Origin of the sequence: Sphingomonas lycopersici (assembly GCF_026130605.1) — a bacterium.
GTDB lineage: Bacteria > Pseudomonadota > Alphaproteobacteria > Sphingomonadales > Sphingomonadaceae > Sphingomonas > Sphingomonas lycopersici.
The window spans coordinates 228,862-343,955 of the sequence record NZ_JANFAU010000003.1 but is presented as its reverse complement, the minus strand read 5'-3'; the positions used below and the strand labels follow the sequence as shown (position 1 = coordinate 343,955).

The window sequence follows — 115,094 nt, the reverse complement described above, 5'->3', positions numbered from 1 at the left end:
GCCACCGGCGAGTACCGGCCTGCCGTCGGGACCGAAGATCACGTGCGGCGCGATATAGCAGGTCGCGCGGTCGCCGGGCCGCGGCATGGTTCGGAAGAAATGACCGCCGCCTGCCCAAAGGTTCATGCCGTCGACGATCAACCCGTTGCTCCACGGCATCGCCATTACCGAATGCAGCATCGTTGCGACATTGCCGTCGCGGTCGACAACGGTGAGATGCGTCGAGCCTGGATAAGGGGTGCGCGCCCTGTCGACCGGTCGCGGATCGCGCATCTTCATCAGTTCGAAGCGGGTGGCGGCATAATCCTTCGACAGGATCGTCTCCAGCGGCAACGGCCAACTGTTGGGATCTCCCTGGTCCGCACCATCGAGCGAAACCTCGAGGCAGAAGCGTGCGAGCCAGTAGAGCGTATCCGCGCTCTCGGTTGGCATGCCCCAATCCTGCAGGGGAAGTTGCTCGACCAGATTGAGTATCTCGATAAGGTGCGTCCCGCCATTGTCGGGTGGCGGCGAGCCGGCAATCCGATAGCCGCGGTACGTGCCCCAGGCGGGTTCCATCCACCGCGGTTCGTAGCGGTCGAAATCTTCCATTGTCAGGACGCCGCCCGCCTTGCGGACTGTGTCTACTACTTTCTCCGTGAAACCCGAGCGGTAGAAATAATCAACGCCATCGGCGGCCATCCGCTCCAGCGTATCGGCGAGGCGCGGATTGGCGATCCAGTCACCGGGCCCCCGAAGCGCGCCCTCCTGGAAATAGATGTCGCGGCCTTCGGCGCTGAGACCGATCTTGCCAGCCTGCTCGAACATCATGCCGTACAGGAACGGATAGATCGGAATGCCCGACCGCGCGAGCTCGATCGCGGGCGCGGCGAGTGTCTCGCGAGATCTGGTCGCGAGCCGTTCGCGAGCAGCCTCCCAGGCCGACCAGAAGCCCGGCACCGCGACGCTGCGACCATTGGCGAGGTCTGCAGGGGAGAAGCCGGGCAGCCCCGCCAGCGGCGCGTTCATCGAGCCGTTGACGTAGCTCGTGACACCGCTCTTCGCATCGTAGTGCATCATGCTGAGCACGCCGAACGCGGTCGTCATATGCGGCTCCACGACCGTCTGCGCGAGCGAGGCGGCGAGGATGGCGTCGACCGCGTTACCGCCGGCGCGCAGCACGTTGGTCGCGACTTTCGATACGATCGGATGGGAGGAAACGGCGATGCCGTCTCGCCCCTGTGCCTTCGCCTTGCGCCCGAATACGGCCCGAGCGCTCAGCCGCGCGATTTCATCCCTGTCGAACATCATCGAGACTCCCGCTTGTCGTGTGTCAAAGTGGCGGCCTCAGGCGAAGCTGCTCATGCCGCCAGCGGCACCGATGGCGTAATCGGCTGCCGGGGCCTCTCCCATCAGATGCTCGACGAAATAATCCCAGAGCCGCCGCAGGAAATAAGGCTGAGCCAAGTAGAAATGCGTGCCGTTCGGAATATAGAGTAGATCATAGCTACGATTGGCACGGTTCAGCGCGTCGCAGAGTTGCAGTGTCACCGCGGGAAAGGCATTCTCATCCATGTCTCCATAAGCGAGCAGCAACTTGCCGCGCAGATTGGCAGCATAGAGGGCGTTGTCGAGTTGGCGATAATTGTCCGGCACTGCCGCCACGTCGGGCTTCAGGCGCTGGCCGTCGCCATAATCCGGCAGCGGGCCGCCACCGCCGAAATACAGGCCGTGGAAATTATGGCTGCCGGCGGATGAGAAGGCGACCTTGAAGATGTCCGGGTGACGCAGGATCGCCCGAGCGGAGGTGTAGCCTCCAGCGCTGTGGCCGTAGACGCCGATGCGGTCGCGATCCAGCGTCGCGTCACGGGCGCAGAGTTGATCCAGCACCGCGACATGATCATCGAGGCAGATGTCGCCCGAGGATTCATAGCCAGCGTCGTGGAACGCCTTCGATCGCAGCGGCGTGCCGCGGCCGTCGACCACGACGACGGCGAAGCCGAGCGCGGCCAGCGCGGCGCGGCCGTGATATCCAACGCCATATCGTGCCGCGGCGAAATTGTGCGGCGTCACCACGATCTGCGGACCGCCATAGATGCCGTCGATGACCGGTGCGGGCGCGCCGGTCGCCGCGTACGGGCGATAGAGCACGCCGTACAGATCGGTCTCACCATCAGCTGCCTTGGCGACGAACGGTTCCGGAGGCCGCCAGCCGGTTGCGAAAAGTGCGCTGGCGTCGGCGGTTTCGAGTGTCGCGACGATCGCACCGTCCCCGGTCGATCGCAGCACCGTCGCACCAGGCCTGGATGCGGTGGACCAGCTATCGATGAAGACGCTGCCGTCGGGCGAGATCGGGGATGGGGGGTTGGGCAGGCCAAAGATGCGCGCAAGCAGCGATTCCGGCGGACCATCGATCGTGTGGTCGGCGACCTCGGGGCTGAGCAACGTGAGGTTGCGCCCGTCGAGATCGACGCGATAGGCGCGGCGCTCATAGGGATTGCCGCCTTCGCGGCCCGCTGCGGTGAAATAGATGCGGCCCTCGCGCTCGTCCACCCGCAGGATGTCGCGGACCGACCAGTCGCCTGTCGTGACGAGATTGACAAGAGCGCCGCTTTCCAGATCGTAGCGATAGAGATGTCCGTAGCCGCTCCGCTCCGAAAACCAAATTGCCTCGCGGCCGCCGGCAAGAATCCGGACGTTAGGCTGTTTGTAGAGCTCCGCGCCGAGTTTGAGGAATCCGCTCGACGGCTCCTCGATGACGCGACGAACCGCGCCGCTCGCGACGTCAATCTCGAGCAGGATGGTTGCGTGGATGCTATGCGCGGCGACCGCGGCGAAAACGCGGCGGTGATCGTCGGACCAGCCGATCGGCTCGAGCTGAATCATGTCCTGTTGGCCGAGGTCGTGCCCGGATTCGGCGCGCAGGTCGATCGCGATTGTGCGGCCGGTCGCAACCTCGATCGCGCAGGCGGTGAAGACCGGACCCGCCTCGCCTACCAGTGCCTGACGGACGGCATGGACGCGCGGTCGTGCTCCGCCGTCCTGCGGCACGGACTCGAGGAACGGATAGGGTTCGATGTGACGCTCGTCGACGCGACCACCCACCACGAACTGGCCATCGGGCGACCATGACCAACCGAACGGCAGGATCGGCAGGGCGGCCCGCTTTCGCGCGATGGCGAGCAGGCAAGCGTCCGGGATCTTGCCCCAGGCGAAATTATCCTCGCCATCGGTCGTGAGCGCCCGTTCATCGCCAGTGGCGAGATCGACCAGGTGGAGATCGTGGCCGCGCACTGCTAGCACTTGATCGCCGGCGGGGGAGAGTAGCAGCCCCGGAGCAGCGACCGGGACCGGTCCCAGATCAACTGCCTGTCCGGCCGTGATCTGCCAGCGCCGACCCTCGTGATGAAGGACCGGCTGCCTGTCGGCCGTTATCGTTTCGACCACGAGTTTCCACGGATCGGCCGATGCGCCAAGCGCGGCCGCAGCGGCGACATGGTCGAACGCGGGACCTGCCTGTCCATTATCAACCCAGATGAATTCGGCGCCATCATGTCGCTGGCGTCGATACCAGAAGGCCTGGTCGCCGATCCAGTTCGGCGCCACGCTTTCGTTCAACACCAACGGCATGACGCGAGCATCGAGCACCGCCTCCGCGGCCTGGTAGCGCGTGAAGATATCGGTGGCTGGCAGACCATCCTTGACGGCTTGCGGACTTCGGATCGGTTCCGCGAGGGTATCAGTCATGAGGACAGCTCCAGAGGCGGGCAGGGGCTCAGTCGGGCCTAAGGCTGAGGTCCGCGAGCGATCGGATTGTTATCCTGGCCTAGTGTCGCCTCCGAAGCGCGATCAAGGACGAAGCGGAGGCCGCGGACGCTCTCGAAAGAGATTTGGCGGAATGCGAAAACAGGAAACGGCCGAGCGGTGAAATGATCGCGGTTTTCACCCCAGCGCGGTACGCTCCAGGGGCGCCGTCTGCTGCTCCAGCCAACGCCGAATGTCTGCAGCAAGAAGCGGCCCGATCGTCGACAGCACTGTTCGGTGGTAGGTGTCGATCCAGTCGATCTCCGCGTCCGTCATCAGCGCGGGATCGATCAGCTGTCGGTCGATCGGTGCGAGTGTAATCGTCTCGAACCTCAGCAGCTTCTTCTCCGCTCCCGCAACCACGCATTCGACCGCAACGACAAGGTTCTCAGTCCGGATTCCGTAATCTCCTTCCTTGTAATAGCCCGGTTCGTTGGACAGGATCATGCCGCCTTCGATCCCCGCGTCACCCGGACGGGGTAACGCCAGCATATGCGCTGGTCCCTCATGGACATTCAGGAAGTGCCCAACACCGTGGCCGGTACCCAACGGGTAATCCAGGCCGACTTCCCAGAGCGCCAAGCGGGCCAACGGATCGAGGCGGAACCCCATGGTGCCGGCCGGGAAGACGAGGCGCGCGATTGCAATGTGACCCTTCAAGACCCGCGTGAAACGATCTCTAACCTCGGGGCGCGGGATGCCGATAGCTATTGTACGCGTGACATCGGTCGTACCGCCAGGATATTGGCCACCGGAATCGATCAGGTAGATGCTGCCCGGGCCGATCGGCCGGTTGCTCTCCGGCGTCGGCGCGTAATGGGGCATTGCGCCGTTCGCGTCGACGGCGGAAATCGGTTCGAACGAGATACCGTGGAAGCCTGGCAGTTCGCGACGCAAGGCGGTGAGCTGCGCCGCTGCGGACAATTCAGTCTGCTCCCCCGTGGGTCCTTCGATTGCGATCCAGTGCAGGAAACGGGTGAGCGCGACACCATCCTGGACGTGCACCTGCTTCATGCCCGCGATCTCGACCGGGTTTTTCATCGCTTTGGGGAGCCGGGTCGGATCGCGGGCTTCGCATATGCGCGCACCGGCACGGTCGAGCGTGTGATGGATAGCGACGGGTGAGAGATCCGGATCGATTGAGACGCGCATTCCGGCGAACGTCGCCAGTGCCGGATAGAAATCCTCATATGCCGCTATGCGAACGCTGTCGCCGAGATGGTCGCGGACGCCGTTGTTCAGTTTCGAGGCGTCGACGAACAGATCGGCGGTGCCGTCACGGTGACAGATTGCGAAGGAATAGCAGAGCGGTGCGGTGGCGATGTCGCACGCGCGGATGTTGAAGAGCCAGGCGACTGAATCGAGCGCGACAAGGATAGCCGCATCCGCACCGATGGCGCCGAGCCAGTCGCCAACTTCCCGGCGCTTGCTCGCTGAAGGCCGGCCGGAGAGGTGATCGGGTTGGATGAAGACCGGCGTTGCCGGACGTGGCGGCTGGTCTATCCAGATCGCATCGATCGGATTGTGCTCTACCGGCGCAAGCGTCACATCGCCGCCGGCCAAGGGCTGTTTGATCGCCTGGACTGTGCCCCGCGTGCAGAGGCGAGGGTCATAGCCGATGCGGGCGCCGCGTGCGGTCCGCCGCGCCAGCCATTCTCCGACGGCGCCAGGGGTAGCAGGCTCGACGTCATAGTCGCGCGCCTCAACCTGGCCATGTGCCGCGGCGGTGTAGCGACCATCGACGAAAATCGCGGCATGGTCAGCCATCACGACCGCCGTACCGGTCGAGCCCGTGAACCCAGTCAGCCAGGCAAGGCGGTTCGCATAGGCCGCCGGGATCTCGGACAGGTGCTCATCGCCGGTGGGCAGGATGAAGCCGTCCAGCCGCTGGCCCAGAAGGTGCCGGCGCAGTGCGCGCAGCCGTTGGTGACGATCAGCCGGCAATCGAGCGGGCCCGCACATTCTCCACCGTGGCGAAGATCTGCTTTTCGGCCAGCCGCAAGACGATGGCCGCGCAAAGCATGCAGGGAAAGGCGACGATCACCGAGGCGGTCAGGAGCCCGGTGGTCTGCGTGAAGACATGGTCGGACAGCAGGCCGACAAGCAACGGGCTGACCATCTGGAATATCGTCGCAACCACCGTCGAGATCGCAAAAAATCGCCCTCGCAGCTCGGCCGGTGCAAGATCCTGCACCAGCGTCGGCATCAGCGAGTTTCCGCCCACGCCTATCCCCATCTGGATCGTGGCGATCAGGAAAGTCTCGCCGGGCGTGCGCGCGAAGAAGTAGAGCGGCGTAAGCAATGCATAGGTGAAATAGCCCATCTGCGACAATCGGACGGGCGTCAGCGCGCCCCATCGCGGCCGCAGGTAGCTCGCCGCCGCCGCGGCGACCGCCAGCCCCGCGACGCTGCCGAACACCAGCGCTCCCCCCAGTCCCGTGCCGACGGCTCCGGGAGAGAGGCCGAACTTGCGCGCGAGGATTACCGGCATCCATGTGAAGACAGCCGACGCGGCGAGAAGCGCGAGCCCGAACGGCACGAACACCGCGAAGATCGCCTTCCAGTTGGTGGCCAGATAGGTGCGAATCTTCGACGGCTCTTCGGGCGCCGGGCGTTCGGCCGTCGCCTGAATGGCGCGAGGTTGCTTGTTCAGCCTGATCATCCGGATCGCGAGCGCAATGGCCGGCCCCGGAACGGCGACAACGAAGAACACCAGTCGCCAGCTTTCCCGCGTGAAGATGCCGTCGGGGATGAAAGGCGTCAACAGGCCGATATGCTGGACGACGAGGCCGGCGATGGCCATGCCGACCCCTGCGCCCAGCACGGTCGCAGTATAGAAGATGAAGTTCGCGGTTATCCTGCGTCGCTCGGAAAACAGCTCCGGGATCATCGCAAAGACGATTGGGGAGAGTCCCGCCTCGCCTGCCCCGAGCAGGGCGACGGACAGCAGCAGCGTCCAGTAGCCCGTTGCGAGGCCGCACGATGCGATAGCGAGCGACCAGACGATGATGCAAAGTGCCAGCAGCAAACGCCGGTCCATCCTGTCCGCGAGCCAGCCAAGTGGAATGACTGCGATGCTCGCGAAAAGGACGGCGCCGACGCTTTGCAAGCTGCCGATCTGCGTGTCGCTGAGAAGCAGGTCCGCTTTCAGCGGCTGTGCCAACAGGATCAGAACCTGTCGATCTATTACCGCGTACAAGACAGCTACCGAGACAATGATGAGGGCGTACCACGCGGCGAAAGGCGTGCCATTCTGCGTCGAAGCGTCAGGTTCGATCGTTGGTGAAACTCTCATGATGACCGTTGAAGCGCCGCGACGATCGCCTGGTCAATGCATCTCGGCCATTCGACACGCGCGCGAATGAGATTTGGCCGCAAGCGAAATTCATCGGCCCGGGTCTATCCGCATCATCGCCGCCAAATAGCGCATTGCCCCGGCTCAGAGCGGCAACGCGAACCGCAGCCCGCGGCTGATCGCGGCTGGGATGACGCTCAGATGAGTTTCTTCTCCGAAGATAATCGTCTCGGCTTCATAGCCTGGGGGCCCCTCCAGTGCCTTGAGACGATCTCCCAGCGCGACGACATTGGTTACCATGCCGAAAGCGGTAAGCATCTCCTGCATCTGCTCGCGCGTGACGCCTGGATGCAGTTTTACATGTCCGGCGAGTCTTTCCTCATATTCCCCGGCGGTCAGCAGGACCCGAGGCGCGACCTGGTCCTGAAGCATAGCGGCTGTGAGCTTGGCCTCATTCTGCAAGATCGCGCCCCCGCTCCAATTGATTGAAGGGCTGTTCACAAGATAGGTGCGATATGTTTCGGGGTGGTTGAACAGGACGTGTAAGGCGAAGAGGCCTCCAAATGAGTGGCCCCAAAGGACCGTCTCGCCATGATCTACAGGGTAAGATGCTGCGATCAGTGGCCGCAATTCCTTGATAAGAAACTGGTGGAAAGCTTCTGCCTCTCCGTAGGTTGCGCCTTTCGTGAGCGGTGAAGCTTCCAGACCGGCCAGAGTCGCAGCGTCAGGCTGCGTTGGCAGCAAGTCGGCGCAACGCGTACGAGACGCGGTTTGCCAATCCTTGCCATAACCGATCCCGACGAGATAGGCGGGCCGAATCTCGCGGCCGATGCCCTGCATGACGAGCGCGTCGGCCGCGGTATGAAAGTCGAAGTCACCGTCGTTGAGGTAGATCACCGGATATCCGCCTGGGGGTTGCTCCTCTGCACCGGCAGGCGCGGCGACATAGATGCGATATGTTCGCCCTGTGATCTCGGAGGTGATGTCCCATTGTTCCGCGTTGGGGCGGACAAGCGGCGAGCAAGCGGCCGCATTAAAGATCGTATCACTCATGGAACGGGGCCTTTTTCTGTGTAGAGCCAAGCGATAGGCGAGCGCAGCCACAGCGTCTTTCGATCGTCGCGAAAAAGCTTTTGCCAGCCGCCAAAGACTCCGCAACTTGCCAGCGCGACCCCCGAGCGAAGCACTCGGTTAGCCGGCAGAGGCGATGGCCTTCCGGCGCAATTCAGAAGGGGTTGTACCGAACCTGCGTTGTACCGCGACCGAAAAGCTTGAAGCGCGATTATAGCCGACGGCATAAGCGATCTGCGTGATCGAGGCGTCGCGATCGCCCAGGAGCAGCAGCGCCTTCTGCATGCGCAATTCATGGATGTAGTCGAACACCGACGTACCCAGGACCTGACGGAACCCGTTGCACAGACTGCTACGACTCAATCCCACGGTTTCTGCGAGTTCTTCCAGCGTAGGTGGCGCCGCGAATTTCTCCGCCAGCAGATTTTGTGCCTTGAAGACCCCTCGCACGGTAGTTGGTGTCGCCTCTGCCAGGTGAAGTGCCTCCCGGCATTCGAGAGCGTCAACCATGCGGCATACAATCTCCGACACTTTCGCTTGCAGGAAGAGCCTGCGTCGCCCCCCCGTAGCGGCGCAATCGTGCACTTCGCCAAGACAGCGCAGGAGTGAACCGTCGAGCCGCACCGCACGTCCGACGGTGTGGCGCAGGTCGCCTTTCAGAAACGACTGGAGCACGAGCGGCAACTCGTGCGCGCAGCCCGCGAAGATCGCCTGCAGGGCGTCTCGCTGTATGGCAATGTAGATGTACTGGGTATCGCCTGCGAAGCAAACCTCGGCGGCCGCGGCACCGGCCGGCTCCAGCATAATCAGGGCGGCGGGCGCCTCGAAGCTCAATGGCTCGCCGCCGGCCGGGACATACTCGCCGTCGCCCCCATTCGCGAGATAGATGTGCGCGGTGTCAGGCGATGACATATAACCCGCCTGCGGCATATGGTATTTTATCTCGCTGACGATAGCGAAATAGCCGTCGTTCAACCGGCAGAATTCATGCCATCCATGTCCAAACGGGCCCTCGATACTTAATCGATAATGCCTGCTATGGCGGACCTGATCTGCGCTGTGCGTCCGCTGCGAGTCCGGACCATCAATTTCATAATCGTCGATGTGATGGCGAATGGACACCTGTCCGACATCCGGGGCGGGCGGCGGAAAGCGGCGCGGCGACAGTCCCGGACGATTGTTGCCCGGTGCTACTCCCGGCAGCGCCGATGATGGCGACACCCGTACCCCCCCGCTGCTGCATGCTGATGGAGCAGGAAAATCGCCACGTGCTTTGGCCGATGGAATCATGCAATTCCTCGAACGGAAAACCGGTCCGAGTTGACCGCCATTCGGCCGCCGCGGTCAAGGGTAAAAATACACTAATGTCATCGCGCGCTTTTGGCGCCGCGCGAAAGCCTTTTCGTCGCACGAGAAAGCGGACCAGCGCTTTATGGTCTAGCACCGTCATAACGTCGTTATGATCGGCAGAAGTCGGCGAGGCGAACGGCGGGGCCGCAGGATCAACAAGAATACAGTTATGTATTATTTTAGGGCGGGAAAGGGGAAGGATAGATGTCTGCACGAAGAATGGCGTTAAGGGCGTCGGTTGGTGTGGTCGCGCTGTGTTTGGCGGCGGCCGGGACCGGGGCGCAGGCTCAACCGCAGATGTCTGCAGGTGCGCAAAGCGACACGGTCGAGCCGACGCACAATGTAAATGGTGATGTCGTAGTGACGGCCAGCAAGCGTGACGAAAAGCTGCGCGACGTACCGTCAGCCATTACCGTTCTCGATGGCAACAAGCTTGACAACCTGGGTGTCCGCTCCGTGCGGGACTATGCGACACTGACCCCCGGTCTTACGGTCCAGGAGGATGGCAATCCGGGCTCCGGCAAGGTCTTCATTCGAGGCCTGCAGACAGGTGCGCTTCAGCAATCGGCAACGACTGTCTTCTACCTCGATGATGTGCCGTTTACTTCCAGCTCGGCAAACGGCGGTGGGGCGTTCATCGCGCCAGACACGGAATTGGTCGACCTCGATCGTATCGAGGTCCTGAAGGGACCACAGGGCACGCTTTATGGCGCGTCGAGCCTCGGCGGCGTGATCCGGCTGATTTCGAAAAGGCCTGATCCATCACGCTTCTCCGGAAGCGCGCGCACCGAAGTTAGTGCCGTGGATGGTGGGGGCGTCGGCTATCTGGCGAATGCCACCATCAACCTTCCGCTCGTTTCCGATCGGCTCGCACTTCGAGCGACTGGTTTTTACCGGCGCTTGCCTGGCTTCGTCGATAATATCGGCACAGGAAGCAAGAATGTTAACGAGAGCGACTCCAAGGGAGTTCGCCTTGCGCTCGGCTGGACGCCCAGCAGCCGCCTGACAATCGACGTGGTCGGTCAGCTCCAGGACACGGATACCAAAGGCCTGACCCTGCAGGACGATGTTCCAGGCACTTTCACGCCGCTATACGGCCACCGTCAGTATAGCCAGTTCTTCGATGCGCCCGCCAAAGTTCGATATCGACTGGTGTCCGCTACAGGCCGATATGACGTCGGGATCGGCAGGATTATCGCTACCGGAGCATATTCCGAGTCGCGGCTTCACACCGAGAACGACTTCTCGACCACTTACGTGCCTCTTTTTCCGCTATTTGGTCTCCTGGGCTTCCATTATCCGGCAAACACGGGCGCTGCTTACGAAAATACCATTCCGCAAAAGAAGAGCACGGCAGAGCTGCGCTTCGTTTCCAATCGCCTGGGACCGATCGAGTTCATCGTTGGCGGCTTCTATACCCACGAGCGCGCATCGATCGCGACTGATATCGTTGCGCGGGATATCGCAACCAACAGGCAGCTTCCTGCGCCCTTAGGCTCCATTCTCTCCTCGCCGATCGAAGACACTTACGAGGAGCTTTCAGCGTTCGGCAATATGACTGTATACCTGAAGGATAATCTGGACATCACGGGCGGCGTGCGATTCGCGAATTACAAAGAAGATTTTTCGCTCGTCTATAGCGGGGTATCGCTTGGTGGCGCGACGCTGGCAACGCCGGAACGCAACATCCGTGACGACAATGTTTCCTACCTCGCGACGTTGCGGTGGCGGCCGACCAACAATCTCAGCTTGTTTCTCCGCGCTGCAAGCGGCTTTCGGCCGGGTGGGCCGCAGCCCGCGATCATCATCCCGCCGGGAGGGCAAACCGAGATCAGCCCGGACACCGTCTGGAATTTCGAAGCCGGTATCAAGGGCGACTTCCTCGACAAGCGATTGAGCCTGGAAGCCTCGGTGTTCCACATCGACTGGAATAACATTCAGCTCTATACCAACTATCAGAATCAGGCACTGCTGGCGAATGCGGGCAAGGCAAAGGTCGATGGTTTCGAAATCGCGGCTTTGGTGCGACCAAATGATCTTCTCACCGTCGGAGCCAATGCCGGTTACAGCAATGCCAGGCTGACGGAGGTCGATCCCGGGGTTAGCGCCGGCGCGATCGGCGCGGCCGTCGGAGACCCCATTCCTCAAACGCCGCGATGGACCGTATCCGTAACGGCCGACCAGCTTGTTCCGTTGGGTGGCGATCTGCAAGGGCAACTCGGAGCGACGTTGCGGTTCCAGTCGGAATGGTTCACCTCGTTCCCTGGCAGCGTCGTAAGTCCCGACGTAAAGCTGCCGAGTATCGCCACGGTCGACTTGAGAGCCGGGGTTAGCTTTCAGCGTTACCAAGTGCAATTTCGCGTTGAGAACGTCCTGAACGAAGCGGGGCTCCTCAATTATGCACCGGGCTTGCCAGGGACGCCGGCAACAGCGAACATAATTCGCCCGCGTAGCTTCACCCTGTCCCTCAGCACCCGCTTCTGAGAAGCGGATCGCTTCTTATGGATTTTGCTGTCCGTCGCTGCAACGGCGGACAGCTTCCCTGGCTCTGTCTTGGCTCATGCGGCCTGAAAGCAGGCAGCCGCGTGACCCTCCAAATGTCCACTGGGCGAAGAGAGGAACTGATGTCGGAGCCGATCGTGGCCGTCACCATCGTCAGTCATGCCGCCTTGCAGATCGCGGCGCCGGCGGACGCTGTGTGGCAAGCTATCTTGAACAACCTTCTTCAGCCCGACACGTGGCAAATAGCGGGCTATCGGTTTGTCTCCTTGCGTGATGCGGCGGTTCCGCTGGGTGGCTATCGGCTCGCGAAAGAGGAAGGGGGGCAGGTTGTGGACGAGCGCATCGTCCACGTAACCGAACGGGATACGCGTGCGCGCCGCCTGAGCCTGTTCTCAGATCATCTGTCAGAGCGGAACGGGTTGTCCGCTTACGCGACCTATCATGCGCGCGAGAGACCGACCGGGACTTACTGCGCGATTGATTGCCACACCCGGGTTGGTGTCGAAATGCTGAAGAATGCTGATATCACTGGCCTGATTGGCGACTTGGGCGGGCAATCGGAGGCGCATCTGAGAGATTATCTCGCACGCCTCAAATACGCCCTCGAGCGCCGGCAAATTCCATGACGGCGAGGATCGTCGACGGGCGGACCCTGGCTGCACGGCTTCGCGCGCAATATGCGATGCGTGTCCGCGACCTGCTGGATATGGGCGCACAACCGCCGGGACTCGCAGTTATCCTGGTGGGCGACGATCCTGCATCGGCGGTCTATGTCCGAAACAAGATCCGCGCATGTGAGGCGACGGGCATAAGATCGATTGTCTTGCGGCTGCCCGAGAGCGTCTCGAACGCCGAACTTCTCGGCCGGATCGTCGAACTCAACGCAGACGAAACCGTGCACGGCATCCTCGTGCAACTGCCGCTGCCACCGCAAATCGATCTACCGCGCGTGCTGGAGACGATCGCCGTTGAGAAGGACGTCGACGGCTTCCACCTGTATAATGTTGGTGGTCTCGTGACCGGCAGCACGGTCTTCTCGCCATGCACTCCTTATGGCGTTGTAAAGCTGCTCGAGGCCGAAGACGTTGCCATTGAAGGACAGAATGTGGTGGTGGGGGGGGGCGAGCAACATCGTCGGCAAGCCAATGGCGCTGATGCTGATGGCACGCGATGCGACCGTGGCCATCTGTCACGCGAAAACGCGCGATCTCGCGCAGTTTACGATGCTCGCCGACATACTTGTTGTTGCAGCGGGCGTCCCCGGGCTCATCGTGCCGCAGATGGTGAAAACCGGCGCCATCGTGATCGACGTGGGCATCAACCGCCTACCCAATGGACGGATTACCGGCGATGTCGATTTCGAAGGCGTGGCGCAAAAGGCGTCTCTTATCACACCGGTGCCCGGTGGCGTCGGTCCGATGACGGTCACCATGCTGCTGGAAAATACGATCGCTTCGGCGGAGCGCGCGGCCGCTCGGCGCGGGCGCTGATGCGCGCGCGGTCGTCGACGTATAGCCTTGCCGATTGGCATGGGTCTTGTAAGAATCTGCCTAGGGCCACGGCAGGGCGTTTCCGGGAATCGGGATCGTCGGCAGTTACAGTGCTGAGTGCCGGATACAGCAGGTCAGCGGGGGGAGGGGGTGAGGCGGGATTGGAACATCGATCCGGCGAAGATTAACATAGCCAATAATCGAGTGCCGCGCGCGGGCACGACCGCGCTACATCGGCGCGCCGTCGGTCAGGCGATGGCACGCCGACGACGGGAGGCCCATCACAGCCGATCCTTGATGATGGCGCCATCGCGCATGATGAGGCTGAGGTTGCGTCCCTGCGCCGCGAGGAGGCTGATGTCGGCGAGCGGATCGCCGTCGACGACGATCAGGTCCGCCGCCGCGCCCGGCGCGATGCAGCCAAGCTCTCCCTCGCGATCGAGAATCTCGGCCGAAATCGATGTCGCCTGGCGCAGGATCTCGATCGGCTCGAACACTTGCCGACGGATGGTGAATTCCTGGCACTGGCGCACATAGGTGTCGCCGAGAAGATCGGTGCCGAATCCGATCTTCACCCCAGCCGCGCGCATATGCTCCAAGCCCGCAAGCGCCGCAGCATAAACGATCTTGACCTTTTCCTGGCTCACCGGCGGCAGGCCGAGCGCAGCACCTTCCTCCATCAGGGCATAAATGGTCGCCATAGTCGGCACTACGAAAGCGCCGCTGCGGGCGACGTGCGTCGCGGTCTCGGGGTCGATCAGTGTGCCATGTTCGATCACGCGGACGCCAAAATCGACCGATCGCCGGATGGCCTCCGCACCGTGGCAATGCGAGCTGACATAGGTGCGGCGTTCCCGGCACTCACCGACAATCGCCCGGATCTCATCCTCGCGATACTGGTTCATCCAGATCGGATCGGCCGGCGAGGTTACGCCGCCGGAACCCATGATCTTGATGCAATGCGCACCTTGACGGAGTTCCTCACGCGCAGCCTTCACGCATTCGTCCACGCCGTCCGCAATCACACTGAGTACGCCCGCTTCGCCGCATTGACAGAGGCCGGGGTCATGACGGCGGACATGCACCGGCCGCAAATCGCCATGGCCACCGGTCATCGAGATGATCCGCCCGGCATAGAAGAAGCGCGGGGCGCGGATCAGGCCGTCGGCGATCGCAGTAGCGAGGCTCCGATCGCCCCCGCCGATGTCGCGGACGGTTGTGAACCCGCAATCAAGCGCATGACCCAGCATGCGCGCTGCATGGGCGGTATTATATGCGACGCCGGCCTGCTCGACGTGCAGGTCGTTCACGCTCGACGCATAAGCATGGATATGGAGGTCGATGAGCCCGGGCATCAGCGTGCGCCCGCCGACATCGACGCGCCGCGCGTCCGAGCCTTCGATCCGGTCGGGGCGCACGTCGCCGATCCTTTTGTCGATGACGCTGACTGACATGCCCTCCCGGCATCGCGCAGTCACGCCGTCGAAAAGGCGGGCGTTCTCGAAGATGACCGGCGCCATGCAATCGCTCCATGCGAACCGGATGGGTAGCCCGCTTGCCATACCATCCGCCCGGACTTTCTCCGATCAACCAGAGCAGTGCAAGGATGTATTTAATTATTCTGCCGCTATTTTTTGCAGTCGGAGCGCTCGCCGATCCCGTAGATTATGCCTATTTGTCAGTGATTTGGCTGGATTTGGCGCATTTTTCCCGCAGCGATCTGGCGAAATTCGCGCGAAAAGCCGACTCAATTCCTCTTGTCCCAAACAATGCATATATGCATTAAATAGCGCGGAGCTAGGGGAATGACGTGACCAGGCACTATTCTGCACTGTCGCTGATTCGGGAGGGGTTGAACGGCCAACGCGGCTGGGAACCTGCCTGGCGCGACGCCCGCCCGCAGGCGCATTACGACGCTATAGTTGTCGGCGGTGGCGGGCACGGGCTGGCCACGGCCTATTATCTCGCCAAGAACCACGGGATCACCAATGTCGCCCTTCTGGAGCGGGGCTGGATCGGCGGAGGCAACACCGGGCGCAACACCACGGTCATCCGCTCGAACTACTTCTTTCCCGAGACCGCCGCATTCTTCGACTTCGCGCTGAAGCTCTACGAAGGCCTCTCGCAGGACCTCAATTACAATATCATGTTCTCCCAGCGCGGCATGTGGTTTCTTGGCCACGACCGGCATGCGATGGAGATGCTGAGCCGTTCGGTGAACGCGATGCTGCTGAACGGCGTCGATGCCGAGTTGCACGATAGCGATTCCGTGCGGCGGCATATCCCTGGGCTGAACGACCGTCCGCGGTTTCCTGTCCTCGGCGCACTGAACCAGCCGCGCGGCGGCACGGCGCGCCACGATGCGGTGGCATGGGGCTATGCGCGCGGCGCCTCGCGACTGGGCGTGGATATCATCCAGAATTGCGAAGTGCACGACTTCATTATCGAAGCCGGGCAAATGCGCGGTGTCGAGACGAGTCTCGGCACGATCCGCTCGGACCTGGTCGGGATGGCGGTGGCCGGCCATTCGACCGTGCTCGCCGCGAAGGCCGGCATTCGGCTTCCGATCAGCTCCTATGCGTTGCAAGCCTTCGTGTCCGAACCGGTCAAGCCCTGCCTCGACACAGTCATCCTCTCACCCGCCACCGGCACCTATCTCAGCCAGTCTGACAAGGGCGAGCTCGTCATTGGGGCCGGGCTCGACATGTTCTTGTCCTATGCCCAGCGCGGCAGCCTGCCGTGGATGGAGCGCGCGGCGGCGGGTGTTGTCGAGCTGTTTCCGGCCTTTTCGCGGATGCGCTTCCTGCGGCAATGGGCTGGCCTCGTCGACATCACTCACGACTCCACGCCGATCATCGACAAAACGAAGGTCAGTGGGTTTTACATCAGTGCTGGCTGGGGAACGGGCGGCTTCAAGGCGATACCGGCGGGTGGTTGGTGTCTCGCCCACTTGATGGCGACGGGCACGTCGCACCCCCTCGCGACGGGCTTCTGCCTCGATCGCTTTCGCTCCGGCGCCCTGATCGATGAGGCGTCGGCCTCCGGCATTTCGCATTGAGGGAATGAAAATGTTCCTGATTGATTGTCCCTATTGCGGGCCGCGCGCGGAAACCGAATTCCGCTGTGGCGGCGAGGCGCATATCGAACGGCCCAGCCCGCATGGCGAGGTTACCGACGAGGCTTGGTCGAACTATCTGTTCTACCGTCAGAACCCCAAGGCCGAGCATCGCGAACGCTGGGTTCATACGGCGGGGTGCCGCCGCTGGTTCAACGTCGCACGCGATACGGTGACCCACCGTATCATCGCCGTCTATGCGATGGGTGAGACGATGCCCGCCGCCGCGGGAGAACCCCGATGAGCGGATGGCGCGGCAAAGGGGGCGCCACGATCGACCGACAGCGTCCGATCGCCTTCACCTGGGCAGGCAGGAGCTATGCGGGGTTCGCCGGCGACACGCTCGCCTCGGCCCTGCTTGCCAATGGCGTCTCGATCGTCGGGCGCAGCTTCAAATACCACCGTCCGCGCGGGTTGATCGCCGCGGGGCTGGAGGAGCCCAACGGCATCGTCCAGCTCGAGACCGGCGCGGCGACGATCCCGAACGTCAAGGCAACGCAGATTGAATTGTACGAGGGACTGGCGGCACGGCCGGTGAATGCCTGGCCCAGCCCGCAGTTCGACCTTCTGGCGATCAACTCGCTGGCCAAGCCGTTCATTCCCGCAGCTTTTTATTACAAGACCTTCTTCTGGCCGAGCTGGATGGCGTTCGAGCCGACGATCCGGAAGGCCGCCGGTCTCGGCGTCGCCCCGCAAGACCATGATCCGGACAGCTATGAGCACAGCTTCGCGCACGTCGATACGCTGGTGATCGGCTCGGGCGCCGCCGGCCTCGCGGCTGCTGAAGCCGCGGCGGAAAGCGGAGCGGCCGTCCTCCTGGTCGAGGTCGATCCGATGCTCGGCGGCGGCCTGCTCGCGACGCGGGAGGAGGTCGGCGGTCAGTCCGCCGCCGCCTGGCGGGCCGCGGTGCTCGCGCGCCTCGCCGCGATGGGCAATGTGCGCACCATGCCGCGGACGATGGCGTTCGGCTTCTATGATCACGGTATGGTCGCGCTGTGCGAGCGAGTGACCGACCATCTCCCGCTTGAGCGCCGCATCGGGCCGCGGCAGCGGCTGTGGAAGGTGCGTTGCCGGCGCGCAATCCTCGCGACCGGCGCGTTCGAACGCCCGATCGCTTTTTCCGGGAACGATCTTCCAGGCGTGATGCTGGCGTCTGCCGCACAGACCTATGCCCTCCGTTATGGGGCGCTGCCTGGACGCCGCCTCGTCGTCGCGACCAACAACGACAGCGGATATGAGTCGGCGTTCGCGGTGCAGGATACCGGCGCCGCGATCGTTGCGATCGTCGACTCCCGGACCAATCCCGGATCGATCGCCGATCTCGCCCGGAGCCGCTCGATCCAGGTGATCGCGGGCTCCGCGCCGCTTGCCGCTACCGGAGGACGTAGTGTGAAGGCGCTGTCGATCACCAGGATGTCAGGGCATGCAACGCAGGAGCGGCTGCGCTGCGACGGGATCCTCACCGCGGGCGGCTGGAATCCTGCCGTTCATCTCCACTCTCAGTCGGGCGGGTCACTGGCCTTCGACCAGGCGTTGCAGGCATTCCTCCCCGCCGGCGCGGCGCAGAATACGGCGAGCGTTGGCGCTGCCGCAGGCATTTTCGATCTGGCGCGTGCCATCGCCATGGCGCGTGCGATCGGTCGGGGCGAGCAGCTGCCTGTCGCCGTGCCGGCGCGCGCGATCGGCCCGACGCGCGAGTTCGCCGATGGCGATATCGCGGCGCAGACGGCCTGGCTCGATTTCCAGAACGACGTCACTGTCGCGGATGTCCAACTGGCCGCACGCGAAAACTTCCGCTCGGTCGAGCATCTGAAGCGATACACGACGCTCGGCATGGCGTCAGATCAAGGCAAGACATCGAACGTTGCCGGCATTCGAGTGCTTTCGCATCTGTTGGGCAAACCTGCCCAGGAGATCGGCACCACGAAGTTCCGCCCCCCGTTCGATCCGGTCACAATTGGCGCTTTTGCCGGTCGAGCGGTAGGTGAGAACCTGTTCCCGCTGGCACATATTGCCGCCCACGCCGATCATGTCGCCGCCGGCGCCCGGATGGAAGGTTATGGCGCGTGGTTGCGCCCCGCTTATTATGCCAAAGGCAACGAGGCCGAGGAAGCCGCAGTCGCCCGCGAAGTCCTCGCCGTCCGCAATGCCGTTGGGCTTTTCGAAGCCTCTCCCCTGGGAAAGATCGAGGTGAAGGGCCTCGACGCGGCCGAATTCCTCCAGCGGATGTATGTCAATGATGTCCGCAATCTGAAGATCGGCCGGTGTCGCTACGGCCTGATGTTGAACGAACATGGGGTCGTCTATGACGACGGAGTCTTCGCCCGAATTGCAGAGAACCACTTTCTCGTCGGCACTACCAGCGGCCATGCCTCGGCGATCGCCGACCAATTTAACGAGTGGCTGCAATGCGAATGGCCTCATCTGCGCGTCATGGTCGAGAATGTCACCACCGCCTGGGCGGTGATGAATCTCGCTGGCCCGAAAGCGCGCGAGGTTCTCGCGACGCTCGGCACCGATATCGACCTGTCGCCGTCGGCCTTCCCGCACATGGCCTATCGCGAAGGGCATGTCGCAGGCGTGAGAACACGCATCGAGCGGGTCAGCTTCTCGGGCGAGCTCTCCTATGAGATTGCGGTGCCGTGGGGCTATGGCGCGGCCTTGTGGCGCGCCCTGCTGCGCGAGGGACGCAAATTCGGGATCACGCCGTTCGGGATCGAGGCGCTGATGACGATGCGCGTCGAGAAAGGCTTCCTGCACGTCGGCTCGGATACCGACGGCACGACCTATCCGCAGGATGTGGGTTTCGGCCCCGCCATCGGGAAGAAGATCGGGGATTTTGTCGGTCGGCGTTCGACAACCCGCCCGGAGGGAAGGCGCGATGACCGGCGGCAGCTCGTCGGCCTTGAGGTCACCGATGGGGGCGGGCCAGTCGCGGTCGGGGCGCATGTCCTATGGGTGAACGACATCGAGGCCAGCCGGACGCGGGGTTGGGTGACATCGAGCGTGATGTCGCCGACCCTGAAACGCCCGGTGGCAATGGGACTCGTCGCCGGGGGCTTCGATCGGATGGGAGAGGCAGTTCGGGTGTGGCATCTCGGGAAAGTGCGTCCTGCGCGCATTGTCGAACCGCGCTTCTACGATCCTGAAGGAGCGAAGCTTGATGGCTGACCCTCTCGTTAACTTGATACATCTCGATCGTCAGTCGCCCATTGCCAAGGGCTTCGTGCAAGCCGGCGCGACGCTCACGGTGGAAGCCACGACCGGGATCGGCAAGGTCCAGTTCCTCAGCGGCACCACCCACGACCGCTTTGCGCCGGTCTTTGGCGTAGAGGCTCCCGGTGCGGGCGCTAGCTGCGCTTCAGGCGATGTGACCATATCCTGGCTCGCGCCGGACGAATGGCTGGTGACCGGCGAGGACGTGACCGTGCAGGTGGTGTTGGCGCGAGCGGAAGAGCTTGAAGATGCTGCGCTGGCGGTTGATCTCAGCCATGCCCGCGCATCGTTCCTCCTCACCGGTGAAGCGGCGCGAGATCGGCTCGCTGCCCACACGCCGCTCGACATTTCAGACGCGGCGCTGCCGGTAGGACATGTCGCTCGTGCGCCGCTGGCCGACACGACGATGTTCGTCGCGCGCGTCGCTGACGCGGAAGGCGTGAGCGTATTCAGGATCATCGTCGATCAGACGATGGCGAAATATGCGGTCAGGATGCTGGCCGGGCCCAACGCAGCCTAGGAGCTTAAGTCGTGACCGAATTAGTCCTGCGTTTTCGTGCCCCCGACCGGCCCGGAATCATCAGCGCTATCGCGCCGCTTCTGGCGGCGCATGGCTGCGATATACGCGGCGCCGAGATTTACGGCGACGATGACACCGGCGGCTTCTTCTGCCGAATGCGGCTATCCAGTCCGACGGCCGGGCGCAACGCGCTCGCGTGCGTCATCGAGCCGGTCGCGCGTGAATTGTCGCTAAGCTGGGAACTGCATGACCTTGACGCGCGGATGCGCGTCCTCATTGCGGTGTCGAAGTTCGGACATTGCCTGGTCGACCTCATTCACAAATGCGAAATCGGGCAGTTGCCGATCGAGATCGTTGGCGTGGTCTCCAACCACGAGACGATGCGCAAGACGGTCGAGTGGCATGGCCTGCCCTATCATCATCTGCCGATGGGCGAGGGGAAGGCGGCGCAGGAGGCGGCGTTCCTGGCGCTGATCGAGGACACGGACGCGGAGCTTATTGTGCTGGCGCGCTATATGCAGATTCTGTCGGACGATTTCGCCGCCAAGCTGCTCGGACGCTGCATCAATATCCATCACAGCTTCCTGCCCAGCTTCAAGGGCGCGAAGCCCTATCATCAGGCTCATGCCCGCGGCGTGAAGCTGATCGGCGCGACCGCCCATTTCGTGACACCGGACCTCGACGAGGGCCCGATCATCGAGCAGGACGTGCGGCGAGTGACCCATGCCGTCACCGCCGATGAAATGGTCGCGATCGGCCGCGAGATCGAGGCGTCCGTGCTGAGCCGCGCGGTGCGCTGGCAAGCCGAGCACCGCATCTTCCAGAACAGCAACAAGACCGTGGTGTTGTGAACGTCCCGCGCTTGCGCGCGTCCCGCGCTGTGCTGCCCGACGTGCAGAGCAGTGTGGCGTTCGCCGAGGTCGAAGCCTTCTACCGCGCCTTGTTCGCGCCGGCCGGGGGGCGTCCCTATTCGGCACAGGATCTGCGCTGGTCGCCCGGGCGCGGTAAATTCCTCGCGACATGCTCGCGCTTTCCAGGCACTCTCGCGCAAGGACCGACGACCGACGTCGGTGAAATCGACGTCATGAGCGGAGAAATAAAGTTGGTCGGCGCCGGCGCGCGGCTGGCGCGCCCGTCGCCTGCGGGCGAGACACTAGCGTACGTCGATGATAGCGGCGTCACGCTGCTGGATGGCGAGGACAAGGCCATGACCTACGCCATCGCGGGGCGCATCGAGCAGATGGAATGGTCGCGCGACGGCGCACGATTGGCGTTGCTCGTCGCCGGAACGGGCGCGGATATCTCTGGCGCGGAAGGCGGCTTCGCGCTCGACGCCGCAGAGGGCGATAGAAATATGGGGCCGCCGACCATCGACATCGGCGATGATGACGATCGCTGGCGGACTGTCTGGATTCTGGATCCCCGCCGCACGAGCGTCAATCAGGTGACCTTCGCGCCGCTTAACATATGGGAGCTCTGCTGGCGCGACGATGCTACGCTGGTTGTGGTCGCAAGCGACAGCCACAGCGAAGGAAGCTGGTATCGCGCGACGCTGCGCCAGATCGACTTGGGTAGCGGGGAGGCCGCGCCCCTATACCAACCTTGCGATCAGATCGGTCAGCCGCGTGTCTCGCCAGATGGGACTTGCATCTCGTTCATTGAAGCCATTTGCAGCGATCGCGGGATCGTCTGCGGCACCTTGCGTCTGCTGCGGGACGGCGCGTCGCGAACGGTGCGGACGTTGGACGCCGATGTCAGCGATCACCATTGGAGCAGTCGCGGACAATTGATCTTCGCCGGTTTAAGGGGGACGCAGACGATCATCGGCCTCCTCGATCCACGCCTGGACATGGCGGAGGAGCTTTGGGCGTCGAACGCGCTGACCTGCGGCGACTGGCACCCGTCGATTGCGATCGACAGTACCGACACGCCGTTCGCGATGTTCGAGGCCTATGCGCGTGCGCCGTTCATGGGGGTGGTGCAGCGATCGGATGTAACGGTGATCGCGGACTTCGCGCAGAACGATGCGGCAGAAAGCATTCCCGGCATGATCGAAGCCGTGTCCTGGCGGGCACCCGATGACATGGAGATCCAGGGCTGGCTGATCCGCGATCCTACGATGCAGCATGGTCCCGCGCCACTCCTGCTGGATATTCACGGGGGCCCGGTGTGGGCGCATCGTAACCGCTGGGCGGCGCGCCTGCGCGCGGCGGGGCCGCTGGTCGCCCGTGGCTGGTCAATCCTGTTGCCCAATCCCCGCGGCGCGCCGGGGCGGGGACGCGAATTCGCCAGCGGCGTCGTGGGCGACATGGGCGGGGCGGATGCGCGGGATCTTCTATCCGGCATCGACCACCTCGTCACGGCGGGGATCGCCGACCCGGACAGGGTGGCGGTGACCGGAACCAGCTATGGCGGCTTCATGGCTGCGATGCTGGTCACGCTCACCGACCGGCTGGCCGCGGCCGTGCCCATCTCGCCGATCACGAACTGGTACAGCCAGCATTTCACATCGCATATTCCGGCGTTCGACACGGCGTTTCTTGCAGACTCGCCGGACATGGCCGGCGGCCAATATCTGGAGAGAAGTCCCGTGTTTCGTGCGGCCGGGGCAGTCACCCCGACACTCATCATGGCCGGCGGGCTGGACCGCAACACGCCGCCCGGGCAGGCGCTGGAGTTTCATGCGGCGTTGCTCGAGGCGGAGTGCTCGTCAGCGCTGTGCATCTATTCCCAGGCAGGCCATTCGCTGCGCGGTTACCCCGAATATCTCGACAGCGCGACGCGCCTGATCCTTTGGCTGGAGGAGCATTGCCGGGGTGCGAGAACGGCCGTGGTGTAGCGAGCGATCTGTTCAGGCTGCTGCGGCTGACCGTCGGGACTTTACACTTCCGCCGCGCGCCAGCCTCAACTGTTCTTCCCCGCACAGGATCTCGATGTAAAGCGCCGCCGAGCGCCGTCGCTCGGCAACGCTTTGGTGCACGCCGATCGCGTAATAGCCGACCTGGTGATAGTAGAAGACCCGCGCACGGATCGTGGCGTGCGCATCGTCATAGCCGATCGCCTCGAAGAATTTGCGCAACGTATCGAGCCGTTCGCGGTCCGCTCGCTCAATCGCCCATTCGGCCCGCTTCTCGGATCGAGCCCATTCGCGCACGGCGAGGTCGAGCTGATAGTCATAGCCGTCGCCCTCGATGAGCCGGTCGGCTGCCATCTCGAGCCACGCGACCGCTTCCGCCGGCTTCGACGGCGGCGGCGTGTCGGGAAGGAAGCGGCACGTCTTCTCCCATTGTTCGAGGACCAGATCGAGCAGATGGTCGCGATCGCGGAAGTGGTGGTAAAACCCGCCGCGCGTCACGCCGAGCCGGCTGGCGAGCCGATCGACCTTTACCCCTGCAATTCCCTCGTCGACCAGCGTTCTGAGCCCCGCCTCCACCCAGTCCTCGACGGTATTCTTTGGCATGCGTCCGGCCATGATCTCGTAATTCCTGCATTTTCACCCGGCATAGGATCATTCCGCGCGAATGGGCGCCTCCGGGCTTACGTTGGTAGCTGCGCGCAAATGGCTCCCGCATGCAAGTCCGAAGGATCATTACCTTCCCGAGACGATCCATCGCGTCACGCGAGCGCCGCCTCGATATTGCGGGCGACCAGCGGCAATGGCAGCGCTCCCGGTTTCAGCACGATATCGTGGAAATCCCGGATATCGAAGTCGTCGCCGCGCGCGACGCGCATCCGTTCGCGCTGTTCAAGCAGAAAGGTATCACCAAGCTTGTACGCGAGCGCCTGTCCGGGAATGCCGCAGGCGTAGCGCAACGTTTCTGAATCGATCTCGCGCTCCGACATGAAGCTATGCTCGCGCATATAGGCGCGCGCCTGTTCCAGCGACCAGCCCAGAGTATTCATCCCGGTGTCCACGACCAGCCGGCTGGTGAGGAACGCGTCCATCATCAGGCGGCCGAAGCGGTCGGCGGGCTCCTCGTACATCCCGAGCTCGCCGGCGAGGGTTGCGGCATATTCCGCCCAGCCCTCATTGTACGCAGTGAAGCTTGGTTGCTTGCGCAGCTCGTGTAGCTCGTCATTCTCGTTCTGGGAGGCGATGTGGAAATGGTGCCCCGGGACGAGCTCGTGGTAATTGAGCGCGCCGATATTGGCCAAGGCCGCTTGCGACAGGTTGACTGCATTGAACAGGTAGGTGCCCTCGGGCTGATGGGGCGACGGCATGGAATAGTAACCGAAGGTCATTGATCCCGTCAGCTCAGGCGCAAGCGGCTTTACGCCATAGCCGGCCTTCGGCCGGAAGCGGAACATGTCGTCGATGCGGGGCGCCATCCGGTCGATATATCGCTGGAAGAAGGCGGCGATCTCCTCCGGCGTCTCGGCGCGCCAGGCGCGGTCGGCCGTCAGCGCGTCGAGATAAGCACCGGGCTCGCCGTCGAAGCCGGCCTGCTCCAGCAGGTCTCGCATTTCGGAGCGGACCCGCCGCATGCGCTCATGGCCGCGCGCGTGGACCTCCTCGGGCGTGAGCTCCAGCGTCGTATGGAGCTTGACCAGCTCGGCATAGACCTCCTTGCCGCCCGGATATTGGCCGAGACCCACCTCCTCCGGCGCTTCCCCGACATAGTCCGGGGATTCCAGCAAGGCGATGAGGGTGTCGAAGGCGGGCAGTACCGCGCGGTCGATCACATGCTGAACCTGCGCCACGAAATTGGTTGCGTCGGGTCCGACCACCCGGTCGGGCGATAGAGCGAGGTGGGCAGCGGCGGCGTCGCGCGATTGGCGCATCAGCGGAGCGCATGACACCAGTTGCGCCTGTGGTATGACGATGCCGCGCGCCGCCTGTCCGCGGGTCCGTTCCTCCATCTGCAGCACCAGTCGTGCGTAATCCTGCACCAGCGCGAGATAGCGCTGCTGGTCGCCCTTTGAGGAAAGCGGGTAGTTTGCGAAGATCGGCTTGAGATTGTTGAGCAGATATCCGCCCCCATAGACCGTCGGAAGGAATGCGACCGGGAACCCGATATCGACAATCAGCCAATACCAGCGTTCGGCGCGCGACCAGGTGTGCGCCTGAACCCTGGCTACCTCGAACGTGAGGCCCAGATCGCCCGGCAGATCCGCGACGCTGATGGCTTCCGTGCGCCGGAGCAGCGCCTCGCCGAGCGCTGCAACGCGCAGCGCCTCGTTGTAGCTGATGTCCGGCAGGCGCGCAGGCATGATCCCCTTAGCGAGCGCGGCGAGGGGGGATCGGTTGACCTCCATGGTCACGTCGTCGATGATCTTCAGCGCCAGGTTCATGTTTCGACTGTCAAACTTCATGGCCGCTTTCCTCCTGGATGCCGTCGCCGTGCCGACGGCATCGAATTTTTCCCGATCGAGCGGGCCGGCGGCGATGCGCCGGCCTCAGATCTTCAAGGTGCTGCTTCTTCCAGATATCGTCGGCGAAGATGCCGTTGCAGCGCGGCGGCTGACAGCGGTTCGCCGGTTGCCTCCCGCACCAGATCGGCGAAAGGCACCATGCTTGCGCGGGCATGCATGCGGGGGACGATCCAGTTGCGGAATGGTGTGAAATCCCCGCGCGCCAAATTTTTGAGCACGACCGGGTCGTCCTGCACCGCCTGCTCGAAGAGTTGCGCCGCCAGGCTCACGCCAAGCGCATAGTTGGGAAAGTATCCGAATAGCCCGACTGCCCAGTGCATGTCCTGGAGACAGCCGTGTGCATGGTCCGGCGGTCGCCGACCGAACAGCACCTCGGAGAGATCCGACCAAGCGCCGGGAATCTCTGCGACGTTGAGGTCCCCGCTGAGCAATGCCCGTTCGATCCGGTAGCGCAGGATGATGTGAAGCGGATAGGATATTTCGTCCGCCTCCACCCGGATGAACCCGCCGCCGACACGGCGATAGGCGTTCAGGACGTTGGAGACCGTCCAGCACATCGGATCGCCGCCGAAGATTTCGGCGCACTTCGGCGCGAGCCAGGACAGGAACTCGCGGCTGCGCCCGGCCTGCATCTCGACCATCGTCGACTGGCTTTCATGTGCCGTTGCGCCGCGCGCGCCGCCGATCGGCGTGAAGGCATGGGTACGCGGCAGGCCCGCTTCGTACAACGCGTGCCCGGCCTCGTGGAGAGTCGCCATGATCGCGAAACGCACGTTGTCGGGGTCAAACCGGGTGGTGATCCGGTTGTCGCCCGGCGACCCGGTCAGCGCGAACGGGTGGGGGGCGGAATCGATACGGACATGTTGCAGGTCGTGCCCGACAGCTTCCACGAGTTGATAGGCAAGGGCACGTTGTCGATCGGGTGAGAAGTCACCGCTAAACGGTATCGGATTCGGCCACCTTGCCTGTCGTTCCACTGTCTCTGCCCGCAACGTCGGCAGCGATTGCTCCAGCGCGGTGAAGATCGGGTCCACCACCTGGGTGCTCAGACCTGGGTCGAACTCATCCATCAAGGCGTCGAATGGCGACAGGCCAAGCGCTCCCGCCTTCGCCTGTGCGGCCTCCCGATACAGCGGCAGCAGCTCGGCGAAAGCCGCGGCGAAGGACGCGAAGTCATTTTGTTGCCGGGCGGCCAACCAGACCGGCTGGATCGCCGAGACGCGCCGCGATCGCTCTAGCAGCAACGCCTTCGGAATGGCGGCGGCGTGCCGCCACTGGCGCCGCATCTCAGCCAGATTGGTCCGCTGGATGGGCGACAGGGCGTCGGTCGCGCTATCCGCGGTCTCAAACAAGTCGTCCGCGTCGGGCCTGACGATCAGGTCCGCACATGTCGCATCAAGCGCGGCGAGTTGTTCGCCGCGGCTCCAGGCGCCAGCCGGCGGCAGGTAGGTCTGCCCGTCCCAGAACAGCGTAGAGCGTGCCGCAGCAAGGCGCGCCGCCGTGCCGAACCGCTCGGCGAGGGCCGCATAAGCGGAAATTTCGCCCGGGTCGCTCATAGATTCTCACCATTGGGCGCGTGGCCGATTCCATTCTCCGTACAGTACTGTATGTTTTTGGGCAGGAAATCAAGGCCGGCCGATGACCAATGGGAATGCCCCCCGGCTCGGTAGGGTGGTTCAATTCTTCTCCGCAATCGGTCCCTCGGTGGCGATCAACAATATGATGCTGTCGGTACCGAGCCGATAGCGCGCGCGCAGCGACGTTTGTGCTGCTGTCCGTAGCAATCCCGCCAGGCCCGCGGCGCCTGAAGGCGTGGTGCGCGGGCCACCTGATGCAATCATGACTGCGACTGCTTCATCCAGCGCCTGTTCGTCGACCGTTACTGATTGCGCGCGGTGCCGTTGAAGAATTTGCAGGGCTGATGCCGAGGCAAGGCCACACGACAGCATATGCGCGGATGTATGAAGGTCGCCTGGAACTTGCACCGGATGTCCCGCGACCAGCGCGGCGGCGACGCAGGCGGCATTTTCCGGCTCGACCACCAAAATCGCGCCTGGTGGCTGAAGGATGGTCTGCAGCCCTTCGGCCATCGCCGCCGCAAGGCCGCCGACACCGGCCTGCACGAACAAGTGGGTGGGGCGAGCAGCCTTATCCGCGTCGAATTGCTCCACGAGCTCGGCGGCGAGCACGCCATATCCGGCCATGACGTCCCTGACGACTATATCGTCCGGGTCGGGGCTGGTGTCGGCGATGAGCAAGCCCTCGCCGCGCGCGGCCGCCGCTGTGGCGATGGCTACCGCATCGTCATAGGTCCCGTCGATCCAGCGAACCTCCCCGTCCAGCGCCGCGATCCGCTCGGCGCGCGTTCGGCTGACGCTGGTAGGGAGGTAGACCGCGGCCGGCACCCCCGCGCGCTGTGCGGCCGCCGCGACGGCAAGGCCGTGGTTGCCGTCGCTCGCACAGATCAGCCGCAAGCAAGCCCCGTCGGCCCGCTCGGCCGCCCGGGCTAGCGCGCGCTGGCCGGCGAGCATGCCGCCGAGCGACTTGAAACTGCCGAGCGGTCGCTCGCCCTCCACCTTGATGAACAGGCGCCCGACGCCCGCGCGCCGCGCGAGTCCGGGACATTCGATCAACGGGGTGGGGCGATGGTCGGGGGGAGCGCTCGTGATGCTGGGCGTTGTCGAGGGAGCGTTGATCGTCACGGTTCCTGCTTCCTTGAAGATGTCGGCATCGGGCCACCAAGGTGATCCATGAAGAAGCGCATGCCGCGCTCAACACCATAAGGCTCGGCTCCCACATGATGCGGGGAATCGGGAACCAGCAGCAGATCGAATTGCTTGTTCGCGCGAACCAGCGCATCGATCAGCTTGAAGCCCGATCGCATCGGAACGATTTCATCGATCCCACCGTAGATGAGCAGCAGATTTCCCTTCAATCGATCCGCCAGGCGAACATTGCTGATCAGATCGAAATAGTCGCGCGCCTGCTTGGATTGGCCGGGCACGCCGAAGAAGCGCTCATTGCTGGTATCGCCCGGAAAATCGATCCATTCCCCCGGTCCGACGCTCGACACGCACGCTTTGTAGAGATCCGGGTGGAGCAGCATCGCGCGCAGCGATCCATAACCACCAAAGGATTGGCCTACGATGCCGACCCGTTCGAGATCGAGGTAGGGCCGGGTCTTGCCGAGATTGCGAAGCGCCGCGGCGTGGTCGGCCGATCCGAAGGGGTCGTCGGTGCCGCGAAACGTGTCGCGGAATTCGCGCGACCTGTACGCGGTGCCGCGCCCGTCGAGATAGACCACGATAAAACCGAGTTCGGCGGTTGCCGACGGCTGCATATAGTCGAAATAGCCGCGAAAGGTTGTCGGCGCGAATTTGCCCTGCGGGCCCGGATAGGTCTGCTCGATGACCGGATATTTCTTGGTCGGATCGAAATCCCTCGGCTTGTAGATCACGCCATAGAGATCGGTCGCGCCGTCCGCCGCCTTGGTGACGAATTGCTCCGGCGGCGCCCAGCCGGACGCGCGCAGCGCGCTGTCGTCGGCTTCGGCGAGTTGCCCCACCAATTTCCCCGATGCGGCGCGAATGACGTAACGCGCCGGCGTGGTCGCGGTCGAGAAGCTATCGACGAAATATCGGCCGTCCGGCGAAAAATCCGATCCGGGCCGGGGGCCTTCCCAGAAATCCTGATCGGCGTCGAATTCATGGTCGGCGTCTTCGGGTGTCAAAAGCTCCGGCGTGCCGCCATCGAGGGCGACGCGGTAAAGGTGACGATAATAGAGATTGCGTCCACGCTCGCGGCCGGTCGCAGTGAAATAGACCTGCCGGTGCGCCTCGTCGATCCGCACCAGATCGGCGACGACCCACGCACCCTCGGTCAGCTGGCGCTTCACTTTGCCCGTCGCGACATCGTAGAGATAGAGATGCCCCCAGCCGTCGCGCTCGGAATACCAGATCGCCTCGCGCCCGTTCTTCAGCACATGGACATTGGGGCGAGCATAATCATAGGGATTGAGGCGAAGGCTGAAGCGCCCCTCCTCGGTCACCACGTCGCGAACCGCGCCGGTCTTGATATCGATCTTGCTGAGCCGATAGCGCGTGCCGCCGCGGTTGGCGCCGATGATGAAGGCATCCCCCGCTTCGTCCCACCGGATGAACCCGCCAAGTGTGAAATAGGGCAGCGCCCAATCGTTCATCGATTGCGGATCGATCTGCACCGGCGTCGCAGCCCCGGTGCGGACATCGACGATCGTCATCGCGCTTGCGGCGCGCTGCGGGTCATTGGGCACCGCGGCGTGCCGGACATGCATCACCGGATCGGTCCGGTCGGGGGGAAGATATTCGGTCAGCACCAGCCGCGCGGGCACCGCGCGCAGATCCTGGCGAAGTGCCAGGATGCGGCGGCCATCGGGCGACCAATGGACGCCCAGCAACGGTGCCGGGGCGCGGGCGCGGCGCGTCGCAACCTTGGCTTCGTCGATATAAGCGTCGGTATCGCCATAAGCGAAGTCCTTGATCCCGTCGTGCGTCAACTGGCGTTCCTGCCCGGTGGCAAGGGTTCGCAGCCAAAGATTGTAATCGCGCCGGAAGATGATGCTGCTGCCGTCGGGCGACACGATACGGTCGGCACCCGGCTCGGTATCGGCGCTGCGCGCGCAGAGAATCTTTTCGAGATCGCAACGGAACCGTGCTTCCTCAAGCCCCACGGTCAGACGTCGCGGATCGCCCGAGAATTCCAGCGATGTCAGCTCCAACTTGTCTGCCTCCAGCGTTCCGCCGGTCGCCTTGCCGAGTGCGGTTGCCAGCGCGTGATGATCGAAGGCCGGCCGGCGATTGCCAGTTGCTGCATCGACCAGCAGATATTCGTTGCCCTGCGTCAATTCGTGCCGGAACCAGAACCGCTCCCCCGCGCCGATCCAATGGATCTTGATCGCATGGTTGCGCACTTTCTTGAGCAACCTGCCGCTCGTGAAGGCGAGTGCCCGATTGAGCCGCGCCTCATCGTCCGCGGCGGGCTGCGCGATGACGCCGGCCGATCCGCATACCAGGCCGATCGCGAATCCCGCGGTCAGGCAGGGCCGGAACCGAAATATTTGATGTCCGATCACGCGCATAACCTTCGTTCTTCTGGTGTGGGAGGGGCCGGGCGCGCCGGCGTCAGAATTTCGCGCGCATATCGATCCCCATCGTGCGCGGGCGCCCGGCCGCGATCCGCGGCCGATTGGGGTCTTCGAGCGCGAGCGGGGGAACGTCGGCGAGATTGGGGATCTTGTCGAAGACGTTTTCGATGAAGAAGGTGAGGTTGAACCGCTCGAAATCGGCGCCGAGGCGCAGATTGGCGAGATCATAAGCGGGGCGGATGCGGCCGGTCAGCAGATTGCTGCGGCTGAGGCTGCTCCCGACATGCGAAACGTCGCCGTGGAAGGTCAGCGGCACGGTGCCGATGGCGAAGCGATAATCGGCCGAGGCGGTAAGGTTCCAGCGCGGCACTTGCTGGATGCGCGCGCCGGCGGTCACAATGGCGAGCGCGCCGGGATCGGTGATCCTCGCATCGGTATATCCCACGCCGGTGCCCAGCGTCAGGCCCTTTGTGGGGCTGGCTTGCACCTCCAGTTCGAAACCGTCGCTGTGCGCGCGGCCGCCATTCTGGTCGATCGAAAACCCGCAGGCGAGTGCTACACTCTGCTGGATGTTGGACCAGTTGACGTGAAACCCGGTCGCGTTGACGACCAGCCGGTTGTTGAAGAACGAGGATTTGATTCCGGCTTCGTAGCTCCAGACCGAATCGGAGCGATAGGAGCGCGCGGCATCGGCGCTTATTCCCAGGGTTTGCCGGTCAGCCGCGCAGAGATTTTCAGAATATGCGTTCGCGCCGCCGATGCGAAAACCCTTTGCCGCATCGGCGAACAGATTGACGTTGGGGGCGAGCGCATATTTGACCCCGAATTTGGGGTTGAATCCGCTTTCCCGTTGAACCTCGTTGAACGTCCCAGCCCCGGAGCCGACCGCGACACCGCCCTGGCTCACCGAGAGCGAGACGATATTGCGGAAATAGCGCAGCCCGGCGATCAGCTGAAGCTTGTCGGTAAGATTGAGATTGGCTTCGCCGTAAACCGCTTTTTCCGTCGTCCGGTTGCGCGATCGATAATTGTAGAAATCGCCGACGCCATCGATGATGTTCTGGGGGATTTGCGTCAGGATATTGGATTTCTGGTAGAATGCGCCGAAGGTGACCTGGAGCGGGCCCTCGAATGCGGATGTGAAGCGGAATTCCTGGACGAAGGTTCGCCCGCGGCTCGTGCCACGGAAAAGCGAGGGGGTGGTGAAGCCGAGCAGCCCGGAGATCGCCTCCGACGCATTTTCCGAATCCGACGCGTCACGGTTGAACTGGGATGTCACGGAGACGAACTCCCCGAAATCGGCGCCGTAGCGGTTGGTCAGGCTGAACAAATTCCAGTCGTCGGCGCCTTTGTCGTCAAGATCGAACAATCTTTTCTGGATGAAATTGCCGGCGACCAGATCGGCATAGGGCTGCGCGTTGGTGCGTGAACGCTGAAAGACCACACGCGGCGTGATGCTGATTGCATTGTCGAGCAATTGCAGGCGGGCAGCGATCGCGCCGCCATAGCGCCGGCTCGCGCCGAGATTGTCGCGCGGGCTATATTGCGTCGGCGCATCGGCCGAGGGGATCCGGGTGAAGACGCCCGACTGATAATCGCCGAACGCGAAGGCGCGGATGGCGAGCGTGTCGGCCACTAAGGGAATATTGAGCGACCCGTCGATCGTGCCGTTCGCGCCGCTGTGGCGGGTCGACGATACGATGCCGTGCGCGCTGCCGCTGAATTCATTGACGTCGGGCTGGCGGGTGATGAGCCGCACCGTGCCGCCCATCGATCGCGCGCCGTAGAGCGTGCCTTGCGGGCCGCGCAGCACCTCGATCCGCTCGAGATCGACGACCTGCGGATCGACGCTGCTTGGAAGCGGGGTCTCGTCGAGATAAACGCCGGTGGTGTTGGTGCCGTAGATGCCGCGCAGCGAGATCGCCTGGCCCAATCCGCCGATGCTCGATCCGCCCTGCGAGAAGGAGAGATTGGGCACGCGCGTCGCATAATCCTGGAACGAGCGATAGCCTTCGCGTTCGATCTGGTCGGCGCCGAGCACGGTGATGCTGAGCGGCACTTTCTGCGCGCTCTCCGCGCGCCGCTGGGCGGTGACGACGATATCGCCGATGCCCGTTTCCGGCTCCGGCGCGGCGGCGCTTTCGTCCTTCTGCTGCGCAATGACGGCGGTCGCCCCCGCAACGAGCATCGCCAAGACGGATGGCGCCACCAAACCCATCCTTATTGCTGCGCGCATGATTCGGCCCCGGGATAAAAGTGAGAAGTATCTCAACTTTTACGCAATTTCCGATCTTGTCAACAGCATGTCATTTTGCCGGAGAATTCAGCGAGATCGCCGGCCGTATCGGCCGCGTTTCATCCCGGCAGAAGGACGTTGGCGAAGGCCTTTACGGCGCGCGGAAGGTTGCGGGGCAGCGACTCGCCGGGATAGAGCACGCGCAGCCACACGATGCTCGTCGCATCGGCGACCATCTCGTCGTCTCCGTGAAGTGTCTGTAATAAAGACAGAAAATCCCGGTCCGGATAGATGATCAGTTTGCGCAGCAGCTCGTCCATCATCGCCCCGAGCAGATAGACGGCGAAAAGCATCGGTGCCTGATCGATAATCCCGCGGCGCTGTGCCACGCTCCGCGCGACATGTCCGAACCAGGTGCGATTGGCGCGCTGCACCACCGCCGCGAAATCGGGGTTTTCGTCACCGAGCTGTAGCACGCAGCGCATGAGCCCGGGGTTGGCACGCGCGACCGAAATCCACCGGCGGTTCGCACGCCGAATCGCCTTGAACGGATGCTCGGCGGTATCCGGCGATTGCGAGGGCAGCAGCACGAATTCGTCAAGAAGAGTAGTCAGAACATTGATTGTCGAATCGGTCTTGTCTTTGAAATATATATAGAAAGACCCTTCGGCGACGCCCGCTCGCGCCGCGATGTCGCCCGCCTTGGTGGCGAGATAGCCCTTTTCCTCGAGCACCTCCGCCGCGGCGATCTTCAGCCGCTCGCGGGTGCGTGCGCCTTTTTGCGGCGGCGGGTTCTGCACCAGCCGTTCCTTGAGGAAGGTGATGAAGCACGGATTCTCGGAGATCATCGGCATGGCCATAAGTAGGGGGTCTTGACTCGATTAAAAACTGAGATAGTTCTCATATTTAATTCTCCCAGAAATCGGAATCTATAATGAGCGCAGCATCGCATACAAATGGTCTCCTGGCGGTCGAGCCGGGCGCGCTGATCGGGGTATCGAACTGGATGACGATAACGCAGGCCATGATCGATCGCTTCGCTCAGGCGACGCTGGACGATGATCCGATGCATGTCGATCCCGATTGGGCGCGCGCCGAGACGCCTTATGGCGGGACGATCGCGTTCGGATTTCTCACCATGTCGCTGCTGACGCATATGCTCCATTGCGTGCAGCCGCGCGATCGGCGGACCGAGGTCGCGACCGCCGGCTATTATCTCAATTACGGCTTCAACCGCCTGCGGCTGATCTCGCCCGTCCCGACCGGGAGCGCGGTGCGTGGGCGGTTCGAGCTGACCGACCGCCGCGAGGACGAATGCGGACGGGCGCAGCTGACGATCGGCGCGACGGTGGAAATCGAGCATGCCGAAAAGCCCGCGCTGGTCGCGGAATGGCTATCGGTATGGGTTCCGCCTGCGGGGTTTCGGGAAGCGTGAGCGGCGTGCTGGACGATCAATCGCCTGTCGCGCGGATTAGCGATTTCGTCTTCGCGCACGCCGAGACGCAGCCCGATGCGATCGCGGTCGTCCTCGACGAGCAGCGCTGGACGTATGCCGCGCTGGCCGCGGCGGTCGACGCCTTGGCCGCCGCGATGATCGCCGCTGGGGTCGCGCGCGGCGATCGCATCGCCACCTTGCAGACCCCGCATCCCGATTTTCTCGTCGCGCTTCTCGCCACCGCCTCGATCGGCGGCATCTGGGTCGGGCTCAATCCGCGCTATCAGTTCGCCGAGCTTCGGCATGTGCTCGAAGATGCGGCACCGAAATTGCTCCTCGCGCGAAGCGAGGTGGCAGGGCGTCATTATGAGCGGGAACTGGTCGAACTGCGCGCCGCGGTGCCCTCGATCGCCCAACTCGTCATCTTCGACGGCGATCCGCCAGTGCCGGGCGCGGTGACGATGACGGACTTTCTGCGCGGCGGCACCGCCGTTGTCTCCGCGCAGCTGCAGGCGGCGCGAACGGAGGTCGGCGGGCGGATGCCGTGCCTGATCGTCTATACCTCCGGCTCGACCGGCCAGCCGAAAGGCGCCGTCCTGCATCATGCGGGCATCAACCAATTCTGCGTGGCGCAAAACTGGCTCTGGCCGCTCGATCCGCACCGGGTGGTCAGCTATTTTCCGATCAACCATATCGGCGGTGTGGTGGATACCGTGCTGCCGTGCATCGCGGCCGGCGGCACGATCGTCTTCATGGAGCAGTTCGATCCGGCCGGCTGCCTCGCGCTGATGGAGCGTGAGGCGGTCACCCTGTGGATTTCGGTGCCGGGTGTGTTCCGGATGCAGCTCGATCTGCCGGGCTTTGCCGATATCGATCTGTCCGCGGTACAGCTTATCGTGTGGGAAGGGGCGGAAATGCCCGTCGATCTGATCGCGGCGTTGCTGCAGATCTGCCCGAGGCTCGCGACCAATTACGGGATGACCGAAACGACGAGCGCGATCACCGTGGTCGAGCCGACCGACGATATCGCGCGGCTGTGGGGTTCGGTTGGCCACGCATTTCCGAATGTCGAGATCAGGCTGGTCGATGCCGAGGGTATCGTGGTTGCTGACGGTACCGAGGGTGAAGTGCAGGCGCGCTCCGCGCTCAATCTGCTCGGCTATTGGCGGCGGCCCGAGGCGACCGCGGCGTGCTTTACCCCGGACGGCTTTTTTCGCACCGGCGATCTCGCGGTGCGGCGCCCGGACGGCAGCTATCGTCTCGTCGGGCGGCTTAAGGAAATGTACAAATCGGGCGGCTACAATGTCTATCCGCGTGAAGTGGAGACGGTTCTGGAGCGACACCCGGCGGTGGCGCTGGCGGCGGTGGTCGCGCGTCCCGATCCGGTCTGGCAGGAGATCGGGGTCGCCTATGTCCAGTCCTCGGACGAGGTGGATGCGCAAGCGCTCGCCGCGCACTGCCGGGCGCACCTCGCCAATTACAAGATTCCGAAGATCTTCGTGATCGAGCGCGAACTGCCAACGCTCCCGATCGGCAAGATCGACAAGCAGGAGCTCGCACGGCGCGCACGGCTGCTTGCGTCGTAAGGAACAGGTTCGGGCAATGCAGCGGCGCCATCGTGCATTCGTTGCTGGAAAGAAAGAGTGATGATGGATTTGGACGAAGCGGTTCTGCGCTCCTTTTCGACCAGCTATGCGGAGGCGCGGACGCGCTTTCTCGACGCGGCGGGCGCGGCGGGGGCGGCGATCGCGCATTTCGCATGCCCCGCCCAAGGCCCTGCCGGGGAGGTGCTGGCGATGGACGTCGCCTATATCGAACGCGCGGGCGCCGAACTGGTCGTCATCTCGTCGGGAGTGCACGGCGTCGAGGGTTACGCCGGTTCGGCGGTGCAGATCGACACATTGCTGCGCGGCTGGCCCGCCGAAGGGCCGGGGCTGCTGCTGATCCATTTCGTCAATCCTTACGGCATGGCCTGGACGTGCAGCGACAATGAGGACGGCGTCGATCTCAACCGCAATTTCGTCGATTTCCGCCAGCCGCCCCGCCACAATATCCTGTACGACGAGGTCGAGAGCTTCGTCTGCTGCCCGGACCTCGACGGGGAAGGGCGAGCGGCGGCGGATGCGGCGATGGCCACTTATATCGAACAAGAGGGTTTCGATCATTTCATCCGCGCGGTTGCCGACGGCCAGCATCATCGTCCCGGCGGCTATCTCTACGGCGGTCATGCCCCCGTCTGGTCCAACCTGACCTTGCGCGGGATCCTTCGCGACTACACCCGGCGCGCGCGGCGCGTGGCGATCATCGACGTGCATACCGGGCTCGGCGATCGCGGCGCGGCATCGATGCTGTGCATCAATGCGCCGACGCCGGCTGCCGAGCGCGCGTCGAGGTGGTGGGATAATCTGGTTCTCGTGCCGAGCGTCGATTTTCCCTTCGCCCCGGTCGGGACGTTCGTCGGGTCGGTGTGGGATTTCGGGCTGGACGCGGACCTGACGGTCGCTGCGCTTGAAGTCGGCACCGAGCCGGTGGAGCGTGCCTTTGGTGCGCTGCGCGATCGCAAATGGCTTGAGAAGTTTGGCGATTTCGATGGCCCGGCGACGGCGCCGATCCTGGCGGAAATGCATGCGTGTCTCGCGCCGCGCGATATCGCATGGCGGCGCGCCATGCTCGAGGCGGGGCGCAAGGCGGTGGACGCCGTCGTAGCCGGTATCGCCCACGATGCAGGCGCTTAGCCGACATCGCAATCGACCGAGAGAATAATGCGAGGAGAGGAGCGCAAATGATGCGCCTGAAGATATGAGCGTCGCCGATCCGGCCGCGCCGCAGTCGCGTTGGTGGACCCGCAGAAATTATGTGCTGTTCGTCCTGACGACGATCTATGCGCTCAATATCGCCGACCGCTTTGTCCTGGGCACACTGATCGAGCCGATCAAGGCCGAGTTCCATTTGTCCGACGGCGGGGTCGCGTTTCTGACAGGGGTGGCGCTCGCGATCTTCTATGTTGCTGCCGGTGTTCCGCTGGGACTCCTGGCTGATCGGACGAATCGCCGGAATATGATCGCCTGGGCGCTATTCATCTGGTCGGCGTTCACCTTGTTGTGCGGGCTTAGCCAAACCTATTGGCAGCTTCTGCTCGTTCGGATCGGTGTGGGTGTGGGGGAAGCCGGGGGGACGCCGCCGTCGCAATCGCTGCTGGCCGACGAATTTCCGGCCGCCAGTCGCGGCGCGGCGATGTCGATCTTTTCGATCGGTTCGACGGTCGGCGCCGCGCTCGGCATGGCGGGGGCGGGCTGGCTCACCGATCTCTACGGGTGGCGCCAGAGTTTGATCGTATTCGGCGTGATCGGCCTGCCGCTCGCGCTGCTGGTCCGCTTTTCACTGCGCGAGCCCGTGCGTGGCGCCAAAGACGACAGCCGAGCTGATCCTGCGGTCGACGCCCCCGGCATCATCGACACGCTCCGCTATATTCGAGGGCATGCCGCGATCTGCCATGTCCTGCTCGGTGCGACGGTGGTGACCTTCTCGGGGGCGGGGCTATTGTGGTGGACCTCGGCTTTTCTGATGCGCTTCCATGGCCTTTCTGCCGGCGAAGCGGGGCTGTCGTTGGGGATCATGAGCGCGGTGGGCGGATCATCGATGATGCTGGGCACTGCCTGGGTGATGGCGCGGCTCTCGTCCTGTGATCCGCGCTGGCAGGTCTGGCTGATTGCGCTGGTCAGCGTCGCGGCGATCGTCCCCGGGGTGATCGCTTATTCGGCGCAGTCGCTCAGCCTAGCGACGCTGGCGCTGTGGATCTTTGTACCCGCGAGCAGCCTCTATATCGGCCCGACGCTGGCGCTTTGCCAAAGCCTCGTCCCTGCCGAGATGCGCGGCCAGACGGTCGCCATCCTGCTGTTCACCGCGAATGTCGCCAACCTGGTAATCGCGCCGCAACTGATCGGCTCGGCATCAGATTTTGTCGGTTCGTTCCTCGCCGATCCACATCAGTCGCTCCGCTGGGTGCTGGTGGCGTGCAGCTTCACCGGCATCTGGGGCGGCTGGCATTACTATGTGGCGGCGCGCACGATCAGAGCGGACATCCTGTGAGATGCAGCCGATTCCGTGTGATCGGCGTCCAAACGGGGCCTAGCGCGATTTTGATGACGGAGTTTATGGTGCCGCCGCCCTGGCCTAAAAATGGATGATTGAAACATCCGATAAAACATAAGGATAGCCTGGAAGCATGGCCAGCCTCACGCGCTTGGGGAAAAACAATCCGCAGGAAAGCCCCATGAGCGAACATTACTTACCCCGCTGGTGCGTGATCCTGACTAGGCTGTAGGACGACGTTAGATGTAAACAGGCGCACCCGCTTCTTCGCAAATGACGGGACGATTGTCGCTTGTGCCCGCCAGCGCATCGAGATTTTTCGGTGCGCCGGCAATGGTCACCCGCTCGCGGCGTTCAACATCGTGCGCCTATCCGGGGCAGGGGAGATGCGGTTGATCGCCCGGTTCCTCGACGACCGCTCGACACCGAATACGGTAGCGACGCCGCATCTTATGATCTTCATTGCCGATTCGGAGGCGCAATTCGGTATACCCGAAGATCTATTTCGCAGTCTTTTCGGGCTGACACGCGCGGAGGCCGCGGTCGCGGCGCTACTGGCGAAGGGGATGTCGGTCGACGAGGCCGCTGGCCGGCTCGGTGTCTACGTCAGCACCGTCAGGTCGCATCTTCGGTCGATCTTCAGCAAGACGGGTGCAGCGCGGCAATCTGAACTGGTTCATCTCATCCATAGCGCCGTGCCGGGCAATTGCCTCATTCCGCTGACGCCACGGGCGCCAGGGGTTCGGGCTCGTAACCGCTGATTGCCGGAGCAAGGGCGAAGGTTGCGGTGGCGAAATATTTGCCTGAGGTCGTGAAGAGTGATCAGATCGAAATGGCGCGAGCAATGACGCTAAAGGATATTTATCTATTCGCCATATCATCATGGGCGCAAAGCTGAAGTCGATCGATACCGACCTCGCCGCTCCTCTCCAAATAACGGCACATGCGCGCATCCTCGCTGGTGCGCGCGACCCAGCGGACGGCCTTAAACTGGGCAGTCCGCATTTTTCGGGCAAAAGGAAATTGGCGGCAGCCACGATGGTTGAGTTTGGGTGGCTAGCCGTCTGGCGGATTCATGGCACTGGTAAGGGCTTAGCTGCCGTTGCCGACCTGCTCCCATTGCAATCCCGCCGGCGTTGCCGCCATTGCCTGCAATCGGCCCTTGCCCAAATATATGAGATAGCAGCCGCTGGCCGTCGAAAACTTTCGCGCCCATTTTCCGCTTGGGCACGCGCTCTCTAGGCGGCGTAAACCCTGACCCGACAAAAAATAAGATCGCCCTTCATCCGAGATACGCACACCTCTTATACCCTGTATCCAATGCTCGCAGGCAAGCGGCATTGCCTTGCCAGCGGAGACGGGAAATCTAGAAGACCAGTGATCGTAGCCCTCATAAAGATATTGCACCGAATCTGTGCGCGCGTTCGATTGTCCACGATGGTGGGCCATGCATCGCAGGCGACGGTGGGCCACGAGTTCCGCGCTATTGCTAATATTGCCGGCATTGGTCGCCGCCGCCCGATCAGGAAGTCAGCGCGTATCAGGCGTTTCAGCTCGGGCTGCCGCGTCGGCGGGTGCGGCGGCCAGCCGGCTCCTGCGACCGCGTCCTGTTGCGCCCCAGCAAGCCTCTGGCATTCAGCGCTACGGTCGACACATTCAGCTGTCTCAACTTCACCGCCACGCCGCTGATGGAGCCGACGCCCGGGAAGGGCTTCGTTACGATCTACGAGGGTGACCGGGTCATATGGTCCGGCCACGAGGAGGACGCGCCCGAGGAATATCGCTGAGCGGCGCAGGCACGACCGGGAAACCTTTCCCCGCTATGCTGGCGCACAGGGATTCCAGGGAGTCGAAGATGCCCAAGAATCGTCAGACCTATCACGATCCGCTCGGCGAATTCCCGCCAGTGACGGACGAAATCCTGGAGAACGACCTGATGCGCTTCACGGAGATCGGCGCTGCCGGACGCGCCAATGTCGTGACCTTTGCTGGCTGCTTCGCCATCGATCGTCGCGCAGCACCGCTTACGGTTTCTACCGACGAGCGCTGACGTTCCGCGCCGGCTAAAGCGGCAGGTTGAGCTGGTTTCGATCGGCGGCGGGCGCCCGGAACAAGCGCTCGTTGATTGTCGCGGCCAGCGCATCGGCGGCGCGCTCGCGCAGCCGCTCGTCGGCGAAGCGCACGCCACCCGATGAGGCCGCGCATAGCAAGGGCGCTGCCTGTGCATCATCGAATCGCGCGGGTAGCGCGAAGCAATATCGCGCGTCTGCAATTACGTGGGTTGCAAAGCCGCAGTCGCGAGTGGCGCCGGTGAACTCGGCGCGGTCGCAAAGATTTTCCTGGCCTGCGCGACAATAGGCGCAGATGCCGCACGTCCGCCCAAGCCACGGGACACCGACACGCTAGTCGAGGGAGACTCCATCAAAACCGGCGCCCACCGCTCGCACCCGGCCGACGATCTCATGCCCAGGCACGATCGGACAATTGGCATGAACCTCGCCATCGATCACGTGAAGATCGGTCCGGCACACGCCGCAGGCGCTGACCTCCACCAGGACCTCGCCCGCATCCGGAGCGGGAATCTCGCGCGTGACGCGCCGGAGCATTTGCCCCGGCGCGCCAGGCACCATCGCCATCATCTGTGCCACCGGCCGCAGCTCATTCGGCCTTGCGAATGGCGATGCGGCGGCCGCGGTCCGCGGTTTCCTTGCCCTTCGGGACCGTAACGGTCAGCACGCCCTTGTCGAAGGTCGCATCGATCCCGTCCTCCTGCGCGTCGACCGGCAGGATCACATGCCGCTCGAAGCTGCCGTATCGGCGCTCGCGCAACATGAAACCATCGTCCTTGCGCTCGTCCTTCTGGCGCTTTTCGCCGGAGATGATGAGCCGATGATCGCTGACCGAGACCTTCACATCCTCGTCGGTGAGGCCCGGAAGCTCGGCAGTCAGCCGATATGCCCCATCGCGTTCGACCATGTCGATCGCGGGCGCGGAAAAGACCGTGAAGGGAGCAAAGAAATCGCGGGTTGGCCGATCCATCTCGTCGAACATGCTGCGCAGCCAGGCGAGCGGGCTGGCGGGGTTGCGGGAGTGGGTGAGAGCCGGAGTCGTCCTGGTCATTGCCGTCTCCTCGAGTTGAACGTCGCGCCCGAATGAGCGGGCGACGCATTGTTGCTAAGCCGTCGAGCGCGCCGCCGTTATCGGGAAGTTTACGGATAGGAGCCGGACGCATTCTCAACGATCGATTGGCCTCCACACGCGCTCACGAGCGCCTTGTTCACGGGACAATCGATCATGATCGCCAGTGACCTCACGCAGCTGCATCACCCAACGAGCGTCGCGGTCATCGGTGCCTCGCGGCGTGCAGGCACGGTCGGCCACGAAGTGCTGGCCAACATCCTCGCCAGCGGCTTTGCCGGACCGATTTACGCGGTAAACCCGCATCCGGTTGCTTTCGACGGTGCGACCTGGATCGATGCCATCCTAAATCTGCCGCAACCGCCCGATCTCGCAATCATTGCCTGTCCCGCAGCGCATGTCGTCAACGCGGTCGAGCAACTCGGCGAGCTCCGGGTCGGCCTTGCGGTTGTCGTGTCGAACGGTTTCAGCGAACCGGCTGACCGGGCTGCGCTGCAGCGCGCCGCACGGCAAGGCGAGGTCCGGCTGATCGGTCCGAACAGTCTGGGCGTCGTAATCCCCGGTGCTAAACTCAATGCGTCTTTCGCGCCTCACGGCGCGCGGGCCGGAAAGCTTGCGTTCCTTTCGCAAAGTGGTGCCCTCATCGCCGCGATGCTGGATTGGGCGGCAGCGCGCGCGGTCGGCTTTTCAGGCATCGTGTCGATGGGCGATATGGCAGACACCGACCTTGCCGATCTCATCGATTTCTACGCGGCTGATCCGGGGACCGATGCGATCCTCACCTATGTCGAGGGTGTGAGCGACGCCCGCCGCTTCATGTCTGCTGCGCGGGCGGCGACATTGCTGAAACCGGTGATCGCGATCAAGGCGGGGCGATCGCCGGCCGCCGCGCAGGCGGCCTTGTCCCATACCGGCGCGATGGCCGGGGCCTATGACGTTCATGCAGCCGCATTCCGGCGCGCCGGCGTGGTCATGGTCGACACATTGACCGATCTGTTTGCCGCGGCGCAGGTGCTGTCACGCTACAAGCCCGGTGCCGGGAATCGCACTGCCATCGTCACGAATGGCGGCGGGGCGGGTGTGCTCGCCGCAGACGGCCTTCCTGCGGTTGGCGCGACCTTGGCAACGTTGGCCGCCGCGACCGTCACCGAACTCGACCAGATGCTCCCGGCGGGCTGGTCGCGTGGCAATCCGGTCGATGTCGTTGGCGACGCCCATGCCGATCGTTTCGGGGCCGCGCTCGCCGCGGCGCTCGCCGATCCCAATGTCGATGTCGTGCTCGCGCTCCATTGTCCAACCGCAGTCGAGAGCGGTGTGGCAATGGCCGCCGCCACGATCGAGGCGGCCGCCAGCTCCGGGAAGCCCCTGCTCGCCTGTTGGCTTGGACCGCATAACGCGGCACAGGTTCGGCGATCGTTCGAGGCAGCCCATCTCGCGCTGTTCGACAGCATCGACGAGGTTGTGCGTAGCCTCGGCTATCTGCATCGCGCCGCCGAGGGCCATGCGGCGCTGCGCGCACCGCCACGGTTGAGCATTCCCGAGCATGATCGCGAGCTTGCGCTGACAACGATCAACGAGGCCCGGCTCGAAAAGCGCTTCATCCTCTCCGATGCGGAAGGGCGCGCGATCCTCGCAGCTTATGGTATCCCGACAGTCGCAGCGCGGGCGGCGCTAAACCCGCGGGAGGTCGGCGCGGCATGCGAAGGCATGACGCCTCCATTCGTCCTCAAGATCGTCTCCCCCGACCTTGCGCACAAATCAGATGCGGGCGGCGTGGTGACCGATCTTCCTGATGCCGCCGCCGTCGCCGCTGCAGCGCGCCTGATGCAGGAACGGATCGCGCGCGCGCACCCGGGGGTTCGCATTGCCGGCTTCGAGATCGAGCCGATGGTCCGCGAGAAGAATGGCCTCGAATTGCTCGTCGGTGTGGCCGACGACGCCATATTCGGGCCAGTGCTCACGGTGGGCGCGGGCGGAAAGGCGGTCGAGGTGCTGCATGACCGCGCGCTCGAGCTTCCGCCGCTCGATGATGATCTCGCACGCGCAATGATCGCACGAACGCGCATTTCGGCATTGCTTGCCGGCTATCGTGACGTGCCTCCATCGGCGGTCGATGGCGTGGTGCGGGTGCTTGAGGCCGTCTCGACGATGGTCTCGGACCTCCCCGATATCGTCGAACTCGACATCAATCCGTTGCTGGCCGGGCGCGACAATGTGATCGCGCTCGACGCGCGCGTGCGGATTGCCGGGGCGCCACGGTCGAGCCGAATGGCAATTCGCCCGATGCCGATCGAATGGAGCGCGGATCTGACAACGCGAGGCGGCGTCCTGCTCCATGTCCGCCCGGTTCGCCCGGATGATGAAGCGCTCCTCTCCGAATTTTTCCATCGCGTCTCGCCCGAGGATCTGCGCTTCCGCTTCCTCACCGGCTTGCGCGAGGTAGGGCGTGACCGGCTCGTCGCGATGACCCAGATCGATTACGCACGGACGATGCACTTTCTGGCTTTCAACGAGGGTCGGTTGGTCGCGAGCGCGGTTCTCGCCTGCAATCCCAGGCATACCCATGCCGAAGTCGCGCTGTCGGTCGATGCCGGATTCAAGGAACAAGGCGTGAGCTGGACCTTGATGCAGCATGTCATCGCTTATGCTCGCGCCGAGGGTATTGAGACGATCGAGTCGATCGAAAGCGCCGATAATCGAACCGCGCTCGCGCTCGAACACGAGATGGGGTTCGAAACCGTCGCCGCAGAGGGCACGGAGCGCCTCGTAAGGCGGTCGATCGAAGCATGACGGGAGGCGCCGGGGACAGGCTGGTCCCCTGACGCTCGTCAGCGATCACGCCCCAGCGATAGCCACAGCCCGACCGGACATCGCACGATCGAGCGCTATACGTGCGCGGTAGCGGACCCGGCTCGAGCTGCCCGTTCCAGCCGGCGCTCATTTCTATTGGAGAAGGGAAATCGCGGATCGCTGTGCACGTGTGGGCGCCCGCTTTCCATGGCGGAGGTGTGATCTGCAATGTTGCGCGCATCGCCCATCATCGGCAATGCGCCCGCTATGGACGATATTCAGCCGATCATTCTCACCGCGGTCGAGCGCGCACCGCAATGGGTGCGGCATGACCTGGCCTCGCCCGAAGCGACAATCCGGACCCGCGCTGAAGAAGCGATGGCTGCGATCATCGCCCAGGCGTTGCGTGATGCGGAAGGCTCGGGCGTCTGAGCCTTTCCGCACCTGGGCGATCAATGCGCGAGGAAGACCGGGATTGCGCTCTTGCTCAGCATCGAGCGGGTGACCCCGCCGAACATCGCTTCGACGACCCGCCAATGGCCATATCCGCCCATCACCGCATAGCCGAACAACCCGGAATTTGCCTCCGCCAGCAAGGTTCCGCCGGCGCCGCCATCCATCGCGCCGATACGCCGGATCTGCGCATGAACGTTATGCCGCGACAGATAGCTCGCTGCATCCTCCGCGGGCGTGGTGACCGATCCATCCTGCACTTCGAAAATCGTGACCTCGCCGGTTTGCTGCAGCAACGGCACCGCGGCGCGTAACGCGCTCGCCGCGCACGGCGATCCATCCCAGGCGACGAACCCGCTATCGAGGTCGAGGCGCTGACATTCGGCCGGCACGGCGAGGATCGGCTTGCCCGAACGGACAATCAGATCGGCCGCATCATTTGGCGCATCGGGAAACCAGAAGCCACCGATCTGCCGATTGACCACGATGACGTCAGCGAGTTCCGCCGCTTCCTTCAGATAGGAGGGGATATCCCCGCTGGCGTCGATCCAGTTCCACGGCACGTCCTCAGCGGCGAGCCGCGCTCCGAGCTTGCGCTTGTTTTCGGTCTCGCGCTCCGCCTCCCGCTCGACCAACGTGCCGATCATGTAGGAATTGTCATACATGCCGGCACCGCCAACCGCCGGCGGGATATACAGGACATCGAGGCAGGTGAGGTGTCCGTCCACGGCACGGGCGAGATCGAGGGCCGCCTGGAGGCGGCTCTCCTGGCCGATGTCGTCATGGACGAGAAGGAGAATGTTCTTCATCGTAACGGTGCCTTTCCTGGTCAAAGATGCCGCACTGTTCGTGCCGGATCGGGGAAATTGTGCCCGGTGTTCGCGAGATTGCGGCACGGGCGGCCCGGGCCTTGCCATTGCTTGTGAGCATAAGCCGGAGCATGGGCGTCATCGCCTCTCAGGCCCGCCGGGCAAGCAGGAGCGGGGTGCTGCTCGCGGTGAGCAGGTGGCGGGTAACGCTGCCAAAAAACACGGCATGGACACGCGCGTGGCCAAATGCTCCCATCACCACATAATCGGGCTCGTGACGCTGCAGATAATGCTCTATCGATAGCGCCGCGTCGTTGCCGGTAATCTCGTGGCGAACGGCATGCGCGATGATATCCTGATGGAGCAGGTAGCTGGTCGCGTCGTTCAACGAGGCCCCAAGCGATCGGTCATCGGCATAAAGGATCGTGACCTCGCGGGCGCGCGCGAGAAGCGGGACGGCAGCGCGCAACGCTGCCTCCGCGTCGGCCGAGCCGTCCCACAGCACCACTGCCTTGCCGGTCGCCTCAAACGCCTTGAGATGTCGCGGCACCGCAAGGATCGGCGTCGACACATGGCGCAATATTGTCCGGATCTTCGCCGCCATGTCGGGGTCGGCGATATCATCGGAGAGATAGCTGTTGAGAACGACGAGGTCGGCGAGCCCCGCCGCGTCGATCAGCATCGTATCGAGCTCACCGATGGCATCGTTCCAGGAAAAGGGAATATTGTCAGCGAGCAGCCTTGCCTGGACCGCCGCCTTGTTGTGGCGCCCCTCATTCTGCCGCTCTTCGAGCACCAGCATGCCGATCGGTCCGCCGCCCATGCGGTAAAAGCCGTCGGACGTGACGATGACATCAAGGCACACCAGATGCCCATCAAGCGCGGCGCGGACGGCAAGTGCGGCAGATAGCCGGGCTTCCTGGCCATCGTCATCGTGAACGAGGAGCAGGATATTCTTCATCGCAACGGCGCCTTTGATCGGAATGGAAGGGCTGGGGGTATAATGCTGCACCGCGATGCTCGCGCCGATACGCAATTGCCCGTATCCGTCAGGACGCTGCGAGCATCGCGGAGGCCGCAACGTGTTCCGCGCCTGGGCCAGCCAATTCCTGCACGGGCAGCGCTTCGACTGCACGGACAATCGCCTCCAACGCATCGGCGCGCGCAGCGTCGGACGGCAGTCGGGCAAGGCGGGCGTCGAGAAGCTCGCGCAGCCGCGCAGCGCGGCTATGCCAGTCCTCTCCGCCGACCAGCCGGATCGCATCACTGCGCGCTTCCCCGGCGACGCTGCACGCGGTTCGTGGCTCAAGCCGGAAACGCTCACCAAGCGATGGAATGACCGGCCTGGGGATGCCGGGAAGCGCCGCGACATCCGCGGCCAGCCGGGCGAGGGCGGGCGGCTCGCCATGGTCGAGGAACAAACTGCCGTTGATCGGCGACCGCGCCGCAATCCAGCGCATCAGGCCCGCATGGTCGGCATGCGCCGAATAGGTATCGAGCGAGGCAATCTCGGCGCGCACTCTCACGTCGGCGCCTGATATCCGCACCAGCTTCGCGCCGCCCTGGAGAACGGCGCCCAGGGTACCGCGCGCCTGATAGCCGACGAACAACACCGTCGAGTCCGCGCGCGGCAGATTGCGGAGCAAATGGTAGCGGACGCGCCCGCCGGTGCACATGCCCGAGCCGGCGAGAATGATCGCCCCGGAAATTCGGTTCAACGCTTTGGACTGCTCGATGCTCCGGACGAAACGGATCCTGGGATGATCGAAGGGCGACGGGCCGCGGCGTTGCGGAATGTCGAAGCGGCGATAGGCCTCGGTTACCTTATCCGCCAGCGGCGCGTCGACGTACACCGAAACCGGCTCGAGCTTGTGCGCGTCGAACAAGGCCACAAGATCCTCGATCAATATCTGCGTACGCTCAAGCGCGAAGGCGGGAATGATCAGGTTGCCGCCGCGCGCGAGCGCCGTCTTCACGGCCTGGGCGAGCTGCTTGCGGCGATCGTCGGGCGCCGGCACCTCGCGGTAGCGATCGCCATAGGTCGCTTCGCAGATGACATGATCCCAGCCGCCCTCGGGCGATGGGGGATCGGCGAGATGAGTCGCGCCATCGCCGATATCGCCCGAGAAGAGCAGGGATTGGCCGTCGAGATTGAGTTCAACCGAGGCGGCGCCGAGAATGTGGTGTGCGTCCCACAAGCGCAGGCGGAGCCCCTGCAGCGGCTCGATCCATTTGCCCGCGCGTACCGTGTCGAGCCGCCCGATGAGCCGCGCCACATCCTGGAAATCGTAAAGCGGCTCGAATGGTTTGCGGCCCGCGCGGTCGGGGCGATCGTTGCGGCGTTCGGCATCCGCGGCCTGGAGCTTGGCGGCATCGTTCAGCATCGGCCCAAGCAGCTGCCGATTGGGCGGCAGGCATATGACCGGCCCGCTGAGCCCATGCTGAACCAGCGAGGGAAGCCGGCCCGCATGATCGAGATGCGCATGCGTCAGGACGACGAGGTCGAGGCTATGCGGATCGAAGGGGAGCGGCTGGAAATTGAGCGCTTCGAGTGTCCGCGAGCCCTGGAACAGGCCGCAATCGATCAGCACCCGATGCCGCGGCCCACGCAATTCCATGCAGGATCCGGTGACCGCGCCCGCGGCGCCATGAAAGATAAGTTCGATCGACATGGGAACCAGGTCTCCGCTGAGCTCGTCCATTCGATGCAGCCGCAAGTGCCCGGCTTGAATCCGTATTGTTCCTAACGCCGTCGTGACACCGACCCGATCCCGGGCGAGGCACGAGGCGCCTAAGTACATCCCCTCATGGCGGCCCGACGACGGGTGCGGGATGAAGAACGGATCAATCCTAAGCCGAGAAGGGCAGATCGTGACCGACGCAAGAACAGCCATCCGCCACCTCGTCGTTTGCGCGAGCCCGGCTCCCGGCGGGTTCGGGCATGCCGTGGTCGACGCTTATGTCGATACGGTCAGCCAGGCCGGCCAGCACGCGATCGTGCGCGATCTCTATGGCATTGGCTTTGATCCCGTGCTCAAGGCCGATGAGCGGCCCGATGCACCGCATTGGGCACCCTCGGCCGATGTAGCAGCCGAGCTCGAATTCGCGCGCCAGGCCGACATCCTCGTTTTGGTCTATCCGATCTGGTACGGCCTGCCGCCGGCGATCCTCAAAGGCTATGTCGACCGGGTGCTCGGTGCGAACTATTCGTTCCACCGCTTTCGCGATGAGGCCGGCCAGCCGCCGCTCGTCGGCAAGCCGCTCCTGTCGTTCAGCACCTCCGGAACGCCGATGGCATGGCTTCATGAGCGAAGCCAGATTCTCGCCTTGCGTGAGATCTTCGACGTCTATCTCTGGCGCGGGTTCGGCATGAAGCAGAGCCGGCACGTCATGCTCGACGAGGTCGTCGCCAACATGCCCGCCGCCGCCGCTGCCGAAAAGCTTCAGCGCGTCCGGCAAGCCGCTGCCGAGACCTGTGCGACGCTCGCGGGAGAGCGGCCGACGATGACTGGATTTGAAGCCTGAGCGGACGCCCCGCGAACCGGCCGATCAGCATGCAACAACAGGCGCGTTGCTCTCAAGCCCAGACGGAAATGATCTTATGTCCCGGCCACTTGGCGAACACGACCTTTCCGATCGCGATAAAAGCGCGGGCCGACGGCGTGACCGGCTGTTCGAGCGGCATCCATGGCTTCGCCATCCCCTAAGTTCGCTCGGGCCGGGGCTCATCACCGGGGTCGCGGACGACGACCCCAGCGGTATCGCCACTTATTCGCAAGCCGGCGCCGCATTCGGCTTCGGCCTGCTCTGGACCATGCCGCTGGCCTATCCGCTGATGTCGGCGGTGCAGGAACTGACCGCGCGGCTTGGGCGGGTCACCGGCATGGGCCTCGCCGCCAATATCCGGCGCGTCTTTCCGCCCTTCGTCCTCCAGGCCCTTGTCCTGCTGCTGCTCATGGCGAACATCTTCAACATCGCCGCGGACGTTGCCGCAATGGGGGAGGCGGCCGAGCTCGTGCTCGGCTTCGACCGCCATCTCATGACCGCGCTATTCGTTACCGCAACCCTCCTCCTGCAGGTGCTCGTGCCTTATCATCGCTATGTCTTTTATCTGAAATGGCTGACATTTTCGCTGCTCGCTTATGTTGCCGTGCTGTTCGTCGTGCATGTCGATTGGGGTGCGGCGGTGCGCGAGACGCTGCTGCCGCATGTCGGCCTCGACGGCACGGCCGCGATGATGATCGTCGGCATCTTCGGGACGACGATCAGTCCGTATCTCTTCTTCTGGCAGGCGTCCGAGGAGGTCGAGGATATGCGCGCAGGCGCGCCGTTGCTTGATGAGCCTCATCAGGCGCCGGCCGAACTGGCGCGGATCCGCTGGGATACGTGGAGCGGCATGCTCTATTCGGACGCCACATCCTATTTCATCATTCTCGCTACCGCCGTCACCCTGCATCCCGCCGGCATCACGCAAATCGACACCGCGGCCGAGGCGGCAAGCGCGCTTCGTCCGCTCGCCGGGCCTTTTGCTGAAACCGTCTTCGCGCTCGGTATCCTTGGCGTCGGAATGATCGGCGTGCCGGTGCTCGCAGGGTCAGGCGGATATGCGCTGTGCGAGGCGATGGGGTGGAATTGGGGCCTTGAGCGGCGCGCGGGCGACGCGCGGGCGTTCTACGGCGTGATCGCGATCAGCGTCCTCCTCGCACTCATTCTCCAATATCTTCCGATCAACCCGATGCGCGCGCTCGTCTGGAGCGCCGTCGCCAACGGGATGGTCGCGGTGCCGCTGCTCGTCGCGCTGGTCGTGCTCGTCACTCGCAAAGCGGTGATGGGCGATTTCATTCCGTCGCGGACATTGATCTGGCTGACGATTGCCGCCGCCGTCGTCATGGGGATCGCTTCGATCGCCACGATTGTCGACGCTGTGCCTTGGCAGCTCGTCGCCAGCGCCGCGCGTTGGCGGCACCAGTGATGACCAAGTGGCGAACGGGGGCAGGGCGGCAATTATCCCGCGAACGTCGGGGTGACGCTCCAGAATTTTCCGGCGTCGAGCAATTGCTCATAGCCGCGCTCGGCGCGCCGCAGCAATTTCCTTTGATGCTTGCGATGCCGACGCCGCTTTTCGCCCGGGTCTGAGACGTGTTTGAGGAGCCGACGCTCGAGTTCGAGATCGTTGAGCTCGCCCAGACTGTCCTGGAGCACGCCTAGCGCCGCAATGAATTTCTCATGGCGCCGCGTTGCTTCGGGCGCGGGGAATAGCGAGACGAAGAAGTCGGACGCATAACGCAGCTTCTTGACCGTGATACGCGCGCCGTGGCGCTCCTTCGGGCCGAGCGCCGCCAGTCCCTTGCCACGCCGCTTGAGCCGTTTGCGCAGCTTTCGAAACGCCTCGTGCGCAAATGACGTCGCGCTCTCGGTCGCATTGCCTGACGACGGCGCCCGGATCCGCCAGGCGCCGATCGCCAGCCATTCGGCGAGATCGAGCATCGTCGCCCTCGCGCGTGTGGAGGCAAGGTCGGTCCGCAGCACCGCCATCGCCTCTTCGCGCGCGCGCTGGAGCCGTTGAACGGCCGCTTCACGCGCATGTGGCACAATCACATCGACATTGCGCACCTCGCCGAGCCGACCGGTCAGCCAGCGAAGGTCGGCCTCGAACGCTTCGGCTTGCGGATCATCGGCAAACAGCGACCGAAACAGCCAGAGCGCGGTGCGCAGGCGCCGCAACGCGACGCGCGCCTGATGCACCGCTTCGACATTGCCGCTCTCGATGAGCAACGTCTCGTTGATGCGAAACTGGCGCAGGCATGAATGGGCGATGGCGGCAAATGCCTCGCGCGCATCGTCATCACGATCGAGCACGATCGGCTCGGCATGGGCCGGCGTTGACATCGAGCCGCCGAGCAGGCGGTAGCCACGCTGGGACTTCGATAGCACGGCAATACGGACGGGCACCCGGCCAGCGATCTCGCGTGCGACATCGAAGAGGATCTTGGGCGATCCCCTTTTGAGCTCAAGCTCGATCTCCCGCAGCGGTGCGACATGACCGCTGGCGCGGATCTCGCCCTCGTCGATCGCCCACTCGATCTCGCCGTCGCCCCGATCGATCAGACTGCGGATACGGTGAAAATCGGTGACGATGCACGGGTCGAGCCGATTGACGCCGATCGCGCGAAGCGCCGGGCCGAACGGCCCGCTTGTCGCATCAAGGACCGGGCGATCGCCGGTTACCGGCCGCGTCCATTCCGTGCGGGTGAAGAGCCCCGATGCTGGCTCCCTTGCGCCCTTGATCGTTTGCGCGCGTGCGCCATGCTCGCGCCGGATCCGCAATGAACAACCGGCCCGCCGCACGTCCGCGTCCGTGGTGTCGTAATAGGTGGTGACGAGATGCACCGTCTTGCCGCGTGCGCCGACGACATCGGTAGCGCTGAAAGGCCCGGCGCCCGGATCAACCTCCAGTTTCAGTTCGATCTCGCGCACGCCCGGCGTCGATGTTTTCGTTCGGGGGCGGACGGGAGGGCGGTCCGTGCTGGCAAGTGCGGGTGCTGATCGGCCCGGCATAACGGTCAATGGCTCATGAATACCGGCAACGGCGCATTCAAAAGAACATACCTCGTCGTGCCGCCGAATGTCGCCTCAATCCGGCGGCTATGTCCATAGGCACCCATGATGAGCAGATTGGCGCCGGACACCTCGCAAATGTCGAGGATCCCCTTGCCCGCGTCGTGGACGTCGGCATGCCGGACCTCAACGGCGATATCATGCTGCCGGAGGCGCGCGCCAAGCGCGGCCCCGCCGCACACGCTGTTCCCCGGGGGCCGTCCGAATGTGACGATGCGAACGCTTCCGGCGCGCTTCAGGAGCGGCAAGGCGTCGCTGACCGCCCGAGCCGCTTCGCGTGACCCGTTCCAGGCGATAACCGCGCGATCGAGCGCGACCGGCATTGCCAGCGCTGGCGGAATGAACAGCGTCGGCGCACTTGCCCGCAGCAGCAATGCGTCGGCGAGCCTTATGCCATGCGGATCGAGCCTGTCGGGCCGCGGCATTATGGTGAGATCGGCAAGCCGAGCGCGGAGCGGGGCGAGGTCCTCCGCCTCTTCCGCCGGGATGCGCGCCCAGTCTCCCGAGGCGCCATATTGCAGGAGCCGGGCCTTGAACGCCTTTTCTTCCGCTTCAGCCGCCTCGTCCTCACGAAACGCGAGATGCTGCATGACCTCCGCTTCTGCTTCGGCGCCAAGTGCGAAACACTCCGCGACCGAGGGAATGGCAGGAGCGACAAGGCACAGCCCGTGGACCCGGGCGTGGAACCGTGAGGCGAGAAAGGCGGCAACGCTGAGCGCCGGGCTGTCCGCCTGTTCGCTTGGCTCGATGATGAGGATGTCCTTCAATGCCATCATGATCGCTCCGACCAATCGCTCCCGATCAGTGTGAAAACAGCACTGGTACCGGCGCACCCTCGACGAGGTCGCGCGTGACGCCGCCCAGCACGACTTCCTCGAAGCGCGAATGCGCGAAGGCGCCAACGGCGAGCAGCTGCGCATGGAGCTGATCGACGAACCGCAACAGGAGGTCGCTCGTGGCATCTGCGCCGCTGAGCGCGTGCTGCGTCGGCGCATAGCCAAGCCGCGTGAGGTGCTCGCTGATCGGATCCAGCGCACCCGGCGAGCCGCCCGGCGATACCGAAACGATATCGATCCGCGCATGGCTCTCAAGCAACGGCAACGCGTCGTTGAGCACGCGCGCCGCCTCGCGCGACCCGTTCCAGCCGATGACGATATGGTCGAAGCGATCAGCGGCACCGCGTGGCGGAACGGCCAGTACCGGCCTCCCCGAGAAGAGCGCCAGATCTCCCAGCACCCGGCTCCGGAATTTGTGATGTCCGTAAGCACCCGGCGGTCCGACGAGCGTGAGGTCGCCGACACTCGCCCGCGCCGAGAGCATCTTGCCGAGTTCGGCAATCTCTCCCTCGTAGCAGCAAAAGTGAACCGGCCGACCAATTGTGGCGAACTGGCCGGCGAGCGCGCTCTTCTTGTCCTTGGCGTAGCGCGCAAGCTCGTTGGTGAGCGGATAGCCGCTCGCCGCGGCCAGCGAGAATTCGAGCGTGCTGACCGGCGCCGCCACCGCGATCGTCAGTCGCGCGTTGCGCGCATGCGCGAACTGTTCCGCCTGAGTGACAAAATTGGCGTCGGTCGAGCCCAAATCGACGACAGCCAGCACGTCGGCAACCATGACCACCTTTCCGCGCCTTCGAAGCGCTCGCTTCGTTGTCCGCCTGGAATGGCAGGAAGGATGGCATGCGCGCTATACGGGATAATGCGTGGTTGCCGACGGGTGCGGCGGAGGCGAAAAATGTCTTCGACACGTCCGCACGGTTGCTCGCCCCAAGTCGCACAGCGGTCAGTGGAGACGATGACATGCCGCACCCCGTCAAGCCCGCGCCCCGGCCGCTCGCCACGCCGGATTTTCTCGCGCTTGGCGAGACGCCGACCTTCGGCCGCTTGCGTGCCTGTGCGAGTCTCGCCGGCGGGCGGATCGACACCAGCGCCGTCCAGGCTGACCCGACGATCGCGCCGCTGATCGAGGCGGCGGGCCTCGTCTTCCTGTTTCGCTACGGCGTGGTGGTAACCGTCGGCGCCGAAAATGACGCGATCGTCGGATTGGTTGAGGCCGTCAAACCCCATATCGCCGATCCGACCACGTTGAATGAGCGCGAGTCGGCCCATATCGAGCACGACCCCGGTGCTCACGACAATATCGGCAGCGAAGGGCAAATCCGGCTGGCGGATCTCGGGCGCGAGCGGCTGACATTGGTCGCGATCGTGCTCGCGCGCAGTGTGGCGCTGGCGCGCGACGAATTCCTGCTGTGGGACGCCTTTGACCGGATCGCGCCACTGGTCACCGATCTTCAGGAGAACGGGCGTGCGCGCCTGCCCATCCGCTCCGCGATGCGGCTAGTGGGGAATGTGCTGGCGGCGCGGCACCGTATCATCGGAACCGCGCAGGTCGACGAGCGGCCGGACCTCCTGTGGGATCATCCCGCGCTCGACCGGCTCTATGCGCGGCTTGAAGCGGAATATGAGCTCAAGGAACGCGCCGACGTCGTTCAGCGCAAGCTCGACGCCCTGGGCGGCTTTACCGAGGCCTTGCTCGATATCGTTCGGGACAAAAGGGCGTTCCGCGTCGAGATCGCCATCATCGCGCTGATCGCCTTCGAGGCGGCGCTGTCGCTGTTCGCGCTGCTTGCTCGATAAAGCCGGCGCAGATCGGCTCGAGCGTCCAGCGGGCGAATGCGAACGGCCTCGTGGCGGATAGCCCTCGACCGACGGGCAGTTTCTGCGGCCAAATCCGCCGGACATCCGGATCGGGAGCTTTTCAGCCTACTCCTACGGGAACCCGGCACGGATCAATGTCCCGTCGGAGAGCTGACAACGCCCAATCGCCCCGCCTGCGATTCCAAAGCTCGGCCTGGCAAGCGTGAATCGACAGCGCATTCGCTCACCGTCCGCCTTGATGAGATTGGCCAGGATCCGCGGGGAATAGATCATGGTCGTCGACAGATCCGCACCCCATCCGTCCCAACCGCGCCACCAGCTCTTGCCCTCCCAACCGAGCCAAAGCGGCACCAAACGGTCTGTCTTGGTTCGGCGGTCGATTTCAAAATATGACCCCTCGTAAACATCGCCGTTCGGCATGGTTGCGGTCATCGTGCCGCGCATCCATCCTTCGGCATGCCAGGAGAAGCTTGCCTGGGTGGGAATTGAATCTGAAGGTTCTGGGTCGTTACGGTTTGTAACGCAACCGGCCGCAGGTAGCGCCAGCGTCGAATACAGCGCAATTCTGGCTAGCCAATTTTTCACGGCGGCACCTCTTCGCTAAGAAAAGAGGTAGACATAATGCGAGGCGGGTAATTCATCGAGAATGGGGATTATTACGGATGATCGGGAAGTAGCATGAATATCGATAACCGGTACAAGATCTGATCCGACTTCATGTTTGCGTCCATCGGGAAGGAAATGAGCGCGATGCTTGAGGAATAACCGGCTCGGCGCGGTCAATCCTGGTGTCAGACTAACGCCTGCCTGGCAACATCGCGACGACGATTTGACGCCCGCTCCGGCGCGTTTCGAACAGCACTCCCGCGAGATGCAACGCGATGAGGACATAAAGAATGTTGGCCGTGATTTCGTGGAGTTCGCTGAGCGGGCCATCCTCGCGCTCTTCGTCCCGCTCTTTCCGATCGCCGGCCGCGACGGCGGTTCGCTCGATCTTGAGATTGGCGGAGTTCCGATGGCTTGGACCAGCGGCCGGGCCATCAGCAAAACCAGCCATGGCGATACCGCTCGCGATCATGATTCCAAGGCACGACCAGATTGCATAGACCATCAGCGCTCCCAGCGGGTTGTGCGACGGAAATTGGCGGTGATCGCCGGCCAGGATTTCGCGGATATGCGTCAATGCCCGACGCGGACTTGGCGGGAACGCCGAAAAGCGCGCTTCGGTCGGCCCAACCAGACCCCATAAGAGCCGCAGGGCAAGAATTGCTGCAAGTGCATAGCCGACCCAAACGTGCGCTCGCGAGCCGCCCTCGGCAAAGATTGCGTTGGTCACCACGGCGGCGACGACCGACCAATGGGTGAGGCGCACCACCGCGTCCCAGCGGCGCGGCCGTTGCTCGTCAAACTTCGTTGCGGTCACCGATCTTATTCCCGGCAATTTGATGTTGGTTGAGCAAACCACGGGACCTGTGGTGCGGGAAATAAGGGAAGCTACGGATCAGGCAGCCCGTCCGCGGCGCGCTTGACGCTTAATCTGACGCATCGAAACCAGTCGTGAATCGACATCACGTCCCGCCGACCCGTTCGGGCGCCCCCGGTAGCTTGCCGATCGGGCAGCGCTCGGGCTTCAACTTTGCTGGCTTTAGCGGAAGCGCAAGGCTGAGCCTCACGCCGAAATAGCCCCGGTCCTTCCTGCCGCGGTCCCAGCCTCCAACTATCTTTGCCTTGCACATGACAGGCCTGCCTTCCGGGTTCAGCGTGCCAAGCGCCTGGCGGACTAGAGGCGCGAGGTCATGAGGCAGCCATCCGACTGCCCGGCCGCCGATCATTACTCCCACCGCAGCGCGATCCAGCTGGCTATCGTCAAAAACGAGTTGTGCGGGAAAATGACAATTGTGACCTTCAGCGCACCGGCCGCCGACAATGGCGCTGATCTCCTGTTGCCATTGCGACTCACCGACGAGCGAAACATTGAAACCGCGTCCGGCGGCGAGCGGGAGCACATCCCGCTCGCTCCACCAGCAGCCCAGTCCATCATAATTGGTGGGGAAATGCGGCTTGCCCGCGATCCGGTGCGGCTTCGAGAAAATCTGATCGAACAGGCGCATTATCCTGTTTCCGGTTCAATGCGACAGCAACACTGGCAGGCGAACACCGTCGAGCATTGTCTGCGTCGCACCACCCAGGACGAATTCGCGTACGCGGGAATGTCCAAAGGCGCCCATCACAAGGAGGTCACTTCCCAGCGCGCCCGCCTCATCGCACAGCGCAGTGCCGGCGTCGCGGTGCTGCGCTTCGATTGTCCGCATGGTCGCGGAAATGCCGTGCGCCGCGAGATGCCGTTGCGCTTCCCCGCGTCCGGCTACGGGGGAAAGTTGCTTGTCGCCTGTCACCACAAGGAGCTCGACCGTATCGGCCGCAGAGAGGAGGGGAAGGGCGTCAGCAATCGCCCGCGCGGCCGCCCTGCTGCCGTCCCAGCCGACCGCGATCGAGCGGTAGCGATGCGCAGCACCATTTGGCGCGGGCAGCAACAGCACCGGCCGACCGGATTCGAAGATAAGCCCTTCTGCGACGTAACTCCAATCCAGCCCGTCACAAGCCGGGACCACTGTCAGGTCGCGAGTGCGCGCCCGTTGAGCAAGGTCGCGTGGCTTGATCAACGAACTACATTCGATAAGTATCTCGTCTCCTCGGCGCGACCGCGGGATCCGGGCCGAAAAGGCCGCGAGAAGCTCCGTTGCCCACGTCAGGCTCTTGCAGTTCTCGGTCGCAATCGCTTCGTCCGCATGGGCAAGTTTATCAGCGAGCCAGTTCGAGACGTCGGGCGCGTAAACCCGGCACAGACCAGCTGACAATAGGGCGCCAAGGGATTCGGCGAGTGTCCCGGCCGCATCAATCGCCCAATGAGGCGTCGGAACCGGATAGCTCACCATCTGAAGAAGAATATCGCGCGCCGGCATTGCCTTCTCCAACGTCATCTGGCGCGAGAGTAGCCGTGGATGCATCTGTGTCGAATGCGTAACATTACGCATAAGAGCGGCTCGCCAAACACGTATTCGTCAACAACGCGGGCGAGCCCTTTGGTCCCTGACATCAGATTCGGATGATGCGTGAAACCTGCGCAGCGGCCAAGGTCGAGCACGCCGGATTCCATATCCTGCGGCATACCTATGGATCGCGGCTCGCCATGGCCGGCGTGCCGATGGCGGTGATCGCGGAAGCGCTCGGGCACGCGGGCGAGCGAATCACGCGAAAGCACTATGCGCACCTGGCACCCTCCTATGTGCGCGACGCCGTGCGCGCTGGTCTCGGGTCGCTCGGGATCTTCGCCGAGCAGAAGTTGAAGGTCGTCGCCTAGCGTCGATGCGCCGTTGCCGGTCATGGCAGTGCCGCTGGCCCGTCGTGGCTGCATCGAGGAGCTGGCATCTTGAAAGTAAACCTTAAAGGTGTATGCTGATGGCCGTAAAGCGGAAGCCGCATCACGATCTTGCCGGCATTCAGGCGAAGTTCGCCGATGTGGAGACGCTTGAGATCACGGGCAGGGCGGCCTGCGATGCTCGGGCATTGGGCTATTCGCTCGAGGATGTAGTTGATGTGGTGCAGGCACTGGAACCTGGCGATTTCGTCAAGTCGGAGACGGCGCACAACCCGCGGAATTCGCGGGTCTGGCACGATACCTATCATATCCCGTGCGACGGCCTGTTCCTGTATCTGAAGTTCGCCGGCGCGACGCTGATCGATATCGTGCTGACGTCGTTCAAGGAGGTTTGAGGTGACCGAGACGCGCATTCATCCGGAGACCGGAAAGGTGCTGCAGCGGGGTGTACGGCAGCAGATCGTTTCGGTTGGTTCCCTGTCGCGCGCCGTCGAGGTCCCCGGCTGGTATCCGGATGACGACAGCGATTCGATCCACAGCGGTGCCGACCTCAAAGTGGCGAACGATGCGTATGTGGAATTGCGCGCCGCCTATGCCGAGCGCGTGCGGGCGGTTCGCAAGCGTCTCAAGCTCACGCAGGAAGAAGCAGGGCGGATCATCGGGGGTGGTCGACGGGCGTTTCAGAAGTACGAAAGCGGCGCGACCCCGCCCAGCGACGCTGCGGTTGGCCTCCTCGAAATTCTGGATCGCCATCCAGAGGAGGTCGAGACGCTACGGCAATTGCGAATGTTGGCGCCCGGGCAAACACGCGCTCTAGGGCCTGGTGATCGCAAAGGGAGGCGAGGGTGGCGGGAACTAGCGCGCGCTTGAGGCGGTATGACTGACGAGTTCAGGTTCTAATGTTGATCAAAGAGCCGGAGCCTGCGCCGCTCGACACAGGCAGGCGAGGCGCTCCAACGGCGCCGTCGAGTAATTGGCACGTCACCGCCCCATCGATCGCAGGCAACTTTCGTATTATTCCCGATATCCGCGGCGCTTGAGAGACCCTTATGCCTGCAGGGACTCGGCATGATGCCGACATAAGAGGGAAGCCGCCGAATGAGGACGCATCGGGAACAGCATCTCGTGTCAAGGATCGGCTGGCTGCGTGCTGCGGTCCTTGGAGCAAATGACGGCATTGTGTCGACGGCAAGCCTTATCCTGGGCGTGGCGGCATCCGGTGCTGCTCGGCCGGCAGTGCTTGTCGCGGGCGTCGCGGGACTGGTGGCAGGAGCGATGTCGATGGCCGCAGGCGAATATGTGTCGGTAAGCTCACAGGCTGACACTGAGCATGCCGAGCTGGCGAAAGAACGGCATGAACTGGCAACCATTCCCGCGGCGGAACTCGACGAGCTGACCCACATTTATGTGTCCCGAGGCGTCGACCAGGCTACGGCCCGCGCCGTCGCCGAGCAGATGACGGCCTTCAATGCGCTTGAGACCCACGCGCGCGACGAGTTGCACATCACCGACCTGACCGCCGCGCGTCCGATCGTCGCTGCCTTTACATCAGCGATAACCTTCACTGCAGGCGCCTTGCTGCCCCTCCTGCTTGCGGCAGTGCTGCCTGTGTCGATGATCGTGATCGGCGAAGCGGCAGGGACAATCCTGTTTCTTGGGCTTCTCGGCGCGGTTGGCGCAACGACAGGCGGCGCCCAACCTTGGAAACCGGTCATGCGGGTCGTATTCTGGGGCGCGCTGGCGATGGCCATTACGGCCGGAATTGGACGGTTGGTTGGCACGAGCATTTAGCGTGATCGGGAGACCATGAGTCAACCTCATATTGCCTCTTCGTTCAAAGGCCTCACCCGCGACAGCTGGCTGCTCGCACTGGCAAGCCTGTTCACCGATATCTCGACCGAGATGCTCTATCCGGTCCTGCCGGTCTATCTGACCCAGACGCTCGGCGCGACGGGGCTGGTGGTGGGCGCGATCGAAGGCGCGGCGACCGGCGCGCAGAACCTGATCCAGGGAATCTCGGGCAGCCTTTCCGACAAGCTGCAATGCCGCAAGCCAATTGCGCTGGCGGGCTATGCGATGGCGGCGCTCGCCAAGCCATTGATCGGCGTCTCGAGCGCCTGGCAGGGCGTCCTGGGCGCGCGATTTCTCGATCGGCTTGGTACCGGGGTACGTTCGGCACCGCGCGATGCGCTGATCGCCGCCTCGGCCGACAGAGTAAGCCGCGGTCGCGCGTTCGGGCTCGAGGGTGTCGGTGACAATCTCGGCGCATTTCTAGGGCCGCTGATCACGGTTGGGCTCCTGCTGCTTCTCCATATCGAACTCCGGACGATTTTCTTCCTCGCAATATTTCCTGGTTTGCTGGCGTTCGCGACGGTCGTGCTGGTGCGTGAGCGCACTGCCGAGGTGCAGGCCAGGGCAAAAATCGAGGTCAGCCTGTCGCACCTTCCCCGTTCGTATCGGCGTTATCTGATCGCGACGCTCGTGTTTGGCATCGGCAATTCGAGCAATGCGTTTCTGATCCTCAAGACGCGCGAACTCGGCGCGTCGCTCGTAACGACAGTGCTGATCTACGCCGGGTTCAATCTCGTCGCCGCGCTGGTATCCTATCCGGCCGGCGCGATCGCCGATCGCGTTGGTCGCCGCGAATTGCTGATCGGCGCCTATGCGATCTTCCTCCTTACCTACCTCGGCTTCGCCTTCGCCCCGAGCCTCAGCTGGGCCGCGGTCCTCTTTGTCCTGTATGGTGCCTTTCAGGGGATTTTTCGCGCCGTTGGCAAGGCGCTGGTCAGCGATCTTGTGCCTGACCATCTGCGTGCCAGCGGCATCGGCTGGTATAGCGCAGCGATCGGCCTTTCCGGATTGATCGCGGGGCTGGTCGGCGGCCTGCTGTGGGACCGTATCGGCCACGCCAGCGTGTTTCTTTACGGGGCCGCCTTTGCAGCGCTGGGCGGAGCGACATTCGTTGCGCTCGTTCCGGCAGGAACGGCGGGCGGTTACGCTCGTAGAAATCCGGATTGACGCTATCGTCCCGAGCGAGCGATCGCAGATGCCATGATTGCTGCTTTGCTTCTTTTCTTGATCGTATTCGGGATCAACCTGCTCCCCGCGTTCGGACCGCCGACCTGGTCGATCATCGTTTTCTACGGCCTCAATAGCGATGTGCCGACCGCCGCAATCGTGTTGATCAGCGCTGCTGCCGCGGCGAGCGGCCGGTTGGCGCTGGCCCATGGCTTTCGGTATTTGCGCGGTCGGCTGCCCAAAAGATTGAAGGGCAATCTCGAAGGCGCGCGTCAAATATTGGAGCACCGCCGCCACGGCGTGATCATCGGGCTTGGCCTTTTCGCACTCTCGCCGCTCCCGTCCGCGCAGCTCTTTGAAGCAGCGGGGCTGGCGGGGATCCGCCTCCTGGGGTTCACCGCGGCATTCTTTACCGGGCGGCTGATTTCCTATTCGGTCTACGCCGCCTCGGCCAAGACGTTACGCGGCACATCGCTCGGAGGTGCGTTCGCCAATTCGCTCACCAGCCCCTGGGGCATCGCGCTTCAGGTCGGCATGATCCTCTTATTGGCCGGGCTCGCGCAGGTCGACTGGCGTAAATTCGCGCCTCACGCCGATGCGAGGGAGCGAGAAGGGGAATTGCCCTGAACCGCGGGCAAAGCCGGATGGATTGTCAGTGTCAACGGGGGTGCGCGGTGCCGCCAGGGCCGCCGGTCGTGATAAACAGACCAGGCCAGCTCGATATCGCGCTGCCACCATTGTTTGTGGAGGGTGAAAATGGCCGAATCCGAAATCGTGATCTGCCCGGCATGCGCCACTGCAAACCGTGTCCCGCCCGCACGTTTGCGCGAAACGCCCTTGTGCGGGAAGTGCGAAAAGCCGCTGTTCAACGGAAAGCCGGTCGCGATCGATAATGCGGGGTTCGATCGGTTGATGCGACTTGGGACCCTGCCGGTTTTGGTCGATTTCTGGGCCGAGTGGTGCGGCCCATGTCGCATGATGGCGTCGCAATTCGAAGCAGCTGCAGCGGCGCTTGAACCTGCGGTTCGGTTGGCCAAGGTCGATATCGAGGCGGAGCAGGCGCTTGCGGCTCGCTATTCGATCCAGTCGATCCCGACCATCGCCTTGTTCAAGGGCGGGCGCGAGCTTGGGCGACAGTCTGGGCTGGTGGATCGCGTGGCGCTGGTGCGCTGGGTCCAGGCGATACTGGCCTAGCGCCCGGCGCTTATTCCTCGCCCGGGACCGAATGGACCTCGTGCCACAGTCCGTTGAGAATGGCGAAGGCAACCGCGAGGCCGAGCCCCAGCACCCAGGAAAAATACCACATGGAGAAATGCCCTCAATAGAAGTCGGGGTTGCTTCGCACATCGCCGAGCGTGACCCGGCCGAACATCACCTTGAATGCCCAGCTCGTATAGATGAGCACGACCGGCAGCAGCACGAGCGTGACCAGCAGCATGATCCACAAGGTCATATGGCTCGATGATGCGTTCCACACCGTGAGACTGGAAGTAGGGTCGATCGAGCTCGGCAGGATGAACGGGAACATCGACGCGCCGACGCTGGAAATGATGCCGATCGTCGCCAGGCTCGAACCTGCGAAGACGAGCAGATCCTGACGCCGCGCGATTCCAGCCCACGCGATCGCCGGACCAAGGAACCCGAGCAGCGGCGCGAGCCACAGCCACGGATAAGAGGCATAGTTGGCAAGCCACCCCTTCGCGACCTGGGCCGTGGTGGTATCGAGCGGATTTGACGGGTTCGCGTGGTGGGGCGCGCTGGTGATGGTGTAGCCGATATTCCCCCAGGCGAGCATCGCAAAGCCCGTGGCGTAGAGCAGGATCGCGACTACCGCCGCGACCGCGCCAAACCGCTGCGCGCGTTCCAGCACCGCGCCTTTCTCGATCTTGAGCGAAAGCCAGCCGGCACCGTGGAGAACAAGCATCGCGACCGAGAGGAGGCCGGCGATCAGCGTGAACGGCGTGAACAGTCCGAGCAGGCCGCCCTCATAATGGAGGCGAAGGTCGCTGTCGAAGCGGAAAGGCGCGCCCATCAGCACGTTGCCGACCGCAACGCCGAACACGAGCGCCGGGACAAGGCCGCCGATAAACAATGCCCAGTCCCACCCGCTGCGCCAGCGCGTGCTCGTCCGCTTGGAGCGATACTTGAACCCCACCGGGCGAAGGATCAGCGCCGACAGCACCAGGAACATCGCGAGGTAGAAACCCGAGAAGCTCACCGCATAGACGAATGGCCAGGCTGCGAAGATCGCGCCCGCACCGAGGATCAGCCAGACCTGATTGCCCTCCCAGGTCGGCGCGATCGTGTTGATCACCAGCCGCCGCTCCTCGTCGCCCCTCGCGACCCAGGGAAGTAGCGCGGCGACCCCGAGATCGAAGCCGTCGGTGAGCGCGAAGCCGATCAGCAGCACGCCCATCAGCGCCCACCAGATCACCCGCAGCACCTCATAATCGAGCGGGATTGTCATCTCACAATCTCCTTAATCGGCTGCGAGCGGGGCATAGCCGCCCGGATCGCGCGGTGTTGCTTCTGCCGGTGCGGCGACGGGCTCGGGTCCCTTGCGGATCGCCTCGACCATCAGCCGCACCTCGACCACCGCAAGCGTGCCGTAGAGCGCGGTGAACCCGGCGATCGTCGTCCAGAGCTGCGGGACGGTGAGATCGGACGCGCCGAGGAAGGTCGGCAGGACGCCGTCGATCGCCCAGGGCTGGCGCCCGATCTCGGCGAGGATCCAGCCGAACTCGATCGCGACCCACGGAAGCGGGATGACCCATAAGGCCGCGCGAAGAAACCAGCGCCGATCGAATTGCCGCCTGGTGGCGAAGACGAACGCCAGACCGAAAAAGGCGATGAAGAAGAAACCGAGCCCCGCCATGACGCGGAAGATCCAGAACATCGCGGGCACGTTGGGCACCGTGGTCCAGGCGGCCCTTTCGATCGTCGCACGATCGGCGCGGCGCGGATCGGCAACGAAGCGCTTCAACAGCAATGCATAGCCGAGATTGCCCTTATTCTCCTCGAAGCTCGCACGGGCCGCCGGATCGGCGCGATTGAGCTTGAGATGCTCGACTGCATCATAAGCGAGGATGCCGCTGCCGATCTTGGCCTTGGCGTCCTCGACCAGTTCGGTGATGCCGGTCACCTCGCCGGTGACGCTGCGCGTGGCGATCAGCCCGAGCGCATAGGGAATCTTGATCTCGAACGCGGTCTCGCGTGCCTTGTTGCTCGGCAGGCCGAAGGCGGCGAAGCCGGCGGGGGCGGGTTCGGTGTGCCACATCGCCTCGATCGCGGCGAGCTTCATCTTCTGGTTGTCGGTCAGCGCATAGCCGCTCTCGTCGCCCAGTACGACGACCGATAGCGACGAAGCGAGCCCGAACGCCGCGGCGACGGTGAACGACCGGCGTGCCAGCGGCAGCCATTGCCCGCGCAGCAGGAACAGCGCCGAAATGCCAAGGACGAACACCGATGCGGCGACATAGCCAGCGCTCACGGTATGGACGAATTTCGCCTGGGCGACGGGATTGAAGATCACCGCGGTAAAATCGGTCACTTCCATGCGCATTGTCGCCGGATTGAAGGCGGCGCCCGCGGGATGCTGCATCCAGCCGTTGGCGATCAGAATCCACAGCGCCGAAAGGTTCGTGCCCAGCGCGACCATGAAGGTCACAAAAAGATGCGCCTGCTTGGACAATTTGTCCCAGCCGAAGAACATCAGGCCAACGAACGTCGCCTCAAGGAAAAAGGCCATCAGCCCTTCGATCGCGAGCGGCGCGCCGAAGATGTCACCCACGTAATGCGAATAATAAGCCCAGTTCGTACCGAACTGAAACTCCATGGTGAGGCCGGTCGCGACTCCCAGCACGAAGTTGATGCCGAATAATTTCCCCCAAAAGCGGGTAATCTGTCGCCAGACCGGACGATCGGTCATGACGTAGAGACTTTCCATGATGACCAGGAGAAAGGACAGGCCGAGCGTCAACGGCACAAATAGAAAATGATAGAGTGCAGTAAGCGCGAACTGGAGCCGCGACAGCTCGATGACGGCCATATCCATGGCAAGATCCTTCTTTGAGGCTCAGCATTGCCGTCCGGCGAAACGCTGGATATTTGTAATTCGATATTTATGCAAGCAGATGAAGGAACTATGACGTTAACGATCCCGCGGCGCGGGGCCTTCGCGCCGTCGCTGTGGTGGATATTCGATGCCGCCGCCGCGGCTTTGTTCGCTGCGGCGCTCGCGCTATCGCTCAAGGCCGTGCTGGCCGGCTATACGTATTGGCCCGTAGTCGGTGCGGCCGCGATGATCGCCGCGGTACTGATTCGCTCGGCGGTACAGGCGCGGGCGGAAGTCGCCGGGGTCACCGCCGCGAATCGGGCCAAATCGCAGGTTCGTGCGGCGTTGTTCCCGCAGCTGCTGCGTTCCCGGCGCTCGGCGCGGCGGCTGCTCGGCGAGGAACTGGCGGTTGCGGTCGACCAGGTCTCCGCGCTTACCGGCTATTATGGGCGCTTCGAGCCGATCAAGCGCGCGGCAGCGATCGCGCCCTTGGTGATCGCCGCGCTGGTCGCGCTGGCGAGCCCGGTCTCGGCCGCAATTCTGATCATGACATTGATACCGTTCGCGCTCGGCATGGCGCTCGCTGGCGGCGCGGCACGACGTGCCGCCGATGCGCAGGTGGCGGCGCTCGCCCGACTCTCGGGGCTGTTCGTCGACCGGGTCCGCTCGCTGCCGATCATCCTCGCATTCGGCGCGGAGGATCGCGTTACCCGCCAGGTCGAAACGGCCACCGGCGAAGTGGCGGACCGCACTTACGCCGTTCTCAAGATCGCTTTTCTCTCGTCGGGCACGATCGAGTTCTTCTCCGCGATCTCGGTCGCGCTGGTCGCGGTCTATTGTGGCTTCAATCTCCTGGGCCTGCTGCCGTTCCCGGTTCCCGAGCATCTCGACTTGCCGCGGGCATTTTTCGCGCTCGCGCTCGCGCCGGAATTCTATCTGCCGCTGCGCCGCCTCGCCGCCGCTTATCATGAAAAGCAGCTCGGCGAGGCAGCGGAGGCCGTGATCCGCGCGCGCGCCGTACAGGCGCCGCCCGAGCCAGCGCGCCGTGTCGGCCCGATCGACGCGATCGAGATCGAGGATGGCGTGATCGATTATGGCGCAGGCCGGAAGGTCGGCCCGTTCAGCCTGTCGGTCGCGTGCGGCGAACTGGTGGCGCTCACCGGACCGACTGGAAGCGGCAAATCCTCGCTGTTGCAGATGATCGTCGGGCTTGCGCCGCTCTCCGAGGGCGGACTGTCCGCGGGCAGGGAGGCATTTCTGCCTGGCGCGGCCAATGCGTCGATCGGCTGGGCCGGTCAGCATGTCGTGCTGCTTCCCGGAACGATCGCCGACAATATCGCGCTCGCCCACCCTAACGAGGATCGGGCCGCCATCGAAGGCGCGGCCCATCGCGCAGGGCTCGGCGCGCTGCTTGCCACGCGCCCCGCGGGCCTCGACACCTGGATCGATCCGCGCGGCGCGGGGCTGTCGGGCGGCGAGCGGCGGCGTCTCGCGCTGGCGCGCGTGCTGCTGTCGCGTCGCCCGGTGTTGCTGCTCGACGAGCCGACCGCCGATCTCGACGGCGCCACCGCCGCATCGATCGTCGCCCTTTTGCAGACGCTAAGCACGTCTCACGCGATCCTTGCGGCGACACACGATCCAGTGCTGATCGCCGCCGCGACGCGCACGGTTGCGATTGCATGAACGCGGCCGGGCTCTCCGCGCTGCTGACGGCAAGCGCCGCGCCGTGGCGCCGGACGCGCCGGCTCGCCCTGTTGAGCGGCATCCTGGTCGCGGTCGCGACGATTGCGCTGCTCGCCCTTTCGGGCTGGTTCATCACCGCTGCCGCGATCGCTGGCACCGCCGGGCCGACGATGGCGCGCGGGTTCAATTATCTCGTTCCTGCCGCCACGATCCGCTTGCTCGCGATCCTGCGCACCGCCGGGCGCTATTTCGAACGGTTGCTGAGCCACCGGGCCGCGCTGGGCACCCTCGCGTCGCTGCGCACGACGTTGTTCGGCAGGGCGGCCGCGGCGGAAGCGAGCGGGCGATTGCGCTTGTCGGGCGGGGAGGGGGCGAGCCTCCTCGGCCGCAACGTCGATCAACTCGAGGACCGTGTCATTCGCGCGCCGCAGATCGCCGGCGCATTTGCGGGTCTGTCGGTTGCCGTGTTCCTGGCGGCGGTCACCGGGGTTATCCCGGCGCTTGGCGTCATGCTGTGCCTTGTCGGGGCCTGCGTGATGACCAGCTGGCTGGTCCGGCGGATGCTGCCGGATCTGGCGCGGCGCGAAGCCGCCGCATCGGTCGATCTCAAGGTTGCCCTTGCCGAATATGCCGCCGCTGCGGGAGAGATCGCCGTCTACGACCTCATCGCGCGGGTCTCCTCGGAGCTCGAGCATGTCGCGGCGCGTCACGACGACGCGCAATTCAGGCTGGCACGCGCGGAAGCGGCGATTGCGACGATCCCGACGGCGGCGGCCGGTATCGCCGGCGCGCTGGCGCTCGCAACGGCGCATGGCGGGGCCGCGCTGGCGGCGATGGCGGCTTTGGCCGCGGTTGCCGCGGGAGAGTCCATTGCAGGCTATGCGCGCGCGCAGATCCGTGCCCCGTCGGTCGACGAAGCAAGCGCCCGACTGGAAATGGTCGCAGCCGTGGGCGTGTCCGATCCGGTTTTAGCTTTGCCGGCGGTTCCCAGTCTCACGATCATCACGTCCGGCGAGACGCACCGCCTCATGCCCGGCGCGCGGGTGGCGATCGTCGGCCCGTCAGGCTGCGGAAAAACGCGGTTGCTCGCCACGCTCGCCGGATTACGTGCCGACGCCCCGCAAGAGATTGTCGTCGGCGAGCATGCGGTCGCTGAAATGGGGCTCTACCGGCTGCGGCAGCAATTCGCGCTGGTGCCGCAGGACCCGATGCTGATCGCCGGAACGATTCTCGACAACCTTCGCCTCGCCCGTGCGGGTATCGGCGAGAACGAGATCTGGGAGGCGCTGTCGACGGCATGTCTCGATCAGGAGGTCAGGGCGCTGCCGGATCGGCTTGACCAGTGGATCGGCGAGGATGGTGCCCAGCTTTCGGGCGGGCAGCGCAAGCGCCTCGCGGTGGCGCGGGGCTTGCTCGCCGCGCGCCCGTGGCTGCTGCTCGATGAACCGAGCGAAGGGCTCGACGCGGGCACCGAAGCAAGGTTGGTCGCGGGACTGCGCGGCTGGCTCGACCGATCCGGGCAGGGGGTTTTGCTGGTCAGTCATCGACTGGCGCCATTGGCTCTGTGCAATGAAGTCATACGCCTTGGTGAGGGCTGACGCGCCCTGTGCGCGAAAGAACTAGGCGGCTTCAGCGTCCCCGTCCTCGCCAAGCCAGTGAAGCGCGGCTTGCTCTTCGTTGGCTTCGAAATGGCGCATTTTCATGCGCAGGAGCGGCGCCGATAGTTCAACGATGCGCTTCATCCACTTCGGGCCCCCAAGCACGGCGTAGCAAGAGACGTGACGCAGCAGCATAAGCTTCAGTTCAAGATATCTGGGATCCAGCAGCATGGCGGGATCGAAACCGTCATAGCCTCGAATGTCCGTCAGGATCCTGAGCGCAGCGTCGCTCTTGGCCGCGTCAGCAAGATAGCCGTGCACCACATCGCCGCTTTCACGTGTGATCCTGCCGCTCACTTTGAGCGTCGTGATCCCCTTGTCGCTTGTGATACTCACGGCGGCAGGGCGGGGCGTATCGCTTTCGCCTTTCACCCAGGCGAGCGCGTGATCGCGTTGCTCAGGCGGATAGACCTCATAGGAAACCAGCGGCAGCAATGCGCTTTCGATGCGCGAGGCGGTGCGAATCCAATTCTGGTTGCTGACGATCGCGACCCGGCCAAACTGGTTGAGGCGGGTAAGATAGCGCAGCCCGTGGCTGATATCGCTGATCCATGCGTCAGCTGGCATCCCCGCGAAATCCGTTACCTCCGCAAAGATGTGAACCTTGCCGCCGAGCGCAAATGCCGCATCGAGCCGCTCCATGATCCGTTCGACATCCTGTTTGTCGAGGTGCCCCGAAACGGATACGATGATAATATCGGCGTTTCCGGAAAGATCTTTCAACATCTCTTGATCCTTGGATATGCATGATTGTCTCAGATGGGCGAAAATCCCGTGATACTAGCAGGCAGTTGCGAATCATATTGTTATAGAAGTATCGGCTAGCAGGCTCAGTGTTCATGAAAATGTCTGAGCTTTTCGATTTTCTGTTGCTCATGTGCGCGGCACAATACCGCGCTGCAGGCTTGCCTCGCGCGATCGGCGATGCGTCCCAGGCACTGGGCAGCATAATCCGGAGATAATGGGGAAACGATCGAGTCGAGGTGTTCATGCTCGACGGCTGCGAAGGAGAAGATCGTTTCAAGATAGGAATCGAACGCTTCGCGCATCCCTTCCCATTGCCCCCGTTCAGCAAGCCAGGGCAGCGTTGAACCTGACGTCGTGATCAGCACGAAATATTTGTTCGCCAGCATCTCATGCGGCTGATTGTGGCGGATCGCCGTGGCGGTAAGCCCCGCGCCGAGCACACGATCGATATATCCCGTGATGATCGCGGGAGGCATGCCGAACCAGATCGGATAAACCAGCGTGATGATGCTGGCCGTTCGCACCAGTTCCAGCTCCCATTCGACGTCCGGCGACAGGTGAAAGTCTTTGCTCTCCGGCCGCTCGGTCGAACGCAACAACGGGTCGAAACCGATCGCGTAAAGGTCGCGGATCGTCGGTGATTGACCGCACTGCCGGACCATATCGGCATAAGCGGCGGCGGCCGCGTGGTTGAAGCTATTTCGCTCCGGATGCCCCACCACGATCAGGTGGTGCAGATCGGCTGGCGTCATGTCTGACATCGGACTCTCCATGGTGAAGCGCGCGGCCCGCGGGCTGTTGCCCCAATGCAATCGCGATCAGGCCGGCGAAGGAGGAGGCGTTGAGTTTTCGCATGATATGCGCGCGATGGATCTCGACCGTTCGGTGGCTGATCCCGAGCGCCTGTCCGATCGCACGATTGGTGAGACCCCGGACGATATTGTCGAGCACCTCGCGCTCGCGCGGAGAAAGCCGGTCGAACGCCGGAAGTTGCGCCAGGCCGCCGCTGATCGCCGATCGGAGGTGGCGGCCGGTCATGTCATTGTGTTCCGCGCGCGTTTCACCAGATCGGCGATCACGCTTACGAGCGCCTGCGCGCCCTCGATCTCAGGCATGAGGGCGCCTGAGCCGGGTGTCGAGCGAAGCGGCTGAAGCGCGCGTCGGCGATGCACCACAATCAGGGGGACTTGAGCCGACCAGCCGCGCGCATGGAGCGCTTCCACAAGTGAGACATTGGGCTCGCCCCCTCGATCACCGTGGTGAGATGCGGAAACTCGTCCTCGAACCGCCGCGAGCTGCAGCAGATCGGCTGGCGCACGCGTCTGTACCTCGAAGGCGATTCCTTCGCAAAGAAGGTGAGGGGACCCGCGTCCGCCACCGCCGAGTGTCGCGACTGGCGTCCGGAGCTTGCGACGGCACCGCGGATTGGGTTTCGTTTCCATCTCTCGCATCCTGTGGATGCCGATCAATGCCCGCCCGCGGCGCTCACGTCGTTACGTATTGACCCTAAGGCGCGGCCACCGCGGCTGTCCGATTGGACGTCGAGGCCGGGGTAGAGGCGGTTTCGGTTGCCTTTCGGAAACGCGGCGGCACGGTCAGCCGCCAAAGCAATGTCGAACCGCGCCGGAGAATTCCCCGAGCGCGGCTCAATTGCAAAGCCAAGCGAATTCAGCCTGGCTGATCGGCACGGCTGAGCCCATTCCCGTCGAGGTTCTGCGCCACGAAATCCCAGTCGATCGCATTGCGCAGAATCGCCTCCGCGTAGCTCGGCCGCAAATTCTTATAGTCGATGTAATAGGCATGCTCCCACACATCCAGGATCAGGAGCGGCGCGGCACCGTGCGCGACGGGTGTATCCGCGTCGTGATAGGAGGTGACCTCGAGCTTTCCGTCCTTCAGATTGAGCGCCGCCCAGCCGCTCGCGAAATGGCCCACGGCCTCGGTCTTCAGCTTGTCGATGAGCCCATCGACCGAGCCAAATCCCTCATTGATCAAAGCCAGCAGTTCGCCCGTTGGCTCCTTCTTCACCGGCGACAGCCCCAGCCAATAGAAGCTGTGGTTCCAGATCTGGCCGACCTGATTGAAGAGCCCCTTGGGGCCGGACCTGGCGGTCAATTTGATGAGGTCGACGAGTGACTTGCCCTGAAACTCCGGGTTCGCGGCGACCAGCTCGTTCGCCTTCACGACATAGGCATTGTGATGCTTGCCGTGATGATAATCGAATGTTTCAGCCGAAATGATCTCGCCAAAAGCATCCTTGGCGTAAGGCAGCGGGGGAAGTTGAAAGGCCATGCTTTTGCTCCGGGTTTCAAAATGATCGAGGGAGATAGACCGTCCCGGTCGCGCTCGTGCAATATTGGATCGCTTGCCTCGGCGATAGAAATCCTGATCGCGCTACTCCCCCAGCAACCCACGGAGGTGACGAAGCGAGCATCCTTCTCAAGCGTCAGAACACGTCATGATAGCTGGCGTTGATCAGCCGGTTGATGCCGTTGATGAGCGCGTGGTCCTGGAACGGTTTTTCCAGAAAAAGATCGAAACCGGCGGTTCGCGCCGATGATCTCAGTTCCTCCGAGGGAAAGCCGGTCGTGAGAATCGCCGGCCCCATCCATCCGCGGGCACGCAGCGCGCCAAGAAGCGAAATGCCGTCCTGCACACCGAGCCGGTAATCGGCCACCAGGCATGCGGCCTCGACATTCTCTTCCCGAAGAAGCTGGCCGGCCGACGCGTAAGTCAGAACGTCAAAGCCGCGTCCACGCAGGAAAAGCTGCATCGACCGCCGCATGCTGTCATCGTCCTCAACCACCAGGATGCGGGGTTTGCGCCCGGCTTGCGCCCTCGATTGTGTACTCATCACATACTTTCCCATCCGGCGGATCAATGCCCGCCGGCGGCGCTGACGTCGTTACGTATTGGCCCTAAGGATCAATCCCCATGCCGGCCGCGAATGCGATGCGCAGCGCGTCGGACAGGCTGCGAACCTCGAGCTTCGTCATCAGATTGGCGCGATGCACCTCGACCGTGCGCGGCGATATGCCAAGGTCGTAAGCGATCGTCTTGTTGGGAAGCCCATGCGCCAGCCCGTCCAGCACATCGCGTTCACGCGGCGTAAGCACGCCGAGCACGACCTCCGCATCGGCAGCGCGCGCGGTGACCGTCTCGGCTTGCGCAATGCGCGCGCAAGCGGCCTCAATCGCGCCCAGAAGTGTGGTGCGTTCGAAGGGTTTTTCAAGGAAATCAGCCGCACCGCCCTTCATCGCGCGCACGGCGATCCCGATATCGCCGTGCCCGGTCATCACCACGACCGGCATGGTCACGCCCCGCTCGGCGAGAATCTGCTGGACCTCGAGCCCGTCGATCTCGGGCATGCGGATGTCGAGCAGGATGCAGCCGCGCTCGACATGCCGGACCTCCTTGAGAAAGGCCGCGCCCGAAGCCCAGGTCGTCACCGCATAACCCGCGGTCTTGAGCGCGTAGCTCGTCGACCGGCGCATCGCTTCCTCGTCGTCGACGATGTGAACAAGCCGTACGCTCGTCATGTCAATTCTCCGTCCGTGCGCGGGGCAGGGTGAAATGGAAACAGGTTCCGCCGCCGGCGCGCGCTTCCGCCCAGATGCGCCCGTCATTGGCTTCGACAATCGTCCGGCAGATCGAAAGGCCGAGCCCCATGCCGCCCTGCTTGGTGCTCACGAATGCCGTAAACAGCCGATCGGCCACTTCTGCAGAGATGCCGGGACCGGTATCGGCAACCGAGACGCGGATCATATTGTCGCCGTCGGGCCGGCTGGTCACCGTGAGCTTGCGCTCGGGGCTGTCGGTCATGGCCTGACAGGCATTGCGGATGAGATTGATCAGCACCTGCTGGATCTGGACCCGATCGACGAATACCGGCGAGGCATAAGGGTCGAGGTCGAAACTTGCCTCGATCCCACGCTCATGCGCGCCCATCAGGCCAAGGACCGATGCTTCATTGATGAGTGCGGGCAGCGGCTCGATCGTCCGCTCGATTTCGCCGCGGGCGACGAAATCGCGCAGGCGCCGGACGATATGACCGGCGCGAAGCGCATCCTTTGCCGCATCATCGAGCGCCTCGCGCATCAGCACGACATTTTCAGGCCGAAGATCGGCGAGCTGATCGCGCACCGCTTCGACATAATTGGCAATCGCGGCGATCGGTTGGTTGAGCTCATGGGCCAGCGTCGACGCCATCGTTCCCATCGCGCTGACGCGAGAAACATGGATGAGTTCGGACTGGAGGCTCTCCAAGCGCTCCTCGGTGCGGCGCCGTTCGGTAAGATCGCGGATGAAGCCCGTGAAGATCCGCTGGGCCGCGCCTTTCGCCTCGCCGATCGAAAGCTCCATCGGGAAGGTCGAGCCATCCTTGCGCGCCGCAAACACCACGCGGCCGGTGCCGATGATGCGTTTCTCGCCCGTTTCCAGGTAGCGCTGGATATAGCCGTCATGCCGCTCCCGGTCGGGCGACGGCATCAGAATCTTGACATTTCGCCCGATCAGCTCGGCCTCGTCATAGCCGAACAGTTTCTGCGCGGCGTTGCTGAACGACATGATCAGCCCGGCTTCGTCGATCACCACCATCGCGTCGGGAACGGTCGACAGGATCGAGCGCAAATGGCTTTCCCGTACCTTGGCGGTCTCCTCGGCGGCGCGCCGTTCGGTGATATCGGAGACGACCTTGGCGAAGCCGCGCAGGTCGCCCTTGTCGTCATAGAGTGCCGTCAGCGACACCGCGGCGAGAAACTCCTGGCCGTCCTTTCGGATGCGCCAGTCTTCTTCCTCGAGACGACCCTCGGCGCAGGCGCGGGCGAGATCGGCCGCCGGCTTGCCCGACGCGCGACTATCCGGGGGATAGAAGAGCGAGCTATGCTGTCCCAGCGCCTCAGCCTCGGTCCAGCCCTTGAGCCGCTCGGCGCCCTGGTTCCAGATCGTCACATAGCCGGCCGCATCGAGCATGTAGATCGCATGGCCCTGCGCGCCGTCGATCAGCAGATTGAGTTCTTCCGCCACGCTCGCCGCGTCCCGCGCATGCGCGGCGGCATTGCGATCACTGGCCACGGCGCGGTCGCGCGATCGCCTGATCGCTTCGCCCAGCAGGATGACGCCGGCGGCGACGAGCGAAAATGTCGCGGCCTCGACCACATCGGCCGGATGAATGCTCGGATAGCCCGAGAAATAGATCCCGAAACCCAGCGACAGGATCGCCGCGACAATCGCCGGGAGCGATCCGCACCACAATACCGCGCCGAGGATCACTGGCGCGAAGAGCAGATAGGGCGCCCGTTCGCCTAGCGCCGGCTGCAACGCCCAGCGTACGGCGGCGGCGACCAGGACAGCGCCGATCGTTACGCCGAGACGGGATGGTAGCGAACGCTCCCATAACGGCATTGCCACCGCGCCCTCCGTGCGCACGGTCAGGTGGTTGGAAAGCGTGGGTGCCTTGTTTTCGCGCCTGACCGTGGTCGCGCTATAACTGATTCGCAAAGGTAACAAAACGACCTCTTCGCCGCCGTGCCGTCGCGACCCGGGTGACGACCAGCTACAGCGAGGTTTGCTTTGTGGGTATGCGGGATCTTACCGATTGCCTCCTCGCGGAAGCGCGCCTCGCCTCTCGGAGCTCGATGCGGGCAAGCGGCGCATCGCACTGCGCATCAGCACCATTCCCGGAATGAGCGGGATCCAGAGCGTCAGGAGGCGCAGGAGCATCGTGCTCGCAAATGCTGCTTCAAACGGGACGCCGAGCAGCCTCAGCGTTGCGACCGAGGTCGCCTCGAACGTGCCGAGCCCAAGCGGGATTGGCCCAAGCGTGGCGACGATCGACGCCATGATGAGCGCAATGAAGCAGGTCGGGAATGCCGCCGCGCCGCCGAGCGCGCGAAGCGATGCGAACAGGGTCGCGGCATCAGCGAAGAAGACGAACGCGTTGCATGCCGCGACGCGCACGAGCAGCCCGCGGTCATTCAGCAATCCGGCCGGAGCCTGGCCGACGCTCTCAAGCAACGATCGCACCGGTCCGATTTGCTCCAGCCGGCGCGGAAGGGGAGCGCTCCCACGCTTGCGCAGCCACAATGCCAGGACTGGGATGGCAATCGCGACGCACAGGAACAAGGTCACTGTGCCGGCCATCAACGGCGTCGCACGATCATGCAGCCACAGGAGAATGAGCATCAGGATCGCGAACAATGCGTAAGCTGCATAGAAGCCGATCGTCGAAAGGAGCGGAACCGCAACGGCGGCCCCGCGCGAGATACCCGCTGCGCGAAGCTGCGCGACCAGCAGCACGTTTCCGCCAAGCCCTGCGCCAGGGAGCGCCTGATCCGCGAAGAGCTTGGTTATGGCGATCCGGACGAGAAGCGTCAGCCGGCGCGGCGCGCCCGCCTCGCGAAGGATCTCGCGCCACGAGATCGCCACGCTGACGTAAGTCGAAAGCTGGAGAATGATCGCGAGGCACAGCCAGATCGGTTGGGCCTCGCGCAACAGGCGCGCAAACGCCGCGATCTCGCCCCAATGCGCGATCGCGGTGACGAGCGCGGCGATGACCACCAGGCCGAAAAGCCAGCCGCGCCAGTTGCCTGAGACAAAGGCGCTGACACCGGAACCCCGGTCTTCCCGTCGATCCGATTTCACGGGCCTTTGCGACATCGCCTCTCCATCGCCTGGGGTGCCAAACGGTGAACATGCCGGATCCGGCGCGGGATCCCGCTTTTCCGCACTCTCCGTCGAACGAACCCGGCGGTCAGGCAGATAATGGAGGCGAGTGACGGCCGCTCGCGCATGCGCGGGCGGCCGTCCTGCTCCTCAGCGAGAGACGATCAAAATGCGACGATAATGTCGTCCTCGACCTTGTTCACGCCGGGCGCGGCCCAGGCCGCCCGCTCGGCGACACCGCGCTCGTTCCACGCCTTCACTATGCCGCCGAGCCGCACCGTGCTGCCCTCGGTCACGACGGTGACACCGCTCGCGTCGAGGTTGGCCTGCCGGCGAAACGCCGCCATGATCCGCTCCTTGACGTCCGCAGCCACCGGCAGCTTCTTGACCTCGATCAGGTTGCTGATGCCGAGGACCCCGGTGATCCGGCCGGCGGATTTGGCGGCCTCTTCCTTCTGGTAGAACCAATCGACATCGCCGGTGAGCGTGACCCAGCCATGCTCGACCGTGAGCTTGACCCTGTCCTTCGGGATCGAGACGTGCCAGGCGAACAGGTCGAGGATGCGCTTGGCGATCTCGTGGTCGGCGGTCTTGGGATCCGACGCGAAGCGAACCTTGATCTCCTCGGCGATCGCCTTGACCCCGGCGACGCGGCGCGCCGCCCGTTCGGCCGCCATTTTTTCAGGATAGCTTTTCACATAGCCCGAAAGCGTCACCACGCCGTCGTTCACCGCGATGCCGATATCGGCGTGATCGACGCGCGGGTCCCATTCGAGCTCCGCCATCACGTCATGCTGCAACTGGTTGTCGGTCTTGATCATCGCTCTTCTCCTTGGGTTTGCGCACGAAAGGGTATGGACGCGAAATCGGCTGGGCACCGGCGAGGCCGAGAATATTGGGGAATGTGAGCGCCACCGCGCGGCCCCGCGCGACGGGGTATTTTGCTCGCACGCGACCATGTGAGCCCAGTCTGAAATCGTGAATGCGAGGAGCCTCCGCGCCGGATGGACAATGATCTCCATCGTCACACACGAGAACCCACAGCCGCGAACCGATCTTGCGGTTGCGCACGATAATCCGGCGAGCACCGGCGATGCAGGCACCGGTGACCAGCTCGACGATCGTGGCGTCGAACGCGAACGGATCGGCGCGCATGCGGGCGTTCGGATAGCCGAGCGCGAGATCGAACTCGATTGCAGGACCGGCAAGAGCGCGCAGGATCGGCGCCAGCTCGAGAAGGCGCGCACCCGGGTCAATCGCAGCGATTCCCGTGGTCCTGCGCTTGCCATCGCCCGGGTTCGGCACGACGCGAGGTGGCGTCGGAAGATCGCCAAAAACCCCGAGCGGGAAGGGGGGCACGAGTCCCCGAAATCCTGATTGAACCTGCATTGGAATAAGTCCTTCCCGTCAGTCTCGGGTTCTTTTGAAACGACGGGGGCAGGGGCTCTATTCGCAATTCCCCTTAAGGGTCGGCTCGAGCGTCTCTCGGCCGTCACAATCATTTGCGCTGTGCACTGGTCTCATGACGTCGCGGTCGAAGTGCCTATTCTCCTCGCGTGGGCTGCTCCCTATCATCAGTAATCATGGCTATTGCCGCGCACCGCAGCCACAGCGCCGGGTTGCTGATCTATCGTCGCCGGGCGGGCGGGCTTGACGTCTTGCTGGCCCGCCCTGGTGGCCCGTGGTGGCGCAATCGCGATGCCGGCGCCTGGCAAATTCCCAAGGGTAGAATCGAGCCCGGTGAGGATCCTGAGGCCGCGGCCTTTCGTGAGGCACAGGAAGAACTCGGAGTCAGGCTTACCGGAGATGCGGTTGCGCTCGGCATTATCAAGCAGGCCGGCGGCAAGCGCGTTGCCGTCTGGGCACTCGAGCAGGAGCTGGATCCCGCCACCTTTAGAAGCAATGAGTTCGAGCTCGAGTGGCCGCCGAAGAGCGGCAAGATCAGGACGTTTCCCGAGATCGAAGAGGCGCGGTGGTTTGACCTTGCCGAGGCGCGCCTGATGATATTGCCAAGCCAGGGCCCATTGCTCGATGCGCTCGAGCGCGAGACAGCGAGCGTGCGCTAAAAACAAACCATCGGGGGCGTCTGATGTCGGTGAGGCCTGGCCATGGGCGTATCGCAACGGCTGCCACGCCTGGCTATCGTGGAGCGCAGCAAAGAGATAGCTCCGGTCTATCACGTATTTCCCCTGATATGAGGGCGATTATCATTCTGCCCGGAAACGAAAACCGGCAGATCCAAAGATGTCAAAGTTCGCGAAAAACCCGAAACGACCTTCGATGGCGAATGGCCATCGCATTTCGTTTGCTGCCTTTGTCGCGGCGGCGACCCTGGCGTTCATTGTCTTGGCCGTGCAGCACAGGATCGATGACATCTGGTGGATTCTCAACGGGCTATTGCAGCCCGCCGACTGAGCGCTGCCGGGGATTATGTTCAGCTATGGCAGGAACCTGAGTCATGCACCGCATTCTTGTTGCAACTGACTTTTCCTCCAACTCGGCTGCAGCGGGCGCAGTCGCTCGCCAGCCTGAATTGTGCCGAGCTTGACTTGGTTCACGTCGACGCGCGCCGCGACGATGAAACCGACCGGGCGCGCGCGGCCGGAAATCTCAAGGCGATCGCCGATGCGGAGGCATCAACTTCGCCATGCATCGCGCATGTTCGCACCCATCTGGCGACGGGCGACCCCGCGCCGTGTATCGCCGAGATCGCCGAGCGCCATGATGTCGACCTCATTCTGCTGGGAGCGCATCACAAGGCAGGCTGGAAGGAACATCTGCTTCCGACTGTCGCCGAGCAGTTGCTGCGCCTGACGCACCGGCCCGTCCTGGTCGTCCGCCGCCCTTCCGACGCACCCTATCACCGCCTGCTGGTGGCTGTTGCCGATGGCGTGCTGGCCCAATCGACGCTCGACCTGGCGCTGGCGGTGACCTCGCTCGACGAGATCGTCGCGGTTCATGCGTTCGTGCCGGATCTGCGCAATCGGATCCTTGCTGGCGGAGACGTCAGCCGAATCTGGCGTGACCAACAGGAAGCCCTCGAATCAACGCTGCAGGGGTTCGCCGCGCGAAATCCCCAGCTGCGTTTTTCCACAAATGCCATTGCGGTCGTCGGAGACACTGGCGACGTGCTTCGTCAGGCGGAGCAGGATTTCTCGCCCGATCTGACGGTCATTGTCACACATGCGCTACGCGGTCTCGCCAGGGCGCTGCACGGCAGCATCGCCGATACGCTGATCGAAGCTGGCGAGCACGATCTGCTGCTACAGGCGACGGCCGCCGATTGAGGTTGTCGCGCAGCGGAAATGAGAATTCCGAGCAATCCGGTTCGTCATTCAGGCGGCGAGTCGACCAAGAAAGGCTTGCGCCCTGACCCGGCGGCACAAGCCACGTAGAGCACAATTGCTGCAAATGGTGCGATCGAGCTCGGGTTGTGCTGCGCATTGCCCGATCAGCAGTCGCAGCATCGTCTGATGCGACGATTGGGCGTTGCGTCCCTGTGCAAGCCGCACCATGCTGCGTTCCTGCTCGGCGCGTTCGCGATACCAGTCGATCATCTTTTCGACTCCATGAATGAGGATGCAGTTGGAGCCGAATCCCCTCGAAACGAGAATCCGTATCATTCCCAATGATGCCGCAGCGAGAGTTGCCGCACTCTCCCGTTGGTCCCTTGGGAGATTGCTGATGTCGCGGATTTCGCCCGTATTGATCGCCGTCCTGCTCGCGGCCTGCTCGCATCCGTTGCCGAGCGCGGAGACAAAGGGTCACGACAATGTCGAGGGCGCTGCCAAGTTCGAGCATCTCAAAGCCTGGGATCGGGAGGGCGTATTGTTTCGCGCGGTTCGCGACGCCGGCTGGTCCTGCCAGCAGATCACCGAGGAAGCCGCGGTGGCCAGAAACCACGGCAATCCCGTCTGGCGGGTGCGCTGTGAAGACAAACAATATTATCTCGTCGAAATCGCGAAGGACGGCACCGTCGCCCTCGTTTCTCGGGCGATTATCTGAAGCCGATATCGGCGCCGGGCGGAACCAGAACGGCCGCGCCCTTTACCTGCCCGTCACGAAGTCGCTGCCCTGGCCGCATCGAGGATGGTTTCAATGCGCCCGCGTAAAATCCCTGCGGTCGGCGATATAGTCAGCCAGATCGGCTGCAAGGCAGCCAGCACGTCATCGGTCGTGATCGCATCGACGGGCAGGTCCAGCAGGTTCTTCGCGTGGTTTTCAATGCTGGCGCGCCATTGCTTATGGAGTTTGACACATCGCCAACCGCCCATCTGGCTATCGATATAGGCGTTCGCATATTCTCTGAAGGTTGGTGTGGCGCTTCTGGCACAGGTTTCATCAGCAACTGCCGCGGCAGCTTCCTCCTGGTCGCGCTTGGCTTCGAGAGGGTCATGGCCGGCGGCGAGCAACTCGCGTGCTTCCTCGGCCTTTCTGCGTGCGGTTGCGAGCGAGATGCAAGCAACTGAGCCAAGCCCCATCTCCCGACGACGCCCGTCGAGCGCCCATTTGAAGATCCACCTCTTCGAGCCCTTTTCGGTGATGCGCAGCCATAAGCCGCCGCCATCGCCATGCCAACCGGGGGTATTGAGTGCCTCGATGCCTCGCACGCTCAGCTTATTGATACCTCGTCCCATAAGAATTGCCTTCGGTTTGTCATACTCCGCCTCCGTGGCTGCGAGTTCCGAATCGCCTGATCTGTGTCCGTGTTTCTGTCCGTGTTTTGGCGTCGGATTGGATCGGATTGTTCCGAACCGGTCCGAACCAGCTAATTGACGAAAATGCGTCACGGGCTAAGGAGCTCTGCCGCAAATTTAGCAGAATATCGCTGTTTTTCAAAGCGATGAAAGACGGGTTGCCGATGCCATAGATGGCCGCTAGGCTATTGATCTTGCAGCCGCTCGACCGCCGATCCCTCGCCCTGGCGACCATTTCGACCGTCGTCGAATGGTACGACTTCACGCTCTTCCTCTATCTCACGACCGTCCTCTCACGGTTGTTCTTCGTCGGCGAGAATGCGGTGCTGACGACATTGGCGGGGTTTGCGGTCGCTTATCTGTTGCGCCCGATCGGCGCGATCGTCTTCGGGCATTTCGGCGACCGTCACGGCCGCCGCGCGACGCTGCTCGCCTCGATGACGCTGATGACCGTGGCGATGGGACTCACCGCGCTCTTGCCGACGGTGGCGCAGATCGGCCCTGCCGCGGGGATGTTGTTGCTGCTGCTGCGTTGCGTAATGGGGTTCGCGGTCGGCGGCGAATATACCGGGGTGGTCGCCTATCTGCTCGAGGGAGCGCTGCCGCACCGGCGCGGGCTCGTCACCTCGCTTGCGGCAGCGACGAGCGAGATCGGCGGATTGCTCGCGGCGGGGGTGGCGGCGCTGACGGTGAATTTGCTGCCGACCCCGGCGCTCGACGCCTGGGGATGGCGCGTGCCGTTCCTGATCGGCGCAGCCCTCGCCGGCGCGATCCTTGTCGCGCGGGCGGCGATGCGCGAATCCCCCGAGTTCGAAATCCAGCGCGCCGCCGGGACGCTGGTGCGCCACCCGCTCGGCCATGCGCTCGCCCGACACCGCCCCGGCGTGCTGCGCGGTTTTGCGATCTCCGCGTTGGGATCGATCACTTATTATGTCGGCATCACCTATGTGCCGATCTATCTGGTGTCGACCGGTGGGTTGACCGAGGCCAAGGCGTTGCAGCTTGCGACGATCGCCGGGGTTGCGGTGATCGTGGTGACCCCGCTGGCCGGCGTGCTGGCCGATCGGTTCGGGCGGCGGCCCGTCCTGGTCGGGCTCGCCTTGCTGTCGGCTTTGCTGCCTTACCCGCTGTTCCGGTTGCTTGCCGGCGCCGAGACCGGGCCGGCGATCGCGGGGGCGGTGCTGCTCGCGATCCTGGCAGGCGGAGTCAGTGCTGTCGGCGCGGTGGCGACCGCCGAGCAGGTGCCGGTCGAGGGCCGGCTGAGCGGGCTTGCGCTCGGCGCGACCAGTGCGACCGCGCTGTTCGGCGGATTGACCCCGTGGTTGGCGCAGATTCTCACCCAGCGAAGCGGCGCGCCCGCTGCACCGGGGATGATGATCGCGCTGGTCGCGCTGGGGGTGCTCCCGGTGTTGCTTGCGCTTCCCGAGACGCGGCCGCGCGGCGCGGACTGACGGTCAGCCCACGCCGCGCGGCCGTGCCGTCAGAGTGCCATCCGCGCGCCGAGCGACAAGACGAAGGCGTGGGCCTTCTGCAGCTCGCCGTTGGTCAGGATCGGGGTCTGCGCCGGGGTCCCGACATAGGCCGCGGTGATGCGGTCGATCGAGGAATCGGCGAAATCGACGTAATTCGCCGCCGCATCGACGGTGAAATGACGGTTGACCGCATAGCTCGCGCCGACGCCGTAATTCCAGCGATTGGCATCGGGGACGCGCGCGTCGCGTTCGCCGTCCTGCGTCGGGGTGAGCGCGCGCTGGACGCCGGCGCGCAGCGTGAGCGCGGGGGAGACCGCATAATCGATGCCACCGGCGAGGCTCCAGCTATCGCGGTAGTTTTCCGGGATCGCGGTGTTGAGCGGCGCGCCGAGCCCGATCGCGTCGAACTTGCTCCAGGTATAGCGCACCGCCTGCGCGTTGAGCGTGAGCGCCTTGGTCGCGCGGAAACGCCCGCCGACGATGATCTGCGCCGGAGTGTAGAAGCTCGCGCGGACGCCCGAGAGCGACATGTTCGATCCCGCCAGCGGCCCGAGCAGCCCCGAGACCGTGAGATCGCCCTTAAGATTGTGCTTGATCGCTGACTTATAGGCGATGCCGACGGTCGCGAAATCATTGTGCATCTGCAGCCCGGCGGTCCAGCCGACATCCCAGCCGTCGCCCGACAGCTTCTGCTCGCCGTCGGGCAGCGCGGCGGACAGGTTGGGCAACTTATTGCTGAGCGAGGCATCGGTATATTCGACGTTGACCGCGCCGCCGACGCGCAGCCAGTCGGTCAGCGCCACCGCCAGCGACGGCTGGATATCGACCGTGCGCAGCCGGGTGCGATCGGCCGAATAGCGCGCCCAACTCGAGCTGCTGTAATCGGTGGTGAAGCTGTACGGCGAGGTCACCGCGAGGCCGAAGACCACGCCGCGGGCGAGTGGCGCGACGAACGCGCCCGACGGCAGCACCCCGTTGTTGATCGGGTTGCGCGACACCGCGTCGCCGCCGACTGGCGCTGGGCCTTGCGCGGGGCGCACGATCACCGTTCCGCGATCGACCACCTGGCCGCGCGGCAGGATCGCGGAGGCGCTCAACGTCCCCTCGATCCCCTCGGCGTCGGCGATCGCCGCCGGGTTCCACCACAAGGACGCCGCGCCGGTATCGGCGACCTCGCCCGAAAAGGCGCGGCCGGCGCCGCGCGCGGATTGCTCCTGCAGATAGAAGGCCTGGGCATTGGCCTGCCCGACCAAGGCGAACATTGAGGCGAACGCGCCGGCGGCAATGGAAACTTTGAGGGAGGGGGACATGCTTACTCCTTTACGCTTACGCTTCACTCGAACTTTTGGGAGAGATTGACTCAATTGACGCGGACCCAGGTCTGCGTCTTGCACAGGGGCACGAAGACGCAGCCGCGCACGCTGAGCCTGTCGGCGCCGAGCGGCGTGACCTTGGCGCTATAGGTGCGCCCGTCGTCGGCGTTGTAGATCTTGCCGCCGCTCCAGCCGTCGGCGGATTGGGTAAAGCCGCTGAGGATCATCAGCCCCTTGAGCGGCCGGTTGCGCAGGCTTTCGTCGCGGTTGTTGAGATCCTTGAGCGCGGGATCGGTGCGCAATTTGTCCGAGGTGACCAGCCGGCCGCAAATCGATGCGCCGCAGCGCTGGATCTCGACGATGCCGTTCTTGGTTTCGGTGCGCCAGCGGCCGATCACCGCATCGGGGGTGGCGCTGCCCGCCGCCGCGAGTGCCAGCAGAGTCGTCGCGATCATTTTCCTCTCCCTTCCTCGAACGACGTGATTGCGGGTGACCTATTGGTATTCTATCTTCCCTATAGGTCAGGTCGCATAGGCAAGAGCCGATCGGTCGACAACCGATTTGTGACGAGCTGCGGCAAACGGTGGCGAATTGCGTCGAGCACGGGAGAGAAAATGGTGACGAAACAGGCAATTGCGACAGGTGCCCGACTCGATTCGACGCCGCGCCCGCTTACCGACCTGTTCGACGCCACCGTGCTGAAACACCCTGAATGGGCCGCGATCGACTTCATGGGGCGGGTGACGAGCTATGCCGAGCTTGCCGAAGCCGTCCGGCACGCGGCGGCGGGATTGCAGGACCTCGGCGTCGGAGCGGGCACGCGGGTCGCGCTGTGCATGCCCAACATGCCGCATTATCCGATCCTGTTCCTCGCGACGCTGCGGCTCGGCGGGGTCGTCGTCAATGTGAACCCGCTCTATGTCGAGCGTGAGCTTCACCATCTGCTCGAGGATTCGGGGGCGCAGGTGATCGCGACCTGCGATCTTACCGATGTCCACGCGCGCGTCTCGGCGGTCGCGGCCGAGCTCGGCGTCCAGCACGTCATTACCTGCCCGATCGCGGAGGGGCTGCCGACGCTCCAGCGCATCGCCTATCGCCTGTTCCGGCGGAAGGACATCGCCCCCGCCCGGCACGGGCCGCAGCATATCACCTATCACGATATGGTGGCGAGGCGCGGGGAGCCGACGCCCGTGGCGGTGTCGCCCGATGGGGTGGCGGTGCTGCAATATACCGGCGGGACCACCGGGCTGCCCAAGGCGGCGATGCTGACCCACGCCAATCTCGTCGCCAATGCCGATGCGATGGTCGTCCATGTCGGCGGCGAAAGCGCGACGCAGGATCGCGTGCTCGGCGTGCTGCCGCTGTTCCACGTCTTTGCGCTGACAACGGTGCTCAGCTTCTCGATCCGGGTCGGCGCGCAGATGATCCTGATGCCGCGGTTCCGGCTGGAGGATGCGCTCAAGACGATCGCGCGGACGCGCCCCACCTTCTTCCCCGCGGTGCCGACGATCTTTGGCGCGATCGCCGGCGTCGCGGCGACGCGGTCGATCGACCTCTCAAATATCCGCGCGTGTATTTCGGGTGGCGCGCCGCTGCCGGCCGAGGTGCATGACGCCTTCACCCGCACCACCGGCGCGCGGCTGGTCGAGGGCTACGGCTTGTCCGAAGCCTCGCCGATCATCACCTGCAACCCGATCGACGGCCCGGCGCGCGCGGGATCGGCCGGGGTGCCGTTTCCCGGCACGACGATCGAAATCCGCGATCTTGCCGATCCCGCCCGGCTCTGCCCCGAGGGCGAGCGCGGCGAGATCTGCGCGCGCGGGCCGCAGGTGATGAAGGGCTATTGGGGGCGCGACGACGAAACCCGCAAGGTGTTCGTCGACGGCGCGCTGCGCACCGGGGACGTGGGCTATCTCGATCCCGACGGCTATCTGTTCATCGTCGATCGCATCAAGGATGTGATCATCAGCAGCGGCTATAACGTCTATCCGCGGGTGATCGAGGATGCGCTGTACGAGCATCCCGCGGTGGCCGAGGCGGTGGTGATCGGGGTCGACGATCAATATCGCGGCCAATCGCCCAAGGGCTTCGTCACGCTCAAGCCCGGGGCGAGCGCGACGCCGGAGGAATTGCGTGCCTTCCTTGCCGACAAGGTGAGCAAGATCGAGCTTCCCCATGACATCGAAATTCGCGATGCTCTGCCCAAGACACTGATCGGCAAGCTTTCGAAGAAGGAGCTGGTCGAAGAAAGCAAAGGCCGCGGGGCGGCGCTCGGGGGAGGGGGCGGACAATAGTGGAACAGCAAGACGATCTGCGCGGGATACAGGATGTCGCGACCAGCCTCGGCATCACGCCGCGCGCGCTGAGGCTGTACGAGGATCGCGGGCTGATCGCGCCGTGCCGCGTCGGCAATGCGCGTATCTATACCCGGCGCGAGACCGCGCGGATGAAGCTGATCCTGCGCGGCAAAAGGCTCGGCTTCACGTTGCGCGACATCAAGGAATTCCTCGATCTATACGACGCCGATCCGCAGCATATCGAGCAATTGGCGACGCTTGCCGAACGGTGCCGCGGGCGGATCGACGAGCTGGTCGCACAGCGCGAGGCGCTGACGATGACATTGGTCGAGCTCGAGGCGATCGAGCGGCAGGCGCTCGCCGCGATCGCCGAGCGGCAGGCGGCACAACCGGTCAGCTGAGCTTGTCGTCGCGCGCGGCGACACCGACATTGCCCGGCATGTCCGATCCCTTCGTCCAGCTTCTGGCGGATATCCGCGCGTGCCGGCGGTGCGCGGACAATCTCCCGCTCGGTCCGCGTCCGGTGGTGCAGGCCGATCCTGCCGCGCGGCTCAGGATCGTCGGGCAGGCGCCGGGGCGCAAGGTGCATCAAAGCGGGGTGCCGTGGGACGATGCCTCCGGGGTCCGTCTGCGCGACTGGCTGGGGCTGACGCCGGCGCAATTCTACGATCCCGCGAAGGTCGCGATCATCCCGATGGGCTTCTGCTATCCCGGCAAGGCGGCGTCGGGCGATATGCCGCCGCGTCGCGAATGCGCGCCGCGCTGGCATGATCGGCTCAATGCCGCGCTGCCGCATATCGGCCTCACGATATTGGTCGGGCATTATGCGCAGGCGCATTATCTGGGCGGTATGCGCAAGGCGACGCTCGGCGAGACGGTGCGCAGCTGGCGCGATTATCTGGCGTCGGGCTGGCTGCCCTTGCCGCATCCGTCGCCGCGCAACCAGCCGTGGCTGGTCAAGAATCCGTGGTTCGAGGCGGAACTGATCCCGGCGATCCGCGCGACGGTTGGGGCTATGGCGCAGATAAAGTCCGACTCATCTCTCCGCCATTTGCCCTGAGCTTGTCGAAGGGCGTCCGGGGCGAACGGCTCGTCTGCAAAATACGGCATAAGCTATTATTTTGCATATATTTATCTAAAAATCGGCCACCCTCGCGGCACGCGCTACTCGTGTGAACTTCGTGAACTTTGCGCGGGTCCCGTCCTAGACGGTCAACTCGACACCGATCTTCAGCGAGCGCCGATCGCGCCCCACCGTGGCGAGCGCGAGCAGCCGGCCGCCGCTGGCGAACGCGACCTCGGCGTCGTGATGCGCGAGCGACCCGCCGACATGCGGCGGATCGAACGCCTCGGCGTGCCCGATATAGCGGATCTCCGCACCGGGATGGACGCTCCAGAAATAGGGCGGATCGGTGAACGGCGCCGCGTCGCCAAGGATCGCCCGCGCGACATGCTGCCCCTGGCGCCCGGCGTGGACCCAATGTTCGATGCGGATCGGCTGGCCGTTATGCGGATCGGGAAAGCGCGCGACATCGCCGGCGGCATAGATGCCCGGCGCGCTGGCGCGTAGCTGCGCGTCGACCATGATGCCGCGATCGACCGCCAGCCCGGCCGCCTCGGCCAGCGCGACGCGCGGGCGCACCCCCATGCCGAGCACCAGGAAATCAGCGTCGATCGCCGTCCCGTCGTCCAGCGCCAGCCGCCCGTCGCTCCACCCGGTGACGCCGTGCCCGAGATGGAAGACGACGCCCGCCTGCCCATGTAGTCCACGCACCCAACGGCCGATGTCGTCGCCCATCACCCGCGCCAGCGGGATCGCCTCGGGCGCGGCGACATGCACCTCAAGGCCCCGCGTACGGAGCGCCGCGGCGGTTTCGAGCCCGATGAAGCTCGCGCCGACCACCGCGACGCATTTGGCCTGCCCGGCGGCGGCGATGATCGCATCGGCGTCGCGCAGGCTGCGCAGGACGTAGGCGTCCGGCCGGTCGAACCCCGCGATCGGGGGACGGATCGGCTCCGCGCCGGTTGCGATCAGCAGTGCGTCGTAGTCGAGGCTCTCCCCGTTCCCAAGCGTGACGCTCTTTGCAACGGGATCGAGCGCCGCCGCGTCGGTGCCGAGCCGCAGGTCGATGTCATGATCGGCGTACCAGCTCGCGTCGCGCATCGGCATCCATTCGGGTTGCGCGTCGCCGGCGAGATAGTCCTTCGAGCAATTCGGCCGGTCATAAGGCGCATCGGCATCGGCGCTGAGCATCGTCACCGATCCGTCGAACCCCTTGCGGCGGAGCATCTCGACCGCGGCGAACCCGGCCGCGCCGCCGCCGATCACCACCACCCGGCGCGGCTCGCCTGCCGACGCGCGGCGCGGCGGGGTAGGCGTCTCGTCGAGCGCTTTGCCGACGCGATCACGCCACCGGCTTCGGAGATCGCCCAGCGCTTGAGCGGATCGGTCGCCGGCGCGGCGAGCGCCTCGCCGGTGCGCAGGCAGAAATGCGCATGATGCCACGGGCACCGCACCGTTTCGCCGACCAGCAGCCCGTCGACGAGCGGGCCGTGATAATGCGTGCAGAGCGCGGCGACGGCGAACAACCTGCCGCCTACCCGAGCGATCAGCACCTCCTCGTCACCGACGGTGCCGGCGATCATCGTGCCCTCGGGAAGATCGGTCGAGGGGATGCCCCCGGCAAGATCGGGAACCCGCGTTTCCTCGCTCATCGGCAGACCCTCCTTGCCTGCTTCGCGCGCAGTCGGCGGCCGCAGGGCAGGCGCAGGTCCAATCGATCGAGCGTTGTTATTGTTCCGTAATCAACCCGCCAGCGCCTGGCCTGCCGCTTGTGCGCTCGCCCAGGCCCATTGGAAATTATAGCCGCCGAGCCAGCCGGTGACGTCGACCGCCTCGCCGATGAAATACAGGCCGGGCACTTCGCGCGCCTCCAGCGTCTGCGACGAGAGGCCGGCGGTGCTCACCCCGCCGGCGGTGACTTCGGCCTTGGCGAAGCCCTCGGTGCCATTGGGGGTGAAATGCCACGCGGCGAGCGTCTGTTCGGCGGCGGCGAGCTTCGCGTCGGGAATGTTGGCGAGTTCGCCGCTCAGCCCGATGCGCTCGACCAGCGCGGTAACCAGCCGCTCGGGCAGCGTACCGGCGAGCGCGCGCGCCATCGTCGCGCGCGGCGTCGTGCGTTTGGCCTGTTTGAGCCACCCCGGCGCGCGATCGGGCAGGAAGTCGATCGTCACCGCCTCGCCGTGGCGCCAGTAGGATGAGATTTGCAGGATCGCCGGCCCGGAAAGCCCGCGGTGCGTGAACAGAGCCGCCTCGCGGAACGCAGCCTTGCCCGCGGTCGCGGCGACATTGGCCGAGACGCCCGAGAGGGTGCGGAACAATTGCTCGTCGTTGCCGAGCGTCAGCGGCACCAGCGCGGGACGCGGCTCGACCACCTTGAGCCGGAATTGTCGGGCGAGGTCATAAGCGAAGCCCGTCGCCCCCATCTTGGGGATCGACGGACCGCCGGTCGCGACGACCAGCGCGGGCGCCTCGGCCGAGCGGTTGCCCCAGCGCACCCGGAACCGCGCATCGGCATGATCGATGGCCGCGATCGGGTGACCAAGCGCCAGTTCGACCCCGCCGCGCGCGCCCTCGTCGAGCAGCATGTCGACGATCTGCCGCGCCGAGCCGTCGCAGAACAATTGGCCGAGCGTCTTCTCATGCCAGGCGATGCGATGGTGCGCGACCAGATCGAGAAAATCGGCCGGCGTATAGCGCGCCAGCGCCGATCGCGCGAAATGCGGGTTGGCGGAAAGGAAGCGATCGGGCGCGGTGCCGATATTGGTGAAATTGCACCGGCCGCCACCCGAGATGAGGATCTTCTTGCCCGGCCGGTCCGCGTGGTCGATCAGCAGGACGCGCTTGCCGCGTTGCCCCGCGACCGCGGCGTACATCAGCCCGGCCGCGCCGGCGCCGAGCACGATCGCGTCATAATCCTTGGCCGACACGGCTCAGTGCAATTTGGCGATCGACAGGCCGTCGAGCTTGGCGCGTTCCTTGACCGATTCCTCGCTGCGCGTCAGCGCCTTGGCGATCGCTTTCAGCGCCATTCCCTTCTTGGCGAGGGTATGGAGCTTCTGGATCTCGTCGGGGCGCCACGGCTGGCGATGTCGTTCAAAGCGTTCGGCCATGCCGCCTCTTAGCGCTTCGGCGCGGGAAGGGCCATGTTGTTCCGAGCACCTTCCCTCCCTTGCCCAAGAGAGGGGAGAAAGCGCAGGCTTACAGCGTCTTCACGCCCAGGCTGACGAAGAAGGTTCGCCCCGGCCCCGGGATCGCGCCGCTGCCGACGCCGGCGGCATAATCATAGTTGCGCGCGTCGCCGATGTTGCGCACCCCGCCGCGGATCGTCCACGGGCCGTTGAGCAAAGCGGCGGTCACGTCGACCATCGTCGCGCCGGGCAGAAGCCGCGTCTGCGCGGTGTCGCCGAAATAGTCGCTGCGATAGCGCAGGCCCGCGGCGAGCTGGAGCGTGCCGATCTTCTCGGGCAGCGCGATGTCGTAGCTGGTCCAGACATTGCCGATCCGCTTCGGCACGCTCGGCACGCGCTTGCCGATCTGGCTCGGGTTCTGCGGATAATCGGTCAGCACCGCATCCTGCAGCGTGAAATTGGCGTTGATGTTCCACGCCGGCACCGGGCGCAGGCTGAGATCGGTCTCCCAGCCCTTCACGCGATAGGAATAGACCTCGGACTCGTTGAGCACGATGACATAGACGTTCTTGCGCGTCGTGTGGAACAGCGAGGAGGAAAGCGAGAGCCAGTTCCCCTGGCGGAAACGCAGCCCCGCCTCGACCTGCGTCCCCGTTTCGGGCACCTGGCCGATGCTTTGCGGCTCCTCGGTATTGAAGATCGGATAGCTGTTGCTCGCATAGCCGCTGAACAGAGCGAAGGAATCGGCGATCTGATAGACCGCGCCGACATCCCATTCGAAGCGTTCGTCGTTGCGCACCACCGGCTGGCCGGGGATGAACGCGCAGGTCGTCGTCGGCTGCGGCGCATTGCACGGATGCTCCGATCCGGGATTGGCCGGAATGACCGAGCGGCCCTCGGCCGCGGTCCCGAACCAGTCCTCGCGCCCCGCGAGACGTAGTTTCAGCCGCGGGGTGATATCGATCTGCGCGGTCGCATAGAGGCCGTAGAACCGTCCGTCGACCTTGGCGTCGTTGCAGCTATGCGCCCGGTCGCACTGGAAGTTGAGCGCGGCGAGGTTCGTTTCCGGTGTCACCGGATGATAGATGTCGGGGATATTGGGCAGATCGGCGGTGCTGCGCCGCGTGGTCGCGCTGACGTTGCGATATTCGAACCCGGTGAGCAGGGTGATCGGCATCGCGCCGGCGGTGAACTTCCACGTTGGCTCGGCCTGAACGACGAAATCGTGGATATTGTCCTGCTGCTGGCGAAGCTGCCGGCCGGTGAGCGCGATGCCGGCGATGCGGCCGCCTGCGTTGCGGGCGAGACCGATGTTGCGATCGGTGTAAGCGGCGCGCAGATTGACGACGAGGCTGTCGCTCACCGTCCACGCATCGCTGAGGAACGCGCGCTTGATCGACTGATCGGCGAAGGCGAACGGCGTGTAATAACGGCTGTCGAGATCGACCTTGATCGGGTCGACTCGCGTGCTCCCCGCGGCCGGCAGGGCGAACGGGATGCCGATCGCATCGGGGCGCATTTCGATCCGGCGATATTCGAACCGCGCGAGGATATCGTGGTCGGCGGGGTGGAAGGCGAGCGCGCCAGAGACCTCGCCGCTGCGGTTGCGCGTGCCGCGATAGCCGTCCGAGCGCTGGAACTGGCCGTCGATGCGCGCATTGATCCCGCCGCCGATCGCGCCGTCCAGTGATCCGTTGGCGGTGACCGTGTCGAACGAGCCATATTGCAGGCTGGCGCTCGCCGCGGCGCGGTCGGTCGGGCGGTAATGGACGAGATTGATCGTGCCGCCGGGCGCGCTGGTGCCGAACAGCGCCGATCCCGGCCCCTTGAGCACCTCGACCCGCTCGACGCCGGTCAGCGAATGGACATAGCCGCCAAGATCGGAGGTCGTGTCGGGCAGGCCGTCGTTGAGGAAGGTGACGTTGAGCCCGCGCGAGACGAAACGGTCGTAGAAACCGAACGAATATTGCCCGCCCTGGACGAGCCCGCTGACGTTGCGCAGCGTATCCTTGAGCTGGGTGCCGCCTTGCTCGTCGATCAATTCGCGCGGGACGATCTGGATGCTGCGCGGAAGATCGAACAATGCAATGCCGGTCTTGCCAAGCGCTGCGGCCTCGTCGAACGGGGTGGTCGACTGCGCGGTGACGACGACGGTCTGATCGGCGGGCTCGTCCGCAGCGAGCGCCGGCGTGCTGCCGATCGTGGCCGCGAGTACCAGCAGCGAGGCGCTACGGATAAGGGGCATTTTCATTCGATACTCCCGATGAACCTGTTGGCGGCCTGCGCGCCGCCGCAACCTATTGTTTCTTTTATCTATAAGTGGAAACGCAGGACGCGCTTACCGGCGTGGTCGTTATGACCGGTGGCTGACACGTCGAACACCTGCCGGATGAGATTGGGGGATATGTCGACCGAATCGTCGGCGATCGCCTGCACCTGGCCGTCGCGCAGGAAGACGAACCTGTCGCCATAATCGAATGCGAGGTTGAGATCGTGCAGGGTGACGACGATCGTGCAGCGCCGCGCGGGCAGCGTGCGGATAAGATCGAGGATCTGCAATTGGTGGTGGATGTCGAGGCTGGCGACCGGCTCGTCGAGGAAGATCGTGCGCGGGGCGGGGGTCGCCGTATCGTCCCACACCTGCGCGAGCACGCGGGCGAGCTGGACGCGCTGCTGCTCGCCGCCGGAGAGCGTGGGATAGATCTGGCGGCGGCGGGCGCTCATCCCGACCAGTTCGAGTGCGGCGTCGACGATGCGGCGGTCTTCGTGGCCGGGCGCGCGCGCGAAATGCGGATAGCGGCCCATCAGCACGACTTCCTCGACGGTGATCGCGAAATCGATCTCGACATGCTGCGACAGAAAGGCGCGCCGGAGCGCCAGTTCCTTCGCGCCGATCGCGAAGATGTCCCGGTCGTCGAGCAGCACGCGGCCGTCGGTCGGCCTGAGCCGGCCCGCCGCGATCTTCATCAGCGTCGATTTGCCCGCGCCATTGGGGCCGAGGATCACGTTCACCTTGTCGGGGGCGAAAGCGAGGCTGGTCGGCGCGACGATCGAGGTGCCGCCGGCCGACCAGCTCGCCTGATCGAGGACGATCCCCGTCATCACGTCGCGATCCGCCGCCGATAGGCGAGCAATATCCACAGGAAGATCGGCGCGCCGATCAGCGCGGTGATGATGCCGACGGGCAATTCGGCGGGGCGGATGACGATGCGCGCGACGACGTCGATCGCCTCCATCAGCAATGCGCCGAACAAGGCCGAGGCGGGGAGGAGGAAGCGATAGTCGGAGGAGCGCAGCAGCCGCATCATATGCGGCACGATCAGCCCGACGAAGGCGATCACCCCGACCATCGCGGTCGCCACCGAGACGATCAACGTGTTGAGGATCAGCAGGCGGAAGACGAGCTTGTCGGGATCGAAGCCGATGAACGCGGCATCGTCCTCGCCGAGCATCAATGCGTTGAGATCCTTGCCGCGCCTCAGGATGAACCACAGGCAGGGCAGGAAAATCGCGGTGACGAGCAAGGTGCCGCGCCAGTCGGCGGTGGTGAAGGTGCCGAGGTTCCAGAAGGTGATGTTGCGCGCCTGCGGGTCGCGCGCGATGTACGACAGGAAACCCGTTCCGGCATTGCACATCGCATTGACCGCGATCCCGGCGAGCAGCAGCGCGAGCACGTCGGTATGCCCGAACAGCGTCGCGATGCGATAGACGAGCAACGTCGCGAGGAACCCGCCGACAAAGGCCATCACCGGCACCGCGGCGGTCCCGAGCGGCGAAGTGAAGGCGAGCGCGGTGTTGCCGAGCACGAACACCGTCGACGCGCCGAGCGCCGCGCCCGAAGAGGTGCCGGCAAGGCCGGGCTCGACGATCGGGTTGCGGAACAATCCCTGCATCAGCGCCCCCGAAACGCCGAGCGTCGCGCCGGTCACCCCGCACAGCAGTACGCGCGGCACGCGCAGCGTCGCGAAGACGTTGAGATCGAGCGCTTCTTCCGGCGCGATCGGCGCGAGGCCGAGCCAATGCCCGACGAAGCGGAAGATCTGCGCCGGCGAGAAATAGAAGGACCCGATCGACAGCGACAGCAGCACCGCCGCAACGAGCGCGCAGGCCAGCAGCAGATGGATCTGTCCCCAGGATCGGTGGCGTGCCGCCATGTCAGCGCCCGGGATGCAGCCAGCCGGCGATCTTGCGCAGCGCCGCCGGGGTGCGCGGGCCGAAATACATGATTTCGGTTTCGAAGATGCGGTGGATACGCAGCGCCTTCGCCGCCGGGGTCAGCCCGACGCCGGGCAGGTCACGAAATTTCGCCGGAGAGCCATAGCGATCGAAGCCGACATCGGTGGCGATGATGATGTCGGGCGCGGCGCGCGCGATGATCTCCGGGGTCAGCCGCGCCATCCCGCCCATCTGGTCGAGCGCGTTGACCCCGCCCGCCCAATTGATGATCTGATCGGCGGCGCTGCCGCGCGTGAGGCCGAGATAGGTGTTCCCGATCTGGCCGAAATGGATCATCAGCACGCGCGGCTTGGGGGCCTTGGCATAGGGCGCCACGGCGGCGAGCGCGGTCTTCATTTCCGCCTGCCAGCGCGCGACGATCGCCTTCGCCGCCGCCTCGCGCCCGAAATAGCGGCCGAGCCTGAGCATCAGCTGCTGCGCGGTCTGCAAGGTCTCGCCCGGCGCCATCGTCTCGATCGGAATGCCGACCGAGCGGACCTGCGCGAGCACCGGGTCGGGGCCGACATTGCCGTCAGTGAGCAATACGCTCGGGCGCATCGAGATGATGCCCTCCGCGCTCAGCGCGCGATGATAGCCGACCGAGGTCAATCTGGTGATCTGCGGCGGATAGATCGAGGTGAGATCGCGCGCGACGAGATGCGATTGCGCGCCGATATCGAAGATGAACTCGTTGATCTGCTTGGAAACGCACACCACCCGATTTCCTGGCCCGGCGGCAAGGCCGCGCGCTGGCAGCGCCGCCGCGGCGCCGGCGGCGAGCAGGAGCCGGCCGGCGTCTCGGCGGGAAAGCGAGGGGTGGTTTGCGGACATGTTACTGGATCCTCCCCGGATCGTTCGAACCCATCCCCCGTTCGCCCTGAGCCTGTCGAAGGGCTGTCCTTCTTCATCGGAAGAAAGTGCAGGGCTTCGACAGGCTCAGCCCGAACGGGGATAGGACGTCGAGAACCGACTTCTGAATGATTGAGGAAAGGCGCCGCCGGTGCAAGCGACGCCCCTCCCCATAACGATCAAATCCCCGTCGAAACGTGCGGCGTGATCGTGATCGGCTTGAGCCTGGCCTGCCCGATCTGGGTGTTGAAGCTGGCGAGGTCGCCCGACTTCAGCTGGTTCCATTCGGCGAGATAGGCGGTCGCCTGCTGCTTGAGATCGTCGAACTCCTGCCGCGCCTGCTGGGTCGGCGGATTGTCCCCGGTGCCGACGGTCAGCGCGAGCGAGGCGAGCTGGTTGTTGAGCCGGATCGGGAAGTTGAGCGGATCCTCATTCGCGACCGACAATTTCTGCGTCAATTTATCTTCGATCGCATTGACCTTGCCGTCGAGCGCGTCGGCCGCAGCGACGAGTTCGGCCTTGCCGCCCGCTTCCTTGCGGACTTCGGCGAGCTTCTCGTGGAGCTGGCGGATTTCCAGCACCGCATTCTGCACCTCGCTCAATTCGCGGTTGACCGCCATCGCGAGGTCGAACTGCTCCTTGAGCTGGGCCTGGGTCAGCTTGACGTTGGGATTGGCGACGATCTCGATCGGCTGGGTCTGCGCCTTGCCGTTGACGGTGAGCCGCGCCTTATACTGCCCCGGAATGGCGACCGGCCCGAGCGTCGAGGCGTGCCACATCGCCAGTTTGGGCACATGCACCGGCCCCTGGACGCGCATATCCCAGGCGAAGCGATGCAGCCCCGCCGTGGTGCTGAGCGGGATCGGCGGCGGCGGGCCCCAGCCTTCCTCGTCGTCGTCCTCATCCTTGTCCTTATGCGCCGGCTTGCTGGTCGGCTTGAAGGTGCGGATCACCTTGTCCGAGGCGTCGAGGATCTCGAGCTTGATCGCCTCGGGCGAAACATCCTGCTTGAGGTTGTAATAGAGGATCGTCCCCTGCGGCGGATTGGCGCCGGTGAATTTGGTGTTCGAATCCCCGCGCCCGGTGAAGACCATGCGGATCGTCTGGCGCGGCTTGAACAGATGCACCGGCGCCTGCTCGACTGCCGCCGACCATTGCCGTAGCGGGCTCACGTCATCGAGCACCCAGAAGGCGCGGCCGTGCGTCGCCACCGCAATGTCGCCGGCGTGGACGACGAGATCGTGGATCGGCACCCGCGGCAGGTTAAGCTGGAGCGGCTTCCAATGCGCGCCGTCGTCGAACGAGAAGAAAATCCCGTTCTCGGTGCCGGCGTAAAGCAGCCCCTCGCGCTCCGGATCGGCGCGGACGACATGGACATAGGCGTCCGCCGGCAACCCGTCGGTGATCGAGGTCCAGGATTTGCCGAAATCGTCGGTGCGGAAGGCATAGGGCTTGTAATCGCCCAGCTTGTGCCGCTCGACCGCGATATAGGCCGTGCCCGGCTTGTGCGGATGCGGCTCGACCATGTCGACCGTGCCCCATTCGGGCATGTCCTTCGGGGTGACGTTGGACCACGCCTTGCCGCCGTCGCTGGTCATCTGAATGAGGCCGTCGTCGGTGCCGGCCCACAACAGATCCTTCTGCGCCGGGGATTCGGCGAGCGAGAAGACCGTGCCGTACAGCTCGACGCTGGTATTGTCCTTGGTCAGCGGGCCGCCCGAGGAAAGCTGCTTCGACTTGTCGTTGCGCGTCAGATCGGGCGAGATGATCTCCCACGATTGGCCGTCGTTGGTCGTCTTATACACCACTTCATTGGCGTTATAGAGCACCTTGGGATCGTGCGGCGAGAAGAGGAGCGGTTCGGTCCACTGGCCGCGATGCTTCACGTCCTTCGGCGCCCAGCCCATCGTCTCGTGCGGCCACGGCTTGATCGGGATCGCCTGCCCGGTGCGGTCGTCGAAGCGCGATACCTCGCCCCAATAGCTCCCGCCGATGACGATATGCGGGTCCTTCGGATCGGGGATGATATAGCCGCTCTCGCCGCCGCCCACCGGGCGCCAGTCGCGCATCGTGATCCCGCCGGTCACGCTCGCCGAGGCGATGCGGACGCTCGTATTGTCCTGCTGCGCGCCGTAGATATTGTACGGCACCTGATTGTCGACCGCGATGTGATAGATCTGCCCGGTCGGCTGGTTGTCCCCCTGCGTCCAGCTTTCGCCGCCGTTGACCGAGACGTTGACCGCGCCGTCGTTGCTGTTGACCATATACCGCGTGTCGAGCGGGTTGATCCACAATTGGTGGTTGTCGCCGTGGAAGGTCGGCATCGACTTGAAGGTCTTGCCGCCGTCGGTCGACTTATACGCGCCGGTGTTCATCACGAACACCTTGTTGGGGTCTTTCGGGTCGGCGAAGACGTTGGTGTAATACCAGGCGCGCTGGCGATATTCATTGTCGCTGTTGATGAGCTGCCACGATGCGCCGCCGTCGTCGGTGCGATAGAGCCCGCCCTTTTCGGCCTCGATCAGCGCATAGACGCGCTTCGGATCGGCGGTCGGCGCGACCCCGATCTTGCCGAGGATGCCCTCGGGCAGCCCGTTGCCGGTCATCTTCTGCCAGGTGGTGCCGCCGTCGGTCGAGCGATAGAGCCCGCTGCCGGGGCCGCCGCTTTCCATGATCCACGGCTTGCGATGCACCTGCCACATCGCCGCCCAGACGATATTGGGATTGCCCGGATCGATCTGCACATCGACCGCGCCGGTCTTGTCGTCGACGAACAGCACGCGCTCCCACGTCTTGCCGCCGTCGCGGGTGCGATAGAGGCCGCGCTCGCCGCCGTCGCGGAACAAGGGGCCGCCCGCCGCGACGAAGACGAGGTTGGGATCGGTGTTGCTGATCGCCATCCGGCCGATGAATTCGGAGCCGCGCAGCCCGGCGAACGCCCAGGTCTTGCCCGCGTCGGTCGACTTGTAGACGCCGTTGCCCCCGATCACATTGCCGCGCGGCGCGCCGCCCTCGCCGGTGCCGACATAGATGACATTGGGGTTGGAGGGCGAGACGACCAGCGCGCCGACCGCGGGCGCGGCCTCGGGGAATTTATCCCATAACGGCACCCAGGTGCGCCCGGCGTCGGTCGTCTTCCACACCCCGCCAGAGGCCATGCCGCCGTAATAAGTGGTGGGATCGCCGGGTACCCCCGAAACGCCGGTGGCGCGCCCGCCGCGGAACGGGCCAAGCTGGCGATATTCCATGCCGCCGAACGGGGAGGCGGCGGTCTTTTCGGCCGCGGGTTTGGCGGGCTTGGTCTTGGCAGCGAGCGGAGCCGATAGAAGGAGAGACGTACCGGCTAGCAGATATGCCGCAAAAACTACCTTCTTCTTCATCATCGGCTCCCCGTTTGATATTCATCCGTCTCTCAGGAGACGGGCGCTTATTGCTGTATTGTCGTGGTATTTAATGGCGTGGGCAAAGCCGTGACCGGCACCCCGATGCGGCCACAGGCCACATCGGGATGCCGACCGCCGGCCTCACTTGAACTTGGCCATGACCTGCAGGCCTACCACGCGCGGCGCGGTGGTGACCGCGAAGTTCGGCTTGACGACATTGCCGTTGTAACGCCAGCCAAGCTGGGTCGCGCTGGCCTGGCCGTTGGTCAGGTTGACGAGGCCGATCGTGTTGAACAGGTTGTTGGCGAACAGATAGACGCCCCAGCGGCCCTGATCCTTCTCCAGCCCGACGCGCAACCCGACCGTGGCGAAACCCGGCAGGGTATAGAGCGCCGCGCCGCCCGGCGTGCCGCCCGGGCCATTCGGATAATTGCGGGCATATCGCGGCAAATCGTAGGTGGTCAGCGCGCTGCTGCGATAGCTGAGATCGCCGTGATAGATGATCTCCAGATCGTCGCCGACCGGCGTACTATAGTCGGCGCTGGCCTGGAGCGTCCACTTCGGCGAATAGGGGATCGGATCGCCCGACTTGCCCGCGGCGATCGCCGCGCAGCCGAGCGAGCCGTCATAGGGAATCGGGCATTGCGCGATGCCGCTCGGCAGCGACTGATCGCCCTTCAGCTTGGCGTCGATATAGCTGCCCGACACCTTCAGCGACAGCCGGTCGACCGGGTAGAAGGCGGTGTCGAATTCGATGCCCTGGATCCGCGCCGGGCTCGAGCTGTTGGTGATGAACCCGAACGCATTGTTGAACGACGCCGAGACCTGCATGTTGGTCCAGTCCATGCGGAACGCATCAACGTTCAGCACCACCTTGCGATCGAACCAAGAGGTCTTGAGACCGGCTTCGTAGTTCCACACCGAGTCCGAGCTATAGACGGCGGCATAGCTCGGCAGGCCCAATGTCTGGTTCACGCCGCCGGGACGATAGCCCTGCGTCGCCGAGACGTAGAACATCACGTCACGGTTGAACTTGTAATTGGCGCTGAACTTCAGCAGCTTGCCGTTCTCATCGCCCCCGGTGGTCAGCGGTGCCTGACGCGTGTTGCCCGCGATATAGCTGGGGATGAGGACGGTCGAGGTCGTCCGCTTCTTGTAGTTGAAATAGCGGATGCCGGCGGTCAGGCTGAGTTTGTCGGTAGCGTCCCAGGTGCCTTCCGCAAAGCCCGCATATTGTTCGAGCCGGTCGTCGATCGTGCGATCCAGCCCGACACTGTCGACCCCGACCGTATAGACATTGCCCGCCGGGAAGCCGACCGGGTAAAGCTGGATACCGGTGACGGGATCGGCCGGGCTCAGGATCGATTCGGTATAGTTCTTGCGGTAGCTGTGATAGAAGCCGACCGTCCATTTGAAGTCGTGGCGATCGTCCGCGAGGCGGATTTCTTCGGTCGAAGTCTTGTTCGACTGCGGCTGATAGGTCGTGCTGTTGCCATAGCCGTTGACCAATGCCTGATAGCCGGCGCCGTTACAGGTGGTGCCCGCGATGAAGCCCGCGTTGCAATCGCTCACGAAGGCGGCATAGCCCGGGATCGCCGTGCCCGCGCCGGTATAAGCGGGGACCAGGCCGCGGGTATGGTTCACCGACTGCCATTTCGAGAAATAGGGCGTATAGTCGAACTTATATTGCAGCTTGCGATCGGAATAGGAGGCGGCGACCGTCAGCGTCGCGAAGTCCATGTCCCAGTTGAGCGTGCCGGAGAACAGTTTCATCCGGTCTTCCTGCGGCTGCTGCATCAGCAGCGTCTGATCGAATTTCTTTCCGGTCAGCTGATATTCGGTATAGTTCCAGCTCGTCCCTGCGCCCTTGCGGTCCTGATAGACTGCCATCAGGTCGAGCGTGATATTGTCGGCCGGCTTGATCCGCGCGGTGACGCGTCCGCCGTAGCTCTTGTTAGTGTTGATGTTCTTCAGGCCGAGCAGCGTGTTGTCGATATAGCCCGCGGTGCGGTCATAATAGCCGACCGCGCGGACGCCGATCAGGTCCTTGATCACCGGGATATTGACCATCCCGTTGACCTGCCGCCCGATCGCGCCGTCGCTGCCGGTGGCGGTGTTGATCTGCGCGTCGATTGCGCCTTCGTAGCGGTCGAGCTTGGGCTTGGCGAAGATGATGCGCATCGTGCCGCCCATCGAGCCCGCGCCATAGAGCGTGCCCTGCGGGCCGCGCAGCACTTCGGCGCGCTCGACGTCGAACAGGCGCAGGCTCGGCTGGGTGCCGCCGGCATCGTTCGAGACGCCGCCGGTGCCGCTCAGCGGGACGTCGTCATAATAGATCCCGACCAGCGCCTCGCCGGTGGCATAGAGGTTGCGGATGATGACGCGGCTGCCGCCGTTGGCGTTTTCGTTGATCTGCAGGCCCGGGGCGATGCGGCTCAGCGCCGCCGAGTCGGTGATATTCTGCTTGGTCAGCGTTTCGGCGGTCACCGCCGAAATGGCGAGCGGGGTCTGCTGGATATTGGTCGCGCGCTTCAGCGCGGTGACGACGATTTCATTGGGATCGGCCGCGGCGGCCGGCGGCGCGCTCGCCTCGGGCGCGGGGGCAGGCGCGGTCTGCGCGGCGGCGATCGCCGGATAGCAAAGCGACGACGTCAGCAGCAGCATGGCCGCGGTCGTACGCCGAGCAGTGGTACAGGACATATTGTAAAAACGTTCCGACATGGAACCCCCTCCCTAGTGAACCGAACCCCGTTCCCCTCCCGTCGCGCGGCCTTTGACCGCGCCTTATCCGGGCATCATGACCCGCGGCCTTGGTTAGTGATTTTATTACTCGCTCCCCCGAGCCGCCAAGGGAGCACGGTACATAAATGACTCGCGGGGCTATTAAAATTACTTAGCCTGTAAACGTCAAGGCGCAAACTTCGGGTGACGTAGCGGAATTTCGAGTCGGGTCGGGAGCGCGCGCTTTCGGAAACCTCATTGCCGGCTCCGGCGGACGGCGTAGCGGTTGTACAGGATGGGCGGGAGGGGTGCTGCGATTGGCCCGGAGCGGGGCGCGGGAATCAAAAAAAGGGCCCCGTCGCGCCGGGCGACGGGGCCTTTTCGATGTCGGTCTGTCGGCGATCAGGAATAAGCGACCGAGGTCTTGACCTTGCGCTTGCGCATCACCCCGCCGACCGCGCCGAAGCCGATGATCATCATCGTCCAGGTCGCCGGCTCGGGCACGCCGGGCGTGACGGAGGCGTTGGAAAGGTCGATCGAGACCTGCTTCAGGCTGTCGAACTTCTGCGACACCACGCTGTTCTTTTTGCCGTAGCTCCACAGATTTTCGAACTCGATCGAGGAGAAAATCCGGTTGTCGTCGGAAGAAATCCCGAAATGCTGGTTGCCGTTGGTCTGGATCGCCACGTTCTGGAAGGTGATCGATCCGCCCGCGAGCAGGTTGAGCACGATATCGCCGTAATAGGTGTTGTTGCCCTTGCCGAGCGCGTCGAGCCCGAAGTTGATCGCGGTGAAGCCGTCGAAACCGGTGTAGCCGGCGCTCGACCCGCGCGGATCGATCGTCAGCGACGAGAAGCCCGCGCTGTTGGCGCCGTTGCCGATGCCCGAGACGCTCGCGAAGCCCGCGCCGCCCGACTGCTTCAGCTTATCCGGCGACGAGAAATCGACGAGATAGCCGCTGTCGGTGATGAGCGGCAGGTTGTTGGCACTCGTCGCGCCATTGCCCTTGATCTTGTCGGTCAGGTTGACCGGGCTCGGCGAGAAATTGAGCGTCACGCCGTTGATCGTGGTCGTGCCGGTGATGAAGGTGGCGGCCATCGCCGACGAACTGGCGGTGATGGAGAAGGCCAACGCCAAGCCTAGAGACAATGCTTTCATCTGATCGAACCCCCGTCGCTATGTGCGCCTTGGTCCCGATGTGGAAAGGGTGGGCCGAAACCGGAGCGCTGACGGGAGTGGCTTTGTAATCTTTCGTAAATTGATTCAAGGTTAACAAAAGGGGCCGTGTCCCATTTTGGGAGATGAGATTCGGAGGTGCGTTGAGTGAATTATAGTTAACGAGCATTGGCTGCGAGGGTAAGGCCGTTAATATTGTTTCTGTGCGCGATGTCTCTTGTTTCGCATCCCGTCAGAGAGCGCCCGACGGCACCAGTTCCGGTGCGCCGGACGAATATTCGCCGCGCTTCGTCGCATCCAATCGGATCGGGTGAAACCGGGCGTCGACGAACCGACCGTGGGCGAAACGCGCGTCGACGATCACCGATTGCCACGCCGATGCGCCATAGGCGCCGTCGGCCTTGCGCGTCTGGAAGATGAAATTGCCGAGCCCGTGAAACAGCGGCGCGCCGCGATAGAATTCGTCGCGCTGCATCGCGGGCGTGCCATGCCCGACGAACGCCGCCGCCCCGGCGTCGGCACAGGCGCGCGCGAATGCTTTCTGCCACACCGGCGTATCGCTCTGCACCGGTTCCCAATAATGGTTGTGGAGACACATCAACACGGTCGCGCCTGAAGCGCGCACGGTGCGGATCGCGGCGAGCACCCGCGCGACATCTTCGGGTTCGAGCGAGCCGTCAACGCCGCGACGCAGTTCGTTCACCCCGGGATGATCGGCTGCGGCGGCCGCGTCGGGGCGAATCGCGCCAGCCGCCGCCGCGACCAGCGCAAAGCCGCCGTGGGGTGTCTGCTGAATGGCGGGCGCCGCCGCGGCGTCCAGATCGCGCCCCGATCCCGCATGGACGATCCCGTGCCGATCGAGCGCGTCGATCGTCGAGAGGATTCCGCCGGTGCCGAGATCCCAGGCGTGGTTGTTGGCGGTCGTCACCAGCGTGACGCCGAGCGCCCTGAGGCAATCGAGCACCGCGGGCGGGGCGTGGTGGAGCGTTGCATCGCTGCGGGTCGGTTCGCCCGCGCCCTCGCCCTCGATCGGGGTTTCCAGATCGGTGAAGACCACATCGGCGCGGCGCAGCAGCGCGGCGATCGCGGCCATTCCCGGCCAGCCGTCGTCACAGATCGCGCGCTGGATCAACGATTGGCCGAGCAGCATGACGCGTAGCGGGCGCTGGTCGCGCGCCTGTGCGATGCGCGGCAGCAGCATCGCGCCGCCGATTGCCGCCAGAATCGTTCGCCGATCAGGATTCATCGCCCGCTTTTCGCTTTTATTCCCGGGTCATAATCGGAAAGCTCGCGACGCCGGCAACCCTATACCTGTTTTGGTATGGGCTGATGAAGTTCCGCCATCAGCTTTCGCCCCCCGTGCGATCGGCTAGCTGTGCGGCGAATCGAAAAATAATCTGGGGGGCTGTGCCATGATCGATCGGGGTATTTATCGGCGCGCCAGCGCTATGATGCTGGGCGCGAGCCTGTTGACGATTGCGCTGATCGCGCCGGCGGGGGCGCAGGAACTGGCGGCGACCCCGGCGGCCGGCGCGCCGGAAGCGGGGGAGGTCGTCGTCACCGGCTCGCGTATCCAGCGGCGTGACGCGGCGACGGTCGGCCCGCTGCTGACGATCACCGCCGACGATATCGCCAAATCGGGCAGCGTCTCGCCCGGCGATCTGCTCCAGAAATTGCCCTCGGCGGGGGTCAGCCTCAATTCGAACGGGACGCAAGGCACCTCCTACGGCGCTTCGTCGATCAACCTGCGCTACCTCGGCGGTAGCGAGGGCAGCGGCAACCGCGTGCTGGTGCTGGTCGACGGGCATCGCTGGGTCGACGCGGTCGGGCAGCGCGGCTTCCGCGATTTCGTCGATCTCAACACGATCCCGATGGGGATGATCGAGGGGATGGAGGTGCTGAAAGACGGCGCCTCGGCGATCTACGGCGCCGATGCGATCGCGGGCGTGGTCAATATCAAGACGATCCGCCCGTTCGACGGCATTCGCGGCTCGACCCGCATGGGCATCACCGACAAGGGCGACGGATCGGAATATTCGGCGACGCTCAACGTCGGCAAGCGCTTCGGGCGCGCCTCGATCGTCCTGTCGGGCAGCTATTATGAATCGAAGGCGATCCGCACCGACGCGCGGCCGCTGACCACCACCTCGCTCGTCCCGGTGACCGCACCGGGCACAAGCCCGAGCGGGCTCTACATCCTGCCGGGCCTCTCCTCGAACGGCTATTTCGGGACGCGTCCGGGGTTCGCCGGTTCGAGCGCGCCGATCGCGCTCAACACGCCGGGGACGCTTTATGGCTCGGGCGCGAGCGCGGACAATGCCTTCCACACCGCCGCGCTGCCGGGCGATTATTACAACACCCAGGCGCAAGGCATTTACTCGGCCGGCCCGTCGCAGCGCTACGGCTTCTACGGCCGGTTCGATTACGAGCTCGCCGACAACCTCAATTTCAAATTCGAAGGGCTGTATAACGAGCGCAAGTCGGATCAGCTCTTCTCGCCGGTGCTGCTCGATATCGGCGGCACCGCGGGAACGGTGCGCGGCTTCTACATCCCCAATAATCAGGCGTTCAATCCGTTCGGCACCGCGAACGGGGTGCCGACCGCCAATGCGCTGGCGTTCGGCGCCAATTCGGCGTTCCGCGTCCGCAAGGTGATGACCGACGTCGGCAATCGCGACAATATCCAGGACGTGCAGACCTGGCGCATCGCCGCCGGGCTCGACGGCAGTTTCAAGCTGTTCGGCAACAATTGGCGTTGGGACGCCTTCGGCAGCTACGCCAAGAACAGCATCCAATCGACCGCGCTCAACGGCATCAATTACGACAATCTCTATCTCGCGCTCGGCAATCCGGCGACCTGCGCCGCAACGGCCGGCTGCGTGCCGGTCAATCTGTTCGGCCCGATGACGCCGGCGCAGGCGGATTATATCCGCTTCACCACGCGCGAGAGCAATTATACCGAGCTGTGGAACGGCACGATCAACGCCACCGGCACCTTGTTCAACCTGCCGGCGGGGGAGGTCGCGCTCGCGGTGGGTTATGAATATCGCCGCAATCGCGGGGTGGATAATCCCGACGCGATCGCCAATGCGCCGTCGCTCTATCTGAACAATGCGCTCTATACCAAGACCACCGCGCAGACCCGCACCGCGACTCGCGGCAGCTATGATCTGCACGAAGTCTACGGCGAATTGTCGGTGCCGGTGCTCAAGGATTCGCCGGTCGGCAAGAGCCTCGATCTCAGCCTGGCCGGGCGTTACTCGCGCTATTCGACCGTCGGCGGCAAGGCGACCTTCAAGGGCGGCCTCGGCTATCGCCCGGTCGAGGGCGTGCTGCTGCGCGGCACCTATGCGCAGGGCTTCCGCGCGCCGTCGATCCTCGAACTCTATCAGGGTGCGCGCCAGACGAGCTTCCAGGGCAGCGATCCGTGCAACGGCGGCGCGGCGGCCAATGCCGGCAAGCCGGGCTGCGTCGGGGTGCCGGCGGGCTATAATCAGGCCAATTACAATCTCAACGGCCTGATCCCCGGGGTGATCAGCGGCAATCGCAATTTGCGCCCGGAAACCTCGGACAGCATCAGCGCCGGCGTCGCGCTGACCCCGCTCCACGGGCTGTCGATCACGGTCGATTATTACAATATCAAGATCAAGAACGCGATCGCCTCGCAATCGCCGACCCAGATCATGCAGCTGTGCGCGCAGCGCGCCGGGGTGTTCTGCGAACTCGTCCAGCGCGACGCGAGCACGGGGGCGATCATCAACCTGCTGCAGGGCGCGCAGAACCTCAATTCGATCAAGACCGACGGCGTGGACGCGACGGTGCGCTACGATTTCACCACCGGCGTCGGGCGGTTCGGGGCGGTGGTAGATGCGTCGTGGCTCGGCTCGTTCCGCACCGTTTCGCCCGATCCGGCGACCGGCGGGACGATCGTCGACGACCGCGCCGGCAAGGGCGATCAGCCGCGCGCGACCTATCCGCGCTGGAAAGGACAGGCCTCGCTCAACTGGGACGGCGAGGGCGCCAATGCCACCCTGCGCGCGCGCTATATCGGCAGCACCACCGATGTGGTGAACCCGGTGAAGGACGCGCGCACCAAGGCGGTGACCTATATCGATGCCGAGGTCGGTTTCGACGTCGGCGAGGGGCGCACGCGCTTCGGCATCGGCGTCAACAATCTGTTCGATACCCAGCCGCCGGCTTCCTATGCCAATGCGCCGATCAATTACGACATCTACACCTATGACGCGCGCGGGCGCTTCCTCTACGCGCGTTTCTCGGTGAAGCTGTAAGTGACGCGGGCGGCAGCGGGGCGCTGACACGATGAACGGGCAGGCGAGGCATCACGGGTCGCTCGATCCGGTGCTGATGATGCTGGCGGCGATGATCCTCGCGATCGCGCTGACCTGGATCATCCCCTCGGGCGAGCACCAGCGCACCTCCGACAAGGAGAATGCGCCGGTGATCGCCGGCACCTATCAGCCGCTCGCCAAGCCGCTCGGCGCGGCGCTGCTGCTGCCGGGCAAGGCGAAGGAAGGGGAGGCGCGGCCGGTGAGCCCGGTCGCGCTCGCCACTTCCATCCCGGCCGGACTCAAGAAATCGGCGCCGCTCATTTTCATGATCCTGTCGCTCGGCGGGATGTTCGGGGTGATGCGTGCGACGGGGGCGCTCGATGCCGGAATCCAGCGGCTGATCGGGGTCAGCGGCGGGCGGATGGCGATCCTCGTGCCCATATTGATGCTCGCCTTCTCGGCGGGCAGCACCTTCCTCGGCATGATTTCCGAATATCTGCTGCTGATCCCGGTGATGGTCGCGCTGGCCGAGCGGCTCGGGCGGAGCCGGATGTTCGGCTTCGCGATCGTCACGCTCGCGGCGAAGGTCGGGTATCTCGCCTCGGTCACCAGCCCGGTCGCGCTGCTCATCGCACAGCCGATCGTCAATGTGCCGGTGTTCAGCGGGCTCGGTTTCCGCCTCGCGATCTGGATCGTCTTCCTCGCGATCGCGATGCTCTATGTGCTGCGCGAGGCGCGGATCGTCTCGTCCCCCGCGCCGATCGAGCATGAGCGCCTCTCGTCACGCCACCTCGCGATCCTGCTGATCGCGGCGGCGACGCTGGTGCTGCTGGTCGTCGGGTCGCTTGAATTCGGCTGGCACGACGGCGAATTCACCGCCTTGTTCATCGCCGCCGCCGCGGTGATGACGCTCGTCGCGCGGGTGCCGGCGCGCAAGGGCGTCGCCTTGTTCGTCGACGGGATGAAGTCGATGATGCTCGCCGCCTTGCTGGTCGGCATGGGCCGCGCGGTGGAGGTGATCCTGCGCGACGGGCAGATCCTCGATACGATCATCGAGGCGGTGTCCTCCGGCATCCACGGCATGTCGCCGGTGATCGTCGCGCCGATCGTGATGGGGGTGGAGATGATCCTCACCCTGCTCATCCCCTCGACCTCGGCCAAGGCGGCGCTGAGCATCCCGGTGCTCGGGCCGATCGCCGCCTCGGCGGGGGTGTCGGGGCAGGTGACGGTGCTCGCCTTCCTGTTCGGCAACGGCCTCGTCAACATGCTCGCGCCGACCTCGGGGATGCTGCTCGCCTATCTCGCCGCGGCGGGGATTCCCTATAACCAATGGTTCCGCTTCGCCGCGCCGCTGTTCGCATTGCTCGCGCTCCTCTCGGCGGCGGCGCTGATGATCGCCGTATTGATCGGTTACTGACGATGACGACGATCCTCAGTGACCAGATGGTCGCGATGCGCGACGGCGTGCGGCTGGCGACCGACATCTATCTGCCCGACGGGCCGGGGCCGTTCCCGGTGCTGCTCGAACGCACGCCCTATGACAAGACCGGCACCAACCACGGTGACTTCACCGCGCGGGACCCTGAGCCGCGTTCCAAGCCGGAGATCGCGCGCTGGTTCGTCGAAGCGGGCTATGCCTATGTTCTGCAGGATTGCCGCGGCCGGTTCGCGTCCGAGGGGGTGTTCACCAAATATCTGCGCGAGGCGGAGGACGGGGCGGATACGCTGGCCTGGCTGCTCGACCAGCCATGGTGCGACGGAAGGGTGGGGACGCTGGGCCTCTCCTATGGCGCGCATGTGCAGAATGCGCTGGCCTGCCTCAACCCGCCGGGGCTGGCGGCGATGTTCCTCGATTCAGGCGGTTTCTCCAGCGCCTATCACGGTGGCGCGCGGCAGGGCGGGGCGTTCGAGCTCAAGCAGCTCACCTGGGCGCGCAAACATGCGTTGCAATCGCCTGAAACCGCGGCCGATCCCGCGCGACGCGCGGCGCTGGAAAGCGAGAAGATCGAGGATTGGATCGGCCGCCGCTGGCGCATCGGCCATTCCCCGCTCTCCGCCGCGCCCGAATATGAAGCCTATATCGTCGAGCAATGGGACAATGACCGGCTGACCGATTTCTGGAAGCAGCGCGGCATCTACGCCTTCGACAGCTATGGCGATTATGCCGATGTGCCGGCGGTGCACATGTCGAGCTGGTACGATCCCTATTCGCAGACCGCGATCGACAATTTCACCGCGCTGGCGCCGATCAAGCGCGGGCCGATCAAATTGGTGCTCGGGCCGTGGACCCACGGGCAACGTTCGGTCACTTCTTCAGGTGACGTGGATTTCGGCGCGGATGCGGTGCTCGACGGGCAGGTCGGGCCGGATTATTTCGCGCTGCGCCGCGACTGGTTCGACCGGCATATGCTGGGGCGCGACGACGCGCCGGAGCATCTCCCGGCGCCGGTGCGCCTCTTCGTGATGGGCGGGGGCAGTGGGCGGCGGACCGCCGAGGGTCGGCTCGATCACGGCGGGCGCTGGCGCGACGAGGCGGCATGGCCGGTGCCGCGCGCGCGCGATGCCGTGCTGTATCTCCACCACGACGGCGGGCTGCGCGGCGAAGCGCCGGCGACGGGGGTGGCGCCGCTATCCTATGATTTCGACCCGGCCGATCCGGTGCCGACGATCGGCGGCGCGATCACTTCGGGGGCGCCGCTGATGTTCGCCGGTGGTTACGACCAGCGCGAGACCGAAGATCTGTTCGGCGCGCGCCACCCGGGCCGCGCGCTCGCCGAGCGGCCCGACGTGCTGGTGTTCGAAACCGAGCCGCTCGCGCATGATACCGAGGTGACCGGGAGTGTCGTCGCCGCGCTGCATATCAGCTCGTCGGCGATCGACACCGATTTCACGATCAAGCTGGTCGACGTCTATCCTCCGAACGAAGACTATCCCCAGGGCTATGCGCTGAACCTCGCGCATGGCATCCTGCGCGCGCGTTTCCGCAATTCGTTCGAACATCCCGAGCCGCTGGAGCCCGATACGGTTCATGTCATTACGATCCGGGCATTTCCCACCAGCAACCTGTTCCGCGCCGGGCATCGCATCCGCATCGAGGTGTCGAGCAGCAACTTCCCGCATTTCGACGTCAACCCGAACAGCGACTGGCGGGACGCGGATGCTGCGCCGGTGGTGGCGCGCAACAGCATCTTCGTCGATCGCGATCACCCCTCGCATATCCTCCTGCCGATCGTTCCCCACGCGAAAGGCTGAGCGATGAAGCGCGAGCCCAACCGGCCGCTCGCGACGCTCGGGGTGCGTGCGCTCGAAACCTTGTCGGAGGTGATGCGCACCGGTTCCGCGACCGCCGCCGCGGCCAATCTCGGGATGACCCAGCCGGGGGTCAGCCGCACACTGGCACAGCTCGAACGCACGATCGGTTTCGAACTATTCTACCGCGATCGCGGCAAGCTCGTGCCGACCAAGGACGGGCGGCTACTCGCCGAGGAGGTCGAGTTTGCGCTTGCCGGGTTGCAGCGGGTTGCGAACCTCGCCGACGATATCGCCAATTCGGCGGCGGGCGAACTCAGCGTCGTCGCGCCGCCGAGCTTCGCTGAGGGCGTGCTCCCTGCGATCGTCGCCAGCTTTCTCCAGAAACATCCCGGGGTGCGCTTCAACCTCGATTCGCGCAGCCTCGAAACCAGCCGGATGATGATCGCGACCCGCGTGGTTGATTGCGGCTTCATGAAGATGCCGATCGCGGGCGACGATCTGCATTGCGAGCCTTTGGTGTCGAGCGGATCGGCGTGCGTGCTCCCCGCGCGGCACCCGCTCGCCGCGCATGAGGTGCTGACCCCCGATCTGTTACGCGCCGCGCCGCTGATCCTGCTCGGTTCGGGGCGGCAATGGCGCATCCAGGTCGATCAGGCGTTTGCGGGCTATCGCCTGCGCCCGACGGTGGCGATCGAGACGCACACCCACGGCTCGGCCTGCGCGCTCGCCGCGCGAGGGGTGGGGATTGCGATCGTCAACCGGTTGCTCGCGCGCGCCTATCTGCGCGACGATCTGGTCATGCGCAGCTTCGCGCCGCCGATCGTCCACCAATATGCCTCGGTCACTTCGATCAACCTGCATGGATCGCGGCTCGTTTCGGCGTTTCTCGACGAGGCGCGCGCCGAACTCGCCAAGATCGCACCGGACGATTGATCGCGCGGTTCGTCGCACGCGAAACGATCGCACGGAACGCTTCGGGCGATCCCTTCGTTTTCGCGCGGGTTTCACACGGAGAACATGGAGAGAAACGCGATGCTCTGGACGATTGTCGTAATCCTGCTGATCCTGTGGATCCTCGGTTTCAGCCTTCATGTCGCCGGCGGGTTGATCCACATCCTGTTGATCATCGCGCTGATCGTCGGGCTCGTTCAGCTGTTCACCGGCCGCAGGGTATAGGCCGGGTCAGTTCCGCGCCGCGGCGGGCTTGAGCGCGATCGAGCAACGCGCGCCGTCCGGCGGGAATTCGAGCGAAACCGCGCGAAACGCGGGATGTCGATCGATCAGGCGTGAGCCGAGCCCGCGGCGCAGCGGTGGCTCGACGCGCGGGCCGTTGCTTTCCTGCCAGACGATCGTCACCCCGTCGCGGCCGGCGCCGTCCCAGCTCACCGCAACCCGCCCCTCGGGCACGCTGAGCGCGCCATATTTCGATGCATTGGTCGCCAGCTCGTGAACTGCCATGACCAGCGGGGTGCATTCGGCCGCAGAAATCGGCGTCTCCGGTCCCTCGACCGAAATGCCGCCGTGATCGGCGAACGGCTTCAACGCATCCTCGACGAGCGTGCGCAATTCGCACGGCTCGCAGTCGCGCCGGGTCAGCAGATCCTGCGCCTGAGCAAGCGCCTGGATGCGCGGCAATAATCGTTCGAGGAAATCCTCGGCCGATTCATCGGGCCGAAGGCAGCGGCGCGCAATCGCGCCGATCAGCGCCAGATTGTTCTTGGACCGGTGGCCCAGCTCCGCCGCGAGAAACGCCTCGCGCCGCGCGGCGGCATCGAGTTCGGTGACGGTGCGCCGCAACGTCTGCCCCAAAAAGATCAGCGTCGCGCTGACCAGCAGGAACAGCAGCTCGCGCGCAAGCGCCTCGTTGGCGGTGAAGCTCGCCGCCGGCCTGAACAGCAGGTCGTTGGTGATCAGCGAGCCCAGGGCGACGATCGCCGCCGCCGGCCAGTCGACCAAAATGCCCGCCAGCATCACCGCGGGGAAATAGGTGAGATAGGGAATCCGCCCCTGGAGCAACGGCTCGAAACCGAAGCGGACGAGGGTGGGAACGGCGATCGACAGCACGACGAACAGCACAAGCCCGGCCCTGGATCGCGTGCCGGTGAGAATGGCGTGTTTGACGAATCCAATGCGTGTCATGCGTCACATCGCTTTCGATATGGCCGTATGAACTGCAGCCCACCCCTTGCTCCCGGCTTCGCTGCGGAAGGGGAGCTTGCCCAATAGGATCGCGAATCTCTCGCGAGTCAAGCATTTGAGGTTATCGTCGCACGGTTTCGCCTGCCTCAGGGAAGCGCATAGCCGACCGTCGACTGGGCGATCAGCCGGTCCTCGGTCCGCTGCCAGATCCGCACGTCGACCGTGGCGAGCCGGCGACCGAGCTTTAAAAGCCGCGCATCGGCGAAGATCGGCTCGAAGCGGCAGGCGCGCAGAAAGGAAATCGACAGCGCGTTGGTCACTGCCATCGCGATTGGGCCGATATGCGCGAGGATGATGCCGTAAGCCGCGACGTCGACCAGCGCCATCAGCGTCGGCCCCGAGACGATATCGCCGGGGCGCTTCATCGCTGGCACCGGATCGAGCCGCATCCGCAGGTGATTGGGGGCGAGGCGCTCGACCTCCCCGAGCGTCGGCCGCACCGAGGCGGGGAACGCACCATCGAGAAATGTCGACAGCTCTTCGGCGGTCAGGCGGAGTGTTTGCGGGGAGGGGGCGGTAAAGCTTGTCATTCAATCGCCTTAGCCGAACTTTTTGGTCAGGACTCCTGCGATCTTGATCACGCATAGAGCCGGGCGTCGGCGCGCCTGCGTTGCTCGTCGCACTGGTTGGCGAGGTAATCGAGCAACGCGCGCACCGACGGCAGCAGGCCGCGCCGCGACGGGAAAACGGCGTGGATGATGCCGGCGCGCGGTCGCCATTGTGGCAGCGTGTGGATCAACCGCCCCTCCGCGATGTCGCGCCAGATCATCATCGTCGGCAATTGCACGACGCCGACCCCGGCCAATGCAGCCTCGCGCAGCGCCGCCATATCGTCGGTTACCAGCCGCGGGCGATGCGGCAGCGTCGCGGTCTCGCCAGCGGGGCCTTCGAGCTGCCAGTGATGATCGCGCCGCGGCGGGCCGAGATCGAGGCTCGGCAGTGCGGCAAGATCGGCGGGCGAAGCGAGCGCGGCCGGGACGAGCGCTGGGCTGGCGACCAGGCATTGCGTGCTGGTGTCGAGCTTGCGCATCACCAGGTCGCTCGGCTCGAGCGGCGGGAAGCGGACGCGGATCGCGATATCGAAGCCCTCGGCCATCACGTCGACCCGGCGATTGGTCGCCTCGAGGTGGATGTCGACCGCCGGGTTCTCGATCATGAAGCGGGCGAACAGCGCGCCGAACTGGAAGCCGATCAGTGCGATCGGGCAGCTCACGCGGATCACCCCGCGCGGTTCGGCGCGCAGCTCGGCGATGACCTGATCCGCGGCCTCCGCCTCGACCAGCATGGCGACGCAGCGATCGTAATATTCGCGGCCGACCTCGGTGATCGAGAAGCGCCGTGACGAGCGATTGAGCAGCCGCACGCCGAGCCGGTCCTCGAGCAGCTGGATGCGCCGGCTCAATTTCGATTTCGGGATATCGAGCGCGCGGCCGGCGGCGGCGAAGCCGCCGTGGTCGACGATCTGGACGAAATAATAGAGATCGTTCAGGTCCTGCATCGTTCTGTTGATAGAACGATGCGTCGGAAATTGGCAATCTTTCGCGCTGCTCGTTCCTGCATATCTTGCTCTCGACGCGGTATCGCCAAAGCGATCGCCGCCCGGAGACAGAAGATGACCAAGGCAATTCTCGGCCGCTACGGCAACAATCGCGGCCATTGGGTGGGCGACGGTTTCCCGGTCCGCTCGCTCTTTTCGTACAACAATCTCGGCCAGCATATCAGCCCGTTCCTGCTGCTCGATTATGCTGGACCGCACGATTTCGCGCCCACCACCGATCGGCGCGGGGTCGGCCAGCATCCGCATCGCGGGTTCGAAACGGTGACGATCGTCTATGATGGCGAGGTCGAGCATCGCGATTCGGCCGGCAATGGCGGGATCATCGGGCCGGGCGACGTGCAGTGGATGACCGCGGCTGGCGGAATCCTCCACGAGGAATATCATTCGCCCGCTTTCGCCAAAACCGGTGGCCGATTCCGCATGGTGCAATTGTGGGTCAATCTGCCCGCGAAGGACAAAATGGCGCCCGGCGGCTATCAAGGCATCGTCGCGGCGGACATTCCCGCCGTCAATCTGCCCGACAATGCCGGCACCGCGCGGGTGATCGCGGGCGAGCTGCTCGGCGCCAAGGGGCCGGCGCGGACCTTCACCGCGATCAACCTGTGGGACGTCAAGCTCAACCGCGACGCGGACCTGACGCTCGATTTGCCCGAAGGCCATACCGCGATGATCGTCGGGCTCGGCGGGCATGTCACCGTCGAGGGCAATCAGGCGCTCGGCGAGGCGGAGATGCTGCTGCTCGGCCGTGAGGGTGACAGCGTACGGATCCACGCCGATGGCGACGCGACCTTGCTGGTGCTGACCGGCGAACCGATCGACGAGCCGATCGTCGGTTACGGCCCGTTCGTGATGAACAGCGAGGACGAAATCCGCCAGGCGGTCGACGATTTCAACAACGGTCGCTTCGCCCAGGCGGCGTGACCGACGGCCCCGGCGCTTCACCGCGCCGGGGCTTTTTTTCATCCCGTGCGGCGGCCCGCGCCGCCCGGATGTTCCCACCGCGGGCATGGAAGGAAAGCAATATGGCGAGTGACCCGATCCGCGATCCCAAGGCCGATCGCCTGCTGACGCCGCAGAATGCCGCGTTCATCATCATCGATTACCAGCCGGTGCAGGTGAATTCGATCGCCTCGATCGACCGGCAATTGCTGCTCAACAACATCGTCGGCTGCGCCAAGGCGGCGGTCGCTTACGGCCTGCCGGTGGTGCATTCGACCGTCA

At 64.3% G+C, this 115,094-nt stretch carries 102 protein-coding genes and 2 pseudogenes (2 of these 104 only partly in view); 45 read left to right on the top strand and 59 right to left on the bottom strand.

Annotated features, from left to right (window positions below):
- From NED98_RS08285 to NED98_RS08260, 6 genes are all read right to left on the bottom strand, one after another.
- A protein-coding gene (locus tag NED98_RS08285; RefSeq protein ID WP_265312581.1) for a gamma-glutamyltransferase family protein crosses the window boundary here: on the bottom strand, positions 1-1,290 show its 5' portion. Its footprint begins 324 nt before the window's first position; only the first 1,290 of its 1,614 coding nucleotides appear in the window; its start codon is at positions 1,288-1,290; the stop codon falls past the left edge of the window.
- Positions 1,291-1,326: 36 nt separating this feature from the next.
- Positions 1,327-3,726 carry a S9 family peptidase gene (locus NED98_RS08280; RefSeq protein ID WP_265312580.1) on the bottom strand — a complete coding sequence of 800 codons (2,400 nt, stop codon included), beginning with the start codon at positions 3,724-3,726 and terminating at the stop codon, positions 1,327-1,329.
- A gap of 195 nt (positions 3,727-3,921) precedes the next feature.
- Positions 3,922-5,727, bottom strand: coding sequence for an aminopeptidase P family protein (locus NED98_RS08275; RefSeq protein WP_265312579.1), 1,806 nt, complete (start codon positions 5,725-5,727; stop codon positions 3,922-3,924).
- Complete coding sequence (locus NED98_RS08270) at positions 5,717-7,078, bottom strand: MFS transporter (RefSeq protein WP_265312578.1); 1,362 nt, start codon at positions 7,076-7,078, stop codon at positions 5,717-5,719. The genes NED98_RS08275 and NED98_RS08270 overlap by 11 nt, the downstream gene beginning before the upstream one ends.
- Positions 7,079-7,222: 144 nt before the next feature.
- Complete coding sequence (locus NED98_RS08265) at positions 7,223-8,131, bottom strand: alpha/beta hydrolase (protein ID WP_265312577.1); 909 nt, start codon at positions 8,129-8,131, stop codon at positions 7,223-7,225.
- A 138-nt stretch (positions 8,132-8,269) separates the two neighbouring features.
- A complete protein-coding gene (locus tag NED98_RS08260; protein ID WP_265312576.1) occupies positions 8,270-9,439 on the bottom strand; it encodes a helix-turn-helix transcriptional regulator in 1,170 nt (389 codons plus the stop codon).
- Positions 9,440-9,703: 264 nt separating this feature from the next.
- Here NED98_RS08260 and NED98_RS08255 point away from each other — a divergent pair, with 264 nt between their 5' ends.
- The 4 genes and pseudogenes from NED98_RS08255 to NED98_RS23290 all read left to right on the top strand — a co-directional run bounded on the left by NED98_RS08255 (position 9,704) and on the right by NED98_RS23290 (position 13,491).
- Positions 9,704-11,983, top strand: coding sequence for a TonB-dependent receptor (locus NED98_RS08255; RefSeq protein ID WP_265312575.1), 2,280 nt, complete (start codon positions 9,704-9,706; stop codon positions 11,981-11,983).
- A gap of 140 nt (positions 11,984-12,123) precedes the next feature.
- A complete protein-coding gene (locus NED98_RS08250) occupies positions 12,124-12,627 on the top strand; it encodes a hypothetical protein (RefSeq protein WP_265312574.1) in 504 nt (167 codons plus the stop codon).
- Positions 12,624-12,926: pseudogene (locus NED98_RS23295) on the top strand (tetrahydrofolate dehydrogenase/cyclohydrolase catalytic domain-containing protein); the annotation flags it as partial. The gene NED98_RS08250 and the pseudogene NED98_RS23295, both read left to right, overlap by 4 nt.
- A gap of 220 nt (positions 12,927-13,146) precedes the next feature.
- On the top strand, positions 13,147-13,491 hold the full coding sequence (locus tag NED98_RS23290) for a hypothetical protein (RefSeq protein ID WP_349293248.1): 345 nt from the start codon (positions 13,147-13,149) through the stop codon (positions 13,489-13,491).
- 281 nt (positions 13,492-13,772) lie between these two features.
- Here NED98_RS23290 and NED98_RS08240 read toward each other — a convergent pair whose 3' ends face one another.
- Positions 13,773-15,011: a metal-dependent hydrolase family protein gene (locus tag NED98_RS08240; protein ID WP_265312573.1), complete on the bottom strand. Its 1,239-nt coding sequence runs from the start codon at positions 15,009-15,011 to the stop codon at positions 13,773-13,775.
- A 290-nt stretch (positions 15,012-15,301) separates the two neighbouring features.
- Here NED98_RS08240 and NED98_RS08235 point away from each other — a divergent pair, with 290 nt between their 5' ends.
- The 6 genes from NED98_RS08235 to NED98_RS08210 are packed head-to-tail and all read left to right on the top strand — an operon-like array spanning position 15,302 to position 23,181.
- Positions 15,302-16,549 carry a sarcosine oxidase subunit beta family protein gene (locus NED98_RS08235; protein WP_265312572.1) on the top strand — a complete coding sequence of 416 codons (1,248 nt, stop codon included), beginning with the start codon at positions 15,302-15,304 and terminating at the stop codon, positions 16,547-16,549.
- Positions 16,550-16,559: 10 nt separating this feature from the next.
- Positions 16,560-16,850 (top strand): sarcosine oxidase subunit delta, encoded by a 291-nt coding sequence (locus NED98_RS08230; protein WP_265312571.1) that lies wholly within the window; start codon positions 16,560-16,562, stop codon positions 16,848-16,850.
- Positions 16,847-19,777 carry a sarcosine oxidase subunit alpha family protein gene (locus tag NED98_RS08225; protein WP_265312570.1) on the top strand — a complete coding sequence of 977 codons (2,931 nt, stop codon included), beginning with the start codon at positions 16,847-16,849 and terminating at the stop codon, positions 19,775-19,777. The genes NED98_RS08230 and NED98_RS08225 overlap by 4 nt, the downstream gene beginning before the upstream one ends.
- Positions 19,770-20,342, top strand: coding sequence for a sarcosine oxidase subunit gamma (locus tag NED98_RS08220; RefSeq protein WP_265312569.1), 573 nt, complete (start codon positions 19,770-19,772; stop codon positions 20,340-20,342). The genes NED98_RS08225 and NED98_RS08220 overlap by 8 nt, the downstream gene beginning before the upstream one ends.
- Positions 20,343-20,353: 11 nt before the next feature.
- Positions 20,354-21,193, top strand: a complete 840-nt coding sequence (purU, locus tag NED98_RS08215) for a formyltetrahydrofolate deformylase (RefSeq protein WP_265312568.1) — start codon at positions 20,354-20,356, stop codon at positions 21,191-21,193.
- A gap of 29 nt (positions 21,194-21,222) precedes the next feature.
- A complete protein-coding gene (locus NED98_RS08210) occupies positions 21,223-23,181 on the top strand; it encodes a S9 family peptidase (protein WP_265312567.1) in 1,959 nt (652 codons plus the stop codon).
- A gap of 12 nt (positions 23,182-23,193) precedes the next feature.
- Here NED98_RS08210 and NED98_RS08205 read toward each other — a convergent pair whose 3' ends face one another.
- From NED98_RS08205 to NED98_RS08175, 7 genes are all read right to left on the bottom strand, one after another.
- Positions 23,194-23,802, bottom strand: coding sequence for a TetR/AcrR family transcriptional regulator (locus NED98_RS08205; RefSeq protein ID WP_265312566.1), 609 nt, complete (start codon positions 23,800-23,802; stop codon positions 23,194-23,196).
- A gap of 155 nt (positions 23,803-23,957) precedes the next feature.
- Positions 23,958-25,655 carry a DUF885 domain-containing protein gene (locus NED98_RS08200; RefSeq protein WP_265312565.1) on the bottom strand — a complete coding sequence of 566 codons (1,698 nt, stop codon included), beginning with the start codon at positions 25,653-25,655 and terminating at the stop codon, positions 23,958-23,960.
- A 92-nt stretch (positions 25,656-25,747) separates the two neighbouring features.
- Positions 25,748-27,271 carry a carboxypeptidase M32 gene (locus tag NED98_RS08195; RefSeq protein ID WP_265312564.1) on the bottom strand — a complete coding sequence of 508 codons (1,524 nt, stop codon included), beginning with the start codon at positions 27,269-27,271 and terminating at the stop codon, positions 25,748-25,750.
- A gap of 120 nt (positions 27,272-27,391) precedes the next feature.
- Positions 27,392-28,417: a pyridoxal-phosphate dependent enzyme gene (locus NED98_RS08190; RefSeq protein WP_265312563.1), complete on the bottom strand. Its 1,026-nt coding sequence runs from the start codon at positions 28,415-28,417 to the stop codon at positions 27,392-27,394.
- A complete protein-coding gene (locus NED98_RS08185) occupies positions 28,414-30,825 on the bottom strand; it encodes a S9 family peptidase (RefSeq protein ID WP_265312562.1) in 2,412 nt (803 codons plus the stop codon). Before NED98_RS08185 ends, NED98_RS08190 begins: the two co-directional genes overlap by 4 nt.
- A 49-nt stretch (positions 30,826-30,874) precedes the next feature.
- On the bottom strand, positions 30,875-33,046 hold the full coding sequence (locus NED98_RS08180) for a TonB-dependent receptor (RefSeq protein ID WP_265312561.1): 2,172 nt from the start codon (positions 33,044-33,046) through the stop codon (positions 30,875-30,877).
- 146 nt (positions 33,047-33,192) lie between these two features.
- Positions 33,193-33,933 (bottom strand): TetR/AcrR family transcriptional regulator, encoded by a 741-nt coding sequence (locus NED98_RS08175; RefSeq protein WP_265312560.1) that lies wholly within the window; start codon positions 33,931-33,933, stop codon positions 33,193-33,195.
- A 74-nt stretch (positions 33,934-34,007) separates the two neighbouring features.
- Here NED98_RS08175 and NED98_RS08170 point away from each other — a divergent pair, with 74 nt between their 5' ends.
- The 6 genes from NED98_RS08170 (at position 34,008) to NED98_RS08145 (ending at position 40,650) form a co-directional block, all read left to right on the top strand.
- Positions 34,008-34,508: a MaoC family dehydratase gene (locus tag NED98_RS08170; protein ID WP_265312559.1), complete on the top strand. Its 501-nt coding sequence runs from the start codon at positions 34,008-34,010 to the stop codon at positions 34,506-34,508.
- A complete protein-coding gene (locus NED98_RS08165; protein WP_265312558.1) occupies positions 34,505-36,094 on the top strand; it encodes a class I adenylate-forming enzyme family protein in 1,590 nt (529 codons plus the stop codon). The genes NED98_RS08170 and NED98_RS08165 overlap by 4 nt, the downstream gene beginning before the upstream one ends.
- Positions 36,095-36,157: 63 nt before the next feature.
- Positions 36,158-37,243 carry a M14 family metallopeptidase gene (locus tag NED98_RS08160; protein WP_265312557.1) on the top strand — a complete coding sequence of 362 codons (1,086 nt, stop codon included), beginning with the start codon at positions 36,158-36,160 and terminating at the stop codon, positions 37,241-37,243.
- A 64-nt stretch (positions 37,244-37,307) separates the two neighbouring features.
- Positions 37,308-38,597 (top strand): spinster family MFS transporter, encoded by a 1,290-nt coding sequence (locus NED98_RS08155; protein ID WP_265312556.1) that lies wholly within the window; start codon positions 37,308-37,310, stop codon positions 38,595-38,597.
- 389 nt (positions 38,598-38,986) lie between these two features.
- Positions 38,987-39,361 (top strand): helix-turn-helix transcriptional regulator, encoded by a 375-nt coding sequence (locus NED98_RS08150; protein ID WP_265312555.1) that lies wholly within the window; start codon positions 38,987-38,989, stop codon positions 39,359-39,361.
- A 1,094-nt stretch (positions 39,362-40,455) separates the two neighbouring features.
- The gene (locus NED98_RS08145) at positions 40,456-40,650 is read left to right on the top strand and encodes a hypothetical protein (RefSeq protein ID WP_265312829.1); all 195 of its coding nucleotides are present in this window, start codon (positions 40,456-40,458) and stop codon (positions 40,648-40,650) included.
- Between the two features lie 13 nt (positions 40,651-40,663).
- Here the strand turns inward: NED98_RS08145 and NED98_RS23285 are convergent, their stop codons facing one another.
- The 3 genes and pseudogenes from NED98_RS23285 to NED98_RS08135 all read right to left on the bottom strand — a co-directional run bounded on the left by NED98_RS23285 (position 40,664) and on the right by NED98_RS08135 (position 41,720).
- A complete protein-coding gene (locus NED98_RS23285) occupies positions 40,664-40,783 on the bottom strand; it encodes a DUF6771 family protein (protein WP_349293251.1) in 120 nt (39 codons plus the stop codon).
- Positions 40,784-40,900: 117 nt separating this feature from the next.
- Positions 40,901-41,206 (bottom strand): annotated as a pseudogene (locus NED98_RS23280) (alcohol dehydrogenase catalytic domain-containing protein); the annotation flags it as partial.
- 52 nt (positions 41,207-41,258) lie between these two features.
- Positions 41,259-41,720, bottom strand: a complete 462-nt coding sequence (locus NED98_RS08135) for an Hsp20/alpha crystallin family protein (protein ID WP_265312554.1) — start codon at positions 41,718-41,720, stop codon at positions 41,259-41,261.
- Between the two features lie 174 nt (positions 41,721-41,894).
- Between NED98_RS08135 and NED98_RS08130 the strand changes: the two genes are divergently transcribed.
- Together NED98_RS08130 and NED98_RS08125 are read left to right on the top strand one after the other, a co-directional pair.
- On the top strand, positions 41,895-44,528 hold the full coding sequence (locus NED98_RS08130; protein WP_265312553.1) for a bifunctional acetate--CoA ligase family protein/GNAT family N-acetyltransferase: 2,634 nt from the start codon (positions 41,895-41,897) through the stop codon (positions 44,526-44,528).
- Between the two features lie 228 nt (positions 44,529-44,756).
- On the top strand, positions 44,757-44,960 hold the full coding sequence (locus NED98_RS08125; RefSeq protein WP_265312828.1) for a DUF6771 family protein: 204 nt from the start codon (positions 44,757-44,759) through the stop codon (positions 44,958-44,960).
- A 20-nt stretch (positions 44,961-44,980) separates the two neighbouring features.
- Here NED98_RS08125 and NED98_RS08120 read toward each other — a convergent pair whose 3' ends face one another.
- The 3 genes from NED98_RS08120 to NED98_RS08110 form a co-directional block, all read right to left on the bottom strand.
- Positions 44,981-45,790: a universal stress protein gene (locus NED98_RS08120; RefSeq protein ID WP_265312552.1), complete on the bottom strand. Its 810-nt coding sequence runs from the start codon at positions 45,788-45,790 to the stop codon at positions 44,981-44,983.
- A gap of 148 nt (positions 45,791-45,938) precedes the next feature.
- Complete coding sequence (locus tag NED98_RS08115) at positions 45,939-46,826, bottom strand: universal stress protein (protein WP_265312551.1); 888 nt, start codon at positions 46,824-46,826, stop codon at positions 45,939-45,941.
- Positions 46,827-46,839: 13 nt separating this feature from the next.
- Positions 46,840-48,684 (bottom strand): MBL fold metallo-hydrolase RNA specificity domain-containing protein, encoded by a 1,845-nt coding sequence (locus NED98_RS08110; RefSeq protein ID WP_265312550.1) that lies wholly within the window; start codon positions 48,682-48,684, stop codon positions 46,840-46,842.
- On the opposite strand from NED98_RS08110, the gene NED98_RS08105 reads away from it, so the two are divergent.
- Together NED98_RS08105 and NED98_RS08100 are read left to right on the top strand one after the other, a co-directional pair.
- Positions 48,662-49,315, top strand: a complete 654-nt coding sequence (locus tag NED98_RS08105) for an NAD(P)H-dependent oxidoreductase (RefSeq protein ID WP_265312549.1) — start codon at positions 48,662-48,664, stop codon at positions 49,313-49,315. The genes NED98_RS08110 and NED98_RS08105 overlap by 23 nt on opposite strands.
- 76 nt (positions 49,316-49,391) lie before the next feature.
- Positions 49,392-50,762 carry an NRAMP family divalent metal transporter gene (locus NED98_RS08100; RefSeq protein ID WP_265312548.1) on the top strand — a complete coding sequence of 457 codons (1,371 nt, stop codon included), beginning with the start codon at positions 49,392-49,394 and terminating at the stop codon, positions 50,760-50,762.
- Between the two features lie 32 nt (positions 50,763-50,794).
- Here NED98_RS08100 and NED98_RS08095 read toward each other — a convergent pair whose 3' ends face one another.
- The 3 genes from NED98_RS08095 to NED98_RS08085 all read right to left on the bottom strand — a co-directional run bounded on the left by NED98_RS08095 (position 50,795) and on the right by NED98_RS08085 (position 54,016).
- Positions 50,795-52,267, bottom strand: a complete 1,473-nt coding sequence (locus NED98_RS08095) for a CYTH and CHAD domain-containing protein (RefSeq protein WP_265312547.1) — start codon at positions 52,265-52,267, stop codon at positions 50,795-50,797.
- A gap of 86 nt (positions 52,268-52,353) precedes the next feature.
- Positions 52,354-53,184: a universal stress protein gene (locus NED98_RS08090; RefSeq protein WP_265312546.1), complete on the bottom strand. Its 831-nt coding sequence runs from the start codon at positions 53,182-53,184 to the stop codon at positions 52,354-52,356.
- Positions 53,185-53,209: 25 nt separating this feature from the next.
- Positions 53,210-54,016 carry a universal stress protein gene (locus tag NED98_RS08085; RefSeq protein ID WP_265312818.1) on the bottom strand — a complete coding sequence of 269 codons (807 nt, stop codon included), beginning with the start codon at positions 54,014-54,016 and terminating at the stop codon, positions 53,210-53,212.
- Between the two features lie 35 nt (positions 54,017-54,051).
- On the opposite strand from NED98_RS08085, the gene NED98_RS08080 reads away from it, so the two are divergent.
- Positions 54,052-55,038 (top strand): RMD1 family protein, encoded by a 987-nt coding sequence (locus NED98_RS08080; RefSeq protein ID WP_265312545.1) that lies wholly within the window; start codon positions 54,052-54,054, stop codon positions 55,036-55,038.
- A gap of 132 nt (positions 55,039-55,170) precedes the next feature.
- On the opposite strand, the gene NED98_RS08075 is transcribed toward NED98_RS08080, so the two are convergent.
- The 4 genes from NED98_RS08075 to NED98_RS08060 form a co-directional block, all read right to left on the bottom strand.
- Complete coding sequence (locus NED98_RS08075) at positions 55,171-55,644, bottom strand: hypothetical protein (RefSeq protein ID WP_265312544.1); 474 nt, start codon at positions 55,642-55,644, stop codon at positions 55,171-55,173.
- 211 nt (positions 55,645-55,855) lie between these two features.
- A complete protein-coding gene (locus NED98_RS08070; protein ID WP_265312543.1) occupies positions 55,856-56,482 on the bottom strand; it encodes a cytochrome b/b6 domain-containing protein in 627 nt (208 codons plus the stop codon).
- Positions 56,483-56,627: 145 nt separating this feature from the next.
- Positions 56,628-57,170 carry a hypothetical protein gene (locus NED98_RS08065; RefSeq protein ID WP_265312542.1) on the bottom strand — a complete coding sequence of 181 codons (543 nt, stop codon included), beginning with the start codon at positions 57,168-57,170 and terminating at the stop codon, positions 56,628-56,630.
- Between the two features lie 15 nt (positions 57,171-57,185).
- A complete protein-coding gene (locus NED98_RS08060; protein ID WP_265312541.1) occupies positions 57,186-58,022 on the bottom strand; it encodes a universal stress protein in 837 nt (278 codons plus the stop codon).
- Positions 58,023-58,168: 146 nt separating this feature from the next.
- Here NED98_RS08060 and NED98_RS08055 point away from each other — a divergent pair, with 146 nt between their 5' ends.
- The 7 genes from NED98_RS08055 to trxC all read left to right on the top strand — a co-directional run bounded on the left by NED98_RS08055 (position 58,169) and on the right by trxC (position 62,650).
- Positions 58,169-58,420: a tyrosine-type recombinase/integrase gene (locus tag NED98_RS08055; RefSeq protein ID WP_265312540.1), complete on the top strand. Its 252-nt coding sequence runs from the start codon at positions 58,169-58,171 to the stop codon at positions 58,418-58,420.
- Positions 58,421-58,518: 98 nt separating this feature from the next.
- Positions 58,519-58,833 carry a type II toxin-antitoxin system MqsR family toxin gene (locus NED98_RS08050; RefSeq protein WP_265312539.1) on the top strand — a complete coding sequence of 105 codons (315 nt, stop codon included), beginning with the start codon at positions 58,519-58,521 and terminating at the stop codon, positions 58,831-58,833.
- A 1-nt stretch (position 58,834) separates the two neighbouring features.
- Positions 58,835-59,308, top strand: a complete 474-nt coding sequence (locus tag NED98_RS08045) for a type II TA system antitoxin MqsA family protein (RefSeq protein ID WP_265312538.1) — start codon at positions 58,835-58,837, stop codon at positions 59,306-59,308.
- A gap of 228 nt (positions 59,309-59,536) precedes the next feature.
- Positions 59,537-60,229, top strand: coding sequence for a VIT1/CCC1 transporter family protein (locus tag NED98_RS08040; RefSeq protein ID WP_265312537.1), 693 nt, complete (start codon positions 59,537-59,539; stop codon positions 60,227-60,229).
- 15 nt (positions 60,230-60,244) lie between these two features.
- Positions 60,245-61,456, top strand: a complete 1,212-nt coding sequence (locus NED98_RS08035; RefSeq protein WP_265312536.1) for an MFS transporter — start codon at positions 60,245-60,247, stop codon at positions 61,454-61,456.
- Between the two features lie 45 nt (positions 61,457-61,501).
- Entirely contained in the window at positions 61,502-62,083 is a 582-nt protein-coding gene (locus NED98_RS08030; RefSeq protein ID WP_265312535.1) for a hypothetical protein, read from the top strand.
- A gap of 129 nt (positions 62,084-62,212) precedes the next feature.
- Positions 62,213-62,650 (top strand): thioredoxin TrxC, encoded by a 438-nt coding sequence (gene trxC, locus NED98_RS08025; RefSeq protein ID WP_265312534.1) that lies wholly within the window; start codon positions 62,213-62,215, stop codon positions 62,648-62,650.
- Positions 62,651-62,660: 10 nt separating this feature from the next.
- Here trxC and cydX read toward each other — a convergent pair whose 3' ends face one another.
- The 3 genes from cydX to NED98_RS08010 are packed head-to-tail and all read right to left on the bottom strand — an operon-like array spanning position 62,661 to position 65,510.
- A complete protein-coding gene (gene cydX, locus NED98_RS08020) occupies positions 62,661-62,762 on the bottom strand; it encodes a cytochrome bd-I oxidase subunit CydX (RefSeq protein ID WP_265312533.1) in 102 nt (33 codons plus the stop codon).
- A 12-nt stretch (positions 62,763-62,774) separates the two neighbouring features.
- Positions 62,775-63,923: a cytochrome d ubiquinol oxidase subunit II gene (gene cydB / locus NED98_RS08015; protein ID WP_265312532.1), complete on the bottom strand. Its 1,149-nt coding sequence runs from the start codon at positions 63,921-63,923 to the stop codon at positions 62,775-62,777.
- A 12-nt stretch (positions 63,924-63,935) separates the two neighbouring features.
- Positions 63,936-65,510, bottom strand: a complete 1,575-nt coding sequence (locus tag NED98_RS08010; RefSeq protein WP_265312531.1) for a cytochrome ubiquinol oxidase subunit I — start codon at positions 65,508-65,510, stop codon at positions 63,936-63,938.
- Positions 65,511-65,600: 90 nt separating this feature from the next.
- Between NED98_RS08010 and NED98_RS08005 the strand changes: the two genes are divergently transcribed.
- Both NED98_RS08005 and NED98_RS08000 read left to right on the top strand, forming a co-directional pair.
- Complete coding sequence (locus tag NED98_RS08005) at positions 65,601-67,193, top strand: ABC transporter ATP-binding protein/permease (protein ID WP_265312530.1); 1,593 nt, start codon at positions 65,601-65,603, stop codon at positions 67,191-67,193.
- Positions 67,190-68,791 (top strand): amino acid ABC transporter ATP-binding/permease protein, encoded by a 1,602-nt coding sequence (locus NED98_RS08000; protein WP_265312529.1) that lies wholly within the window; start codon positions 67,190-67,192, stop codon positions 68,789-68,791. The genes NED98_RS08005 and NED98_RS08000 overlap by 4 nt, the downstream gene beginning before the upstream one ends.
- 21 nt (positions 68,792-68,812) lie before the next feature.
- Here NED98_RS08000 and NED98_RS07995 read toward each other — a convergent pair whose 3' ends face one another.
- From NED98_RS07995 to NED98_RS07950, 10 genes are all read right to left on the bottom strand, one after another.
- Positions 68,813-69,577: a SpoIIAA family protein gene (locus NED98_RS07995; protein ID WP_265312528.1), complete on the bottom strand. Its 765-nt coding sequence runs from the start codon at positions 69,575-69,577 to the stop codon at positions 68,813-68,815.
- Between the two features lie 104 nt (positions 69,578-69,681).
- Complete coding sequence (locus tag NED98_RS07990) at positions 69,682-70,359, bottom strand: NAD(P)H-dependent oxidoreductase (RefSeq protein ID WP_265312527.1); 678 nt, start codon at positions 70,357-70,359, stop codon at positions 69,682-69,684.
- Positions 70,295-70,636, bottom strand: coding sequence for a response regulator transcription factor (locus NED98_RS07985; RefSeq protein WP_265312526.1), 342 nt, complete (start codon positions 70,634-70,636; stop codon positions 70,295-70,297). The genes NED98_RS07990 and NED98_RS07985 overlap by 65 nt, the downstream gene beginning before the upstream one ends.
- Positions 70,637-71,266: 630 nt before the next feature.
- Positions 71,267-71,890 carry a superoxide dismutase gene (locus tag NED98_RS07980; RefSeq protein WP_265312525.1) on the bottom strand — a complete coding sequence of 208 codons (624 nt, stop codon included), beginning with the start codon at positions 71,888-71,890 and terminating at the stop codon, positions 71,267-71,269.
- A gap of 154 nt (positions 71,891-72,044) precedes the next feature.
- Positions 72,045-72,452 carry a response regulator gene (locus tag NED98_RS07975; RefSeq protein ID WP_265312524.1) on the bottom strand — a complete coding sequence of 136 codons (408 nt, stop codon included), beginning with the start codon at positions 72,450-72,452 and terminating at the stop codon, positions 72,045-72,047.
- 64 nt (positions 72,453-72,516) lie between these two features.
- The gene (locus NED98_RS07970) at positions 72,517-73,137 is read right to left on the bottom strand and encodes a response regulator transcription factor (RefSeq protein ID WP_265312523.1); all 621 of its coding nucleotides are present in this window, start codon (positions 73,135-73,137) and stop codon (positions 72,517-72,519) included.
- Position 73,138: 1 nt separating this feature from the next.
- A complete protein-coding gene (locus NED98_RS07965; protein WP_265312817.1) occupies positions 73,139-75,001 on the bottom strand; it encodes a PAS domain S-box protein in 1,863 nt (620 codons plus the stop codon).
- A 186-nt stretch (positions 75,002-75,187) separates the two neighbouring features.
- Positions 75,188-76,255 (bottom strand): lysylphosphatidylglycerol synthase transmembrane domain-containing protein, encoded by a 1,068-nt coding sequence (locus tag NED98_RS07960; protein WP_265312522.1) that lies wholly within the window; start codon positions 76,253-76,255, stop codon positions 75,188-75,190.
- Between the two features lie 170 nt (positions 76,256-76,425).
- A complete protein-coding gene (locus NED98_RS07955) occupies positions 76,426-77,082 on the bottom strand; it encodes a BON domain-containing protein (RefSeq protein WP_265312521.1) in 657 nt (218 codons plus the stop codon).
- Complete coding sequence (locus tag NED98_RS07950) at positions 77,051-77,650, bottom strand: hypothetical protein (RefSeq protein WP_265312520.1); 600 nt, start codon at positions 77,648-77,650, stop codon at positions 77,051-77,053. Before NED98_RS07950 ends, NED98_RS07955 begins: the two co-directional genes overlap by 32 nt.
- A 194-nt stretch (positions 77,651-77,844) precedes the next feature.
- Here NED98_RS07950 and NED98_RS07945 point away from each other — a divergent pair, with 194 nt between their 5' ends.
- From NED98_RS07945 to NED98_RS07935, 3 genes are all read left to right on the top strand, one after another.
- The gene (locus NED98_RS07945) at positions 77,845-78,327 is read left to right on the top strand and encodes an NUDIX hydrolase (RefSeq protein ID WP_265312519.1); all 483 of its coding nucleotides are present in this window, start codon (positions 77,845-77,847) and stop codon (positions 78,325-78,327) included.
- A 178-nt stretch (positions 78,328-78,505) separates the two neighbouring features.
- Positions 78,506-78,676 (top strand): hypothetical protein, encoded by a 171-nt coding sequence (locus NED98_RS07940; protein ID WP_265312518.1) that lies wholly within the window; start codon positions 78,506-78,508, stop codon positions 78,674-78,676.
- Positions 78,640-79,548: a universal stress protein gene (locus NED98_RS07935; protein ID WP_265312517.1), complete on the top strand. Its 909-nt coding sequence runs from the start codon at positions 78,640-78,642 to the stop codon at positions 79,546-79,548. Before NED98_RS07940 ends, NED98_RS07935 begins: the two co-directional genes overlap by 37 nt.
- Before the next feature lie 48 nt (positions 79,549-79,596).
- Here the strand turns inward: NED98_RS07935 and NED98_RS07930 are convergent, their stop codons facing one another.
- Complete coding sequence (locus tag NED98_RS07930; protein WP_265312516.1) at positions 79,597-79,818, bottom strand: hypothetical protein; 222 nt, start codon at positions 79,816-79,818, stop codon at positions 79,597-79,599.
- Positions 79,819-79,945: 127 nt separating this feature from the next.
- Between NED98_RS07930 and NED98_RS07925 the strand changes: the two genes are divergently transcribed.
- Positions 79,946-80,266 (top strand): hypothetical protein, encoded by a 321-nt coding sequence (locus tag NED98_RS07925; protein WP_265312515.1) that lies wholly within the window; start codon positions 79,946-79,948, stop codon positions 80,264-80,266.
- A 53-nt stretch (positions 80,267-80,319) separates the two neighbouring features.
- Here NED98_RS07925 and NED98_RS07920 read toward each other — a convergent pair whose 3' ends face one another.
- Entirely contained in the window at positions 80,320-81,051 is a 732-nt protein-coding gene (locus NED98_RS07920; RefSeq protein WP_265312514.1) for a tyrosine-type recombinase/integrase, read from the bottom strand.
- An 80-nt stretch (positions 81,052-81,131) separates the two neighbouring features.
- Between NED98_RS07920 and NED98_RS07915 the strand changes: the two genes are divergently transcribed.
- Positions 81,132-82,409 (top strand): MFS transporter, encoded by a 1,278-nt coding sequence (locus NED98_RS07915; RefSeq protein ID WP_265312513.1) that lies wholly within the window; start codon positions 81,132-81,134, stop codon positions 82,407-82,409.
- 29 nt (positions 82,410-82,438) lie between these two features.
- Here NED98_RS07915 and NED98_RS07910 read toward each other — a convergent pair whose 3' ends face one another.
- Together NED98_RS07910 and NED98_RS07905 are read right to left on the bottom strand one after the other, a co-directional pair.
- Positions 82,439-83,740: an OmpP1/FadL family transporter gene (locus tag NED98_RS07910; RefSeq protein WP_265312512.1), complete on the bottom strand. Its 1,302-nt coding sequence runs from the start codon at positions 83,738-83,740 to the stop codon at positions 82,439-82,441.
- Between the two features lie 50 nt (positions 83,741-83,790).
- The gene (locus NED98_RS07905; RefSeq protein ID WP_179515247.1) at positions 83,791-84,198 is read right to left on the bottom strand and encodes a DUF2147 domain-containing protein; all 408 of its coding nucleotides are present in this window, start codon (positions 84,196-84,198) and stop codon (positions 83,791-83,793) included.
- A 159-nt stretch (positions 84,199-84,357) separates the two neighbouring features.
- Here NED98_RS07905 and NED98_RS07900 point away from each other — a divergent pair, with 159 nt between their 5' ends.
- Genes NED98_RS07900 through NED98_RS07890 form a run of 3 tightly spaced genes read left to right on the top strand, consistent with a single transcriptional unit; the run spans position 84,358 to position 87,100 of the window.
- Positions 84,358-86,037, top strand: a complete 1,680-nt coding sequence (locus NED98_RS07900; RefSeq protein WP_432423306.1) for a long-chain-fatty-acid--CoA ligase — start codon at positions 84,358-84,360, stop codon at positions 86,035-86,037.
- Positions 86,034-86,441, top strand: a complete 408-nt coding sequence (locus NED98_RS07895) for a MerR family transcriptional regulator (RefSeq protein ID WP_179515660.1) — start codon at positions 86,034-86,036, stop codon at positions 86,439-86,441. The genes NED98_RS07900 and NED98_RS07895 overlap by 4 nt, the downstream gene beginning before the upstream one ends.
- A gap of 38 nt (positions 86,442-86,479) precedes the next feature.
- Positions 86,480-87,100, top strand: coding sequence for a uracil-DNA glycosylase family protein (locus NED98_RS07890; RefSeq protein ID WP_265312510.1), 621 nt, complete (start codon positions 86,480-86,482; stop codon positions 87,098-87,100).
- A 144-nt stretch (positions 87,101-87,244) separates the two neighbouring features.
- On the opposite strand, the gene NED98_RS07885 is transcribed toward NED98_RS07890, so the two are convergent.
- The 12 genes from NED98_RS07885 to NED98_RS07830 form a co-directional block, all read right to left on the bottom strand.
- Positions 87,245-88,375: an NAD(P)/FAD-dependent oxidoreductase gene (locus NED98_RS07885; protein ID WP_265312509.1), complete on the bottom strand. Its 1,131-nt coding sequence runs from the start codon at positions 88,373-88,375 to the stop codon at positions 87,245-87,247.
- Positions 88,366-88,755 carry a Rieske 2Fe-2S domain-containing protein gene (locus NED98_RS07880; RefSeq protein ID WP_265312508.1) on the bottom strand — a complete coding sequence of 130 codons (390 nt, stop codon included), beginning with the start codon at positions 88,753-88,755 and terminating at the stop codon, positions 88,366-88,368. The genes NED98_RS07885 and NED98_RS07880 overlap by 10 nt, the downstream gene beginning before the upstream one ends.
- 90 nt (positions 88,756-88,845) lie before the next feature.
- Complete coding sequence (locus NED98_RS07875) at positions 88,846-90,030, bottom strand: BaiN/RdsA family NAD(P)/FAD-dependent oxidoreductase (RefSeq protein ID WP_432423305.1); 1,185 nt, start codon at positions 90,028-90,030, stop codon at positions 88,846-88,848.
- A 3-nt stretch (positions 90,031-90,033) separates the two neighbouring features.
- Positions 90,034-90,213, bottom strand: a complete 180-nt coding sequence (locus tag NED98_RS07870) for a hypothetical protein (protein ID WP_132907286.1) — start codon at positions 90,211-90,213, stop codon at positions 90,034-90,036.
- Between the two features lie 88 nt (positions 90,214-90,301).
- Positions 90,302-92,482 (bottom strand): TonB-dependent receptor, encoded by a 2,181-nt coding sequence (locus NED98_RS07865; RefSeq protein ID WP_265312507.1) that lies wholly within the window; start codon positions 92,480-92,482, stop codon positions 90,302-90,304.
- 62 nt (positions 92,483-92,544) lie between these two features.
- Positions 92,545-93,333, bottom strand: coding sequence for an ATP-binding cassette domain-containing protein (locus tag NED98_RS07860; protein WP_265312506.1), 789 nt, complete (start codon positions 93,331-93,333; stop codon positions 92,545-92,547).
- On the bottom strand, positions 93,333-94,385 hold the full coding sequence (locus NED98_RS07855) for a FecCD family ABC transporter permease (protein WP_265312505.1): 1,053 nt from the start codon (positions 94,383-94,385) through the stop codon (positions 93,333-93,335). The genes NED98_RS07860 and NED98_RS07855 overlap by 1 nt, the downstream gene beginning before the upstream one ends.
- 1 nt (position 94,386) lies before the next feature.
- Entirely contained in the window at positions 94,387-95,277 is an 891-nt protein-coding gene (locus NED98_RS07850) for a heme/hemin ABC transporter substrate-binding protein (RefSeq protein ID WP_265312504.1), read from the bottom strand.
- A gap of 197 nt (positions 95,278-95,474) precedes the next feature.
- The gene (locus tag NED98_RS07845) at positions 95,475-98,675 is read right to left on the bottom strand and encodes a WD40/YVTN/BNR-like repeat-containing protein (protein WP_265312503.1); all 3,201 of its coding nucleotides are present in this window, start codon (positions 98,673-98,675) and stop codon (positions 95,475-95,477) included.
- A 144-nt stretch (positions 98,676-98,819) separates the two neighbouring features.
- Positions 98,820-101,342 carry a TonB-dependent receptor gene (locus tag NED98_RS07840; protein WP_265312502.1) on the bottom strand — a complete coding sequence of 841 codons (2,523 nt, stop codon included), beginning with the start codon at positions 101,340-101,342 and terminating at the stop codon, positions 98,820-98,822.
- Positions 101,343-101,801: 459 nt separating this feature from the next.
- Positions 101,802-102,530, bottom strand: coding sequence for a PEPxxWA-CTERM sorting domain-containing protein (locus NED98_RS07835; protein ID WP_265312501.1), 729 nt, complete (start codon positions 102,528-102,530; stop codon positions 101,802-101,804).
- 277 nt (positions 102,531-102,807) lie between these two features.
- Entirely contained in the window at positions 102,808-103,821 is a 1,014-nt protein-coding gene (locus NED98_RS07830; RefSeq protein WP_265312500.1) for a CapA family protein, read from the bottom strand.
- 166 nt (positions 103,822-103,987) lie between these two features.
- On the opposite strand from NED98_RS07830, the gene NED98_RS07825 reads away from it, so the two are divergent.
- From NED98_RS07825 to NED98_RS07805, 5 genes are all read left to right on the top strand, one after another.
- Positions 103,988-106,864, top strand: a complete 2,877-nt coding sequence (locus NED98_RS07825) for a TonB-dependent receptor (protein ID WP_265312499.1) — start codon at positions 103,988-103,990, stop codon at positions 106,862-106,864.
- A 31-nt stretch (positions 106,865-106,895) separates the two neighbouring features.
- Positions 106,896-108,281, top strand: coding sequence for a YfcC family protein (locus NED98_RS07820; protein WP_265312498.1), 1,386 nt, complete (start codon positions 106,896-106,898; stop codon positions 108,279-108,281).
- Positions 108,282-108,283: 2 nt separating this feature from the next.
- Positions 108,284-110,116 carry a CocE/NonD family hydrolase gene (locus NED98_RS07815; RefSeq protein WP_265312497.1) on the top strand — a complete coding sequence of 611 codons (1,833 nt, stop codon included), beginning with the start codon at positions 108,284-108,286 and terminating at the stop codon, positions 110,114-110,116.
- Between the two features lie 3 nt (positions 110,117-110,119).
- Entirely contained in the window at positions 110,120-111,049 is a 930-nt protein-coding gene (locus tag NED98_RS07810) for a LysR substrate-binding domain-containing protein (RefSeq protein WP_265312496.1), read from the top strand.
- A gap of 99 nt (positions 111,050-111,148) precedes the next feature.
- Entirely contained in the window at positions 111,149-111,292 is a 144-nt protein-coding gene (locus tag NED98_RS07805) for a lmo0937 family membrane protein (RefSeq protein WP_179515263.1), read from the top strand.
- A gap of 6 nt (positions 111,293-111,298) precedes the next feature.
- Here NED98_RS07805 and NED98_RS07800 read toward each other — a convergent pair whose 3' ends face one another.
- From NED98_RS07800 to NED98_RS07790, 3 genes are all read right to left on the bottom strand, one after another.
- On the bottom strand, positions 111,299-112,255 hold the full coding sequence (locus tag NED98_RS07800) for a sensor histidine kinase (RefSeq protein ID WP_265312495.1): 957 nt from the start codon (positions 112,253-112,255) through the stop codon (positions 111,299-111,301).
- 146 nt (positions 112,256-112,401) lie between these two features.
- Positions 112,402-112,845: a PaaI family thioesterase gene (locus NED98_RS07795; RefSeq protein WP_265312494.1), complete on the bottom strand. Its 444-nt coding sequence runs from the start codon at positions 112,843-112,845 to the stop codon at positions 112,402-112,404.
- A gap of 47 nt (positions 112,846-112,892) precedes the next feature.
- Positions 112,893-113,813 (bottom strand): LysR family transcriptional regulator, encoded by a 921-nt coding sequence (locus tag NED98_RS07790; RefSeq protein ID WP_265312493.1) that lies wholly within the window; start codon positions 113,811-113,813, stop codon positions 112,893-112,895.
- A gap of 114 nt (positions 113,814-113,927) precedes the next feature.
- Between NED98_RS07790 and NED98_RS07785 the strand changes: the two genes are divergently transcribed.
- Together NED98_RS07785 and NED98_RS07780 are read left to right on the top strand one after the other, a co-directional pair.
- The gene (locus tag NED98_RS07785; protein WP_265312492.1) at positions 113,928-114,794 is read left to right on the top strand and encodes a pirin family protein; all 867 of its coding nucleotides are present in this window, start codon (positions 113,928-113,930) and stop codon (positions 114,792-114,794) included.
- Between the two features lie 101 nt (positions 114,795-114,895).
- A protein-coding gene (locus tag NED98_RS07780; RefSeq protein WP_179515268.1) for a hydrolase crosses the window boundary here: on the top strand, positions 114,896-115,094 show its 5' end (the start). Its footprint extends 443 nt past the window's final position; 199 of the gene's 642 nt are visible here — the first part of the coding sequence; it begins with the start codon at positions 114,896-114,898; its stop codon lies beyond the right edge, outside the window.

What these genes read in the sequence shown, in the direction of transcription:
- NED98_RS08280 (WP_265312580.1), bottom strand. Translation starts at nt 3,726, where the DNA reads ATGACTGATACCCTCGCGGAACCGATCCGAAGTCCGCAAGCCGTCAAG.
- NED98_RS08270 (WP_265312578.1), bottom strand. Translation starts at nt 7,078, where the DNA reads ATGAGAGTTTCACCAACGATCGAACCTGACGCTTCGACGCAGAATGGC.
- NED98_RS08265 (WP_265312577.1), bottom strand. Translation starts at nt 8,131, where the DNA reads ATGAGTGATACGATCTTTAATGCGGCCGCTTGCTCGCCGCTTGTCCGC.
- NED98_RS08260 (WP_265312576.1), bottom strand. Translation starts at nt 9,439, where the DNA reads ATGATTCCATCGGCCAAAGCACGTGGCGATTTTCCTGCTCCATCAGCA.
- NED98_RS08255 (WP_265312575.1), top strand. Translation starts at nt 9,704, where the DNA reads ATGTCTGCACGAAGAATGGCGTTAAGGGCGTCGGTTGGTGTGGTCGCG.
- NED98_RS08250 (WP_265312574.1), top strand. Translation starts at nt 12,124, where the DNA reads ATGTCGGAGCCGATCGTGGCCGTCACCATCGTCAGTCATGCCGCCTTG.
- NED98_RS23290 (WP_349293248.1), top strand. Translation starts at nt 13,147, where the DNA reads ATGGCGCTGATGCTGATGGCACGCGATGCGACCGTGGCCATCTGTCAC.
- NED98_RS08240 (WP_265312573.1), bottom strand. Translation starts at nt 15,011, where the DNA reads ATGGCGCCGGTCATCTTCGAGAACGCCCGCCTTTTCGACGGCGTGACT.
- NED98_RS08230 (WP_265312571.1), top strand. Translation starts at nt 16,560, where the DNA reads ATGTTCCTGATTGATTGTCCCTATTGCGGGCCGCGCGCGGAAACCGAA.
- NED98_RS08225 (WP_265312570.1), top strand. Translation starts at nt 16,847, where the DNA reads ATGAGCGGATGGCGCGGCAAAGGGGGCGCCACGATCGACCGACAGCGT.
- NED98_RS08220 (WP_265312569.1), top strand. Translation starts at nt 19,770, where the DNA reads ATGGCTGACCCTCTCGTTAACTTGATACATCTCGATCGTCAGTCGCCC.
- NED98_RS08205 (WP_265312566.1), bottom strand. Translation starts at nt 23,802, where the DNA reads ATGCCAAAGAATACCGTCGAGGACTGGGTGGAGGCGGGGCTCAGAACG.
- NED98_RS08200 (WP_265312565.1), bottom strand. Translation starts at nt 25,655, where the DNA reads ATGAAGTTTGACAGTCGAAACATGAACCTGGCGCTGAAGATCATCGAC.
- NED98_RS08195 (WP_265312564.1), bottom strand. Translation starts at nt 27,271, where the DNA reads ATGAGCGACCCGGGCGAAATTTCCGCTTATGCGGCCCTCGCCGAGCGG.
- NED98_RS08175 (WP_265312560.1), bottom strand. Translation starts at nt 33,933, where the DNA reads ATGGCCATGCCGATGATCTCCGAGAATCCGTGCTTCATCACCTTCCTC.
- NED98_RS08170 (WP_265312559.1), top strand. Translation starts at nt 34,008, where the DNA reads ATGAGCGCAGCATCGCATACAAATGGTCTCCTGGCGGTCGAGCCGGGC.
- NED98_RS08160 (WP_265312557.1), top strand. Translation starts at nt 36,158, where the DNA reads ATGGATTTGGACGAAGCGGTTCTGCGCTCCTTTTCGACCAGCTATGCG.
- NED98_RS08155 (WP_265312556.1), top strand. Translation starts at nt 37,308, where the DNA reads ATGAGCGTCGCCGATCCGGCCGCGCCGCAGTCGCGTTGGTGGACCCGC.
- NED98_RS08150 (WP_265312555.1), top strand. Translation starts at nt 38,987, where the DNA reads ATGCGGTTGATCGCCCGGTTCCTCGACGACCGCTCGACACCGAATACG.
- NED98_RS08145 (WP_265312829.1), top strand. Translation starts at nt 40,456, where the DNA reads ATGCCCAAGAATCGTCAGACCTATCACGATCCGCTCGGCGAATTCCCG.
- NED98_RS08135 (WP_265312554.1), bottom strand. Translation starts at nt 41,720, where the DNA reads ATGACCAGGACGACTCCGGCTCTCACCCACTCCCGCAACCCCGCCAGC.
- NED98_RS08130 (WP_265312553.1), top strand. Translation starts at nt 41,895, where the DNA reads ATGATCGCCAGTGACCTCACGCAGCTGCATCACCCAACGAGCGTCGCG.
- NED98_RS08125 (WP_265312828.1), top strand. Translation starts at nt 44,757, where the DNA reads ATGTTGCGCGCATCGCCCATCATCGGCAATGCGCCCGCTATGGACGAT.
- NED98_RS08120 (WP_265312552.1), bottom strand. Translation starts at nt 45,790, where the DNA reads ATGAAGAACATTCTCCTTCTCGTCCATGACGACATCGGCCAGGAGAGC.
- NED98_RS08110 (WP_265312550.1), bottom strand. Translation starts at nt 48,684, where the DNA reads ATGGCTGTTCTTGCGTCGGTCACGATCTGCCCTTCTCGGCTTAGGATT.
- NED98_RS08100 (WP_265312548.1), top strand. Translation starts at nt 49,392, where the DNA reads ATGTCCCGGCCACTTGGCGAACACGACCTTTCCGATCGCGATAAAAGC.
- NED98_RS08090 (WP_265312546.1), bottom strand. Translation starts at nt 53,184, where the DNA reads ATGATGGCATTGAAGGACATCCTCATCATCGAGCCAAGCGAACAGGCG.
- NED98_RS08085 (WP_265312818.1), bottom strand. Translation starts at nt 54,016, where the DNA reads ATGGTTGCCGACGTGCTGGCTGTCGTCGATTTGGGCTCGACCGACGCC.
- NED98_RS08065 (WP_265312542.1), bottom strand. Translation starts at nt 57,170, where the DNA reads ATGCGCCTGTTCGATCAGATTTTCTCGAAGCCGCACCGGATCGCGGGC.
- NED98_RS08060 (WP_265312541.1), bottom strand. Translation starts at nt 58,022, where the DNA reads ATGCCGGCGCGCGATATTCTTCTTCAGATGGTGAGCTATCCGGTTCCG.
- NED98_RS08055 (WP_265312540.1), top strand. Translation starts at nt 58,169, where the DNA reads ATGCGTGAAACCTGCGCAGCGGCCAAGGTCGAGCACGCCGGATTCCAT.
- NED98_RS08050 (WP_265312539.1), top strand. Translation starts at nt 58,519, where the DNA reads ATGGCCGTAAAGCGGAAGCCGCATCACGATCTTGCCGGCATTCAGGCG.
- NED98_RS08040 (WP_265312537.1), top strand. Translation starts at nt 59,537, where the DNA reads ATGAGGACGCATCGGGAACAGCATCTCGTGTCAAGGATCGGCTGGCTG.
- NED98_RS08035 (WP_265312536.1), top strand. Translation starts at nt 60,245, where the DNA reads ATGAGTCAACCTCATATTGCCTCTTCGTTCAAAGGCCTCACCCGCGAC.
- trxC (WP_265312534.1), top strand. Translation starts at nt 62,213, where the DNA reads ATGGCCGAATCCGAAATCGTGATCTGCCCGGCATGCGCCACTGCAAAC.
- cydX (WP_265312533.1), bottom strand. Translation starts at nt 62,762, where the DNA reads ATGTGGTATTTTTCCTGGGTGCTGGGGCTCGGCCTCGCGGTTGCCTTC.
- cydB (WP_265312532.1), bottom strand. Translation starts at nt 63,923, where the DNA reads ATGACAATCCCGCTCGATTATGAGGTGCTGCGGGTGATCTGGTGGGCG.
- NED98_RS08010 (WP_265312531.1), bottom strand. Translation starts at nt 65,510, where the DNA reads ATGGATATGGCCGTCATCGAGCTGTCGCGGCTCCAGTTCGCGCTTACT.
- NED98_RS08005 (WP_265312530.1), top strand. Translation starts at nt 65,601, where the DNA reads ATGACGTTAACGATCCCGCGGCGCGGGGCCTTCGCGCCGTCGCTGTGG.
- NED98_RS08000 (WP_265312529.1), top strand. Translation starts at nt 67,190, where the DNA reads ATGAACGCGGCCGGGCTCTCCGCGCTGCTGACGGCAAGCGCCGCGCCG.
- NED98_RS07995 (WP_265312528.1), bottom strand. Translation starts at nt 69,577, where the DNA reads ATGTTGAAAGATCTTTCCGGAAACGCCGATATTATCATCGTATCCGTT.
- NED98_RS07990 (WP_265312527.1), bottom strand. Translation starts at nt 70,359, where the DNA reads ATGTCAGACATGACGCCAGCCGATCTGCACCACCTGATCGTGGTGGGG.
- NED98_RS07985 (WP_265312526.1), bottom strand. Translation starts at nt 70,636, where the DNA reads ATGACCGGCCGCCACCTCCGATCGGCGATCAGCGGCGGCCTGGCGCAA.
- NED98_RS07980 (WP_265312525.1), bottom strand. Translation starts at nt 71,890, where the DNA reads ATGGCCTTTCAACTTCCCCCGCTGCCTTACGCCAAGGATGCTTTTGGC.
- NED98_RS07975 (WP_265312524.1), bottom strand. Translation starts at nt 72,452, where the DNA reads ATGAGTACACAATCGAGGGCGCAAGCCGGGCGCAAACCCCGCATCCTG.
- NED98_RS07970 (WP_265312523.1), bottom strand. Translation starts at nt 73,137, where the DNA reads ATGACGAGCGTACGGCTTGTTCACATCGTCGACGACGAGGAAGCGATG.
- NED98_RS07965 (WP_265312817.1), bottom strand. Translation starts at nt 75,001, where the DNA reads ATGCCGTTATGGGAGCGTTCGCTACCATCCCGTCTCGGCGTAACGATC.
- NED98_RS07960 (WP_265312522.1), bottom strand. Translation starts at nt 76,255, where the DNA reads ATGTCGCAAAGGCCCGTGAAATCGGATCGACGGGAAGACCGGGGTTCC.
- NED98_RS07955 (WP_265312521.1), bottom strand. Translation starts at nt 77,082, where the DNA reads ATGATCAAGACCGACAACCAGTTGCAGCATGACGTGATGGCGGAGCTC.
- NED98_RS07950 (WP_265312520.1), bottom strand. Translation starts at nt 77,650, where the DNA reads ATGCAGGTTCAATCAGGATTTCGGGGACTCGTGCCCCCCTTCCCGCTC.
- NED98_RS07945 (WP_265312519.1), top strand. Translation starts at nt 77,845, where the DNA reads ATGGCTATTGCCGCGCACCGCAGCCACAGCGCCGGGTTGCTGATCTAT.
- NED98_RS07940 (WP_265312518.1), top strand. Translation starts at nt 78,506, where the DNA reads ATGTCAAAGTTCGCGAAAAACCCGAAACGACCTTCGATGGCGAATGGC.
- NED98_RS07930 (WP_265312516.1), bottom strand. Translation starts at nt 79,818, where the DNA reads ATGATCGACTGGTATCGCGAACGCGCCGAGCAGGAACGCAGCATGGTG.
- NED98_RS07925 (WP_265312515.1), top strand. Translation starts at nt 79,946, where the DNA reads ATGTCGCGGATTTCGCCCGTATTGATCGCCGTCCTGCTCGCGGCCTGC.
- NED98_RS07915 (WP_265312513.1), top strand. Translation starts at nt 81,132, where the DNA reads ATGGCCGCTAGGCTATTGATCTTGCAGCCGCTCGACCGCCGATCCCTC.
- NED98_RS07910 (WP_265312512.1), bottom strand. Translation starts at nt 83,740, where the DNA reads ATGTCCCCCTCCCTCAAAGTTTCCATTGCCGCCGGCGCGTTCGCCTCA.
- NED98_RS07905 (WP_179515247.1), bottom strand. Translation starts at nt 84,198, where the DNA reads ATGATCGCGACGACTCTGCTGGCACTCGCGGCGGCGGGCAGCGCCACC.
- NED98_RS07900 (WP_432423306.1), top strand. Translation starts at nt 84,358, where the DNA reads ATGGTGACGAAACAGGCAATTGCGACAGGTGCCCGACTCGATTCGACG.
- NED98_RS07890 (WP_265312510.1), top strand. Translation starts at nt 86,480, where the DNA reads ATGTCCGATCCCTTCGTCCAGCTTCTGGCGGATATCCGCGCGTGCCGG.
- NED98_RS07880 (WP_265312508.1), bottom strand. Translation starts at nt 88,755, where the DNA reads ATGAGCGAGGAAACGCGGGTTCCCGATCTTGCCGGGGGCATCCCCTCG.
- NED98_RS07870 (WP_132907286.1), bottom strand. Translation starts at nt 90,213, where the DNA reads ATGGCCGAACGCTTTGAACGACATCGCCAGCCGTGGCGCCCCGACGAG.
- NED98_RS07865 (WP_265312507.1), bottom strand. Translation starts at nt 92,482, where the DNA reads ATGAAAATGCCCCTTATCCGTAGCGCCTCGCTGCTGGTACTCGCGGCC.
- NED98_RS07860 (WP_265312506.1), bottom strand. Translation starts at nt 93,333, where the DNA reads ATGACGGGGATCGTCCTCGATCAGGCGAGCTGGTCGGCCGGCGGCACC.
- NED98_RS07855 (WP_265312505.1), bottom strand. Translation starts at nt 94,385, where the DNA reads ATGGCGGCACGCCACCGATCCTGGGGACAGATCCATCTGCTGCTGGCC.
- NED98_RS07850 (WP_265312504.1), bottom strand. Translation starts at nt 95,277, where the DNA reads ATGTCCGCAAACCACCCCTCGCTTTCCCGCCGAGACGCCGGCCGGCTC.
- NED98_RS07845 (WP_265312503.1), bottom strand. Translation starts at nt 98,675, where the DNA reads ATGAAGAAGAAGGTAGTTTTTGCGGCATATCTGCTAGCCGGTACGTCT.
- NED98_RS07840 (WP_265312502.1), bottom strand. Translation starts at nt 101,342, where the DNA reads ATGCTGCTGCTGACGTCGTCGCTTTGCTATCCGGCGATCGCCGCCGCG.
- NED98_RS07830 (WP_265312500.1), bottom strand. Translation starts at nt 103,821, where the DNA reads ATGAATCCTGATCGGCGAACGATTCTGGCGGCAATCGGCGGCGCGATG.
- NED98_RS07825 (WP_265312499.1), top strand. Translation starts at nt 103,988, where the DNA reads ATGATCGATCGGGGTATTTATCGGCGCGCCAGCGCTATGATGCTGGGC.
- NED98_RS07820 (WP_265312498.1), top strand. Translation starts at nt 106,896, where the DNA reads ATGAACGGGCAGGCGAGGCATCACGGGTCGCTCGATCCGGTGCTGATG.
- NED98_RS07815 (WP_265312497.1), top strand. Translation starts at nt 108,284, where the DNA reads ATGACGACGATCCTCAGTGACCAGATGGTCGCGATGCGCGACGGCGTG.
- NED98_RS07810 (WP_265312496.1), top strand. Translation starts at nt 110,120, where the DNA reads ATGAAGCGCGAGCCCAACCGGCCGCTCGCGACGCTCGGGGTGCGTGCG.
- NED98_RS07805 (WP_179515263.1), top strand. Translation starts at nt 111,149, where the DNA reads ATGCTCTGGACGATTGTCGTAATCCTGCTGATCCTGTGGATCCTCGGT.
- NED98_RS07800 (WP_265312495.1), bottom strand. Translation starts at nt 112,255, where the DNA reads ATGACACGCATTGGATTCGTCAAACACGCCATTCTCACCGGCACGCGA.
- NED98_RS07795 (WP_265312494.1), bottom strand. Translation starts at nt 112,845, where the DNA reads ATGACAAGCTTTACCGCCCCCTCCCCGCAAACACTCCGCCTGACCGCC.
- NED98_RS07790 (WP_265312493.1), bottom strand. Translation starts at nt 113,813, where the DNA reads ATGCAGGACCTGAACGATCTCTATTATTTCGTCCAGATCGTCGACCAC.
- NED98_RS07785 (WP_265312492.1), top strand. Translation starts at nt 113,928, where the DNA reads ATGACCAAGGCAATTCTCGGCCGCTACGGCAACAATCGCGGCCATTGG.